Consider the following 113,306-nt stretch of genomic DNA (forward strand, 5'->3'; position numbering starts at 1 on the left):
TCGGCGTGCGGGGCGTGGTCGGTGGCCACGCAGTCGATGACGCCCTCGGCGAGGGCTTGGCGCAGCGCGGCCACATCGGAGGCCTCGCGCAGGGGCGGGTTCACCCGGTTGACCGCGTCGTAGGTCTCGAGCCGCGAGTCATCGAGGAGCAGGTGGTGCGGGGTGACCTCGGCGGTGATCGAAATGCCCTGGGCCTTGGCCCATTTCAGCAGTTCGACGGTACCGGCGGTGGAGGCGTGGCAGATGTGCACGCGCGCACCGGCATCGCGGGCCAGCAGCGCGTCGCGGGCCACGATGGACTCCTCGGCGGCGCGCGGCCATCCGGCCAGGCCCAGGCGGGCGGCGGTCGGACCCTCGTGCGCGACAGCGCCCTTGGTCAGGCGCGGCTCCTCGGCGTGCTGGGCGATGAGCACGCCCAGCGAGTTCGCGTACTCCAGCGCGCGGCGCATGATCAGCGGGTCGTAGACGCACATGCCGTCGTCGGAGAACATGCGCACCTGGCCGAGACCGGTTGCCATGGTGCCCATTTCGGCGAGCTGCTTGCCCTCGAGGCCCACGGTGACCGCGCCGACCGGGTAGACGTCGACCAGGCCGACCTCCTGGCCGCGCTTCCACACGTGGTCGGTGATGACCGCGTTGTCGGCGACCGGGCTGGTGTTGGCCATGGCGAACACGGCGGTGTAGCCACCCAGAGCCGCTGCGGCGGAACCGGTTTCGATGGTCTCGGTGTCTTCGCGGCCCGGCTCGCGCAGGTGCGTGTGCAGGTCGATGAAGCCCGGCAGCAGGAATTGGCCGGTACCATCCACGATGTCGGCGTCGTCGGCCTTCAGGCCCGCGCCGATCTCGCGGATCTCGCCGTCGGCGAGCAGCACGTCGACCGCGTCACCTTCGCCGTACAGACGGACATTCTTGATCAGGACGCTCATGCCACCACCTCGTCGGTTCCGACCAGCAGGCGGAACAGCACCGCCATTCTCATATGGATACCGTTGTTGACCTGTTGCAGGACAGCCGCTTTCGGGGAGTCGGCCACGGTGAAGCCGATTTCCATGCCGCGCAGCATCGGTCCGGGATGCAGCACGACCGCGTTGTCGTCGAGCATCTCGAGCCGACGCTCGTTGAGGCCGTAGCGGATCGAGTACTCGCGCGCCGACGGGAAGAAGCCGCCGTTCATGCGCTCGGCCTGCACGCGCAGCATCATGACCGCGTCCGCGCCCGGCAGCTCGGCGTCCAGGGAATCGGAGATCCGCACCGGCCAGGATTCGACGCCGACCGGCAGCAGGGTGCGCGGCGCGACCAGCACCACCTCGGCGCCGAGGGTGCTGAGCAGGAAGGCATTCGAGCGCGCGACCCGGCTGTGCAGGATGTCGCCGACCAGCACGACGCGCTTGCCGTCGATGTCGCCGAGGCGCTGGCGCAGGGTCAGCGCGTCGAGCAGCGCCTGGGTGGGGTGCTCGTGCATGCCGTCACCGGCATTGATGATCGCGGGTCCGGGACCGGCGTAACCGCTTGCGGCCTCGTCCATTTCGGCGAACCAGCGCGCGATCTGATGCGCCGCGCCGGAGGCCGGGTGGCGCACGATGAGCGCGTCCGCGCCCGCCGCGTGCAGGGTCAGCGCGGTGTCGCGCAGCGATTCGCCCTTGGAGACAGAGGAACTCGACGCGCTCACATTGATCACGTCGGCGCTCATCCACTTGCCCGCCACCTCGAAGGAGACCCGGGTGCGGGTGGAGTTCTCGAAGAACACCGTCATGACCGTGCGTCCGCGCAGCGTCGGCAGCTTCTTGACCTCGCGGCCCAGCAGCGCCTGCTCGAAGCGCTCGGCCTCGTCCAGCAAACCGGTGGCAGCGGCCCGGTCGAGGTCGGTGACCGACAGCAGATGCTTCACTTGTCACCCTCCTGACGCAGGTACACACCGTCGCGGCCGTCGTGCTCGCGCAGCAGCACCGAGATGTCCTCGGTGCGCGCGGTGGGAACGTTCTTGCCGACATAGTCGGCGCGGATGGGAAGTTCGCGATGGCCGCGATCGATGAGAACGGCGAGCTGCACCGCGCGCGGGCGGCCCAGATCGCGCAGCCCGTCCAGCGCGGAGCGGACGGTGCGGCCGGAGAACAGGACATCGTCGACCAGCACGACGAGGGAGCCGTCGATCCCGCCCTCGGGCACCGAGGTCCGCTCGAGCGGACGGTGCGGCTTGGAGCGCAGGTCATCGCGGTAGAGGGTGATGTCCAGGGAGCCGATCGCGGGGCGCACGCCGGAGAACTCCTCGATCCGGCCCGCCAGGCGATGGGCGAGAGTGGTTCCGCGCGTGGGAATTCCGATCAAGACCACCCGGGCAGCATCCGGATCCCCGAGATCGGTCTTCTCGATGATCTGGTGCGCCATGCGCGCGATGGTCCGGCCGACATCCGAATCGGAAAGCAGCTCGCGTCCGGCCTGGACCCGCTCGGGGTCGTGCCGCTGCGAGAATTCGGCAGCGCTCGACTTGGCCGCCCGGTCTTCGGGCACAGCCATGCCGACCTCCTTCCCCGCCTCACGGGACGGTCCGTTAAAGGATGTCTTTCGCCGATGAACCCTACCAGCGCGCTCGCGCCGCTTTGACCCGGCACCCCCTCGGCAACCTCGGCTGTGGCCTGGTTCACGCCGCGGTACCGGAAAACCGGAGCGAACGGACATCGGACCGATTAGTTTCGGTGGCGGCGACCGTCGACGATCGTGAACCCTCACGAACAGGAGACCCCGATGACCGACACCATCGTGCTCGAGCGCACCTACCCGGCGACGGCCGAACACATTTGGGAGCTGTGGACGACTCCCGACGGCATTGCCAGCTGGTGGGCGCCGGACGGATTCGCGGTCCACGTCGACGAGATCGAGGTCAAGCCCGGCGGCGGGCTCGTCTACACCATGACCGCGACCGCACCCGAGCAGATCGAGTTCATGAAGTCCGCGGGCATGCCGGTGGCCACGACCTCACGCAAGACCTTCACCGAGGTCGAGCCGGTGCGGCGGCTGGGCTATGTGTCGCACATCGATTTCGTTCCCGGGCACGCGCCCTACGACCACCTCACCACCGTCGAGCTCACTCCCGTGGCGGAGGGTGTCCGGGTGGTCATGACGCTCGAGCCCATGCACGACGAGGAATGGACGCAGCGGATCGTGGCCGGACGATCCAATGAACTGGACAATCTGGGCAGGGTGGTCGCGGACGCCTAGCCGAACCGGCCCGGCCGTCGACGATCGTCGGGGATGATGAACCGCATGGGGATGCTGATGAGGTTCCTCGAGGTGGCCGGGAGCCGACGGGCGGCGGTGGCGGTGCTGGCGGCGATCACGGCGCTGTACTACCTGATCGTCGCGATCACGAATTGCACTGATCCACATACCAATCGACGCGGTGTGGCCGCGGTGTTCTCGATGGACAAGACGATCCACGACCCGAGCACGGACTGGCATGCCATCCACAACTCCACCGTCGTGCTGATCGCCTACATTCTCATCGTGATCTGGGAGTTCTCGATCGCCTTCGTCCTGGTGAGTGCGACTATCGCCTGGGTGCGGGCACTGCGGCCGGGCGCGAACGACAAACTGGCCGTGCGGCTGTCGAGTCTGGGCTGGACCATGGCCGTCGTGCTGTTCCTCGGCGGATTCCTGACCATCGGTGGCGAATGGTTCCGCATGTGGGCCAACAAGGACGTCAACGCCTCCTCGGCCGCACGGCAGAACTTCCTCGTCGCCGCGGTCGGCCTGATCCTCGTTCACCTCCGAGATCCCAGGCCGGGTTCAGCCCGCGTGGGTATCGAGCCAGGCGGAGACGAGGGACGTTAGCGCCACGGGTGCGTCGTATTGGATGAGGTGGCCCGCGTCGGGAACGGTCGTGAATCGCGCATTCGGCAGTAGGCCCGCCAGCCGCCGACCGGTATCGACCGGAATCCAGGCGTCGTTCTCGGCCCACACGACGTGGGTGGGCAGCCTCGCCTGGCCGAGCCGGGCCTCATTGTCGACCAGATACGACTCGTCGTACTGCGCGATCTGCCGGTAGAACGCCGACTGCCCGTCCGGACCGAGCCACGGTGCGACGAGTTCCTCGAGTCGCTCGGCCGCGAGCCGATGATGTGCCGCGCCAACGATATACGCGCGCACGACGGCCTCGTGGATATATCCGGGCAACTCCCCCAGCACATCCGGATGACTCTGCACGAACTTGAAGAACGGCGACCCGCTCGGCGGAATCGCCACCACATCCACCAGCATGAGCGATCCGAACGCACAACCATGCCGCAGCATCGCCCGCAGGGCCACCGCGCCCCCGAAGTCGTGCGCGATCACCTGCGGCCGATCCAGCCCCCAATGCCCCAGCAACGCCGCGAACGCCTCCCCCTGTGCCCCGAAATCCACCACGTGCTCAGCATGTTTCGACGATTCCCCATACCCCGGCATATCCCACAGGTACACGGCGTATTTCGACGCAAACGCCTCCGCGTATCGCGACCACACCCGCGAAGAGAACGGCGTCCCATGACAAAGCACCACCGCAGGCCCCACTCCGGCCCGCCCCCAAGCGATTTCCCGTCCGTTCCATTCGAACGTCTCGGTCAGCTTCATGCCCGGTCGAGAATTCCCGCGAGGCGTGCGGTATCGAGGTAATCCCGGAACAGTGTCACCTCACCGTTGCGAACCCGAACCACATTGATGGAGGCGGGCACTCGTTCCCGCTCCGCGTTCGGCAGCGTCCTGTCGACCTCGTTCTCGACGAAGAACAACTCCGGATCAACGGTCTCGTAGAGGCGGGGAAAGGTCTCGTGCACCTCCCCGACCGGGTCCTTCCACGCCGCCGCGAGAAATTCTCGAATCGCCTCCCTCCCCTGCACCCGAGGCGGCAGGTCCGGCAACCGGTAGGGAAACTCCACCACCCCATCCACGGCCATGAATTCGGCGAACGCATCGGCATCCCGAGCCGCCAGGCCCCGAAACAGCCGCTCGACCAGTTCCCGTGCGCCGGTGTCGACTTCGGACATGTCATCCCCCTGAATGCTTGCCACTCAGCGTGATTCGTCCTGTCATCCTACGCCCGGTTGCGTCCCGCGGGAACGAGGTGCGGGCGAGCGAAGATCGAGTTGTCGACGACGACGTCTACGAACCGCAGCGGCTGGACCTCCGCGAGATAGAGCTGTTCGGCCTTCAGGTAGCGATCCCGATGGATCGCCTCGTCGTTGTCCCGCGCGGTGCCGCGGCGAACCGAAACCTCGGGTGACACCTCCAGCCAGATCCGAAAGTCCCAGTGGTCGTCGATCTCCGGGCGGAAGGCGAAGACACCGTCGACGATCAGCACCGCATCATCCTCGGCGGAGGTGAGCGTCGAGGAGTGGTCGATCTGGGTCAGCGGGTCGATCGCACACAACGCGCAGTCACCGGAGCCGCCGGGGCCCAGAGGTTCGAGGAGCAGCTTTCGGATGAGCGGATAGTCGAAGGCATTGCGGTAGTAGCCCTCTCCGGATTCGCGATCGTAGAGGTGCCGGTCGCGCCACGGCTTCTTGAAGTCGTCGAGGCTCGCCCGCAGCACGGGCCGACCGGCCCGGGCGATCCGGTCGGCGAGTTCATGGCCGAAACTGGTCTTTCCCGAGGCGGTCAATCCGTCGATGCCCACCCGCGGGCGATCCACCGGCAACGCCAGAATGCGTTCGGCCAGTTGGTCGATCAGCGCCGAGCGTTCGGGCGAGGCAGGAACGGGAACGGGTTGCTGCCACGTCGATACCGAACGATGAATACGCCCCTGAGCCTTCATATCCCGAGCATATCCAGCGGCCGGGCTCGGGTGGCGGGTGTCCGGTTCACTGGGCGTTCGGGGTGCGGCGGTCGAAGACCTGGGGGCGGGCGGTGCGCAGGGCGGTGGCGAGGGCACCCAAAAGGACCGCGTCGTCGCCCAATTCGCTCGGGCGGACGGTTGGGCGCAGTGGGGTGGTGCGTTCGAGGGCGGTTCGGACCTGATCGAGCAGGAGGTCGGCGCTGCGGCCCAGGCCGCCGCCCACCACGATCACGTCGGGGTCGAGGACGGCGGTGACGGCGGCTACCACCAAGGCAATTCGTTCACCTTCCTGACGGACCACGTCGGTCGCGAGGGGATCCCCCGCGCGGGCGGCGTCGAAGACGCGTTTGGCGGTGAGGCGGCCGGTCATGCCGCGCTCGCGGGCCGCGCGAACCACCGCGTCGGCGGTGACGGCCTCCTCGAGTGCCCCTCGCCGTGAGGCACCGGCGGCGGGGTCGCCGAAGGCAGCGGGGAGGAAGCCGACCTCGCCCGCCGCACCGTGGGCTCCGGTGAAAAGCTCACCGCGGGAGACGATTCCGACACCCAGCCCGGTGCCGATGAGGACGTAAACGAACAGGCGGCTGCCGCGGCCGCCACCGTGGGCGTATTCGCCGAGGGCGGCGAGGTTGGCGTCATTGTGGACCGACAGGTCCGAGACGCCGAGGGCGTCGCGGAGTTCGTCCAGCAAACCAGCACGGCCCCAGCCGGGGAGGTTGACCGCGTAGTGCATGCGGCCGTCCTGGGGGTCGAAGACGCCGGGGCTGCCCAGGACGGTGTGGACCACGCGATCCACGGGAACCTCGGCGTCACCGAGGGTTTCGCGCACGGCCTCGGAGGCCAGCTGGGCCAGGGCGGTGGCGGTGCGGGCCCGGTTCGGGATGTCGGTGCGCGACAACACCGTTCCGGACATGTCCGCGACGGCCGTGCGCAGGAACGCGCGGCCGACATCGAGGCCGAGCACATAGCCCGCGGTCGGGTCGGGTTCGTAGACCACGGCGGTGCGGCCGCGCTCGGGGACCACGGTTCCCATTTCCCGCACCAGCCCGTGCTGTTGCAGCGCGGCAAGGGCGCTGGACACCGTCGGTTTGGACAGCCCGGTGTCGCGGGCCAGCTGGGCGCGGGAGCTGGGGCCCGCGGTGCGCAGCTGCTCGAGCAGCAGCCACTCGTTGTTGCTGCGCAAACGCTGCCGGTTCCAAGGGAGTTCGTCCATCGCACTCCGATCCTGATGCGTCATCGAGCCGACTGTAAACAATCGGCGTCACCCCTTGACTCAGATAGTAAAGGAATTTAACTTTACAAAACCCTTACGCCCTAGCGCGCCCCGGAGGCAGCCATGACCGGCCCCCGCACCTTGCCCCGAAGAATCGGCCTGTTCCAGGCCACGACCATCAATATGAGCCAGATGGTCGGCATCGGACCCTTCGTCACCATCCCGCTCATGGTCGCGGCCTTCGGCGGGCCGCACGCCGTCATCGGCTTCATCGCCGGGGCGGTGCTGGCCCTCGTGGACGGGCTCGTCTGGGCCGAACTCGGGGCGGCCATGCCCGGCGCGGGCGGGACGTACGTGTATCTGCGCGAGGCGTTCCAGTACCGGTCCGGGCGGCTGATGCCGTTCCTGTTCGTCTGGACCGCAATACTTTTCATTCCGCTGATCATGTCGACGGGCGTGCAGGGCCTGGTGCAGTACCTGACCTATCTCTGGCCGTCCATGACCACCGCGCAGGGCGATATCGTCGGGCTGGCCGTGGTCGCGCTCGTGCTCGTGCTGCTGTGGCGGCGCATCGATTCCATCGGCCGGATCACCGTGGTGATGTGGGCGGTCATGATCGTGTCGGTGGCAGCGGTGATTCTGGCGTCGTTCACGCACTTTCATCCGAGCATGGCGTTCACCTGGCCCGATCACGCCATCGACTTCGGGCACGGCAGCTTCTGGCTGGGGTTCGCCTCCGGGCTGACCATCGGCATCTACGACTACCTCGGCTACAACACCACCGCGTATCTCGGTGCGGAGCTGAAGGATCCGGGTCGCGTACTTCCCCGCTCGATCATCTACGCGGTGCTCGCGGTCATGGTGATCTACCTCGGCATGCAGATCGGGGTGCTGGGCGTCATCGACTGGCACGACATGCTCGACTCGAACAATGTGGCCTCGCAGTCGGTGGCCTCGGCGGTGCTGGAGAAGACGATGGGCAAGAGCGCGGCCAATGTCGTGACGGTGCTGATTCTCGTCACCGCGTTCGCCTCGGTTTTTGCCGGACTGCTCGGCGGGTCGCGAGTGCCGTTCGACGCAGCCCGCGACAAGGTGTTCTTCAAATCCTTTGCCCGCCTGCATCCCAAGCACGAATTCCCGATGCTCGGGCTGATCGTCATGGGCGTGATCACCGCGGCCGGGTTCGTGTTCGCCCGGCACGTCGGCACCTCGGCCACGCATCCGCCTCTGGCCGTGCTGATTTCGCTGCTGACCACCGTCATGGTGATCGTTCAGGCGTTCGCGCAGATCGCGGCGGTGGTCGTGCTGCGTCGACGGCAACCGGCATTGGTCCGACCGTACAAGATGCTGCTGTACCCATTGCCCGCGGTGGTCGCGGCGGTCGGCTGGGCCGTGATCTATGGATACGCGGACAAGGCGAACCCGGGCGTGCATCCGATCGAATGGTCGCTGGCGTGGACCGCGCTGGGCATCGCGGCGTTCCTGCTCTGGGCGCGCGTGGAGAAGACCTGGCCGTTCGGGCCCAAGCAGATTCGCGAGGAGTACCTCGACGCCGAGCCCGCGCCCGCGAGCTGACCGGCCGACTGTGCCGGAATAGACAATCCAGATTGTTCAATTTCAATTGCGCAACCTGGATTGTCTATCTACCGTGGAGAGTATGTCCGAAGCATCCACGGTTCTCTCCGACTCCTCGATCCAGGCGGCCCGTGAGCTCCGCGTTCTGGTCAGCCGCCTGCGACGACGATTCCTGGAAGCGTCCGACAATCTCGAGCTGACACCCTCGCAGCTGTCGGTGCTGAGCCGGTTGAAGCGCGGCGATGCCACCGCCAGTGAGATCGCCGCGGCCGAGCGGGTTCGGCCGCAGGCCATCGCCACCCATCTCGGCATCCTCATCGAGCGTGGCTTCGTGGAACGTCGGCCCGATCCGAAAGACGGTCGGCGGCAATTGGTTTCCCTGACCGACGCCGGGCTCGAGCTGATGGCCGGGCGGGCACAGGCCGGACAGGAATGGCTCGCCTCGGCCCTGGACCAGAAGTACACCGAGGCGGAGCGGCAGACCGTCCTGGCGGCCCTGGACCTGCTGGAAAGACTGGGGCCGCAATGATTTCCACCCTGCATCGCAGCACCCGGCCGCGCTCGGACGGTTTCGATCGGCGGCTGCTGGTGCCCATGATCACCAGTTCGATTCTGAATCCGATCAATTCGTCCATTGTCGCGGTCTCGCTGGTGCCGATCGGGGCGGCGTTCGGCGCGCCCGCTTCCGAGACCGCGTGGCTGGTGTCGGCGCTCTACCTGGCCACCGCCATCGGGCAGCCGGTGGTCGGGCGGCTCATCGATCTCTACGGTCCACGGCCGCTCTATCTCACCGGGGCGGCGCTCACCGGCGTCGCCGGACTGCTCGGGATGTTCGCGCCCGCCCTGTGGGTGCTGGTGCTCGCCCGCGTCATCCTCGGATTCGGCACGTGCGCGGGCTATCCCGCGTCCATGTATTTGATTCGCAGTGAATCCGAGCGCACCGGGCAGGACAGTCCGGCCGGGGTGTTGGCCGCGCTGGCGGTGGCCAATCAGACCATCGCGGTCATCGGCCCAAGTTTGGGCGGACTGCTGATCCATCTGGGTGGTTGGCGCGCGACCTTCGCGATCAACCTCCCGCTCGCGGTGGTGTGCTTGGTTATCGGGTGGCGGCGGATCGCGAAAAACCCTGCGCGCCAGCGCGGCCGGGTCACCGATGTCGATCTGCCCGGCATCGCGTTGTTCGCGGCCATGTTGATCACCGCATTGTTGTTCCTCATGAAACCGCATGTGGCGCACTGGTATCTGCCCGCGCTGGCCGTTGCGGCCGGGGCCGTCCTGGTGTGGCGCGAACTGCGGGTCGAGCGGCCGTTTCTCGACGTCCGACTGCTGGGTGGGAACCTGCCGCTCTTGGCTACTTACACCCGGAATCTGTTGACCTGCATCGTCGGTTACTGCTTTCTCTATGGATTCACGCAGTGGCTCGAGGAAGGCCGCGGACTCAGCGCGGCCGGGGCGGGCCTGATTCTGCTGCCCATGTCGCTGACGGCCATCGCCGTATCGGCAATCACCGGACGCGGCAGGGGAATTCGCGGCAAGCTGCTCGTCGGCAGCGTTTTCCAGGTGGCCATGACGGTCCTGCTGTTGACCCTGCACTCCGGGGTGGCGCTGTGGCTGCTGGTGATCGCGGCCGTGCTCAATGGCATTCCGCAGGGGCTCAATACGCTGGCCAATCAGAACGCGCTGTATCACCAGGCCGAGCCGGAACGCATAGGTTCGTCGGCGGGATTGCTGCGCACCTTCTCCTACTTCGGCGCGATCGGCGCGGCGGCCGCGAGCGGCGCCTTCCTCTCCCCCGGCTCGGGGATCGGCGGACTGCATCATCTGGCTGTATTCATGCTGGTAGCGGCCTCGCTATGCCTGTTCCTGGGGGTCGCCGACCGCTCGCTATGATCCGAGAGTTGTCGGCAGGCGTTCCACCCACCACTGACGTTGGGAAGGAATTCTCGGATGAACAAGCCGCTGATCTGGGCTATCACCGTGGCCGTCGCGGTACTCGGCCCCTTCGCGGGCATTCTCGCCCGCAGGCTGGTCGATCGGATCGCCGCCAAGACCTCGGCCCGCAATCTGGCCGTGCATCGCATGGGATTCGGATTGGCCCGCGATCTGGCCATGCCGCTGTGCTCGCTGACCGGCCTGCTCATCGCGCTGTCGCTGCCCAATGGCCTGCCGTTCTCACCGCACGCCGTGCACCAGGTCCTCGAGGCAGCGTTCATGCTCGCCATCACCTACGCGCTGGCCCGACTGGCCGCGGAGGTGGTCACCACGGTGGCGCGCCGGATTACCGGCATTTCCGGTTCGGTCAGCCTGTTCTCGACCATCACCCGGATCGTCGTCTTCGTTCTCGGCGTGCTGATCACCCTCGATTCGGTGGGTGTGCAGATCACCCCGCTGCTCGGAGCGCTGGGCATCGGCGCGCTGGCCATCGCCCTGGCGCTGGAGGGCACCCTCGCGAATCTGTTCGCGGGCGTGCACATCCTGGCCTCGAAGACCATTCAGGTCGGCGATTTCGTGAAACTCGACAGCGGGGAGACCGGCTGGATCAGCGATGTGAACTGGCGGACCACCACCATCCAGGACATCCCCGGCAACTCCATCATCGTGCCCAACCGCAAGTTCGCCGACTCGATCCTCACCAATTTCCAACGCCCCGAACAGGACATGGCGGTGACGGTCAAGGTGTCCACCGGCTACGACAGCGATCTCGATCGGGTCGAGGCGGTGACCCTGGAGGTGGCGCAACAGGTGATGAAGGAACTCGATGTCGGTTTCTCCGGAGCCGATCCGCGCGTGCGGTTCCGCGCCTTCGGCGAGTCCGGTATCGAGTTCTGCGTCGTGCTGCGCACCCGGCATTACGAGGATCAGTACCTGCTGGTCAGCGAGTTCATCAAGGCCCTGCACAAGCGCTACCGGCGCGAGGGCATCCACATTCCCTACCCCGTGCGCACGCTGGCCTTCGCTCCCGAGGACGACCCCCGATCCTGGCTACCGGCCAGTCTTCATACACCGTAAACCGCAGTGTGCGATGCTCGAAGGGTGAGCAACGACGCTGAATTCACCGAACCGGCCCGGGTTTCCTTCCGCGGGTACGGCGGCCTCACCATCGCCGGGGACAGCTGGGGACCCCAGGACGGACCGCTGGTGGTGTTCCTGCACGGCGGCGGGCAGACCCGCGGATCCTGGAAGGACTCCGGACTCGCGCTGGCGAAGGCCGGAATGCACGCGGTTCTACTCGACGCGCGTGGACACGGCGACAGCGACTGGGATCCCGAGGGCAATTATCGCCGCGAGGCCATGGTCGAGGACCTCATGGCCGTGCTGCGCGAACTCGACAAGCCCGCCTTCATCGTCGGCGCGAGCATGGGCGGACTCACCGGGCTGATGGCCACCACTCATCCTGAGCACGAGCGTATTACGGGGCTGGTGCTCGTGGACGTGGTGCCGCGTCCGGAGCGCAAGGGCGTCGAGCGCGTCATCAACTTCCTGAGCAGCAATCCGGAGGGCTTCGCCAGCCTCGAGGAGGCCGCCGACGCCGTCGCCGCCTACCTTCCCCACCGCCGCCGCCCCCGTAATCCCGAAGGGCTGCAACGCAATCTGCGTCTGCGCGCCGACGGTCGCTGGTATTGGCACTGGGATCCGGCCATGATGGGCGGCCCGCGCGACGGCCGCGGCGAGGAGATCGACGTGCACACCGAGGCCCTCGAGAACGCCGCCCGCAACCTGACCATCCCGGTCCTACTGGTGCGCGGCGCGCTCTCCGACGTGGTCAGCGAAGAGGGCGTCGCCGCCTTCCGCGCCCTGGTCCCCCACGCCGAGTACACCGAGATCGGCACCGCCGCCCACACCGCGGCCAGCGACGCCAATGACGAATTCACCGACGCCGTCGTGGATTTCGTGCGCGCCCAGATCGAATCGCAGTAGCTAGGTGAACACCCGGTCGAGCATGTGGTCGAGCACTTCGACCGCCCGCTCCCGGGTGACCCCGCCCGCCAGAATCGCCTGACTGACGGCGCTGGTCGTAAGCACGATCAACTCCGCGTCCAGTTCGTTTGCGCGCGTATCGGATTCATCGGGCCGCGCCCGCCGCAACTGCTCGGTGAAGCTGGTGATCAAGTACCGCGGCGCCCCCATCATCTCGTCCGAAGTAACGGTATTCCCAGTCAAATTCGCCGCATGAAACGCCGCGAACACCAAATTATCCTGGTGCCGACCATCATCCAGCGGCAGCAGCCCGATCGCCACCGCCCGAATCACCTCCCGCGCCGAGGCCTCCGCCCCCAACCCCCCAACCGATTCCGCAAACCCCTTCCCCCAGTCCTCCACCACGGCCCGATGCGTAGCGAGCATCAATTCCCGCTTACTCCCGAAGTAGTACTGAATCAGCCGCACCGAAACCCCCGCCTCGGCCGCCACCGCCTGAAACGTCGCCGCATCCAGCCCACCCGCGGCAATGACCTTCCGAGCGGCAGTAGTGATCTCCCGCCGCCGCTGCTCATGATCAACCAAACGCGGCATCCAACCAGCTCTCCTGTATCCGCTCGGGCAAGAGATTTTTGATGGTACGCCCATACCATTTTTATGGTACGTTCATACCATCAAAGGTGATGAAGGGGAGGCCGATGGCCAAGATCAGCAAGTTCCGGAGCGAGGCGGCACGCGAGGAATTCCTGCGGCTGTACGCCGGATTCGAGGACCGGTGGCCGATTCCGTCGACGACGTTCGAGGTTCCCGGCGCGTACGGGAGGACATTCGTCCGCCGATCCGGCTCCGGCACAAGGACTCCGGTGGTGCTGCTGCACTCCTACGGGGCCAACGGCTTGTATTGGCATCGGCGGATCGAGGAGTTCACACGCGACCGGGTGGTCTACACACCCGACACCCTCGGTACCGCCGGGCGCAGCGTCCAAACGGCACCGATCAGCGGGGAAGCCGACCTCACGGCCTGGGTGCGAGAACTGCTGACCGCCCTCGACCACGACCGAGTGCACCTGATCGGCTACTCGCACGGGGCCTGGCACGCGATCCTGGCCGCACTCGCGCAGCCCGAGCACTTGGCGAGCGTCACTCTCGTGGAGCCCGGCGGCGTATTCAACAAGCCGCTGTGGCGCACCCTGTTCACGATGATGCGATTCGGCCTCGGTGGCCGCAGCGATGAGAACATGCGCAAGCTGAACGAGTGGTTCACCCCGGGTGTCACCTTCTCCGACGAGGAGTGGGCCATCGCCAAGGCCGCGATCATGGGCTTCCAGATGCGGATCGGCTGGGCGCGGGTACTGAAAGACGCTGAACTCCAGTCCATCTCCACGCCGACGCTGGGAATCTTCGGCGGCGAGAGCCTGGCCTCGCGCGACCCGGAAGGTGCGGCACGCAGACTCGCCAAGCAGATCCCCAACAGTGAGGTCGAGGTCTATCCCGGCATCGGCCACGCGATCCTCGACCAGATCCCCGAGCAGGTCGTTCCGCGCATTCTCGACTTCCTCGACCAGCACGAACCGGCCGAGCTCCACCGCGCGACCTAACCGAATGCCCTGAGCGGCAATGGGACTGACGACATCACCAAAGGGAGACGCCATGACCCGGATCGGGCAATGGAAGAGCGAGGCGGCTCGGGACGCCTACATGAAGGCCTATGCGTCACTATCGAAGCTGTGGACGGTCCCGTTCACCGAGTTCGACGTCGAAACTTCGTACGGAACAACACATGTCCGGCAGTGCGGCACCGGATCGGGAGCGCCGCTCGTCCTGATTCCTCCGGTGATGGGCAATGGGGCGGTCTGGTATCCGATCATCGACCGACTGGCCGCCGAACGGACCGTCTACGCACTCGACATCGTCGGTGGTCCGGGGCTCAGCGTGCAGACCGCGCCCATCACCGGCCGAGCCGACTACGCCGCCTGGCTCGACGAGACCCTCGCGGCACTCGACCTACCGCACGCCCACGTCATGGGCTATTCCGACGGCGCGTGGCGAGCATTCCTGGCCGCGGTCGAGGGCTCGCCGCGAATCGCCAGCCTGCTGCTGGTCGAACCCGGCGGAGCGGTCGGCAACACCCCGTGGCGCGTGCTGTTCAAAATGATTCGCTACGCCATCCCGCCATCGGAGAGGAATATGCGCCGGGCCGCCGAGTGGCTGATGCCCGGGAACGTACCGGTCGATGAGGAAATGGCCTGCGCCAAGGCCGGACTCGGCTATCGAACCCACTCCCCATGGCCACAGCGCCTGAAAGACGAAGAACTGCAATCGATCACCGCCCCGACGCTGCTCATCTACGGTGCCGAGTCGGTCCTCGGTGATGCCGAGGCGGCCGCGGGCCGTGCGCGACAGCAGATTCCGCACTGCGAGGTGGAGATCTACCCAGGAGCGACCCACGGCCTGCTATTCCAGGGGCCCGACAAGGACGCCGTCCTGGACCGAATTCTCGGCTTCGCCGAACTGCATGATCAGGTGGTGGCGTGAGGGGTTAGGAGGGTGGGGTCGTGGGTGAGCATGCGGTGTTCGAGGGTTTGGAGGGGGAGGCCGGGTTCTAGGGCCAGGTCGCGGATGAGGAGGGCGCGGAGGCGGCGGAGTTCGGCGAGGGCCTCGGCTTGGCGGCCGCTGCGGTAGAGGGCCAGGGCCAGGAGTTCCCAGCGACGTTCGCGGTAGGGGGCGTCGGTGAGGGCGGTGCGTAGGGCGGCCAGGGCGGTGACGGTGTCGCCGCAGGCCAGTCTGGCGGCCTGGAGTTCCTCGAGCGCCACGGCCCGCAGTTCCGCCAATCTTGCTGTGGCCCCGGCTAGTTCGGGTGTCGAGGCGAGGTCGGACCAGGGGTCTCCGCGCCATAGCTCGAGTGCCGATTCGAAGGCCGCGGCCGCGGCGTGCGGATCGTGGGCGGCCAGCCGGGTTCGGCCGTGGTCTACCAGCGTGGTGAAGCGGCCGTGGTCGGTGCGGTCGGGCGGGAGGGTCAGGGCGTAACCGGCCGCGGTGCGTTGCAGGTGGGTGCGCGCGTCGTCGCCGAGGGCGGCGCGCAGTCGCCAGACCGCGACTCGCAGGGTATTGATCGCGGTGTGGGGTCGGCGTTCACCCCACACCTGGTCGATCAGCCGGTCGTCGGGGACGGCGGCGCCGTCGGCGAGCGCGAGCGCTGCCATGATGCGCCGGGCGACCGGACCGCCCAAATCCGTGATGCGACCGTCGATTTCGACCTCGAGCGGGCCGATATCCCGGCAGCGCATGCCTTCGTCGGGGCGGCGGCGTAGGTACTCAGCGACCTCGAGCACCCGCTGCCCGGTATGTGGTCCGAGATCGTCCAGCCCGAGCTTGCCGAGAATCGAGCGCAGCATGCGTTGTTCGTCGTCGGTAAGTGCGGCCGCGGGCGGTGTGGAGATCGGCATGCCGTCGATCGTCGGGGGCGGGTGCGCCGATCGCATGAGTGGTGTTCCCGAGCGGGTCGGGAATTCTTCCCGGCCGGGCCGGGATACCGAGCGCTGCGCCGACGCGGGTGGGTGCGGTACGAATAGCGGGTGTCCGCCCCCGCTCTCGCCTCCGGAACCAGCGCACGCCGGTCGACCGTGGTCGCGTCCGCGCTGGCCGCGGCGGGGTTGTCGGCGGTCGCGCTGGCGCTGGTGTACGCCGACCGGGCCGGGTGGTCCGGTGGCGCGGTCGCGGATCCGGCGGCCGGGGTGACCGCGGCGACCTGGCTGCTCACCGGGTTGGCGACCGCGGTGGTGCGGCCGCGGCTGCCGTTCGGGTGGCTGCTGCTCGGCGGCGGGTTGTGCCTGGCCGCTGCGGGGCTACTGGCGGCGGGCGGGGAATACGCGATCACGGCGGGGCATCCGGGGCTGGGCGCGTGGCTGTCCTGGGGTCGCTGGATCCTGTTCCCGCACTTGGCCGCCAATGTGCTGATCTATCTGCTGTTTCCGACCGGGACCCTGCTCTCGCCGCGGTGGCGGGCGTGGGTGGTGGTCACCCTCGCCGCGAATCTCGCCTTGATCCTCGCGCAACTGTTGGATCCGAACGTGTCGAGTGACCCGGCCCTGTCGATCGCGAATCCGGGTCCGCACGCGTCCTGGGCCGCGACCCTGCTGCCGTTCGCGGTGGCCGCCACCGATGCCGCGTTCCTGAGCGGCCTGGCGGCCCTGGCGATTCGATGGCGGCGCGGCGGACCGGATCGCCGGATCGTGCGCGTGGTCTTCGCGTTCGCGGTCCTGGATACCGCGGGCGGTCTGCTGTTGATCCACCCGCCGGGACAGTGGGTGTACGCACTCGCGGTTCCGGCGACCGCGGGCCTGACCATGTCTATCGCCTTCGGGCTGATCCGCCATCGGCTGTGGGGTGTGCGCGAAACAGTGGGCAGGGCGGTCACTTACGGGTTGCTCACCGCGGGTGTGGTGGCCGTGTTCACCCTCGCCATCACCCTGGCCGGGCGCTCGGCGGTCCCGGCGGCCGCGCTGCTGGTGTGTCTCGTGGTGAGCCCCCTGCAGCGGCGGCTACAGGGCGCGGTCGACCGATTCGTCTACGGCCAGCGCCACGAACCGTACGCGGTGCTGTCGCGGCTCGGCACTGCGCTCGAGACCGCCGGTGATCCGGAGGCGGCCCTGATCCAGCTGGTGACGACCGCGGCGACCGCACTGCGCAGCCCGTGGATGGCCATCGAGCTGTCCGGTCGAGTGGTGGCGGAATATGGTGTGCCGCAACCTGATCGAGCCATTCGACTGCCGCTGCGCCATCAGGGCGCGGACTTGGGCGAGTTGGTGGTGGGACTGCGAAGCGGAGAAGCCGGGTTCGGTGTCGCGGATCGGCGACTGCTCGAGGACCTGACGCGGCAGGCGGGCGCGGCCGCCCACGCGGTATCACTCACGGCCGCTTTGCAACTTGCCCGCGAGCACACGGTGACCGTGCGCGAGGAGGAGCGGCGACGCCTGCGCCGCGATCTGCACGACGGGGTCGCCGCCGCGCTCACGGCCGTCGGGCTCACCCTCGACGTGGCCGAATCCGCCGCCGAGGAACCGCGCGCGCACCGGTTGATCCACAAGGCCCGCACCGATGTGGCCGCCGCGCTGGGTGAGGTGCGCCGCGTCATCGACGACCTCGGACCGGCAGTGCTGGCGGAAGCCGGGCTAGGCCCGGCATTGGACCAGCTCGCGCGCCAATTCGGCACCGCCACCATGGTCGTGAGCGCGAGCATGCGGCCCGCCGGTTCCCGGCTGCCCGCCGCCATCGAGGTCGCCGCCTATCGCATTGCGGCCGAGGCACTCCAGAACGCCGCCAAGCACGCGGCCGCCGCGCGGTGCACCGTCACCGCCGCGGTGGACGCGGACACGCTGCGGCTCGTCGTCGCCGACGATGGCCGCGGATTCGACGCCGACGCGCCGCGCGGGCTCGGCCTGCGGAATATGGCCGAGCGGGCCGAGGAGATCGGCGGACGCTGCACGGTCACCGCGAATCCGTCCGGCGGGACACTGGTTTCGGCCCTGCTGCCGATTTCGGGAGGAGAACGATGACCGCGCTGCGAGTGGTGATCGTCGACGACCATCCCATGGTCGTCGACGGCCTGACCCTGGCCCTCGATGTCGACGGCATCGAGGTCGTCGGCACGGCGGGCACCGCCCGGGAGGCCGTGGAGGTGGTGGCCCGCACCGACCCGCATGTCGTCATCATGGACATCCACCTGCCCGACGCCTCCGGCCTGGACGCGACTCGCGAACTGCGGCAACAACATCCAGACCTGTCGATCCTCATCCTGTCCATGGCCGACGACGTCCACACCGCCACCACCGCCCTGTCCGTCGGCGCCAACGGCTACCTCGTGAAGGGCGCGACCCGCGACGACATCGTCCGCGCCGTCCAAGCGGTGGCCGGTAACCAGGTCATCCTCAGCGCCGGAATCGCCCGAGCCGCACTCCCTCCCACCCCACCCCCACCCCCACCCCCGCCCTTCCCCCAACTGACCGCCCGCGAATGCGAAATCCTCGACCTCCTCGCCGCCGGTCACGCCAACCCCGCCATAGCCCGCCGCCTCGGCATCACCCCCAAAACCACCGCCAACCACGTCTCCAACATCCTCTTGAAACTAGGCGTAGCCGACCGCACCCAGGCCGCCCTCCTGGCCCGCGAAGCCCTCGGACCTCGATAAATTCCGCGACATGCGAACACATGTTCGATCATGTGGTAGCTTTTGGGGCATGTCGACGCCGCTGCAGGGATCGCTGCTGGATGGGTTTGGGGAGGTTGGGGTCGGGGCGTTGGATCGGGTTCGGCGTACCGAGCTCGGTGAGGGGGCGTGGGTTGATGTGTTGCCGGGGTGGTTGAGGGGGGCCGATGAGTTGTTTGGGCGGTTGGCGGGCGGGGTGCCGTGGCGGGCGGATCGGCGGGCCATGTATGACCGGGTGGTGGATGTGCCTCGGCTGCTGTGTTTTTACGAGGAGGGGCGGGAGTTGCCGGATCCGGTGCTGGGGGAAGCTCGGGATGTGTTGAGCGCGCATTATTTTGGGGAGCTTGGGGAGGCGTTCACTACGGCGGGATTGTGCTATTACCGCGACGGCGAGGACAGCGTTGCCTGGCATGGGGATACGTTCGGGCGGGGGGCGACCGACGACACGATGGTGGCCATCGTGTCGGTCGGGGCGGCGCGGGCGCTGCTGCTACGTCCGCGCGGTGGCGGGGCCAGTGTGCGTTATTCGCTCGGGCACGGGGATCTCATCGTGATGGGCGGCTCGTGCCAAAGGACCTGGGAGCACGCGATTCCCAAGACCAAGCGGCCCGTCGGCCCGCGCATCAGCATCCAGTTCCGGCCCCGCAACGTCCGCTAGGCGAGCGATCCACGAGACATGAGCGCGGCATCCGGTCGGACGAGGGGTCCGGACGCCGCGCTCACTCTCGCCGGGCGAAATCCGGTACGCGTTCGGGGATGACGCCGCGGCCGACGATGAAGGGTGGCAGGCTGCGGATCACGGGGATGCGGCGGAAGATTCGCAGGGCGAGTGGGGTTTCCGGGGCGTTGGAGACGTTGAGCTGACCAGCTACCGCCGGGCGGATGACGCGCGCGTGGGCGAATCGCTGTGCGCCTTGGACCACGGCGGTGGGGAGGGTGCGGTGGCGTTGGACGCGGGCCAGGTCGGCGGGGGTCACGCTGTGCGACAACAGTTTCGGGCCGAGGATGCGGGCGGTGGCGACCGCGTCTTGGACGGCCAGGTTGATGCCGACGCCGCCGACCGGGGACATGGCGTGGGCGGCGTCGCCGATGCAGAGCAGGCCGTCGGTGTACCAGCGGTCGAGCCGATCCAGTTTGACGTCGAGGAGTTTCACGTCGTCCCAGCTCTGCAGCGCGTCGACGCGGTCGGCCAGCCACGGCACCACGGCGGCCATATCGTGCATGATGACGCCGACCGGCTGCCGCGCCCGCAGTTCGGCGTCGCTGCCCTTGGCAATGAGGGTGGCGCTCTGCCAGTAGTCGCCGCGATCGAACATGACCGCGACCCGATTGGCGCTGACCACGGGGATCAGGCCGGACGGGTCCGTGTCGTGGCGCGGGATCCGGAACCACCAGGCGTCGAAGGGCGTCGCCCAGTTCCGCACGCCGAGCCCGGCGGCCGAACGCAGCACCGAGGCCCGGCCGTCACAGGCCACCGTGAGATCGGCCCGAATCTCCCCGGTCGCACCGTCTTTCGTGCGATAGCGCACCCCGGCGACCTTGCCGCCAGCATGCACGAGGTCGACGGCCTCGGTATTCATGCGCAACCGGAAGGTCGGTTCCATATCCCCCGCGCGGGCCAGCAGATCCAGCAGGTCCCACTGCGGCACCATGGCCACGTACTTGTGCCGACCCGGTATGTGGGCGAAGGTCGCCAGCGTCTCCATGCGCCCGCCGATCGGGATCTGCACCGTATTCAGCCGTCGCTGCGGCAGTTTCGCGAAATCCTCGCGCAGCCCCAGCGCGTCGAGGAGTTCCAGGGTGGTGGGGTGCACGGTGTCGCCGCGGAAGTCGCGCAGGAAGTCACCGTGTTTCTCCAGCACGGTGACCTCGACCCCGGCACGCGCGAGCATCACCCCCAGAAACATGCCCGCCGGACCACCGCCGACAATAAGACAGGTCGTACGTTCCATCGGGACCTCCCGAGTCGAGACCATCACCTTCGATGGTAGGCCGAGTCCGGCTCGGGGACAGGCACTTCCCGGGTGTCTAGCGGTCGCGGTAGAGAACGAAGAAGTACGGCTCGTTCAGCCCGCGCATATCCATCACCCCGAGCAGGGTGTCCGCGTCCACGCGCCGGAAGATGTCGATGATCGGCAGGTGGTCGTAGATCATTGCGGCACTGGACTTTCCGCGAAACTCCAGTTCGCGCAGCCGGGCGCGCGGGGTACGGGTGCGCAGCAGGGGCCGCAGCACCCCGAGCGAACCGCGCACCGGTCGCAGCGCCCGCACCGGCACCCGGCCCGCCAGGAACAGCGGGACCCGACGGGGATCGACCGCGAAGATCTCGCCGTCAGGCCCGGTGAACAGCAGGGGCTGCACACTGTCGGCGCTGTCGAATTGCTTGCCGTACCAGCCGGTTTCGACCAGCATGCCGTCCCACGGATGCCCGGTCACGACCTCGTCGCCGCGCCACCGTCCGGTGGTGATCTCCTCGACGCGCACGGCGGGCAGGCTGTCGAACAGCTCCCACGCGTCCGCGGCCGTGGCCTGCCCGGCCATCAGGTTCCGCAGGCGCGCGGCACCGTCGGTCGCGGAGTCGGCGGTTGCCATCATGATCTCCTCGGTGAGAGTCAACGACATGGTTTCTCTCACCCTAGCCTCCGCACCACGGGCGGGATTCGCATTTCCGGTCAGCCGAGCGGCCAACAGTAGTTTTCGTCGTACATACAAAAAGATGCCTCAATTCGCTGGCGCGGCTCGTTTTAGTCATCTAGCCTAAAACCATGACCACAGCGCGAGAGACCGCGGAGACCATCCGGGCGGCTCGACGGCCCGAGGATCTCTTCGGTTCCGCCGCAACCGATTCCACCAGCCGACAAGCCGCCCGACGGCGCTATCACCGGCTGGCCGCCCTCGTTCATCCCGACCGAGTGGAGGCCGTGGACGCGCAGCTCGCCAGTGCCGCCTTCACCCGACTGACCGAGCTGTACCGGCGCTGGCTGGAGCTGGACGAAGCGGACTTCGAGGTCACCGGGGCGCACGGCCGCTATCCCGTCGGAAAGCTGCACGCCTTAGGTTCGGTAGCCGACGTGTATCTCAGCGGATCGGACCGGGTCGTGAAGATTCCGCGGCGGACGGCGGCCAACCGGTTGCTGGCCGGGGAACGAAATGCCCTGCGTGACATCGCCGCCACCGCCGACGAGCACGAGTGGCTGCGGCCGTACTTCCCCGAACTGATCGACACGGTCGACCACGTGGACTCGGCGACCGGGGAACACCGCACCGTCAATGTCCTCGCCGCTCTCACCGACGGCTTCGTGACGCTCGAGGATGTCCGCGCCGCCTACCCCGCCGGGCTCGATCCGCGCGACTACGCGTGGATGCACCGACGACTGCTGCGCTGCCTGGCCGGAGCGCATCTCGCGGGCTGGGTGCACACCGCCATCGGCCCGGCCAATGTGCTCGTGCACCCGCGCCTGCACGGAATCGTCCTGGCGGGTTGGTCTTTCGCCACCCGGCCCGGCACCCCCGCCGCGGCGACGCTGAAATCGCTCGACTATCCCCCGGAGATCCGCGACCGGGTCTCCCCCGCCACCGACGTGTATCTCGCGCATCGCCTCATGCTCACCATGCTCGGCGATCGCGCTCCCGCACCCCTGCGCGCCTACGCGCACGGGTGCCTGCAAACCGATCCCAGGCTGCGCCCCGAGGCCGCGGACCTACTGGACGAATTCGACGATCTGCTCGACCGGCTCTACGGGAAGCGCCGCTTCCGGCCCTTCGAGCTCACGAAAGGTAAGTGATAGCAATGGGTTACGGACGCTGGGACGACAGCGCCTACGACGCGGCGCGGACCTTCCGCGCGGCCAAGGGCCTCGACGACTTCGGCTACACCGCGGACATGCGGTCGGTGCCGTGGGACAAGTGGAAGGCACACCCCACCCTGGATCCGCTGGGGGTGACCGTGCGGGAGTCGAGAGACTCGGCCGACCACGGGAATTCGCTGCCGATCGCGGTGCTGTTCGATGTCACCGGGTCGATGGGCCGGGTGCCGCGCATCATGCAGGAGAAGCTGGCCAAGCTGCACGGACTGTTGCAGCGCAAGGGATATGCCGATGATCCGCAGATCCTCTTCGGCGCGATCGGCGATGCCGACAGCGACCGGGTGCCGCTGCAGGTCGGGCAGTTCGAATCCGACAATCGGATGGACGAGCAGCTGCGACTGATCCTCCTGGAAGGCGGTGGCGGCGGACAGAAGTCCGAAAGCTATGAATTGGCAGCGTATTTCATCGCCCGGCACACCGTCACCGACGCGTGGGAGAAGCGTGGCCGCAAGGGTTATCTGTTCATCGTCGGCGACGAGCTGAACAAGAAGCGCTTGGCCGCGCGGCACATTCGGTCGGTCATCGGCGACGCCGTGCGCCAGGACATCGCGGTCGACTCGATCTACCGGGAACTCGCCGACCGCTGGCACGTGCACTACATCCTGCCCAATCAGTCCAGCTACTACGGGGATCCTGAGATCGCCGAGCACTGGCAGGGGCTGCTGGGCGAGCGGTTCCTGCGGCTCGACGATCCGGCGGCGGTGTGCGAACTCATCGCACTGACCATCGGCATCGGCGAGGACCGGGTGGACCTGGGGGCCGGGCTGGCCGACCTGCGCGATATCGGGTCCGACAGCGAGGCCGAGGCCGTGGGCAAGGCCCTCGCGCCGCTGGGCGGGACGCGGAGCGGCCGCAGTGTCGGCGCACTGCCCGCGGCCACCGGGATCGACGACGTCGATCTCTGAGACCGCGTCGGAAAACGAAGGGAAGCAATCATGTTCGGCGACCGTCACCTGATCGTGGTGGACCTCGGCTTCGGCGATGCCGGGAAGGGCGCGACCGTGGACTGGCTGTGCTCACCGGCGGCCGGACTCGACGTGGCCGCCGTGGTGCGGTTCAACGGCGGGGCACAGGCGGCCCACAATGTGGTCGCCGCCGGGCGGCACCACACGTTCCGCCAGTTCGGGTCCGGCACGCTCTCGCGGGTGCCGACCCTGCTGTCGCGGCACATGCTGGTCGAGCCGCTGGCCCTGGCCGCCGAGGCGCGGGAGCTGGCCGCGCTCGGGGTCGTCGATCCGCTGTCCCTGCTGTACGTCGACGAGCGGGCATTGCTCACGACACCCATACACGGGGCCGCCAACCGTTGCCGGGAGGATACGAGGGGTACCGCCCGGCACGGTTCGTGCGGCATCGGGATCGGGGAGACCGCAAGCTACGCCCTCAAGCACGACGCGCCCCGGGTGGCCGATTGCAAGCGGCCGGATGTGTTGCGGCGCAAGCTGTTAGCGCTGGAAGAGCACTATGCGCCGCTGCTGGCAGGCGGTACGCACCGCTACGACTCGATCGATGACCTGATCGACGCGTACACCGCGTTCGCGCGAGCGGTGGCCATCCTGCCGGGCGATCAGCTCGCGGCGTTCGCGGGCACCGGCCGACTCGTCTTCGAGGGCGCGCAGGGCGTGCTGCTCGACGAATGGCGCGGCCTGCACCCGCACACCACGTGGTCGACCGTCGAACCCCGCAACGCGCGAGCCATGCTGGCACGCATCGGAGCTCCCGGCTATGTGCTGGGCGTGACCCGGGCCTATATGACCCGCCACGGGGCCGGGCCGTTCCCGACCGAGGACCCGGCACTGTCAATTCCCGAGCGGCACAACGGAACCGGCGAATACCAGGGCGCGTTTCGGCTCGGACACCTCGACCCGGTGCTGTTGCGTTATGCCGTCGAGGCGTGTGGTGGCATCGACGGGCTGGCCGTCAACCACCTCGACGCGCTCGATGAAATCCGCACCGCCACCGGCTATCTCACCGCGGACGGGTGTCTCGATCGCCTCGATCTCGGCGTGTGGCAGGACCTCGAACACCAAGAGCGCCTCACCGGCTTGTTGGAAGCCGCCACCCCCGCCCTGGCCGACCTGCCCGCCGATGTCCCCGGCTATCTCGAGGCCGAACTCGGCGCGCCGGTCGTGCTCACCGCGTGCGGCCCCGACCGAGCCGATCGCACGCTCCGGATCCCGGCTCAGGCATGATTGTCCACTTGTGGAGCAACAATCGGCCGTATCCATCGATGTGATCGCCCTGCGCTACGGCCCCGACGACCCCGCCGCCACGCTCGGCATCGCCGCGCGGCGGTGGGAGCCGTTCGCCGGGGAACTCGCCCTGCCCGGCGTCCTGCTCCACCGCGGCGAACGCCTCGCCGAGGCCGCCCACCGCGCGGTCCACACCAAACTTGGTGTCCCCGAAGACGCCATCCTCGCCACCGGCCAGGTGGCCACCTTCGACGAACCCCACCGCGACCCCCGCGGCCCGACCCTGTCCATCGCCATGTGGGCCGTGGTCGGCGACCACGAGAGCGATGCCGCCACCTGGGTCTCCTTCGACGAGGTCCCGCCACTGGCCTTCGACCACAACCAGATCATCACGGTCGCCCGGGAGCGCCTGGCCGAAATGCTGTGGAAGGACCTGACTTTCACCCGCGCCCTCACCGGCGACCAATTCACCGCCACCCGCGCCGTCGCCCTCACCACCGCCCTCCACGGCACCAAACCCGACCCCGGCAACCTCAACCGCACCCTCGCCGCCCTCCCCGGATTGCAGCGCACCGGCGAACGCGTCCGTGTCAAGGCCACCGGCCGCCCCGCGGCCGTCTGGTCCTTCGCCTGACCTGCCGAGCGGCGCACGCTGGGGGGTGTTTGCCCGAATCTCCCTTCCGGAGTGCGCCACTCGGCGAATGGGTCAGGGGTGGAGGACGAGGCGGCCGCGGAGGGAGGTGTCGGCCAGGCGGTGGTGGGCGGCGGCGACGGAGTCGAGGGGTAGGGTCTCGGCGACTCGCGGGGTCAGGCGGCCGGTGTCGATCAGTGCGGCGAGTTCGGCGAGTTGGCGGCCGTCGGCGCGAATCCAAGTGTTGTCGACTCGGATTCCGCGCAAACCGACCGGTTCCGCGCCGCCGACGACGGCCGCGAACGCACCCCTGGAGCGGACCGCGTCGAGCGCCTCGGCACCGAGGGACGCGGCGTCCACCGCGCCATCCACACCGCCCGGCACCAGGGCGCGCACGGCCTCGCCCAGGCGTACGCCGCGCGGGACGAAGAATTTCGCGCCGAGTTTGCGCACCAGTGCCTCGTCGTCGGCCCTCGACGTCGCCACCACCCGCAGTCCCCGCGCGACCGCCAATTCCACCGCGAAACCGCCGACCGCCCCGGCCGCGCCGGTGATCAGCACGGTCCGCCCGGCGGTCAGGGCGAGCAGGTCCAGAGACTGCGCGGCGGTCAGTGCGCCGAGCGGGACGGACGCGGCTTCGATCGCGGAGACCGTGCGGGGCGCGTGCGCCACGGCGGTCGCGTCCAGGACCACATGGTCGGCGTGCGTGCCCAGCGGCACGTCCAAGCGGTCCGACAGGCCGTAGACCTCATCGCCCACCGCGAAATCCACGACGCCGGAGCCGATCTCGTCGATGGTGCCCGCCACGTCCCAGCCGAGGCCGATCACCTCGCGCGGCACCATCAGCCCGGCCTGCGCCAACCCGCCCGAACGGGTGTGCAGGTCAACCGGATTCACCGCCGCCGCGACGACCTTGATCCGTATCTGTCCGACACCGGCCCGCGGCATCGGAACCTCGGCCAGCTCCAACACTTCCGGACCACCGAAGGACCGAATGACGACGGCGCGCATGGGAATTCTCCTCTGCTGTAGTACTTCCCGCTTCCACAGCAAACCTATGAGGGTTACTCTCCACCGGGAAGTACGTACCCGAGAGTGCGTACCGTACGCGAGGGAGAGCCATGGCGACGAAAACGGCGGCCCAGCAGCGCACCGAAGCCCGGCGCGCCTACGACGCCTACATCCAGGAATGCCCCACCCGCCAGCTGCTCGACCGCATCAGCGACAAATGGGTGAGCCTGCTGCTCAACGCCCTCGCCGACGGCCCGCGCCGCTACGGCGAGCTGTCCCGCACGATCGCGGGCGTCAGCCAGAAGATGCTCACCCAGTCCTTGCGAACCATGGAACGCGACGGCCTGGTCACCCGAACGGTCACCCCCGCCGTCCCGGTGCGCGTCGACTACGAACTCACCGACCTCGGCCGCAGCCTGCTCCCGATCATGCAGGCCATCAAGAGCTGGGCCGAAACCCGGATCGAGGACGTACTCGCCGCTCGCGAGCGCTACGACAACACCCCGCGGGACTGAGAATCGTCGCGCCGCAATCGTTCTCGGTGCGGAGGAGGTCAGGCGGGTGGGTTGATTACGGACTGGACGAGGTCGCGGAGGGAATTGAGGAGGCGGTCCTGTTGGCCCGCGCGGGTCATTCGGGCGACCAGGTCGCCGCCGAGTGGGGCCATCAGTAGGGCGGCCATGACCTCGGCGTCGAGGTCGGGGCGGACCTCACGCAGAAGGGCGGTCAGGTGGGTGAACCAGAAGGTGTGGATCTCCTCGGCCCGGGGATGCGGGGGGATTGCCATATAGGCGACCGAGATTTCGATGTCGTCGGTGACCAGGCGCGCCATGGCGTCGAAGAAGGCGAGGAGGCGTTCGCCCGCCGGGGCACCCGGACCGAGTGGGGGCGGGCCCGAGCGGACGGCCTCCATCAGTTCCAGGGCTCCCTCTGCGACCAGCTCGTGCAGGAGACCGGCACGACTGCCGAAGCGATGGAACAGCGTGCCCTTGGCGACCCCGGCGGCGGCCGCGATGCGGTCCATCGTGGCCGCCTCGGCACCCTCCTCGGCGAACAGCCTGCGGGCCGCCGTGAGGATTGCCTGCCGGTTGCGGGCAGCGTCGGCGCGTTCCTTGGGCCGGTCCATTTCACCACTTTCGTTGACAACTTGACCGGCGGTCAATATGTTCGGCAGTGCCAACTTGACCGTCAGTCAACTTATGAGGTTTTCAATGCAAGCAATCCTATTGACCGGCACCGGCGCACCCGACGTCCTGGTCGCCGGGGATGTTCCCGCGCCGACGCCGGGGCCCGGTGAGATTCTGCTGCGCACCGAGGCAATCCCCGTGCTGTTCCCGGAGACCATGCTCCGCTCGGGCGCCTTTCCGTTGCCGGTGGAATTCCCGATTGTCTTCGGAACCCAGGCGGCGGGCGTGATCATCGCGGTCGGGGCGGGCGTGGACGCCGCGCTGATCGGGCAGCGAGTCCTGGTCGGCAGCAATACGTTCGGAACCTACGCCGAAAAGGTCGTGGTCCCGGCCGACATCGCGACCCGCATTCCGGACGCGGTGTCGAGCGTGGACGCGGCGGCGGTCGGCATGAGCGGGTCGGTCGCGCTGCGGCTGCTCGAGGCCGCGAAACTGACCGGCACGGAGACGATCCTGGTCGAGGCCGCCGCCACGGGCATCGGCGCGTACCTCACGCAGCTGGCGAAGGAATACGGCGCGGCGCGGGTCATCGCCACCGCGGGCGGTCCCGAAAAGGCCGAGCAGGCACGCGGATTCGGAGCCGATACGGTGATCGATCACCTGGATCCGGAGTGGCCGCAACGCCTGCGCGAAAGCCTGGACGGCGCAACGCTGGACGTGGTGTTCGATTCGATCGGCGGCGAATCCGCGCTCGCCCTGCTGGATCTCATGACGCCGCTGCGTGGCCGCATGCTCGGCTACGGCTTCCTGTCCGGCGCAGCCGCCCAGGTCACCACCATGGACCTGATCATGCGGGGGCTCACGTTCGTCGGCTGCTCCGGGCCGGACTGGCTGGCCGGGGTCGCCGCCGCGCGTGGGGAAGCCCTCGAAAGGGTTGCGGCGGGCTCGATCTCACCGCTGGTGGATCGGGTGCTGCCACTGGATCAGGCGGCGCACGCCCATCAGCTGCTGGCCGACCGTGCCGCCAAGGGCACGATCGTGCTTCAGCCCGTGATCTCCCACTCGTAAATGGTGAGTTCCGAAGCGCCCGTGAGGTGAATCGGATCGGTGTGAATCAGTTCCGTTGCGGCAGCCAGGTTCTCGGCGGTGATCACGTACGCGCCGCCGCTGCTGTCGGTGAATTTGCCTGATTCCACCAGCTGTCCGCGCTCGCGGACATCCGCCAGCCATTCCTTGTGCGGAACGATGACGGAATCGTCGAAGCGCGGGGTGCGCATGGCCATTACGAGATACTTGCGCACCCTGCGCTTCTCCTTCGAATTGCCTACTCGGCGTGGATTACTCGGCGTCGCTGATCACTCGGCGTCGGCGGGCGGCACGACCGCGCGGGTCGCCGCCGCGGCGGCCCGCACCTGCGGTGCCACCTGGACGACCTGACCGAGCACGCCATTGATGAACGACGGGGAATCGTCGGTGGACAGCTCCTTGGCCAGCTCCACCGCCTCGTCCACGGCCACCACCGGCGGAACGTCATTGGCGTGGAACAACTCCCACACCGCGACCCGCAGGATGGCACGGTCCACGGCGGGCAGCCGCGGCAGCGTCCAATCCTGCGACAGGTACGACTCGATGGTGCCGTCCACCCGGTCCAGATCGTCGGCCACGCCTTCGACCAGGACCCGGGTGTAGGGGTTGATCGGCGCGACCGACTCTTCACGCACCGACAGCGAGACCCGCTCGGAGAGCAGGTCCGCGGGATCGATATCGCGAGCTTCCGCCTCGAAGAGCAGATCCACCGCGCGGCGGCGCGCCTTGTGCCGTGCGCCGAGCTTCTTGAACGACTTCTTGTCCGACTGATCGGCCACGGAAGACATTATCCGTCGCGTCAGGAGTTGACGCGGCTGATGTAGCTGCCGTCGCGGGTGTCGATGCGCAGCTTGTCACCGGTGTTGATGAACAGCGGCACCTGCACCTCGGCGCCGGTCTCCACGGTGGCGGGCTTGGTACCGGCCGAGGAGCGGTCGCCCTGCAGGCCCGGCTCGGTGTGGGTGACGACGACGTCGATGGCGACGGGGAGCTCGACGAACAGCGCCTCACCCTCGTGCATGGCGATCTGGACGGCCATGTTCTCCAGCAGGAAGCCCGCGTTGCGGCCCAGCAGCTGCTCGCTCAGGTGGACCTGGTCGTAGGTCTCACCGTCCATGAAGATGTAGTCCTCACCATCGTGGTAGAGGTAGGTCATGTCGCGGCGGTCGACGGTCGCGGTCTCCACCTTCACACCCGCGTTGAAGGTCTTGTCGACGACCTTGCCCGAGACCACGTTCTTCAGCTTGGTGCGCACGAAGGCGGGACCCTTACCCGGCTTCACGTGCTGGAACTCGACGATCTGCTGCAGCTGATTGTCGATCTTCAGCACGAGGCCGTTCTTGAAGTCGCTGGTGTCCGCCACTGTCCTCGGATCTCCTACTAGTCGTTATTCAACCGCGCGTCAGTCGACGACGGTCAGGTCTTTGCTGGTGCGGGTGAGCAGTTCCGGGCCCCCCTTGCGAACCACAAGCGTGTCCTCGATCCGGACGCCACCGCGGCCGGGGAAGTACACACCTGGCTCGACGGTCACCGCCACGCCATCGAGAAGTGTACCCGTGCCCGTTTTGGCGATTCCGGGCGCTTCATGGATCTGCAGGCCGACGCCGTGTCCGAGGCCGTGCACGAACAGCTCGCCGTGCCCGGCCGCCTCGATCACCGAACGCGAGGCCGCGTCCACCGCCCGGGTCGAGACGCCGGGGGCCAGGGCCTCGCGGCCCGCCTTCTGCGCGGCGTAGACCAGGTCGTAGACATCGCGCTGCCAGCCCGACGGCTCGCCCAGGACCAGGGTGCGGGTCATATCGGAGTGGTAGCCGCCGACCACCGCGCCGAAGTCGAGCTTCACGAAATCGCCGGTGGCCAGCACCGCCTCGGTCGGACGGTGATGCGGGACAGCCGAATTCGCGCCGGTGGCCACGATGGTCTCGAAGGAGATGGCCTCCGCGCCGTGTTCGAACATGAGCCACTCGAGATCGCGCGCCACCTGGCGTTCGGTGCGGCCCGGGCGGATGCCCCCGCGCTCGAGCAGCGTCGCCAGGGCGGCGTCCGCGGCGGCGCAGGCCGCGGCCAGGCGGTCGACCTCGTAGGCGTCCTTGACCATGCGCAACTGCTCGACCAGGCCCGCGACCCCGACCAGATCCAGGCCGGTGGCCAGCGCGGACAGGCTGCGATGCTGTTCGACGGTCATGATGTGGCTCTCGAAGCCGACCCGGCCGGTCTGCCACTCCCCCGCTATCTCGATGACCCGGCGGGCGCTGGCGCGATTGATCTCCGCCCGCAGGTCCGGCACCTGCACTCCGACCTGGGTGATGTAGCGGCCGTCGGTGCAGATGATGGTGCGGTCCTCGGTCGAGTCCCAGGCGTACACCAGCAGTGCGGCATTGGAGCCGGTGAACCCGGTCAGGTACCGGATATTGATCAGATCCGTCACCAACAGGGCGTCGATGCGGTTCTCCACGAGCAGATTCCGCAGGTTCGCCCGGCGGAGCGCGTAGTTGGGTCGCTGGGTCTGATCGTGATCGGCAGACATGGGTCAAAGCTACCGCCGACACGCCGCAACACCGACACGCAACACGTGAAAGGGCCGGATAGGGAAACCCGGCTGTCCACAACCGAGGAAGTTATCCACATTCTGCGATCGGACCCCCCACGGACCCGCCGACCGCGAGAACCTCGATCCATGGACCCGCTGGCCACGCTCGTATTCACAATCTGGTGCCTGGCATTGAGCACCGTCGATCTGCGCTGTCGTCGGCTGCCCAACGCCCTCACCCTGCCCGGTGCCGCCGTCGCGCTCGGCTACGGATTCGCTGTGGGCAAGCCGATACTCGCGCTCCTCGGCGCATCGCTGCTCGCGCTCCCGTATCTGGTGGTGCACCTGTGCGATCGGCACGCCCTCGGCGCGGGCGACGTGAAACTGGCGCTAGGTCTAGGGGCGATGACAGCACTGGCCGGACCCCAGACCTGGGCGTGGGCCGCACTCGCCGCACCGATGCTCACCGCCGCCGCGGGAATCGGCCTATACCTGACACCGCAGTCTCACGACCTGCTTATTGGGCACGGCCCTTCAGCGTCCACGATGCGGACCATCATGAGCGCGAGAATGGGCGGGTCGGTGGGTGGGGTCGGAGGCCTCGCGCATGGGGCTTCGATGTGCGTGGCGAGTGTGATCGCGGTGGTGGCTGGGCTGTGATCGCGGCGGTGGCTACGCGCTGACATCGGGGTATGCGTGGGCCGTGTGTTCGAGCACCCGTTCTGTCATGGAAAGATGTAACTCGTGTTGCGCTGGATAACTGCCGGAGAATCCCATGGTCCTGCTCTCGTCACCATCCTCGAGGGGATGGTGGCCGGTGTCGAGGTGACCTCCGCCGAGGTCGGCGCGCAGCTGGCCCGGCGTCGACTCGGGTACGGCCGAGGCGCGCGCATGAAGTTCGAGGCCGATGTGGTGACCATGGTCGGCGGTGTGCGCCACGGCCGCACCATGGGCGGCCCGGTCGCCATCGAGGTCGCGAACTCCGAGTGGCCCAAGTGGACCCAGGTCATGTCCGCCGATCCGGTCGACGAGGCCGAGCTGGCGGAGCTGGCCCGCAATGCCCCGCTGACCCGTCCGCGCCCGGGTCACGCCGACTACTCGGGCATGCTCAAGTACGGATTCGACGACGCCCGACCGGTGTTGGAGCGGGCCAGCGCCCGCGAGACCGCGGCTCGCGTCGCGGCGGGCACGGTCGCCAAGAACTTCCTGCGCCAGGCACTGGGTGTCGAGGTCATCTCGCACGTGGTGTCCATCGGCACCGCCGCGAACACCACCGGTGTGGTGCCGACCGCCGCGGATCTGGACGCCATCGACGAGTCGCCCGTGCGCGCGTTCGACAAGGACGCCGAGGCCGCCATGATCGCCGAGATCGAGGCCGCCAAGAAGGACGGCGACACCCTCGGCGGTGTGGTCGAGGTCGTGGTCGAGGGCCTGCCCGTGGGCCTGGGCTCGTTCACCTCCGGTGAGGCGCGCCTGGATTCGCGACTCGCGGCCGCGCTCATGGGCATTCAGGCCATCAAGGGTGTCGAGGTCGGCGACGGTTTCGAGACCGCCCGCCGCCGCGGCAGCCAGGCGCACGACGAGATGAAGCCCGGCCCCGACGGCGTGCTGCGCTCGACCAACCGCGCCGGTGGTCTCGAGGGCGGCATGACCAATGGCGAGGCGCTGCGCGTGCGCGCGGCCATGAAGCCGATTTCGACCGTGCCGCGGGCGCTTTCGACGGTGGACATGTCCTCCGGTGACGAGGCCGTGGCCATTCACCAGCGCTCGGACGTGTGCGCGGTCCCCGCCGCCGGTGTCGTCGCCGAGGCCATGGTCGCGCTCGTCGTGGCGCAGGCCGTGCTGGAGAAGTTCGGTGGTGACTCGCTGCCCGAGACCGTCGACAACATCAACGCCTACCTGAAGCGAATCAACGCTCGCCCGCACATCCCGGGCAACGCCGGGCAGTGACCACCGAGCACACCCAGTGACCACCGAGCACACCGACGAGAACGACCGGCCCGCACCGAATATCGTGCTGGTCGGCCCGCCCGGCGCGGGCAAGTCGACCATCGGCCGCAAGCTGGCCCGGGAACTCGGCGTGGACCTCTACGACACCGACGCCGGGATCGAAGAACGCGCCGGGCGCACGATTCCGGAGATCTTCGCCGAAGACGGCGAGCCGGAGTTCCGTCGCATGGAGGAAGAGGTCGTCCGCGATGCCGTCCTCGCCGGGCACGGCGTGGTGTCGCTCGGCGGCGGCTCGGTGCTGTCCGCGGCCACCCGCGCCCTGCTGCGCGACCGCACCGTCGTCTACCTGGAAATCAGTGTGGGCGAGGGACTTCGACGCACCGGCGCCAGCACCAATCGCCCGCTGCTCAATGGCGACGACCCGGCCAAGAAGTACCGCGAGCTGATGAAGATCCGCCGCCCCCTCTACCGCGAGGTGGCCACGGTCCGCGTCCGCACCGACGGCCGCAGCCCCGGCCGCGTGGTCCGCATGATCCTGGCCAAGCTCGGCCTGGAACCCCGCCCGCGCCCGGAGGATTCGACCACCGGTACCGTCGAGCCCGGCATCAGCAGCAGTGGCGCCCGCGCCCGCCGCAAACGCCGCCGCGGTGGCCGCGGCCGCGGCGAGAACCAGCCCGCCACGAATACGGCTGCCGTCGAGACCAATTCGGCCGCAATCCGCAACGGATCCGCCGCCCACCGCGACGACACCGACAGCACCGAGGGCGTGAAACGCGCCCGCCGCAACCGCCGTCCCCGCCGCCGCGGCCGCCGCTCGGCTGATCCGAGCACCGCCGCGACAACTACCACGGACACCTCGACCACGGATGCCGCCGCACCGAACTCGACAGCGGCTCAACCGGGCTCGTCCCCGTCGGGAACCAACGTGGACACCGGATCCACCGCACCCCCGCACTCGGCTCGCCGCCGCCGCGCCTCCCGCGCGGCCGGTGCCCCCGCGAATCCCGCTGTGACGAGCCAGGATTCGGCTCGCTCCACCACCCCGGACGGCAGGGCCGCGGCCAGCGCGGGCTCCAACGACCAGCCGGACCAAGCTCGGCCCGCCGGATCACCCCCCGCGCCAGGCAGCGGACGGTCGCGCCGGGCGCGTGCCCGCCGCGCCCGGGCCCGTGCGCGCGAGCAGGAGAGCGCCCGCAACGGCGCCGCCGGTTCCGCGCCGACCGCCACTCCCCCTGCCGCAGGCGGAGATTCATGACGCGCACACCACGACGCCACACGGCCGTGGACGCCGCCACACCGGCACCGTCCGACAGTCCGATCGACCATGTCCCTGTATCCCGGGGACTCGCTACTTCCCCGCCGCTGAGCGGGATCATTCACGGAGGAGTCCTATGAGCGAGCCGACTCGCATCGAGGTTCGTACGGCCAACCCGTACCCGGTGATCATCGGGCGGGGGCTGCTGGGGGATCTCGTTGATGAGGTGACCGGTCGGTCGGGTGTGCGGACGGTGGCGATCTTCTATCAGCCGCCGCTGGCCGAGACGGCCGAGGTGGTGCGGAAGGCGTTGGTCGACAAGGGGATCGACGCGCACCGGGTGGAGATTCCGGATGCGGAGGCCGGTAAGGATCTGCAGGTCGCGGGGTTCTGCTGGGAGGTTTTGGGCCGGATCGGCCTGACCCGCAAGGACGTGATCATCAGCCTCGGCGGTGGCGCGGCCACCGATCTGGCCGGGTTCGTGGCCGCCACCTGGATGCGCGGCGTCGATATCGTGCACGTGCCGACCACCCTGCTGGCCATGGTCGATGCCGCGGTCGGCGGCAAGACCGGTATCAATACCGAGGCGGGCAAGAACCTGGTCGGTTCCTTCCACGAGCCCGCCGCGGTCATGGTGGACCTGGCCACCCTGGAAACCGTGCCGCGCAATGAGATCGTGGCGGGCATGGCCGAGATCATCAAGGCCGGTTTCATCGCCGACCCGGTCATTCTGGAGCTGGTGGAGCGGGATCCGCAGGCCGCCCTGGACCCGACCGGCGAGGTGTTGCCGGAGCTGATCCGCCGCGCCATCCAGGTCAAGGCCGATGTGGTCGCCGCGGATCTCAAGGAATCGGATCTGCGCGAAATCCTCAACTACGGCCATACTTTGGGCCACGCCATCGAGCGCCGCGAGCGCTACCGCTGGCGGCACGGCGCGGCCGTCTCGGTCGGCCTGGTCTTCGCCGCCGAATTGGGCCGTCTGGCGGGCCGTCTCGACGATGCCACCGCCGAACGCCACCGCACCATTCTCGAGAGCATCGGCCTGCCCACCACCTACGACGCCGACGCGCTGCCGCAGCTGATGGACGCCATGCAGACCGACAAGAAGACCCGTTCCGGCGTCCTCCGTTTCGTGGTGCTCGACGGTCTGGCCAAGCCGGGCCGCCTGGAGGGCCCGGATCCGAGCCTGCTGGCCGCCGCGTACTCGGCCATCGCCCGCGAGGACGGCCCGAGCGGCAGCGCGATCCTGCTGTAGTCAGGTGGCGATCCCGGCCACGGTGCCGAAGGTCGCCATCATGGCCATGTCCTCGTGCTCGAGGTTGTGGCAGTGCAGGACGAAACGACCCGCGTAATCGGTGAATCGGACCGCGATCTCGGCCATGCCGGTCGCGGGCAGGTAGAGGGTGTCCTTCCAGCCGCCGTCGGCGGCGCGGGGCGCCCGGCCGTCGCGGGTGAGCACCTGGAATTGGTTGAGGTGCAGGTGGATCGGGTGGTCGAGGTCGGTGGAGAGCTGCCAGACCTCGACCTGGCCGAGGGTCGGTCGGGCGATCGGTGTTCGCGGATCGTAGGCCCGGCCGTTGATCACCCACCCGCGCATGCCGCCCGCATCGCCCTGCCGGAAGGCGAACCGCCGGGTCGTGACCGCGGCGCGGCGGTCGAGGGTCTCGAAGTCGGTGAGCCGGTCGGGCACCACCGCGCTGTCGCGCACCCGCTCGGCGATATCGAATCGCAGGACGCGCGTGGTGGTTCCGGCCCCGAGGTCGTTGTAGACGGTGACCTGGTCACCGACCGCGCATTCGGAGAAGTCCACGACGACGTCGTAGCGCTCCCCCGGCGCGATGGTCAGTTCCGTCAATTCCTGTGGGCGCGCGAGCAATCCGCCGTCGGAGCCGATCTGCACGATCGGCAGTGAGCCGCCGCGCCGATCGAAGCGCAGCCGGTACACGCGGGCATTGGAGCCGTTGAGCAGCCGCAGTCGGTAGCGCGCGGTGTCGACGCGATGCGCGGGCCAGGGCACCCCGTTCACCAGCACCACGTCACCGAGCACGCCACGCCCGAATTTCCCAGTCACGCCGGGTGTGTGCGTCATTGTCGAATCGATGGCCGGGTAAGTGAACGCACCGTTCTCATCGAAAGCCCTGTCCGCGAGCATGAGTGGAATATCGCGCGCACCGCCGGGCAATCCCAGCCGCTGCTCGGCGTCATCGACCACGAGGTGGAACCCCGCCAGCCCACGCCACACCGCGGGCCCGGTGAAATCCATCCGGTGATCGTGATACCAGAGCGCGGCGGCGGGCTGACCGGCCGGATAGGTGTAGTCGCGCTCCCCGATCATGGTGTGCGCGGCGGGATCCGGGCCGCCCATCATGTCCGACATCTCGTCGTGCCCGCCGCCCACCGGGTACAGCAGATCCGTCGGATACCCGTCCGACTCCTCCGGCACGTGCCCGCCGTGCAGGTGCACCACCACCGGCACCGGCAATTCGTTGCGATGGGTGACCACGGTGCGCCGGGCCCGATTCGACACGATGGTCGGCCCGGGGAAGATCCCGTTGTATCCCCAGATGGGCGTCGAATAGCCCGGCAGCACAGTGATATTCGAGGCGCGCTGCACGAGGCGGTAGTAGTCGGTGGTGTCGTCGCGCCGCTCGGGAGCGAGCACGGGCGGCACGGTCAGCGGCAGCGTGAACGGTTCGGGCAGCCGCGCCCGGCTGGTCAGATGCAGTCGATCGGCGGGCGAATCGACCGACAGCTGCCACGCCCCCGCCGCGCCCGCGACCCCGAGCGCGGCCGCCGCCCGGAACAGGGTGCGGCGAGACAGCTTGGGATTCAACGGCTTTGCCGAACCGTCGACACTCACCGGCCCGCCTCCACGGCCGCCACGGGACTCCAAGCCCGGACCGTCAGGGTCAGCAGCCCGGCCACGAGCATCACTCCGAGTGGAATGTGCACCGCCAACACCATGCGGTAACCGAGCGCGATCTGCACGCCCGCCGTCACCGTCAACACCAGCCCGACGCCCGCCTGCCATCCCGGCGCACCCGCGAATCGCCAGGCCGCCGCGAAACACCCTGTCATGACCAGGATTCCAGCGAACAACACACCCGCGTTCCCGGCGTGCGCGTCCAGCGCGTCATAGCTCCCGGCCATGAACCGCCCGGCGAACATGGCCTGTGCGAACGCGTCGAGGGTGACCAGGGTGGTGACGGCGCGCAGCACGCCCTGCCACGTCGGAGTTCTCATCGACATCTCTCAATACTTCAGACATTTGAATAGTTCAGAAGTCTGAACTTGTATGCTGAGAGCTGTCAAGCACGAATGGAGAGCAGTAGTGGCGCGAGCACACCCGGTCGACAAGGAACTGCGGGACCGCCTGACGGTCGTGGTGCCGTTGATCTCCGCCTACCTGCGCCGCGCCCGACGCGATATGCCCGCGAACATGCGGCAGGCATTCGAGACCGCGGGCCTGGGCGCGCGACACGGCGCGGTGCTGTCGTTCGTGTGGTCCTCCGGACCGGTGAGCGTGTCCGAGGTGGCGCGGCAATTGAGCCTGAGCCTGACCAATACCAGCCAGCTCAGCGGTGAACTCACCCGCGCGGGATGGCTACGGCGCGAGAGCGATCCGACCGATCACCGCCGCACCCTGCTCTCGGTCCCGCCCGAGCGCCACGACGAATTCGGCGAATTCCTCGACCGCCGCAGCGATGTGCTGTTGCGCGCCATGACCCGCCTGACCCCCGAGCAGCGCGACGGCTTCCTCGCCGGACTCAATGCCTGGGCCGACGAAATCGAGCAGTCCCACCGGGATTGAGCGCCCGCACAACGAAAAACCCCGCACCGCAAGCAATGCGGCGCGGGGTGAAGTCTCCGACGGTGGGCGTCAGGCGTTCGCGGGCTGCGGGTTGGAGGGGGCGGCGGGTGCGCTCTTCTTCTCGCGGCCGGTCAGCCAGCGGCCGATGGCCACGCCCAGCATGCTGGGAATGAAGATGAGCAGGATGATCCAGGCCGCGCCGGAGGTGATATTGAACAGCAGGCCCTGATCGCCCAGATCGAACTTCGGGATGAAGTCCAGAATCCACGAGACCAGTCCCGCGCCGAGACCACCGGCGATGGCGGCCTTGAGCCAGCGCATGGTCAGATCCGACCCGTGTTCGGGATCGGGATGGGCCTGCCGGTCGGCCCGGCCGTCCAGGAAACCCCAGGCGAGCACCGCGCCCACCAGCACGATCAGGCACAGGATTCGCATCCACGCGCCCGCGGTCGGCCACGACATCATGCCGAAGCCGAGCAGGGTCTCCAGCACAACGGTCAGCGCTCCCAAGCCCACGGCGCGCAACACCCACGCATTCATGTCGATCACCTTAACCCGCGCGGCCGCCCGGCCGAACCGAATGAATTGAAACTTGTTTCAGAACCATAGCGGGAGCGGGGCGGCGAGGCACCCCCGACCCCGACACGCTGCTAGAAATGCGTGGTGAGCATCGAAGCCGTCGCCCTGCTACAGGATCCGATCCGCAGGCGACTCTACGACTATGTCGCGGCGGCCGATCACGACGTGAGCCGGGACGAAGCGGCCGAGGCGGTCGAGATCAAACGGCAGTTGGCGGCCTTTCACCTGGACAAACTCACCGAGGCCGGACTCCTGGACGCGGTCTTCCGACGCCCGGAGGGACGCACCGGACCCGGCTCGGGACGACCCGCCAAGTTCTATCGACGCGCCGACGCCGAATTCGCCGTCACCCTCCCGGCCCGCGACTACCGCACGGTCGCAACGGTTCTCGCCGAGGTGATCGAGCACGAGGGCTTCGAGGACGCCATCGAGCGGGTCGCCGCCACGCACGGCCCCCACCTCGAGGGCCGCGATCTGTTCGACGTCCTGGCCGAACGCGGCTACGAGCCCTACCGCGACGGCGAGGTCATCCGGCTGCGCAATTGCCCCTTCCACCGGCTCGCGCTGGACTTCCCGCCCCTGGTCTGCGGCATGAACCTGGCCCTGCTCGCGGGCCCGGCCGCCGAGGCCGGGTGGACCGCGCGGATGGATCCGGCGCCCGGCCGATGCTGCATAAGCTTTTCTAAAATCAACACAGACTAGTTATAGTCGGGACCATGCATCTCGCACAGCTCAATATCGGGCGACTCGTCGCCCCCGAAGGCGATCCGCGCGTCGCCGACTTCTACGCCGCCCTCGATGAGATCAATGCCCTGGCCGAAGCCTCCCCCGGCTTCGTCTGGCGCATGGTCGACGGTGAATCCAACAACGCCACCACCCTGCGCCCGTACGAGACCGACCCGGACATGCTCGTGAACATGAGCGTGTGGGAGTCCCGGGATGCGTTGTTCGACTACGTGTATCGCAGCGCCCACATGGATTACGTGCGCCGCCGCCGGGAGTTCTTCGTTCCGCTGCGCGAGGTGTTCACGGTGCTGTGGTGGGTGCCCGAGGGCACCACACCGGACCTGCACGACGCCATGAAGCGGCTGGAGTATCTGCGCGAGAACGGGCCCACGCCTTACGCTTTCACCTTCCGGCAGAGCTTCGAGCCGGAGGCGCCGGAGTCAGTCCTGTAGTGCCGCGGCCATTTCCGCGCGCGGGGCGGGCTTGCCCGTGAACTGTTCGACCTGGCCGTAGGCCTGGTTGAGGAGCATGTCGAGACCGCTCACGACGGTATTGCCCGCGCGCGCAACCGCTTCCGCGAGCGGGGTCGGCCACGGGTTGTAGATGGCGTCGAGCACGACGGGTGCCGCCGCTATCGAATCCGCCACGGCCGCAGCGGCTTCGGCGGGCACCGTGCTGACAACGGCGTCGACATCGGAGCACACGAACAGCAGGCCCTCGGGATCGAAACCGAGCACCTCGGCCGAGAGGCCCAGCTGCTCGGCCAATTCCAGGGTTTCCGCGGCGCGACCCCGGTCCCGGGCGACGATGGTGACCGTGTGCGCGCCCAGCTCGGCGAGCGCCAACAGTGCCGGGCGGGCAGTGCCGCCCGCCCCCAGCACGACGGCCCGCTCGATCTCCTTCACGCCCGCGCCTTCGAGCGCGCCGCGCACCCCGTCCACATCGGTGCAGTCGGCGCGCCACCCGGTTGCGGTGCGCACCAAGGTATTCGCCGAGCCGACCAGTTCGGCCCGATCGGTCCGCTCGTCGGCGTAGGCCAGCGCGGCGACCTTGCCAGGCATGGTCACCGACAGTCCGACCCATTCCGGACCGAGCCCGTCCACCAGTCCCGGCAGCTGCTCGCCGGTGCACTCGATGCGCTCGTAGGTCCAGTCCAGACCCAGCGTCCGGTAGGCGGCCAGATGCAGTTGCGGCGAGCGCGAATGCGCGATGGGGCTGCCCAGCACCGCCGCCTTGCGCCTACCGTCCACTGTCGAGGATTCCACTCTGCCTGGCCTTTTCGATATTGCGCAGGTGCTCTTTGTAGTCGTCGGTGAACAACGTGGTGCCCTGCTTGTCGACGGTCACGAAGTACAGCCACGGCCCGGGCGCGGGATTCTCCATGGCGCGCATGGCATCCAGCGACGGCGCGGAGATCGGCGTCGCGGGCAGGCCGGGCATGGCGTAGGTGTTCCACGGGGTCTTCTTGGCCCGGTCGGCGTCGGTGGTGGCGACCTCGGTCTGGGCGAGGTTGTAGTTGACCGTGGAGTCGAACTGCAACGGCTGCTGGGCGGCCAGGCGGTTCACGATGACCCGCGCGACCTTCGACATGTCCTGCGGCAGCGCCTCGCGCTCCACCAGCGAGGCGGAGATCAGCGTGTCGTAGGGCGTCAGACCGTTCGCCGCGCCGGACTGCAACAGCCCGCTCGCCTCGTAGCTCTGCGCGCTCATGGTCACCAGCTGCTTGAGAATGTCCTGCGGGCTGGCGGTCGGATCGAAATCCAGGGTGCCACCGGCGATCAGGCCCTCGAGCTGCCGGGACCGGTCCGGTGCCGTCTTCACCCGTTCCAGCGCCCAGGTCGGGACGCCCAGTGCGGTCGGGTCACCGGCACCGGCCTGGTCGAGCTGTTCGTAGGTCACGCATTTGGCGGCGGTGCCGGTGCCGACACAGCTGGCCTCGGCGATCTTGCGGTAGATGCCGTCCTTGCGCGCGCCGGTGGACACATCGCTGGAGTCGTGCAGCTGGCGGCCCTCGGAGATGACCACATTGCCGACCCGGGCGTCCTTGGCGAACAGCGCGGTCACCGCCTCGGAGCCCTTGCTGTGGCTGGGCACGGCGTAATACCCGGGCTGGATGGAGCTCATGTTCGTATTGCGCACGGCCGCTTCGTAGAACGCGCCGCTGCTGGCGACCACGCCCTTGTCGGCCATGGTCTGCGCGATCTGGGTGGCGGTGTCGCCGGAGTGGATCTGAATGACCACCAGCGGCCCCTGCGGCCCGGAGAAGTCGGCGGGACCGCTCAGCTTGCCGATGAACTTCCAGCCCGCGAATCCGACTGCGGCCACGAACAATACGGCGAACACGCTCGCGATGACGAACAGATTGCGCCGCCGACGCTTGCGCTCGGCCGCCTTGCGCGAGGCCATGCGGGAACGCTTGGGCCGCTGCCCCCGGCCGCCGGACGCGCGCGCACCCGAGCGCGGGGTGCGTTCGGAGCCACGGCGATCGGCGCCGCGACGGCCCACCCGGTCGGCCCGCTGCGGTGCCGCGCGGCGGGGCGGTTCGGGTGCCAGCGGGGGCTCGTCGTCGTACTCGTCGCCCTCGTACTGGTCGTCGTCGTAGCGCTCATCCTCGTAGCGGGGGATGACGGTGGTGTCGTCCTCGTAATCGTCCGCCTCGGACCATTCCAGATCGTCGCGGCGGTAACGCCGTTCGGCGTTCTGCCGGTAGCGTTCCTCGGCCCGCGTCCAGCGGTCGGTCATGCGCCTTCACCGCGCGACTTCAATAGGGCACTCCGTTCGTCCAACCAGCCTTGCAGGATCGACACGGCGGCGGCTTGATCGATGACCTGCCGCTGCCCGCGTGCGCGAACTCCACTGTCTCGCAACGCACGTGCAGCAGACACCGTAGTCAAACGTTCGTCGGAAAGTCGCACCGGCACCGGCGCGATGAGAGTCCGCAAACGCCCCGCGAAGGTGGCCGCCAGCTTAGCCGACGAGCCGCTCTCCCCGCGCAAGGTGCGCGGCAGGCCGACGATAACTTCCACGGCCTCATATTCCCGCACAATCTCGGCAATTCTGGATAGATCGGGCGCCAGCGTGCCGGGCGCGACCTTCTTGGCGCGCGCCACGGTCTCGACCGGCGTGGCGAGCAGGCCGTCGGGATCGCTACTGGCGACGCCGATCCGGACGGAACCGACATCGATGCCGAGGCGTCGGCCCCGGCCCGGATCGTGTTCGACACTGGGTCGTTCGGACGCGAAACCGCGCCCGTCGGCGGACACGCCCGAGGCCTCGGTCGGGGTCCGAGCAAACCCGGAGGAATGCCGCGAATCCGCCGCTGGCTCAGATGCGTCGGGGGTGAACCCGGTCCCGCCGTCGGGACCGGGTGTGTCGGATGTCTCCGAGTCGTCCATTTACCCGGCGAGCTCGGCGACCCGCGCGCGCAACGCGGCCAGACCCGCCTCGATGCCCGACGGGTCGGAGCCCGCGCCCTGGGCCATCTCCGGCTTGCCGCCACCGCGGCCCGCGATCGAGGGACCGAACGCCGACACCAGGTCCCCGGCGTTGATGCCCAGATCCTGGGCGGCCTTGGTGACCGCGGCCACGAACGGCACCTTGCCGTCGGCATTGCCGAGCAGCACCACGATGGCGGGCTCGGAACCGAAGCGGCCCTTGATGTCCTGCACCAGGGTGCGCAGATCGCCCGCGCCCACGCCCTCGGGCGCGGCGGCGGCCACCAGCAGCACCTTGCCGACGCGCTGGGCCTGCTCGACGAAGGTGCCCGCACTCGACAGCACGGCGGCCATCTTGGTGCGCTCGAGCTCCTTCTCGGCGACCTTCAACCGCTCGACGAGCTGCTCGACACGACCCGGCACCTCGTCGGAAGGCACCTTCAGCGCGGAGGCGACACCGGCCAGCAGCGCGCGCTCCTTGGCCAGGTACTTGTAGGAATCCAGGCCCACAAAGGCTTCCACGCGGCGGATGCCGGAGCCGACCGAGGACTCACCGAGCACGGTGATCGGCCCGATCTGCGCCGAGGACTGCACGTGGGTGCCGCCGCAGAGTTCCATGGAGAACGGTCCGCCGATCTCCACGACGCGCACCTCGTCGCCGTAGTTCTCGCCGAACAGGGCCATCGCGCCCATCTTCTTGGCCGAGGGCAGATCGGTGATGAAGGTGTTGACCTGGAAGTCGCTGCCCACGGCGTCGTTGGACACCGCCTCGATATCGGCCTTCTGCTGCTCGCTCAGCGCGCCCTGCCAGTTGAAGTCGAATCGCAGGTAGCCCGGCTTGTTGAGCGAACCGGCCTGAACGGCGTTGGGGCCCAACACCTGTCGCAGCGCGGCGTGCACCATGTGGGTGCCCGAGTGGCCCTGTGTGGCGCCCTTGCGCCAGGCCGGATCGACCTGGGCCAGCACGGTGTCGCCCTCGGTGAGCTGACCGGCCTCGACGGTGGACTTGTGCACCCACACCTTCTTGGCGATCTTCTGCACGTCGTTGACGGTGACCTTCAGACCGTTCGACGAGACGATCGAACCGCGGTCGGCGATCTGGCCGCCGGACTCGGCGTAGAGCGGCGAGCGGTCGAGAATGACCTCCACGTCCTGCCCGGCCTCGGCGACCGGTACCCGCACGCCGTCCTTGATCAGCGCCAGCACGGTGGCCTCGGTGGACAGTTCGTCGAAACCGGTGAACTCGGTCTGGCCGCGGTCCACGAACTCCTTGTAGACCGTCAGGTCGGCGTGGGCGTGCTTGCGCGACAACGCGTCTTCCTTGGCGCGCTTGCGCTGCTCGGCCATGAGCGAGCGGAAGCCGTCCTCGTCGACCTGCAGTCCGGCCTCGGCGGCCATCTCCAGGGTCAGGTCGATCGGGAAGCCGTAGGTGTCGTGCAGGGTGAACGCGTCGGAGCCGCTGATCTTGGTGCTGCCCTGGGCCTTCACCTCGTCGACGGTCTCGTCGAAGAGCTTGGTGCCGGTGGACAGGGTCTTGAGGAACGCGGCTTCCTCACCGACGGCAACGGTTTCGATGCGCTTGAAGTCGGTGGCGAGCTCCGGGTAGGAGGGGGCCATGAGGTCGGACACGACCTTGATGAACTCACCCATCACCGGCTTCTCCGCACCCAGCAGGCGGGCCGAGCGCACGATGCGGCGCAGCAGGCGACGCAGCACGTAGCCGCGGCCGTCATTGCCGGGGTTGACGCCGTCGCCGATGAGCATGGCGGCGGTGCGGGCGTGGTCGGCGATGACGCGGAAGCGCACATCGTCGGCGTGCTCGACACCGTAGGAGCGGCCGGTCAGCTCCTCGGCCTTGTCGATGATCGGGCGCAGCAGGTCGGTCTCGTAGACGTTGTCGACTCCCTGCAGCAGGAACGCGACGCGTTCGATGCCCATGCCGGTGTCGATGTTCTTCTTGGGCAGCGGGCCCAGGATCTCGAAGTCGTCCTTGCCGCGACCGGCACCGCGCTCGTTCTGCATGAACACGAGGTTCCAGATCTCGAGGTAGCGGTCCTCGTCGGCCTCGGGGCCGCCCTCGACGCCGTATTCGGGGCCGCGGTCGAAGTAGATCTCCGAACACGGACCGCACGGGCCCGGAATGCCCATGGACCAGTAGTTGTCGGCCATGCCGCGGCGCTGAATGCGGGAGTCCGGCACGCCCAACTCACGCCAGATCTGCTCGGCCTCGTCGTCGTCGAGATAGACGGTGACCCACAGCTTTTCGGGGTCGAAGCCGTAGCCGCCGTCCTCGACGCTCTTCGTCAGCAGCGACCAGGCCAGCTCCATGGCCCCGCGCTTGAAGTAGTCGCCGAAGGAGAAGTTGCCCGCCATCTGGAAGAAGGTGTTGTGGCGGGTGGTGACGCCGACATTCTCGATATCGCCGGTGCGCACGCACTTCTGCACGCTGGTCGCGGTGGAGAAGGGCGGGGTCTGCTGACCGAGGAAATACGGCACGAACTGGACCATGCCCGCGTTCACGAACAGCAGGTTGGGGTCGGCCAGGATGAGCGAGGCACTCGGCACCTCGGTATGTCCGGCCTTTACGAAATGCTCCAGGAAGCGCCGTCGAATCTCGTGGGTCTGCACAACGTTCAAGCCTACCGGGCGCGGTCCAGCGAGTTTCCACCCACCACCGGTCGGTTGCCCCGATCACACACGCCGGGTTACTTACCGCGGACGATACGGCGGAGCTTGGTGACGCGGGGGCCGACTTCCCGTTCGTATCCGTGATCGGTCGGGACGTAATAGTCGGTGCCGACCAACTGGTCGGGTGGATATTGCTGGGCGAGTACACCGTCGGGATGGTCGTGCGGATATTTGTAGCCCTGCGCGTTTCCCAGCGCCGCCGCACCGGCGTAGTGCCCGTCGCGTAGATGCGGCGGCACCGCGCCAGCTTTACCCGCGCGGACGTCGGCCATGGCCGCGCCGAGGCTCTTGGGGACCGAGCCGGATTTTGGGGCGGTGGCGATGTGGATTGTGGCCTGGGTCAAGGCCAATTGGGCCTCGGGCATGCCGACCAGTTGGACTACTTGGGCGGCGGCGACGGCGGTTTGGAGGGCCATGGGGTCGGCCATGCCGACTTCCTCGCTGGCCTGAATCATCAAGCGGCGGGCGATGAATCGGGGGTCCTCACCGGCGGAGATCATGCGGGCGAGGTAGTGCAGGGCCGCGTCGACGTCGGAGCCGCGCAGGGACTTGATGAAGGCGCTGATCACGTCGTAGTGCTGGTCGCCCGCGCGGTCGTAGCGCACGGCGGCCTTGTCGACGCTGGCCTCGACCAGTTCCACGTCGACGGTGCCGTCGAGGGAGGATTCGGCGGAGGCTTCGAGTGCGGTCAGCGAGCGCCGCGCGTCACCGCCCGCGATCCGGACAATGTGGTCGAGGGCCGCGTCGGTGACCGTGTACTCCCCCGCCAGCCCGCGCGGGTCCTCGATGGCCCGCTTCAGGACGGTGCGAATGTCGTCCTCGGACAGGGACTGTAGCTGGAGGACGAGGGACCGCGACAGCAACGGCGACACCACCGAGAACGACGGATTCTCCGTGGTCGCCGCGACCAGCAGCACGATCCGGTTCTCCACCGCCGCCAGCAACGCGTCCTGCTGCGTCTTCGAAAAACGGTGCACCTCATCGATGAACAGCACGGTCCGCTCGCCATGGGCGAGCCGCCGCCGCGCCAGATCGATGACCGCGCGCACCTCTTTCACGCCCGCGGACAGAGCGGACAGTGCCTCGAACCGCCGCCCGGTCGCCTGCGACAGCAGCGAAGCGAGGGTGGTCTTGCCGGTTCCGGGCGGACCGTAGAGCAGCACCGACGCCGCACCCGAGCCCTCGATCAACCGCCGCAGCGGTGACCCGGGTCCCAGCAGATGCTGCTGCCCGACGACCTCGTCGAGCGTGCGCGGCCGCATGCGCACGGCCAGCGGCGCGAACCTGTCGTCTCCGCTGGGAATGCGCGCCGCGCTCATCTCGAAGTCGTCGGTCACGACCTGCGTGCCCGGCGTATCGAACAGCCCATCACTCACGCCCACGACCCTACCGAGCGGCTCCGACAGGAACGCCGACCACGGCGACGCGGCTCGCGGCACTGGGTGTCATGGCGGGGCGCGATCCGCGGGGGCTTCGTCCGGTCCCGCACAGGAGTGCGGGCCGGAATCTCACCCTCGGATTCCGGCCCGCGCCCGCGGCGGAGGACTACTCCTCCCAGTGCTCTTCCAAGGTGGCCGAGACGTGTTCGGCGAAGTCGCCGAGGGTGTCGTCGCCGGTGCAGCGGGCGTCCTCGGCGAGGGCGGCCCAGCGGTTGATCAGGGCGGCCGAGCGCGGGATGGACAGGCCGTGTTCGCGGGCGGCGGCGATGCGGGCGTGGTCGGCGGGCAGGAACCAGTAGGTGGAGAGCCACACCCAGATCAGGCGGGCCTCGAGGATGCGTTCGGCCAACACCTCGTCGTCGGCGAGGGCGGGCCAGACCGCGACCACCTCGGAACGCCAGGCCTCGACCATCTGCCGGGCGCGTTCGCGGGACAGCTCGAAATCGCACAGGCAACCCGGGAACGAGACCAGGGCGTAGGCGATGTCGAGGGTGGCGTCGCGGAAGCCGCCCCACTCGTAGTCGAGGAACCGCGCGCCCTCCTCATTGAGGATGACATTGTCGGGGCACAGGTCCGAGGGGCTGAACGCGCGATAGCGTCCGGCCGAGAACAGCCGGTTGCCGCGCACGATGCGTTCGGCGATCTCCCCCGGCACCTCGATGCCGAGTTCGCGCCCCAGCATGACCGGCACCTCGGCGACCGCGGACTCGGCCTGCTGGGCGATGCCGTCCACCCGATGCACCACGTCCACCCGCCGCAGCAGCGCCACGAAGTCGGCCTCGCGGCCCACGGTCGCGGCGTGCATGCGGCCCAGTGCCTGCGCGAACGCCATGAGCGAATTGCGCCCGGCGGGTTCCGCGCCGGAGTGCAGCACCGCGGTGAGCGAGGTGTTCTCGCCGAGGTCGCTGAGAATGAGCAGGCGCTCGGGGAGGCTGTAGCCGAGCAGGTACGCGCCGGGCCGGTGGTCACGGCCGAGGGCGGTGGTGAATTGGTAGGACACCGCTTCGCGCAGGAATGCGGAATCGATGCTGGCGACACCGGGGGCCATGCCACCGGTGCGTCGCTGATTCGCGCCGCCCGCAACCTGCTTCACAATGAGTGTGCGCGGTAGTGAAAAGGCGTTCTCCGCAACACGGACGCGGAGCACCGTCGTCCTACCACTGCCGCTGAGTTCCATCGGATCGCTCAGCTTTACCGGAGCACCCATTCGCTTTGTGAGCAACTGTTGTGCCGCGGACACGACTTCGGCGGCGCGTTCGGCCAATAGTGCGGTCATCGGAACCCAAGTTACTCCCGTCAGGTCACTTTCAGCGAGCGGTTACGCAACCTTTCGCGCGTCGGGCGGCGTGTCTTTGTGAAGGGTTTGCCCACGCGGCGCTGCTTGCTTGACACAACCAGGAGGGTCTAGTTGTCTCATGGTCACTTGCTGTGCGCCACACCGTAAACCGGGAAATGTGAAAGGCTTGCGACCATGACTGGCACGCCGCCCTCAGCACCGTACGGCCCCTCCGGCGATCGTCCCGGTGCAGGGGGTGGCGAGCAGTATCCGCCGCAGCCGGGCCAGCACCAAAACCCCGAGCACGCACCGGTTTCCGGCGCACCCGAACCGGGCCCGGCGCACGGCCGCCACCAGATGCCCGGTATGGCCGGATATCCCCAGTTCGAGGGACCCGGTGCCGCACAGTACGGCAGCGAACCCGTCGAACCGCCGCCGCCACTGACCCCGCAGTCGGGCGCGCCGCTGCCACCTCCTGGCTACGGCGGTGGTATGCCGCCACAGCAACCGGGTGGGGGTATGCCACCGGGCAATCCGCCCCCGCCGGGCGGTTTCGGACCGGGCGCGATGCCACCTCCGGCGGGTCAGCCGCCGACCGGACCGATTCCGCAGCAGCCGTATTCGGCACCGCGTGAGCGCCTCGATGTCGGCGCGGCTTTGACCTACGGCTGGGATCGCTTCCGGCTCAATCCCGTTCCGTGGGTCGGCATGGTGTTGATCGGACTGATCGCCTGGCTGGTGGTCACCCTGCTGGTGAATCTCGTTCAGGTGCAGTCGCTGTCGGCGGTCATTCTGTTGTTCGCGGTGGCTTCGCTGATCGTGTGGCTGCTGCAGGCCGCCATGATCCGCGGCGCGCTCTACGAAACCGACGGCACGCCACCCGATTTCCCGGCCTTCTTCGGGTTCGTGAACGCTGGGAATGTGCTCATCACGGCGCTGATCGTGTTCGCGCTGTCTTTCGTGGCCGCGATCCTGTGCGTCTTCCCCGCCGTGATCGTGGGCGTGCTGTGCATGTTCTCACTGCATTTCGTGATCGACCAGGACATGAATCCGATCGCCGCGATCGGTTCGAGTGTGCGCTTGGTGATCGCCAATGCCCTGCACGTGACGCTGCTGGCGCTGGCGGTGCTGATCATTACCGCGATCGGTGTGCTGCTGTGCGGTCTGGGCCTGTTGGTGGCCGGGCCGGTCACGGCCATCGCGACCACCTACGCCTACCGCAGCCTCACCGGCCGACTGGTCGTTCCGGTCTGATTCCGGTGCGGCTCACGCGTTGTCGCTGAGCCACCAGCGACGCAACTTGTCCAGGCTGCCGCCCCGAATCATGTGCCGGGGCCGCAGCCACAGCACGATCGTGCCCGCGACCACGATGCCGACCATGTTCACCGCGAGCTGCCCGATGGACATGAACGCCTTGTGCCACTCCCCCATGGTCGCCGCCACCACCGCGAAACCCGCGGCGGGAATCGTGGTCACCGAGATGAATACGCCCACCAACGCCGCGGATTTCGGCGTCATGATGGCGAGCATGCCCGCCGCGCCCGCCAGCAGCGCGACCACGACCGAGAACGGCCCGACCTTGTAGATGAAGTCGACATTGCGCAGATGGTCGAGGCTGTCGGGCGGAATCCATCCCCAGTGGTCGAACAACAGGGTGGCAGGCCAGGCGATGCCCATGGCGACCGGGAATCCCACCAGCAGCGCCAATGCCGAATGCGCGGCCAGCCGAAAGTCCTTGCGCACCAAGGCGACCGCGGTCGCGGCCAACGGCCCGAACTCCGGGCCGACCACCATGGCCCCGACGATGGTGACCGCCGAATCGGTCGCCACACCGACCACCGCCAGCAGGCAGGCGATCGTAATGAACGCCAGGAACGAGGGCGTGAGGGTGGCCGCCTCCCCGGTCTGCGCGACCAGCTCCTGCCACACCACCGAATCCGAGGTGGGCGCGGGAGCCGACTCCACGGCCTCCTCGGCGATGTCGGAGAGCAGGGTGTCCACTTCGCGTAGCGCGATGCTGCCGCGCCGCGTGATCCCCAGTTCGGTCAGCGCGGTGAGCACGTCGTCGGCGGATTCGCGGGCGACCACGCATTCGATGAGATCGCCCGCGGGTTCGACCGCGGCCCCGCGCTGCACGGTGATGAGGGTCGCGCCCGCGTCACCGTACAGCAGCGTCAAGGCCGCGTCCGTCCGATCCGACGGCGAGATCACCCGGACATTCAGCACGGGTCGCAGCCTATCCGGGTGGGACGCCTACTTCCCGTCTTCCTTGACCGGGTTGCCGTTCGCGTCGAACTTGGCGTTGAGGCCCGCCTCCTGACGCTGCTGCAGCGTGATCGGGGTCGGCGCGTCGGTGAGCGGGTCGACGCCGCCGCCCGACTTCGGGAAGGCGATGACCTCGCGAATCGAGTCCACCCCGGCCAGCAGCGCGGTGATGCGGTCCCAGCCGAAGGCGATGCCGCCCATGGGCGGGGCGCCGAAGGAGAAGGCGTCGAGCAGGAAGCCGAACTTCTCCTGCGCCTCCTCCTCGCCGATGCCCATCACCTTGAACACCCGCTCCTGCACGTCGCGGCGGTGGATACGGATCGAGCCGCCGCCGATCTCGTTGCCGTTGCAGACGATGTCGTAGGCGTAGGCCAGCGCCGCACCCGGGTCGGTGTCGAAGGTGGCCAGGTGCTCGGGCTTGGGCGAGGTGAACGCGTGGTGCACGGCGGTCCAGGCCGAATGGCCCAGGGCCACATCGCCGCTCGCGGTGGCGTCGGCGGCGGGCTCGAACATCGGGGCGTCCACGATCCACACGAAGGCCCAGGCGTTCTCGTCGATGAGGCCGCACTTGCGGGCGATCTCGCCGCGGGCCGCGCCCAGCAGCGCGCGGCTGGACTTCTGCTCACCGGCGGCGAAGAAGACACAGTCGCCCGGCTCCGCGCCGACCTGCTTGGCCAAGCCCTCGCGCTCGGCGTCGGTGAGGTTCTTGGCGACCGGGCCGCCGAGGGTGCCGTCCTCGTTGAAGGTGATGTAGGCCAGGCCCTTCGCGCCGCGCTGCTTGGCCCACTCCTGCCAGGCGTCGAACTGACGACGCGGCTGCGAGGCACCGCCGGGCATGACGACCGCACCGACATAAGGAGCCTGGAACACGCGGAACTGCGTGTCCTTGAAGTACTCCATCATCTCGGTGATCTCGACCTCGAAGCGCAGGTCCGGCTTGTCGGAGCCGTAGCGGCGCATGGCCTCGGCGTAGGTCATGTGCGGGATCGGGGTCGGGATCTCGTAGCCGACCAGCTTCCACAGCGCGGCCAGAATGTCCTCGGCCAGCAGGATCACGTCTTCCTGCTCGACGAAGCTCATCTCGATGTCGAGCTGGGTGAACTCGGGCTGGCGGTCGGCGCGGAAGTCCTCGTCGCGGTAGCAGCGCGCGATCTGGTAGTAACGCTCGATGCCGCCGACCATGAGCAGCTGCTTGAACAGCTGCGGCGACTGCGGCAGCGCGTAGAACTTGCCGGGCTGCAGGCGGGCCGGAACCAGGAAGTCGCGCGCGCCCTCCGGGGTGGAGCGGGTCATGGTCGGGGTCTCGACCTCGACGAAGGCGTGGCGGGCCAGCACGTCGCGGGCCGCGGCATTGACCTTGGAGCGCAGCCGGATCGCGTGGGCCGGGCCCTCGCGGCGCAGGTCCAGGTAGCGGTACTTGAGGCGGGCCTCCTCGCCGGGCTCGTCATCGAGCTGGAACGGCAGCGGCGCGGCCTCGTTGAGCACCTCGAGTTCGGTCACATTGACCTCGATGGCACCCGTGGGCAGGTTCGGGTTCTCGCTCCCGGCCGGGCGGTTCTCCACCATGCCGGTGACCTTCACGACGAACTCGTTGCGCAGCTTGTGGGCGGCTTCCGCGGGCTCGCCCTCGCGGAAGACGGCCTGCGACACACCCGACGCATCGCGCAGATCGATGAAGATCACGCCACCGTGGTCTCGCCGCCGGGCCACCCATCCGGTGAGGGTGACGGTCTGACCGGCGTGCTCGCTTCGCAGCGAACCAGCCAAGTGGGTGCGCAGCACGGGATTCCTTTCGACGGACTCGAAGCACCAGTGAGATGTGACCGGGTGCAGACCCATCGTAGAGAGACACGTTCGGCGAGTGGAAACCGATATCGACTCGCCCGTGTCACAGTGATACCCATGACCTTCAACGAGGGCCTGCAAATCGACCCGAACCGGGCGAGCGGCGGCGGACCTGGCCTGGGCGGTGGTCTGGTCCTCGGCGGCGGCGCGATCGGCATCATCGCGCTCATCGCGAGCCTGCTGCTCGGCGGCGATCCGGGCAGCATTCTGGGCCAGTTCACCGGCGCGGACTCCAACTCGCAGTCGAACACCGCGAAGCTGCCCGACCACTGCAAGACGGGCGCGGACGCCAACAAGTACGTGGACTGCCGGGTGATCCTCACCGCCCAGAGCCTCGACAATGTCTGGGGCACCGAGCTGCCCAAGCAGACCGGCCGCAAGTACGTGGTCCCCAAGCTGGTCCTGTTCTCCGGCGCGGTGAGCACCGGCTGCGGCCGCGCCTCCTCGGCGGTCGGCCCCTTCTACTGCCCCGCCGACCAGACCGCCTACTTCGACACCAGCTTCTTCCAGGAGCTGGTCGACCGCTTCGGCTCCAGCGGCGGCCCCCTGGCCCAGGAGTACGTGGTCGCCCACGAGTTCGGCCACCACATCCAGAACCTGCTCGGCGACATCAACCGCGCCCAGCGCGACCCCCAGGGCCCCGAGTCCGGCGCGGTCCGCACCGAACTCCAGGCCGACTGCTACGCGGGCGTCTGGGCCTACTACGCCGACAAGCTCCCCGCCCCCGGCTCCAGCACTCCGTTCCTGAAGCCCTTGACCGACAACGACATCCGCGACGCCCTCTCCGCCGCGTCGGCTGTCGGCGACGACCGCATCCAAAAAGCCTCCACCGGCCGAGTCAACCCCGAAGCCTGGACCCACGGCTCCTCCGAGGAACGCCAGAAGTGGTTCCTCTCCGGCTACAAAACCGGCCAGGTCAAGGCCTGCGACACCTTCTCCGCCCCCGACCTCGCCAACCCACCCGCCCTGCGCTGAGCCTCACCACCCCGAGGTCCCCGACCCCGCCGGTCGGGGACCTCGCCATTTCCCGACTCCGCAAAGGTATGCCGGGCAGGCGGCGTGGCCTCCACGGCGGAACCGAGCTCGCGCGGCAGAATCTGCGGCGGCGGGTGGGTACCCGCAAGGGAATTCGGAGGGAAGCGATGCGAATGGCCGGTGTGGCAAGACTATTCGGGCGAGTAGGACATGACAGAGGGCGTTCGTTGCGAACGGTCGCGGCGGTCGGGCTGACCGCGGCGATAGTCACGGGAACAAGCGGATTCGCGGCGGCGGATCCGACTCCCGCGCAGGCACCCGCACCGGCCGTCGCGCTCTTCACGCTCACCGCCATGCCCGCCGGGTGGCAGACGCGGACGGATCTGCATCCGTCGCTGCTGATTCAGTCCGATGGGCATGCCACCAAGCGGGCCGACAATGCGGCCCAGCCGGTGGAGGGGACCGTGCCCGCGGATGTGATCGGGGCGGCGGCGGCCGAGGTGAAGGCGCTGGCCGCGGTGGATATGGGGACGCCGGGGCAAGGTGATGGCGGTACGTCGATCATCGATTACATGCCGCAGGCACCGGATCAGGATGTGCATCTGATCGTGTACGCGCCGGAGTCGTCCGAGGGGCTCACCGATGAGCAGAAGGCGTCCCGCAAGCGCTTCGACGATGTGTTTCAGCGATTGTTGAACGCCTTCGTTCCGGCGTAGCGGCGAAAACTCAGCCGACCGTCCAGGTTTCGCGGCCGGTGAGCAGGTTCTGCAGGGAATTCTCGCTCACCGGTTGGCGTTCGGCGGCGGTCTCGAGTTGGGCGCGCACGCCGTCGTCGTAGGTGGGGCGGGAGACGCTGCGGAAGATGCCGATCGGGACGCGGGTGAGGTCCTGGTCGGAGAGGCGGGACAGGGCGTAGGCGTATTCGGGGTGGTCGGTGTAGGCGTCGTGGACCACGATGTCGGATTCGGCGACGGTGTCGGCGCGCGCCACCCGCAGGCCGAAACCGTCACGGACGACCGCGAATTCGCCGTCCGCGCCGAAGCGGATCGGCTCACCGTGCCGCAGCCGAATCAGATGGGACTCGGCGTTCTCGCGGCGCAGCGCGTCGAAGGAGCCGTCGTTGAAGATCGGGCAGTCCTGCAGGATTTCCACGAAGGACGTGCCGCGATGCTCCGCGGCGGCGCGCAGCACCTCGGCGAGCCCGGCCCGATCGGAGTCCAAAGCCCGTGCGGCGAAGGTGGCTTCGGCCCCCAGCGCCACCGACAGCGTGTTGAACGGGTGGTCGACCGAGCCCATCGGCGTGGACTTGGTGACCTTCCCGGTCTCCGAGGTCGGCGAGTACTGGCCCTTGGTCAGACCGTAGATCCGGTTGTTGAACAACAGGATCGTCATGTTCACATTGCGCCGCAGCGCGTGAATCAGGTGATTGCCGCCGATCGACAGCGCGTCGCCGTCACCGGTCACCACCCAGACCGACAGGTCGGGACGCGTGACCGCCATCCCGGTGGCAATGGCCGGTGCGCGCCCGTGAATCGAGTGAATCCCGTACGCCTCCAGGTAATACGGGAACCGGCTCGAGCAGCCGATACCGGAGACGAACATGAGATTCTCGCGTTTGAGCCCCAGGTCGGCGAGGAATCCGCGCACGGTGGCGAGGATGACGTAGTCGCCGCACCCCGGGCACCAGCGCACCTCCTGATCGGAGGTGTAGTCCTTGGCTTTCTCCGGCTTGTCGGCGGTGGGCACGCCCGAGAGCCCGGTGAGCCCGAGATCGGTACCCACGAGCGGGTTTTCGAGAATCGTCATTGCTTACCCCCTGTGGTGCGATAGGTCGCCCGCGCCCGAGCGGTGAACGCCTTGGCCTGTTCCATCTCGGTGATGGAGCCGTCCAGGGCCGCGTCGATGACACCGACCAGTTCCTGTGCCTGGAAGGCGGTTCCGGCCACCTTGGTCCACGGCTGCACATCGACCAGGTACCGGGCGCGCAGCAGCATGGCCAGCTGGCCGCCGTTCATCTCCGGGCACACCACGGTGCGATAGCGGCGCAGCACGTCACCGAGGTTGGACGGCAAGGGATTCAGATGTCGCAGATGCGCCTGCGCCACCGGCACCCCGCGCCGCCGCGCCCGACGACACGCCTCCCCGATCGGCCCGTAGGAGCTGCCCCAACCGATGAGCAGCAGTTCGGCGTGATCGCCGGGATCGTCCACCTCGAGATCGGGCACCGCGATGCCGTCGATCTTGGCCTGCCGCAGCCGCACCATGAGTTCGTGATTGGCCGGTTCGTAGGAGATATTGCCGCTGCCGTCGGCCTTTTCGAGCCCGCCGATGCGGTGGGCGCGCCCGACGGTGCCCGGCACGGCGAGCGGCCGCGCGAGGGTCTCCGGATCGCGGGCGTAGGGCTGGAACGAATCCTCTTCCGACCCCTCGGGTTCGAAGCCCGGATCGATGCGCGGCAGCTCCGCCACCTGCGGAATCGCCCACGGCTCGGACCCATTGGCGATCGCGCCGTCCGAGAGCAGCAGCACCGGCGTGCGGTAGGTGAGCGCGATCCGCGCCGCCTCCACCGCGGTATCGAAGCAGTCGGCGGGCGAGCGGGGCGCAACGACGGCCACCGGCGATTCGCCATTGCGCCCGTACAGCGCCTGCAGCAGATCGGCCTGTTCGGTCTTGGTCGGCAGGCCGGTGGACGGCCCGCCGCGCTGCACGTCGATGATCACCAGCGGCAGCTCGGTCATGACGGCCAGGCCGATGGTCTCGCTCTTGAGCGCCAGGCCCGGCCCGGAGGTGCTGGTCACGCCCAGTGCCCCGCCCAGCGAAGCCCCGAGTGCCGCACCGATTCCGGCGATCTCGTCCTCGGCCTGGAAGGTCGTCACGCCGAAGTTCTTGTGCTTGCTCAGCTCGTGCAGGATGTCCGACGCCGGGGTGATCGGGTAGGTGCCCAGGAACACCGGCAGTCCGGACAGCTGCCCGGCGGTGACGATGCCGTAGGCGAGCGCGGTATTGCCGGTGATCTGTCGGTAGGTGCCCGGCGGCAGCGTCGCGGGCGCTACCTCGTAGGTGCTGGCGAAGGCCTCGGTGGTTTCGCCGTAATTCCAGCCCGCCCGAAATGCCAGGATATTCGCTTCGGCAACATCGGGTTTGGACGCGAACTTCTCCCGCATGAACTGTTCGGTGCCGCCGATGGGCCGCCCGTACATCCACGACAGCAATCCGAGCGCGAACATATTCTTCGCGCGCTGCCCATCCTTTTTGCCCACACCGGTCGGTTCTGTCGCGCCGAGAGTCAACGACGTCATGGGCACCCGGTGCACCACGAAATCGGTCAGCGTGTCATCGGTGAGCGGATCACCGGAATACCCGACCTTGGCCAAATTCCGTTTGGTGAACTCATCAGTATTGACGATCACCGTGGCGCCGCGGGCCAAATCCTCCAAATTCGCCTTCAGCGCAGCGGGATTCATGGCGACGAGCACGTCCGGCTGATCACCGGCGGTGAGGATGTCGTAGTCCGCGATCTGGATCTGGAACGACGACACACCCGGCAACGTGCCCTGAGGTGCGCGGATCTCCGCGGGGAAGTTCGGTTGGGTGGCAAGGTCATTGCCGAACGCGGCCGCCTCGTGGGTGAATCGGTCACCGGTGAGCTGCATACCGTCGCCGGAGTCGCCCGCGAAGCGGATGACGACCCGTTCCAGTTTTTCGACCGCCAATTTCCCTGTGGCGCGCCCGTTCCCGGGTGTCACAGGGTCATCCTGCTGCGAAACCATGCGCGTGCATCACTTCCTAGTCAGGTGTGAGGTACCAACGCCAAACTACTCCGCAATATTCGCGACACACCCGTGAAGCGCAATGGTTTCGATCAAAGCATCGGCGTCAGGCGAACAACGCCAACTGGGTCTCGGGCGTGTGCGATTCGGCGGCGCGTACCTCGGGTTCGGCCTGCCGTTCGCGGTTCAAGCGGTGTTTCTCCAGCAACGGCTCGATTCGGCCGCGTAGCCACGCAGAATACTCCGGTGTCACCGAAGTTCCCCGACCATACAGTTGCCGGTAGCGTCGCAGCAGCGCCGGGTGGGCCTGGGCCAGCCAGTTGAGGAACCAGCCGCGCGTGGAACCGCGCAGATGCATGGGAAACGCCGTGACGCCCGCGGCCCCGGCGGCGGCGATCGCGCCGAAGAGCTCGTCCAGGTGGGCGTTCGAGTCGGTGAGGTACGGAATGACCGGTGCCACCATGACATTCACCGCGAACCCGGCCTCCGACAGCGCACGCACCAGTTCGAGGCGCGCCCGCGGCGAGGGCGTCCCCGGTTCGAGCCCCTTGTGCAGTTCCTCGTCGAGAATCGCGATGGACACCGCCAGATGCACCGGCACCTGCCCGGCGGCCTGCACGAGCAGCGGCAGATCCCGCCGCAGCAGCGTGCCCTTGGTGAGAATGGAGAACCCGGTGCCGGATTCGGCCAGCGCGGAGATGATGCCCGGCATCAACCGGTAGCGCCCCTCGGCGCGCTGGTACGGGTCGGTATTCGTGCCCAGCGCAACGGATTCCCGCCGCCAGGACTTCTTGTGCAGTTCGCGCCGCAGCACCGGGACCACATTGGTCTTGACCACGATCTGCGAGTCGAAGTCCGCCCCCGCGTCCAGGTCCAGGTACTCGTGCGTGCCGCGCGCGAAGCAGTAGCGGCACGCGTGCGAGCACCCGCGCATGGGGTTGATGGTCCAGCTGAAGGGCAGGGTGCTCTCGGGCACGCGGTTCAGGGCGCTCTTGCAGAGCACCTCGTGAAACGTCATGCCCTCGAACTCCGGGGTCTGTACGCTGCGTACGAAACCCGCACGTTCGAGCCCGGGCAGCGCGCCGTCATCGGCGTCGAGGGTTTGCCTTTGCCACCGCACCACCCCAGTCGAACATGTGTTCTAACAACTGTCAAGCAATCTTCTGCGTGTCGACCTCGATGGGCTGCCCGTTGTAGAACGCCACGAGGTCCCGAATGGTCTGTTCGGCGGGTCGCGGACGGTAGCCGAGTTCCTCGGTGGCCTTGGTGTGTTCGACGATCGGCGCGGACAGCAGCGCGCCCATGGCGGCCCGGGAGATGCGGTCGCTACCGAGGGCCTTGGCGACGGGTTCCATGACCGGCATGCAGGCGTTGATGACCTTGGCCGGAATCGCGAAGGCGGGCTTCATCTTTCCGTTGACCGCGGCCGCGGTGCGGGTGGCCTGGAACATATCGGTGAAGTGCCCGCCGAGCAGGTAGTTCTCACCGGTGCGGCCGCGCTCGCCCGCGAGGATCAGACCCTGGGCCACGTCGCGCACGTCGACCAGGTCGAAGCCGCCGCTGATCATGACGGGCACCCGCCCGCGCGCCGCGTCCCACAGCGTGCAGTTGATGCGCGAATTGGTGTTGTCGATCGGGCCGTACACACCGGTCGGGTTGCAGATCACCGCGTCCAGACCCTGGTCGATGATCTTGCGCAGCTCGATCTCGCCCTGCCACTTGGAGCGGTCGTACACCGGCAGATCCGGATCGACGGACCGCGGCGAACGCTCGTTGATGGTGCCGCCGCAGGAGTACTGGTTGAAGGCGTGAATGGAGCTGGTGTGCACCATGCGCCGCACGCCGACCTCCCGCGCGGCGTCGGCGACGGTGCGCACGCCCTCGGTATTGATCCGCCAGGCGAGGTCGTTCTTGTGAGCCAGGGTGATGAGCGCGACCAGGTGGTACACCACCTCGGCCCCCTCGAGGTTCTTGCGCATGGACGCGGGGTCCAGCACGTCGCCGTTGACCCAGGTGACTCCGGGCTGATCGGCACCGGCGACGCGGTCGATGGCCGTCACCTCGTGACCGCGATCGGTAAGCAGGCGAAGCAAATTGGTGCCAAGGAACCCGGCAGCGCCGGTGACTGCGACCTTCATGCTGACGAGAATATAGAACTTGTTCTAATTTGCAACCACGGTCGGATTCCGATCCGGACAGGGTGCGAAGTGCGGGATTGCGACCGAGGACACGCCAAGCTGGACGATCGATGGGATATATTCGGCTTTCGCATGTCCACGACGATTGGGGGGCACTGACATGGCCGATCTCTCGGTCGACACCGGAGCGGTGCGCGCCTTCGCCGCCGCCCAGGACGGCGTCGCCGCCGATATCGCCGCCCAGGGCGGCCTCGACACCGTATCCCACGTGGCGGCCATGACGCCGGTGTTCGGGCTCATCGGCGCGGATTTCCTGGCCAGCTTCGCGGTCGCGGAGTTGCTGCACGATCGCGATATCAATGCCCTCTCGGCCCGCTTCGGCAAGCTCGGGCAGGCCGCCTTCGGCTCGGCCGCCACCTACGACGCCACGGACGCGGAGTTCGCCGGGGGGCTCGGAAACATCGCCGGGCAGATCGGTGAGCAGGCATGAGCCCGATCGAGGCGGGCGTCATCGGCGCGACGGCCGTGCCCGGTCCGGCCACCAGCACGACAGGAGCCGTCAGCGTGAACGTCCTCTCGTCCGGCCCGATCCCCGACCTGCCGCTCGGCACGCTGCCCGCGGATGTGCCGCCGTTCGAGCCGCCCGCATTCGCCTTGTCGCGCAAGGAGTTCGACCAGTCCGGGACGCCGCTGGGCGGCGGGGTGCCGGGCGGTCAGACCGGCGCATCCGCGGCCGACGATCAGTCCGGAGTGCTCGGCATCGCGCACGGTGCCGTCTCCGGCGCACAGGACGCACTGGGCAATGCCCAGACGATGCTCGCCGACGCCCACACCGCGCTGAACAATGTGCCCGCGGCTCTGAACGCCGCGCAGGCCGCGCTGGCTCGGGCCGCTGCGAACCCGGCTTCACTCCTCCCCGCCCTGCCCGCCGATCCGGTCGGCGATCTCATGAAGGGCATGGCCCTGCCCGCGATCCCCGGCATGGACGCCCTGTTCAAGCCATTCCTGGATCTGATGAAGAGCTTCGGCACCGGCGTGCTCGGCAGTTTCAACCCCACGACCCTGCTCAGCCAGGGTTCGAAGTTCATCGAGTCCGCGGTGCAGGTCGGCGGCGGCGCGCTCAAGACCGTCGAATCCCTGTGGCAGGGCAAGGCGTCGCAGAGTGCGCAGGAGTCGGGCAAGCAGGCCGAGAACCACGGCAAGGAAACCGCGCAGCGCGGCTTCGACCTGTCCACGGTCACCAATCAGGCCGCCGCCGTGGTGCAACGCGGCAATATCCAGCTCACCGCCATCGCCCAGGCCTTCGCCGCCGAGGCCACCGCCCTCGCGCCCCTGATCCTGACCCCGGTCGGCCAGACCACCCTGATCGCCTCGGCCACCCGCCATCTCGGTGAGGCGGTCGCGGTCGTGAACGCCACGCACGGCGAGCTGTCGATCTACACCGCACAGGTCCAGGGCCTCATCGGCCAACTCCTCGGCCAGGGCGGCGGCCCCAACCCGGCCGAGGTCGCCCAGTCCCTGGCCCAGAACGTCGGCCAGCCCATCCTCGAACAGGCCAAGGGCCTGCTCGAAAGCGGTGCGCAGGCAGCCACTTCCGGCTCCCCCGAGGCGACCAGAACCGACCCGGCGGGCGGCGCACCCGACACCACCGCCGCGGGCGTCGGCGGAGGCGGCGGAGGTGGCGGTGCCGGAGGCGGCGGCCTCGGTGGCGGTGGCGGCCTCCCCTCGCCCCCGGGCGGCCCCGGCTCCTCCATCCCCGGCGGCAAGGTCACCACCCCGGCCAACCCCTTCGGCACCGGCCCGGGCGGCGTCCCCGGCCTGGGCGGCCCCGCCGGTTCCGGCTTCATGGGCTCCCCCGCCGCCACGGGCGCTGGCAAGGGCGCGGCCCCCGACGGCCAACACGGCCGCACGGTCCAACCCCACCAAAGCCCTTTGCAGGAAAGCGAACTCACCGGCAACCTGGGCACCTTCGCCCCGGGCGTCATCGGCGAGCCGGAGGACGAGCCCGCCGACGAGCAGTAGCCTCGCCGAATTACACCGCGGTCGGGCGGGTTTGGGCGTCGATGCCGCCGTCGATGACGAACTGGGCGCCGTGGATGAAACCCGCTTGGGGGCCGAGCAGGTAGGCGATGAGGGAGGCGATTTCCTCGGGCTCGCCATTGCGGCCGAGGGGTGACTTGAAGTTGCGGATGGCCTCGCCGTAGCGGGGGTCGTCCTTACCGGCTTGCAGCAGTGGGGTTTCCACGCTGCCCGGGGCGACGGTGTTCAGTCGCACCCCGGCCGCACCCCATTCCACGGCGCGCTCGCGCACCGCCACGGTGACGGCGTTCTTGGAGGACGCGTAGGCGTAGTGCCCCGCGAAATCCCCGGCCTGGGCGAAGGCCTCGGCCTCGGTGCCCTTGTTGATCGGGTTGTCCTCCCACTTGATCTGCGTGGAGGCCACCGACGAAACCACCACGGCCGCAGGGCTTTCCCCCTTCCGCAGCGCGGGCAGCAAGGCGTCGAGCAGGGCCACCGTGGCTCGATAGTTGATCTCCACCACCAGGTTCGGGTCCGGCACCTGCGGCCCGACGCCCGCGCACAGCACCACGCCGTCCAACGCGCCGCCGGAGCGCTCCAGGATCTCCTCGACCGCGGCCGCCCGCGCCGCCGCGTCGGTGAGGTCGACGGTGATGTCGGCATTGCGCAGGTCGATCCCGATGATGTCGTGCCCGGCGGCCCGCAGGGCGGCGGCGGTGGCCGCGCCGATGCCGGATCCGGAGCCGGTAATGGCGATCGTCATGACGCCGATTAGAACAAGGTCCAGAACATGGGGGCAAGCCCGGCGGAACCCGATCTCAGCCAGCGGGACTGCCATTTCGTGCTGCTTTCGGGCGATCGGGAGGCTAGCATCACTCGCAGAACTAGAATCTGTTCTAGTTTTCGCACTGCTCACTGTCGAGAGGACGATCGATGCGCTTCACCTACGCGGAGGCGATGACCAACCCGGATTACTACATCCCCCTCGCGCAGGCCGCGGAGGCCGCCGGGTTCCACAGCATCACCGTGGCCGACAGCATCGCCTACCCGGCCGAGTCGGATTCCAAGTACCCCTACACCGCCGACGGCAATCGCGAGTTCCTGGACGGCAAGCCGTTCATCGAGACCTTCGTGCTCTCGGCCGCCATCGCCGCGGCCACCACCACGCTGCGCCTGACCCCGTTCGTGCTCAAGCTGCCGATCCGCCCGCCGGTGCTGGTGGCCAAGCAGGCCAGTTCCCTTGCCCGCCTGAGCAACAACCGTTTCGCACTGGGCGTGGGCATCAGCCCGTGGCCGGAGGACTTCCAGATCATGGGTGTCCCGTTCGAGAAGCGCGGCAAGCGCATCGACGAGTGCATCGAGATCGTGCGCGGCCTGTCCACCGGCGAGTACTTCGAGTACCACGGCGAGTTCTACGACATCCCGAAGATCAAGCTCACCCCTGCTCCGACCGAGCCGCTGCCAATTCTGCTCGGCGGGCATAGCGATGCCGCCCTCAAGCGCGCCGTGCGACTGTGCGACGGGTGGATGCACGCCGGCGGCAAGGGCGAGGATCTGGACAAGTACCTGGCCCGGATCAACGAGCTGCGCGCCGAGCGGGACCACAAGGGCGACTTCGAGATCCACGCGGTCTCCTACGACGGCTACACCCCAGACGGTGTGAAGCGCTGCGAGGAGAAGGGCATCACCGACCTGATCGTCGGCTTCCGCAACTCCTATGCCAAGGAGCAGGACACCGAGACGCTCGAAGAAAAGATCACCAAGATCAAGTGGTACGGCGACAACGTGATCGCCAAGCTGAGCTGAGTCAGCCCCGCTTGGCGTAGCCCAGATCGATGACGGCGTCGCGCTCGGCCACGAGTTCCGCGACGCTGGCATCGATTCGGGCCCGGGAGAATTCGTCGATCTCCAGATCGGGCACGATGCGATAAGCACCGTCCGCGCAGGTCACCGGGAACGAGCTGATGAGCCCCTCGGGCACCCCGTAGGACCCGTCCGAGGGCACCGCCATCGAGGTCCAGTCCCCGGCCGGGGTACCCAGCACCCAGTCGTGAATGTGGTCGATCGCCGCGCTGGCCGCACTCGCCGCCGAGGACGCCCCGCGCGCCTTGATGATCGCGGTCCCGCGCTGCTGCACGGTCGGAATGAAATCGTCGGCCACCCAGGCGCTGTCGTCGACGACCTCGAGCGCCGGACGCCCCGCCACGGTCGCGTGGGACAGATCCGGATACTGCGTCGCGGAGTGATTGCCCCACACCGTGATCCGGCGAATATCGGCCGCGGCCGCCCCGGTCTTCTTGGCGACCTGCGCGATGGCCCGATTGTGGTCGAGCCGGGTGAGCGCGGTGAACCGCTCGGCGGGCACGTCCGGAGCGTTGCTCATGGCGATGTAGGCGTTGGTATTGGCCGGATTCCCCACCACCAGCACCCGAATGTCCTCGGCCGCATTGGCATTGATGGCCGCACCCTGATCGGTGAAGATCGGCCCGTTGGCCGCCAACAGATCCGACCGCTCCATCCCCGCGGTCCGCGGCCGCGCCCCCACCAGAATCGCGACATTCGCCCCGTCGAACCCGACCCACGGATCATCGGCGATATCGATCCCGGCCAGCAGCGGAAACGCCCCGTCCTCGAGCTCCATCGCCACACCCTCGAGCGAGTGCACGGCGGCCGGAATCTCCAACAGCCGCAACCGCACCGGCGTCTCGGCCCCGAGCAACGCCCCGGACGCGATCCGGAACAACAGCCCGTAGGCAATCTGCCCGGCGGCCCCGGTCACGGTAACGGTCACTGGCGCGGCATTGCTCACGACGCTCTCCTCGCGGTGCGGCTACTTCCGCCCCCACCCTATCCACCCTCACACCCGGACCTCCGCCCCGGTGAGCAACCCAACACTCAGCGGGCGAGGTCGGCGATGTCGGAGTCGGCGAGGATGATGGGGGCGGCTTCGTCGCGGGCACGGACCATGCGGACGGCGCGGTAGAGGGGGCGCTCCTCGGCGATGGCGTCGCGGGCCTCGGCGCGCAGCTGTTGCACCAGCATTCCCGAAATGGCCAGGGCGGCAGCGAGAGAGCAGCTCGCGAGGGCGTCGGCCAGTCGGCGGAGGCCGAGGATGTGGAGTTCGCGTCCGCTGCCGGAATCGCTGTAGATGGCCAGGGGGACGATCTGCGAGTCCGCACCGGCGGTGACGCGCAGGACGATGCGGCTGATCTTGCCGGGGAAGACCAGGATTTCGACCGCGCTGGCGGCGGCCAGGTCGACGCTGCGTTCGCCGCGCCAGGTGCGGGCCCGGATGACGGTGCCGGACACGGTGATTCGCCGTCGCTGCACCGCGATCGCGTACAGGGCGGTCGGTGCGCCCAGCACGATGCCGGTGGCCAGCGCCACCGGCCAGTGCACGAACAGCGCCATCAGCAACCCGACCCCGATGCCCACGCCGAGCGCGGCCAGGGTGAGCTTGCGCAGCGCGGGAGCCAGCAGTTCGGGCGCGATCAGATCGAGGCCCACCGCACCGACGGACCCCGGTTTCGATTCTTCAGTCACCACAGCGCATTCGTCCAAGTGTCGATGGGTCGTGTGTACCGGCGGCACGCACCGCCCCCGCGCGACGCACCGCACGGTACCAGCAGGCCATAGCTCCATACCCAGAATCGGGCCAGGTCATACCAGCGCACGGCCGTCGACATGCACCGGGCCCGGACAGCGGTCGACTGCCCGGGCCCGGCCGGTCTGTCAATCCTGTTGCCCCGCAAGGGCGGCGGCGACCTGTGCGACGGCCTCGTCCAGGGGAATCTGCTTCTGCTCGCCGGTGGTCAGGTCCTTGAGCCCGATCTGCCCTTCGGCGACTTCGCGGTCGCCGAGGACCAGGGCCAGGCTCGCGCCGGACTTGTCGGCGGCCTTCATCGCGCCCTTCATCCCGCGCCCGCCGTAGGCGAGGTCGGTGCGAATGCCCGCCTTGCGCAGTTCGGCGGCGATGACGACCAGGCGCTGCTTGGCCACGTCCCCGAGGGGCACGCCGAAAACCTGGATGCGCGGCACCGTGACCGCGGACTTGCCCTCGGCCTCGAGCGCCAGCACGGTGCGGTCGACGCCGAGGCCGAAGCCGATGCCCGACAGCGGCTGCCCGCCGAGTTCGGCCATGAGCCCGTCGTAGCGCCCGCCGCCGCCGATGCCGGACTGCGCGCCCAGCCCGTCGTGCACGAATTCGAAGGTGGTCTTGGTGTAGTAGTCGAGCCCGCGCACCATGCGCGGATTCACTACATAAGGAATGCCCATGGCGTCGAGGTGCCCGAGCACCTGCTCGAAGTGCGCCTTGGCCGACTCGGAGAGGTGGTCGATCATGAGCGGCGCGTCCGCGGTCATCTCCTTGACCTCGGGCCGCTTGTCGTCGAGCACGCGCAGCGGGTTGATCTGCGCCCGGCGCTTGGTCTCCTCGTCGAGGGGCAGCTTGAACAGGAAGTCCTGCAACAGTTCCCGATACTGCGGGCGGCAGGTCTCGTCACCGAGCGAGGTGATCTCGAGCCGGAACCCGTCCAGCCCGAGCCCCCGGAACCCCCGGTCTGCGACGGCGATCACCTCGGCGTCCAGCGCCGGATCGTCGATGCCGATGGCCTCGATGCCAACCTGCTGCAACTGCCGGTAGCGACCCTTCTGCGGGCGCTCGTACCGGAAGAACGGCCCCGCGTAGCACAGCTTGACCGGCAGTTGCCCCCGGTCGAGGCTGTGTTCGATGACCGCGCGCATGACACCGGCCGTGCCCTCGGGCCGCAGGGTGAAGCTCTCGCCATTGCGGTCGGCGAAGGTCCACATCTCCTTGGACACCACGTCGGTGGATTCGCCCACACCCCGCGCGAACAGCGCGGTTTCCTCGAAAACCGGCAGTTCGATATGCCCGTATCCGGCCAGTCGCGCGGTCTCCACCAGGCCGTCGCGGACGGCGACGAACTCCGCGGAGACGGGTGGCAGATAGTCGGGGACCCCCCTCGGGGCACTGAAGCTGCTGGTCTTGGTCACGAGGAACAAGTTTCCACGATGCCCGTCCGCCAAGTCCAACCGGTTACCGACTCCGCTACCACGGACCCCGGGCATATGTAGGTTTTTCTCAGCCAATGCAGGTAATGTCTGCCGCGGCCGCTGGGCTGACGGCCGCAGTCTGTAGGACATCACCGACCGTTCACGGAGGGACAGTTAGTGCCGAGCAATGAACAGCGACGCGCTGCGGCGAAACGCAAGCTGGAGCGTCAACTCGCCAATCGGGCCACGCGGGCGCGCAAGCGCAAGCAACTCACCATCGCGGCATCGGCCCTGGGCGTCGTGGTCGCGGTGGCGGCCGGTGTCGGCATCTACTTCCTGACCAAGGGCGACGACAACTCCACCAGCGCGAAGGCCTCCGAGACCCCCGACGCCTCGCTGACCGCGGCTCCCCCGCCCGCGGCGAAGGCCAAGCCCGCGTCGGTGAGCTGTGACTACCGCCCCTCGCAGAAGCCCGCCGACAAGCCGGTGAATGCCCCCGGCACGGCGAACATCTCGACCACGGGCGAGGTGAAGGCCACCATGGACACCAGCCAGGGCCCGATCACCATGACCCTGAATCCGGGTGAATCCCCCTGTACGGTCAATAGTTTCGAGTCGCTGGCCAAGCAGAAATTCTTCGACAACACCTCCTGCCACCGCATCACCACGGGCAAGGGCCTGCAGGTGCTGCAGTGCGGCGACCCGACCGGCAGCGGAATGGGCGGCCCGGGCTACGAATTCGACAACGAGTACCCGACCGATCAGTACGACGCGAACGATCAGGCCGCCCAGTACCCGGTGGCGTACAAGCGCGGCGTGCTGGCCATGGCCAATGCCGGTCCGGGCACCAATGGCTCCCAGTTCTTCCTGGTCTACGGCGATTCCCAGCTGCCGCCGCAGTACACCATCTTCGGCACCGTGGACGACAACGGCCTGGCCACGCTGGACAAGGTCGCCAAGGCGGGCGTCCAGGGCGGCGGCCAGGACGGCAAGCCCGCGGCGGATGTCACCATCCAATCGGTCCAAATCAACTGACCAGCACGGTTTTTCGGGCCCGGCGTATCATGCGCCGGGCCCGATGCTTTTCCGATCGGGTCCGGCGAAGGTCTCGGGAAGGTCCCGTTGAACGTACCGATTAAGGGTTCCCTAACCAAAGAAAATCCTGAGTTTTCCGCTTCACGCCGGAAATGTGCGATATATGCTGGATCGCGACGCACGCGTACGGCGGTTTCGAAGTTTTCGCTGGTAACCTCGTAGAACGGAGTACCAAGGCGTAGTAAAGCCCACCGGGTAACCCCCACTACGGGCCGCACCCACGCTTACGTTCTCCCGGTGTCCACGTTTGCAGGCGGGACATGGCTATACGCGACCACCGTCCGGATGGCGATGTCCATGACGAAGCACCACCACCATCCATAGTGATCACACTGCAGCATCGGGGAGCAGGCAATGGCCGAGGAACTCGACGACATCGGCCGCGAAACAGCGGCGATGATGAGGCAAATGTTGCAGCTCGCGACACTTGTCGCGCTGCGCACCCGGGAGCGTGGCCAGAAGGAAGCGGAAGCACGCGTCAGGGTCACCGAGGCCCGGCAGAAGGAGGCTCGCGAGCGTCGGCTCCGCGAGGCCGCCGACGCCAAGGCGCGCGACCCGCGTAACCGGGAGCTTTCACGAATCCTGGAGCGCCCGACCATGGATCGGGGCGTATCACTGGAAAAGGATCGATTCGCCGCCGCGGCCGAAGCCACGCGCATGGCCGCCCAGCAGGCGAGTCGGAACTCCATGAGGTACGACTCGGTGGAGCGTCGAACGGCTCTGGCACAACATCTTTCGCGGATGGGCATCTCGCCCGAACTGCAATCGGTGCGCATGCTGATGGAAGTCGGCCAGGCGCAGTCGGCACAGGACGCGGTACGCATTCGCGAGCAGGAGGCGGCCCAGCGTCGCGTCCGGGAGCAGGAAGCCCGGGAGCGCGAGCGGGAACGGGAGCGGACTCGGTCACGCGAACGAGTCTGAGCAGCAACAGCATTGAGCACGAGGGTGGCGGATCGCGAAGCGATACGCCACCCTCGTTTCTAGAGCGGGAACTCCCCCAGCGCCGGATTGCTGAACAGTCCCTGCTGCGGCGATTTCAGCGGTAACGGCGTCAGCATGTCCTTGTGCCCGTTGCGCACACTGCAGTATTTGAACGGCCCCTTGGGGTCGAACAGCTTGGCCATGTGCGGGTCGGCGTGGTCGAGAAACCAAATGCTCAGTCCGGTTTTGCCGTCGTGTCGATAGTGCTCCCACGCCCGCCACATGGCGTCCAATCGCGCGACGGCCTCGGCGTGCTTCCACCATTCGGGGCACCACACGGTGTCGCTGATATCGGTCACCTGGCGGCGGTACACGAGCGATAGGTAGTTCTCGACGAACTCGACCACGCTCGCGTAGACCATGGGTGTTGGCTGCTCTTCGCTCACAGCGGTCGGACCTCCTTGGGTGACGCGGCGTCGGGTTGGGCCTCCTTGATCAGCAGCGGCGAGCTGATCAGATCGGCGATTTCGGTCTTGCGGGGATGCGGGTCGTGCGCCTTGATGGAATTGGCGACCGCGCTCGCGTGCTCACCCTCCCACCACGGGATCGTGCGCAACAGCACGGCCGGGGTGCCCGAGGAGAACAGGATGGCCCGACCGCGCGGGAGCGTGGCCAGGGCGTGCGCGTTGAGGGTCTTCGACGAGCTGAGCGAGCGCGAATAGCTCTTGCCGCTACTGGATTCCGAGACCGACTGGGCGATGCTGTCGTAGTCGCCGATGGCCTCGGAGCGCTGTTGCAGGAAATTCATGTCGTCGATGCCGCTGCCGAGGACCTTGATATTGGCCGCGCCCCAGAGCGCTTCCATACCGTCGGGCCCCCAGCAGCGCGCGCCCTGGGCCCAGGACTGCAGCACCGTCATGACGACGATGCCGCGAGATCCGAAGTGGCTGTAGTTCTTCGGCAGGTCCTTCCAACGCACCACATTGGCGGCCTCGTCGAGGGCGGCCAGCAGTGGCACCGGCAGGCGGCCGCCGGGCGAGCGCATGGCCTTGCGCACCGCGACGTCGATGACCGCGTCGGTGAGCGCGCTGACCAGCGGTGCGGCCGAACCGCGGCCCTCGAGGGAGAGCGAGTACAGCGTGCCGTTGCGCTCGATGAAGTCGAGTTCGTCGAAGGGCACGCGGTTTCCGCCCGGCACCACCCACGGAATGATGTGGGTCAGCTTGAGGCAGCGGATCATGGCCTTGGCCGCGCCGAAGATGCCGTCGCGGGTTTTGACGTCGAGGTTGTACTGGCCCACGAGACTCGGTGCCATGTAATGCATTCCCTGCTCGCGCAGGATATTGATGGGCTCGTGATCCATCGGGTTGTTGACCCACTCCCAGACCTGGGTGATGGGTCGGCCGACGAATCCGGCGGCCAGGAACAGCGCGGCCAGCAGGTCCTCGGCCTCGGGGTCGAAGTAGGAGTCGGCGCCCTGGCCGACCGACGGGCTGCCCTCGGCGTCGGAGAAGTGGCCCGCCAATTGCAGTGCGCGCGTTTCGCATCCGGGCGCGTACACGTCGACCCAGGCCAGCGGATCCCAGTACCAGGCCGGTTCCTGCTGATGCATGAGGTCGTTCGAATCCGCGGCCACGCCTTGCGGATCGAAGACGAACACCGGACTGCCCTTGTCGCGGCGCACATCTCGCGTGGCGTCCACGACGTCGCGCTTGTTGGAGGTCACCAGCACCGGGCCGATGGCCGCGAGCACGGCCGGGATGACGCGGGAGGTCGTCTTGCCCTGCCGCGGACCCCAGATGTCGACCTGGAGATCTTCGTAGGAGCCGTACAGCATTTCGCCGTCGGCCACCGAGACCCCGATCGGAATGCCCGGCACCAGCGGGTCACCCGGCCGCATGAGCGAGCCCGGGATGATCGGCCCGCCCGGATGGTTCTTGTCCAGCGGCACCCCGATCTGCCCGGCCTTGTCACGGACACCGGCCAGCGTCAGCGCCTTGATGGCGCCGCCGCTGCCCATGTAGTCGGCCTTGTCGTCGATGGGCAGTCGGCCCTTGCTCGCCACCGTCTTCTGTCGCCGCTTGAACAGCTGCCAGGCCAGCGCGCCCACGATGATGATGACGACGATGGCGGTCGCCGCGCCGGGCCAGTGCAGCTTGCCCTTCGCCAGATTGACGGCGATGGCGATCGGGTTGATCGGGACGTTCTGCCGCGGGGTGGACAGCAGATTGCCCACGTGAACGGCCACCCACAGGGTTCCGAAGATCGCGAAACCCACGTAGATGAGCTGCAGTGTGCGGTCCGGACCCGGGTCGGCCGGGTCCTTCACCGGTGCTTTCGCCATCTCTAACCTCCTGGGATGACCTGTATGTCGTTATCGCTCAACGAAATTCGTCCAGCAACCAACCACCCGCGGTGCCGCGCACGACGGTGGCGACGACCGTGGCCGGGGGCAGCGCCTCGCGCTTGCCGTCCGGGTACACGACCGTCTGCTCGATGCCGATCTTGTACTGCTGCCGGTTCGGGTCCGTGCCCGCCGGGGCCTTCTCCCCGGACGCGAACGCGAACGCCTCCACGTGCGCACCCGCCTTGGCCCACTCGCTCCAGCGCAGGGTCGGTCTCGGCGTCTCCACGCTGACGGACTGGTTGTCCAGGGTGCGGACCAGGCTGGGCCCGAGCCACTTTCGGGCGCGCTTCAAGGCGTCGCCCTCGGATTCGGTGGCCGGGTACCAGGTGTAGATCTGCTGCAGTGCGGTGACCGCCACGCCGTCGGGGGTGGTGGGGTCGGGTGCGGGGGCTTGCTCCAGCAGCCGGGTGGTGGACGTGGGTGGTTGCGCGGCGGTCTTGTTCGAGCCGCCGCCGCTGGTCGATCCGCCGCCACAACCCGCGGCCAGCATCGCGACGCTCAGCACAACCATCACCACCTGCGAAGGACCTCCCTTCCAGGCTAGTCGCCGACGCGCGCTCACGCGGCTCATGTGCCTCGCTTGGCTTCGTGGAGGGTCTCCACCAGCGTGCGGTTCATCTCCGCGGCGGCCGCCAGCTGTTGCTGCAGCAGGGCGACCTTGCGGCGCAAGGCGATGGCGTCCATGCGTTCCAGGCCGGGGCTCTCCGCCGCCCGCACCCAGTTGCGTACCGAATTGGTGTGCACGCCGATCTGTTCGGCGACCACCCGGCAGGCCTCCGACTCCGAGCGCAGTTTGCCCGTGAGTGCGATGACCTGTTCCACGGCGGCCTGTCTGACCTCCGGCGACACTCTTCGATACGACCGGTGCGGCATCATGCGGCGCTCCCTTCATCCGAGCCGCGGCTCGCGGTGGTCTCGGTGAATTCGCTGAAACGCTGGTTGGTGTCGTGGATTCCGCTCTCGCGTTCGGAGAGCGTGAACTCCATGTGGAACGGGATTCCGGGCCTGCGGTCCTCGCCGATCTTGAGCAGGAACTTGCCGGTGCCGGGCGCGGGCGGCCGGGTCTGGCCCGGCTTGAGCGCCTCGCCGGTGAGGGCCTGCGGCGCGGACCAGCTGGTCACCATCTCCTCCTCGGCGGAGGTGAAGGGCACGGTGGAATCCAGGCGCGCGATCTCCTCGGCCGGGAGCGCGCCGAAGATCTTGGCGCGGGCGCGTTCCAGAAAGCCGAGCGCCTTGGCGATGGCGGCCTCGGAACCCAGCGCCTGCAGGTCCTTGATGGTGTGGCTGATCATGATGAGCGAGGTGGCGATGCCGCGCTGCAGACGAGTGAGCTCGTCGACGCGGTCGACCATGAAGTCGCCCAATCCCAGCACCTGCCACAGCTCGTCCATGACGACCTGGAAGTAGCGCTGCGGGCCCATGCCCGCGTCGGCCAGCACGTGCGCGGCCTCGACGGAGGCGAAACCGTCGGCCCAGCAGGCCAACATGACGGCGGCCTTGAGTTTCTTGTCGCCGGTGGGGATGTGGGAGACGTCGATGCAGACGGCGGTGGAGTTGGTGTCGATCGGAGTCGTGGTGTGGCCGTTGAAGACCGCGCCGAACGGACCCTGGGTGAGCGCGCGCAGCGAACGGCGCAGCCCCTTGATGGCCTCGTGGTACTCCTCCGGATTGTCCGCGCCCGCATCGAGTTGCAGTTCGTCGCCGCCCGCGACGATCACCTCCAGGAGGTCCTCGATAATGGGCGGCTGATCCGGGGTGAAGCCGCTGCCCTCGCGGTAGAGGATGCGCAGGCCGGTGGCGATGAGGGTCTCCTCGAAGTCGCGCACCCGCGCCCCGCGCACCAGTTCCACCAGACCGGCGATGAGGGTGACCTGGCGGGCCCGCATCTCCTGCATGACCTGCGTCTGCAATTCGGGCAGCTCGCCCAGCAGCGGGACGATCGAGCCCAGCACACCGGCGGCGAGCGGATTGAGTTTGCCGTAGCCGTAACCCAGATCGATGACCTGGCCGCCGACCATTTCCACCAGTTTGCGGTAGTCGGGCTTGACGTCGGCCAGCACCAGCGGCGTGATCCCCTGCGCCACACCGCCGAGCACGATGCGACGGACCAGCGAGGACTTGCCGAAACCGTTGAGGCCCAACACGAAAAGGCTCGGGGCGGTGATGAAGGACCCGCGCATGAACCAGTTCATCGGGTCGAAGCAGACCGGTGCGCCGGTGTGCAGGTGCGAGCCGAGCGGGGTGCCGATCAGCGGCGCGCCCGCACCGACCGACCACGGCCACAGGCCCGCGACCTGCGCGGTGGTGGCGCGGTACTCGACGGGGCGGCCGACCACGTTCATGCGCCCGCCGCCCGGGCCGACGTATCCGCGATCGGTGAGTTGCGCTGTGGTGCGGTCGAATTCGTCGAAGTTTCCGTACTGCATGCGTTCGGCGCGCGCCGCGAAATTGCGCCGCCGCAGATCGTCGGTGTGCAGCCGGAAGGTGGCCCACGCCGCCTTGATCCCGCTGCCTTCGCGCGCGGTCACCTCGAGCTTGGCCCGCGTGGAGTCGTCGAGCAGCTTGGGTCCCTGCTGCTTCTTCTTCGCCGCCGCCTTGCGTGCCGCGGCCCGCTTGGCCGCCGCCGCCCGCTCGGCCTTCTCGGCTTCCTTGTCACGCTTGGCTTTCCGCGCCCGCGCGGGCTCGGTCACCCGGTCCGGGCGCGCCGCGCGTGCGGGTCGGCTCCGCTTGGGACGCCCGGCGGGGTCGCCCTCGGGCCGGGCCGGTCGAGCCCGTCCCGGCGCTGCGGCACGCCCGCCCAAATGCACCCGATCCGGGTCGGTGGGCCGCGCCCGCCCGTCGGATCCATTGCCGCGCCGCGCTTCTCGCTCGGCCTCGCTCCGCCGCGGCCGCCCGGTTTCGCCTTCCGCCCGGGGCCGTTCTCGCCGACGGTCGGTCGGCTCGCCCCGCTCCGGTCCGCGTGCCCGATCCCGCCCACCGCGTCGATCCGCCGCGCCCCCGCGCGCACCGGGTTCCTTCAGCACCCCGGAGGCGGTGGCGCGCAGCGCGTCACCCGAATCCGCCTCGTGCACGGCGAGTTCGCGACCGGTCGAAACCTCCCCGGCACCGGGCATTTCGGACATGGGATCGGCTGGGCTCGACTCGACCTCGCGCTCCGCCGTACCCGATCCCGGTACGACACCGCTCGGTTCGAGGGGCGGCAGGGCCGGGAGCCGTCGCTTGGTCGGCCTGCTCACGGATTCTTCGACCGGCTCGCTCTCGGGCGCGACCGGCTCGACCATCGGTTCGCCACGATCCGGACCGATCGGCTCCTCGGCCACCGGGCTCGCGATCTCCGGGAGTGCGATCTCGCGCGGAGTCGCGATCACCGGCTCGCTCTCGGCTGCTACAGGCTCGACAGTCACCTCCGGCTCGGCGAACTCGGCCGAGTAGTCGATCGGGGTGTCGCGGCGGAGCAGGCGGCGGTCCGGGAGGGTGCCGCGGCGGGGGCGGTGCTCGTCGCGCATGACCCGGGAGGGCGTGGGCACGAACGATTCCGGCGGTTCCTCGCGGCGCTCCGGCTCGGGGCGGCGGCGGTCGACGGATTCCGGGTCGCGGCGGGAGCCGCGCCGGGTGGCGGCGGCTTCGCGGTCGCGGACCGAGGGATCGTAGTCACGTGGCATGGTGGGTTACCCCGCAAGCGCTTTCGGAATGGTGGCGTGTTCGGGGAGGATCACCCCGCAGCCGAGGGACGCCGCGAACGCGGCCGCTTGGTAGCGGTAGCAGCGGCGGATCTTGAGACGAGCCTGGGTGGAGAGGTCTCGGGTGATGGCCTCGATGCGGGGCAGGTCGCCGCGCAGCGGTTCGGTAATGGTGACCAGCGCGCCGAAGCGGGTGACGCCGTGGCCGCGGGCCTGTTCCTCGCGGGCCTGCTGGGTCGCGCCCACGCGCAGGGTGGCCGCCGCGGAGACGACGCCGCGCTCGGATTGCTGTGCCACCAGGGCGTTCTTGTAGTCGTCGTCCACGATCTGCGCGGCGTCACCGGCGGAGTGCGGGCGATAGACGATGGTGATGCGCTTGCGCGGCACTTCGGGATTGGGCGCGAGCAGCCGCTGCAGCACGCGCTCGTCGACCGCGCCCTCGGGTGCGGTGTCCATCTCCCAGGTCACCGAGCGGCCGCCGTCGTGAATGAAGTGGTCCCAGCGTTCCTCGTGCGAGACCGGGCCCGCGTCGGCCCAATCCAGGCCGTGCCCACCGGGTTCGCCCGCGGCCACCTCGAGGTCGGCCTGCGAGGCCGGATCGTAGCTGCGGCGAATGAAGGAGATGATCTCCTCGGCGGCCATGGGCTGGGCGCGAACTCCCGCCTCCGCCAGGGCCGCGCAGATGCCGGGCAGCCGCCGCCCGATCTCGACGGCCTCCTCGGCCGGGTTCTTGCGGCGCTCGGCGGTGGTGGCCTTGAACGTGATGGCCACGCGCGGCAGCAGCTGCACCCGCTCCTGCGGCAGTTCGGTGGCCAGCTCGTACATGACCTGCTGCGCCAGATCCGGCGCGTCGGGCCGGGTGATGGTGGAAACCTCGGTGAGCAAACGGTTTCCGGTCTCGGGCACGGTGTCGATGACCGGCACCACGGCCACGATGTCGGAGGTCTGGCCCAGCGAGGCCAGGAAGGTGCCCCACGCGCCGACCCAGCGGTCGATGACCGGCTGGTCGACGGCCTCGTGACCCTGCGGCCAGGCCCGCAAAACCACTGTGTACTGGGCGAACTGAGGTAGGTGGATCATGCCGAAGCTGTAGCCGCCCGCGTCGATGCCCTCGTACAACCGCGACGGGGCCATCAGCCCGGGCAGCCGGGTGACGCCGCCCGGGATCCGCGAGAAGCGTCCGCCCCGGTACACGTGCTCGCCCTTGGAACGACCGCGCAACCAATGGAACATCATCAATCCGTTCTCGTAGCCGGAGCGGCCGCCGGAGCGCCACACCAGGGGAACCATCACGACCGTGCCGATGCCCGCCACGATGGCGGCCGGTTTCGGTCCGGCGGCCAGCGCCGTCAGCAGGGCGGTGATGACGACCGCGAACCCGACCACGGTCTCACCCCAGCGCAGGCCGAAAAGTCCTGCGCTGCGGGGCTTCTGCCACAGTCCGTACGAGCGGCGCTCGTAGGTTTCGGTCATCGTCATCGCGGAATGGTGCTCCTGCCGAGGTCGGGTGAACGGTTGACCCAGCGGTCACCGGCCACGTCGCCCGCCGTGTTCTCGGCCTTGCCGAGCGAGGCGGTCGCGGCGCGGACCTGGGCGACACGGGTGGCCACGCGGGACGCGCCTGACGGTACTGCGCCGCCTCCGCCTTGCGCGGCAGGACTCGCGGCGGCGGCCGCACCGCCACCGCCTCCACCGCCGCCCGGCCGGGGCACGGGTGCCGGGCGCGGCGCCCCGCCACCACCGGGCCCGCCCGGTCCGGGCCGACCCGGCCGACCGCCGCGACCCATGCCCGCGTAGCCCGGCGCACCGGTCGCCGCGCGCGGCGCCACCGCGCGCGAACCGACCGCGCCCAGCGCCGCGATGCCGACCAGGGTGCCGGTGGTGGCGGCCAAACCCGAACCGCCGGAACCGACTATGGCCACCTCGCCCGCGGTCGCCAGGCGCATGAGCGCGGGCAGCACGAAGGCGACACTGCCGAGCAGCACGATGGAGACCAGCATGCGCTGGGCCTCGTCGGCGTCGGGCAGGTTGACGGTGCCGGTGCGGGCGTCGGTGGCGCCCGCAGTGGTGAAGGCGATCATGTAGACGATCGCGGCGACCGGCTTGTAGAGCATGAAGGCGATGATCCAGCGAATCAGCTTGTTGTAGGAGCTGCGCCCGATGCTGGTACCGGATCCGGCCGCCGCCAGCGGCAGCACGCCCGCGGCCACCACGAGCATGCCCTGGCGCACGATGGCCAGCACGATCTGGGCCAGCGCGCCGAGCAGGCCGACAATGGCGATGATCAGCACGAGACCCGGCGAGAAGGCTTGCAGTTTGGTGGTTTTCACCATCAGCTCGGCCATGTCCTTGGCGTTGCCATTGGTGGAGTCGTTGATGATCCACTCGGAGAACTTGTCCGAGGCCTGCGTCGCGGCCACGATCACCGCGCCCAGCATCCAGGAGCTGAACACCACGCGCGCGAACATCCAGAAGGAATCGGTGGCCTCACTGACCGCGGCTCCCCGTCTCGCCTGCGCGAGTTTGAGTCCGGTCAGGATCACCGACACCATCAATAGGAGTATCTGCGCTTGATAGGTGTAGTCGTTGATCTTCGTGAACAGCGTTCCCGCGTCGCTGACCCTGTCGTTGGGCAGTTTCATCCAGAACGTCAGGGCCAGGATCAAGGCCTCGCCGAGGCCGTTCATGAGCGAGTCGACGACCTTGCCGAAGGTGGAGTCCCACGCCTTGTCGCGCACGGCGGTCGCGGCGTCGCCGGGATGGGTGGCGACATTGGCCGCCTTGCACGCGGCCGAGGCGGCGTCGCCGAGCGAGATGCCGGGCACGCTGAGGCCGTCGAGGGAGTCGTGTAATTCGTTGCAGGCCGGGTCGAAACCGTACTGCTGGCCGTAGGCCACCGTCGGTGTGGCGATCATGACGGTGAAGACGACCGCGAAGATCGTGACTAGCCGCCTCAGCATGTGGTCCACCTTTCGATGGGTCGCGATGCCAGTGTTCTCGAAGAGTTCCGGTTCACCATCGGGTCCACCCCGCCAGCGAATCCACGTTCTCGGTCTGGGAGCTCTTGGAGTTCGACGGCTTGAGCCGCCAATCCCCCGCGTCCCACACCATGATCAAACGCACGGCCGCCCACCACTGTTTGTTGTCGACCACCGGCCCGCGCACGGCCAGCCGCACGATGGCCATATCGTCGGCGTAGTTCTCGATCTGGAAGGCGTCGGGGGCCACCAGGTAGCGGGTCACCTTCTCCGGCTGCTGTTTCGGCAGCCGCTGGTCGGCCAGCGCCTGGTCGTAGGCGGTGAGCTGCTCGGCGGGCACCCGCACCTCCCGCACGTACAGTTCCCGGTCGGCGGGGCGGGCATTGAGCCGGTAGGTGATCTGCGCCGCGGCCAGTGCCGCGCCCTGCGGGGTGTGCGAAAAGCCCACGGCCAGACCGTTTTCCAGCCGCGCCGGACCGTCGGAGGTGGAGAACGGCACCGATGCGCCGTAGACGCGCTGCCAGCCGTGCGGTTCGGTCAGGCCCTGGGGCGCGGCGGTGAGCCAGTCGGAGTCGGTGGCCTTGCGCTGCTTGGAATTGTCCTGCGGCAGCGGCTGTCCCGCCGAATTGTTGGGGATGTCGACGCGGCGACCGAACAGATCCACCTCGGGCGAGGCGAATCCGGTGACGCCGGTCTCGGTGGTGGTGACGGGGTCGGTGCCCGAGTTCTTCGCGCTCGGTTTCGACGAACCGTGCCCGAAATAGACCACCAGACCCGCGATGACGATCACCGCGACCAGGGCGGCCGAGGCGATGACGCCGAACGAGACGCCGTCGCGCTCGGGCGACTCCTTCTCGCTCATCGTTTCGCCTCCACGGTGTCGGTGTCGAGAGTGTGTGTGCCAGTGGACATCTGTGTGCCGGTGGACAATGGAGCTGCTCGTATCCCTCAGGTCGGCAGCAGGGCCAGCGCGATGCCGCTGGCCGAGGTCGCCATGATCGCGCCCAGCAGGCTCATCACCACCCCGTGCGTGGCATCGTTGGCGGCCAGGTCGTCGCGGAAGGCGTACCAGAGCCGTCCGGCGGCCAGGATCATCCAGGCCAGGCAGAACAGCAGCACGCACCACAGCAGCCAGTCGATGAGCTGCATGAGCGGGCGCAGCACATCCGCGGGCATCTGCTTGTAGGCCAGGACCGTGTCCAACCTGTAGGCAAGCACAGTGTCCAGTCCCACCGCGGCCGTGGACATTACGTGATCACTGCGTTCATGATCGTGCCCGCGCTCGTGGCGACGATTCCTCCGATCATGGCCCCGGCCACCATCTTCGGCGACTCCAAACCGCCTCCTGTCCACTTCTCCCAGGCGAACCGGCCACCGGCGTAGGTGATGCCCAGGATTCCCGACAACAGAACGAACCAGGTGAAGTACCGCACCAGCTTCAGCAATTTGTCCGACGCGGGCGGCGCCTCCGGGGTCGGATTCCCGACCTGCGCGAGGAACTGGCCGTACGCGTCGTGTACGGCGAGGAGCATGCTCATTGTCTGTCCTTCTCGAAAAGCGAACTGCTAGTGACAATCAACCGGGAAACCGTTTGCGCACAACACATTCCATTATTGATCATGATCGCTCCTCCGAATCCGAGGCATCGGAGCGGGGGGCATCGAGAGCATCCTGTACCGCGGCCACGATGCCGGAGCCGAGCTCCCGCACATCGGGCGTAATCTCCTCCAAGGGATCGGATTTGCGCTTGCGCTGCTGGGGCAGCGGATCGCCGGGCGACCACACCGGCAGCTGATCGGGCTCCACCAGCGTCCATTCCTCGTGCCACGGCAGCTGCCACACCTGACCCGCCAGCGAACCGACGACATCGCGGTAGCGGCGGATCTCGGCCGGGATGCGGCCCGGGCGCGCGGCCACGGTGATCAGCCCCAGCACCTCGCTCGGGCCCGCGAGCCCGGCGTGATGCTGGCGCAGCAGATCGTGGGCGCGGGTGAGTCCGGCGATGGTCTCGCGGGCCACCAGCACCACGAACGGGGATTCCCGCTCGAACACGCCCGGCCAGCGTCGATACGAATCCGCCGCGGGCGCAAGCACATGCGAGAGCGTGGTCGCCCCCGCGCCGCCGTGGACGCCGAGCAGCCACACCAGCGGGGCGCGACCGCCGCCGGGGACGGGTCGGTCCCAGATGGGTGCGCGACGGGATTCGGGCGGTGGCACCACTCCGGCCGCCATGGCGGCCCCTGGGCTGTTCTTCCGGGCGGATCGACGTTCGGTCATGGCTGCGGTCATGATGCCACTCCAGCAAGCAGGCGGCGATACGCGCGGCGTGTCTCGGCGGCCAGGTTGCTGTGCCGCACCAGCTCTCCACGCGCGAGGTGTGGGTCATAGGGTATCTCGACGATTTCGCGCACCCAGCCGTCCAAATGCTCCCGCAAATGATCAGCGATACGAGAATCGCTGCCCGGCAACTGATGTGACACGACAATCGTGGTGTCGCCGACGATCCCGTCGCCCTGACCCTCGCCCTGACCGAACTGGTCGTCGAGCCACTCCAGGGTGACCCGCAACCGGTTGGCGGCGTCCACGCGCGCCGGAATCGCCAGCACCAGCGCGATATCGGCGTCCTCGAGCAGCGGGCGCAGATGCCGCGAGGCGATCGGGCTGCCGCCGTCGTAGACCGGGGTGTAGCCGGTCTCGCCGAGCGCGCGGGCCACGGTGAGATAGGTGGCGCGGCGGCGCAGCGGCGCGGGATCGCGCCACAGCAGGCCAATTCCGGAGGTCGCGCGCGAGAGGCATTCCTTGAGCGGGGCGGCCTCGTCGTCGCCGCGGCCATACAGCCAGGCCTGCAGGCTGATCGGGCTCAGGTGCTCGTCGGCGCCGCGCAGCGCGAGGTCGCTGCCCGCGAAGGTGCCGTCCACGGCCACGGTGCGATCACCGGCGGCGGCCATCTCCCCCGCGATGCCCAGTGCCGTGGTGGTGGTGCCCGCGCCGCCGCAGCCGCCCACCACCAGGATCGGGCGAATCGCGGGACCCTCGTCACCACCGTCGCCGCGACGCTTGCGCAAGCGCACTACCGGAGCCTTGGAACGCGCGGCACGGCCCGTCGATTCGCCCGCTTCGGGCTTTTCGTCGAGCCAGCGGCTCCAGTCCTGATCCATTGTCTCCGCTCTCCTCGTTATCCGGCCGGTACGCTGGCGGCGGGTCCATGGTCGCCGACGATCGCGAAGGCCGTCATTTCGTTGTACGCCGCCACGACGGCGATCGGGCCGGAACCGGGACCGGCCGCGGGTGTGCCGATGGATTGCGCAGTGCCGCCATGAGAATTCAGCACATATAGGGCAACTCCACCGACGATGGCTAGCAAAACAATGGCAACAATTAAGAAGCCCAGGCCGAAAAGCCGTCGGGCCCGGCCGGGTTGGGGCCGGGTGGAGACCTCGTCGGACACCGCGTCCAACAACTGTGACGCCCGATCGGTGGCCGGTGCGGCGGTTTCGGCGGTGTCGGAAGGAAATTCGACGACCGCGCTGCCGCGGTAACGCGGCGGCGGTGTGTGGGAATCGGTCTCCGTCCGCCCGGTCATCCAATCCGACCAGGCGCCGTCGAAGTGATTGCGGCGCAGCACCGATTCCGGGATCGGCGGGATCTCGTCCTCGGGTTCGGCGTCCTGGATGTAGTGCGGGAAGCGGGCCGGGCCCTGCCCGTCGTCGAAAACCGCGTCACCGTCGGGCTGTTCGAGCACGGGGGCCTGGCTGGCCGGGTCGAGGGCCGGGTACCAGCGCGAGACTTTTTTGTACGACTTCAACATTCCCGCTACGGGCACGTCGCTCGGCATCGTCTGACCCTCTCGGCGGTCGGTCGTGGCTGACGGTGTGTTGTCGTCGGTCTCTGCGAGGCCCGTCGGAACGGTCCCGATCGGAAATTCTCTCGCATGAACAGGATTCCAACGACACGACGCGCCGCGCGACACACCCTTGAATCCGCGCGCGCGTGCGAGTAGCAAGACTCGCGCCATCGCGTGAACGCCACGCCGACAGGGTGGTCTTCCCTCGGTCCCGCCCAGAATCTACATTAACAAGACCAAGAATTTTGGAGGTTTTGTGAAGACAGCTGACATCGCCGCGGTCGTGACCGGTGGCGCTTCCGGGCTGGGCCTGGCCACCGTGCGCGAACTGCACGCGGCAGGTGCAAAGGTCGTTATCCTCGATCTTCCCTCGTCCGACGGCAAGGCCATCGCCGAGGAACTCGGTGAGCGCGTGGTGTTCTCGCCCGGCGACGTGACCAGCGAAGCGGATGTGAGCGCCGCGCTGGACGCCGCCCAGGCGCTCGGGACGCTGCGAATCGCGGTGAACTGCGCGGGAATCGGCAATGCCATCAAGACGGTCGGCAAGCAGGGCGCGTTCCCGCTGGACGCCTTCACCAAGATCATCAACGTTAACCTGATCGGAACGTTCAATGTGATCCGCCTGGCCGCCGAGCGCATCTCGACGGTCGAGGAGGCCGACGGCGAGCGCGGCGTCATCGTCAACACCGCGTCGGTCGCCGCCTACGACGGCCAGATCGGCCAGGCCGCCTACTCCGCCTCCAAGGGCGGTATCGTCGGCCTGACCCTCCCGGTCGCCCGCGACCTGGCGTCGTACAAGATTCGCGTGATGACCATCGCGCCGGGCCTGTTCCACACCCCGCTGTTCGCGACCCTGCCGCAGCAGGCCATCGACGCACTGGGCGCGCAGGTCCCGCACCCGTCGCGCCTGGGCGACCCGGCCGAGTACGCGGCCCTGGTCCGCCACATTGTCGAGAACCCGATGCTCAACGGTGAGGTCATCCGGCTGGACGGCGCGATCCGCATGGCACCGCGCTGAATCGGGTACAGCCCCGCGCTAGTTTCGGTTACATCTCCCAGGGCTGCTGCGGCAGGGCCTTGCCGGTTTCCAGCAGGGACTTGAGGTTGGCCAGCACGGCTGGCCAACCGCTCGAAATACCCTGCAGCATTTCCTCATTGGGCAGGTTCTCGTGGGTGACGGTGAGCCGCACGATGTCCTGGTGCGGCTCGACCAGGAAGGTCACCACCGACGGCGAGCGATCCTCCTCGGGCGAATCCTCGAAGGTCAGCACCAGCTTGGTGGGCGGATCGGATTCGAGGATCTTGCCGACCACATCGACCTTGCCGGAACCGTCGGCCCGCCGGTGCTCCCAGGGCGAGCCCACCTGCCAGTCCGAGATGTTCTCATGACCCCAGTACTGCGCGGTGAGATCGGCGTCGGTGAGCGCCTTCCACACCTGCTCGGCGGTGGCGTGGATGTAGGTGACGTAGACATAGTTCGGGATCGTGGTGGCGGTCATGGCGTACTCCTCTGCTCGGTCTTTGATGGCACGCAGGACATCCAGCCGGGGGCGATCGAAGACGGAGATCCAGCGCTGTTCGATGTCGTGAATCGGTGTCGGATTGATGTAGTGCACCCGCTCGCGACCGCGCCGCAGCACGGTCACCAGCCCCGCCTTCTCGAGAATGTCGAGGTGCTGGGTCACGGACTGCCGGGCCATGTCGACGCGTTCACACAGCTCGCGCAGGGTCTGACCGTTCTGCTCCCGCAACCTGTCGAGCAGTAGGCGGCGGGTGCCGTCGGCCAGGGCCTTGAAAACCGCGTCCATATCGGGTTCGGATGGCACGTCAAAATTATGCAGGCATTTACCTGCATAAGTCAACGGCGTGACTCGGAGCCCTATCGGACGAACCATTGACATTTCTCGCCACCGCAGCGGGATTGCGTTCTCGGACATGACAATCCGTGCGCCGCACGCCAAGATGATCAACGGCCCTCGGCCAGCATTTGACACTGTTGTCTCACCAGCGCCCCGGCGGTTTCGCGGCGCGGACAGGAGCGCCCGTGGCGTCACAGCCGCAGACTTCGGACCCGGCGTCGACGGTGATCGTGGAGACGATCCGCCCCGCGCGCCTCGGCACCCGGCTCGCGCATCCCGTCCTGCGCACCACCCTGCAGCAGTTCCTGCGCGCCGGGGCCTGGGTTGCCGATCGGGGTCCGCGGCCCGCCAAGCTGATCTTCACCGCGACCCGGCTGTCCGAGAAGCCCGCGCGAATCCTGGGCTCCCCGCGCGGCATTCGCCGCGAACCCGTCGACTTCGAGCACTTCGACGCCGAATGGCTGTGGAGCGCACCGGTTCCCGATCCGCGCGTGGATCGCGAGGCCGCGCTGCTGTACTTCCACGGTGGCGCGTTCATCGCGGGCGGCCTCAACAGCTACCGCCGACACACCGCGCGCATGGCCGCGCTGAGCGAGCTGCCAGTGCTCACCGTGGACTATCGACAGCTGCCCGATGCCCATCCCAACCAGAGCCTCGATGACGCGCTCACCGCGTACCGGCATCTGCTGGCCGAGGGCTTTCCGCCCGAGCAGATCATTGTCGCCGGTGATTCCGCGGGCGGCGGGCTGGCGCTGCGACTGGCGCTGACGCTGCGTGAGCTGGGTCTGCCGCTGCCGGTGGCCCTTTCGGTCACCTCACCGTGGGCGGATTTCGATTCGACCGCCCGGCTGGCGCATCCGAACGCCCGCTACGACGCGGTGCTGCCCGCGATCGGACCCGACATGGTGGTGCGCCGCGGCATCGCGATCGACGGTGTTTTGGATCCGTCCTGGTCGGTGGTGAACCACGACTTCACCGGTCTGCCACCGATTCTGCTGCAGGTCGGTTCCCGCGAGATGCTGCTCGCCGACGCCCTGGCGGTGGCCCGGCGCGCCGAGGCCGCGGACGTCCCACTGCGCCTGCAGATCCGGCCCAGCGCCCCACACACCCTCATCCATTTGGGTGCGGACCTGCTGGCCGACGGCCGCGACGCCGCCCGCGACGCGGCCGAATTCCACCGTGCGATGATCGAATCCGGGCGCGCGGGCCGCTCTGCTGCCTGACCGTCCCCCGATCAGAGAGGCTCCGATGTCCCAGCCCGCCACGACTTCCCAACCGGCCGTCTTCATTACCGGTGCCGCCGCCGGAATCGGGCGGGCCATCGCCACCCGTTTCGCCCGCGAGGGCTGGACGGTCGGCCTCTACGACATCGACGCCGAAGCCGTCCGCGCGACCGCGCGGGAAATCGGCGGCACCACCGTGACCGGTGCCTTCGATGTCACCGATACCGCCGGTTGGGACCGCGCGCTGAAGGAATTCGCCGACGCCGCAGGCCGTCTCGACCTGCTCGTCAACAACGCGGGCATCCTGTACTCCGGCCCGTTCGCCGACATCCCCCTCGACCGTCACCACCGTCTCATCGACGTCAATATCAAGGGCGTCCTCAACGGCTGCCACGCCGCGCTCCCCTATCTCCGCGCAACCCCCGGCAGCCGGGTCATCAATCTGGCCTCCGCCTCGGCGCTGTACGGCCCGCCCGGACTGGCCACCTACGGCGCGACCAAGGCCGCCGTGCGCAGTCTGACCGAGGCCCTCGACCTGGAGTGGCGTCGCTACGGCATCCCCGTCAGCGACCTGCTCCCGGTGTTCGTGGCCACCGACATGATGACCGAGGTCAATCGCGGCTCGAAGGCGGCAGGCACCCTGGGCGTCCACCTCACCCCCGAGGACGTGGCGGAATCCGTGTGGCACACCGCGACCGCGCGCCGCGCCTGGAGCGGCCCGCACGTCCTGGTGGGCCTGCAAACCAAACTGACCGGCTTGGCGCTCCGCCTCTCCCCGCCCTGGCTGACGCGTTCCTTCGTCGGCTGGATCAGCAAGGCCGATTCGCTCTAGCTCACAGTGCGGACAGGTCGCCGACGATGAAGATCACCAGTCCGATCGTCATGGTCAGCGCCCCGGCCAGCCCGAGCGGCGCCGTGCGCGCCTTGTCCGCGAATTCGTCCCCGACACCGCTGAGCCAGTTGATGGTGTCCTTGGCCGCGATGAGAATGCCGGACACGACGACCAGCCACGCGGCGGTCACGTTCCAACCGCTGGACAGACTCGACAGCCGGGCGGCGAAAACCAGGCCGAACAGAATGACGCCCTGCAGCACCGCGCCCACATGGGTGACGGTCAGATACCGGGGCGTGGGCGGATTTCCGGCGCGCATGCGCAATGCGATCATCGGATAGCCGAGGAGGGCCCCGTAGGTCAGGGTCAGCAGGCCGCCGACGATGAGGATCTTGTCGGCTTCCGTCATGGCCAACCCCTTTCAGAGGCCTCCACGATAGGAGCGTGATCACTGGATTTCCCGGAATTCCGGGGAATCGATGCGCGAGTGCGACTCGGCTGGCGAGGGTGCGGCCGACCCGCCCACCGGACTGCCCGTCACCGCCCGCGCGAGGACGGCGACCAGGCCCAGATAGCCGCGCAGGGCGGCGACCGAAAGCGCCAGCGACGGCACGGTTTCGGTGGTTCCGGCCGGAAGCGGCCGTCCGGCGAACCGGTCGGCCAGCCAGTTCTCACACAGCGGCGCGGCCACCACGGCCAAACTGACGTGCCCGGCGAGCACATCGCGTACATAACGGACAGACGTGCCGGTAGCGCGGTAGCGGTCGATCAGGTAATCGACATTCCCGCACGGAATGATCAGATCGTGCACGCCCTGCACCACCAGGATCGGGAAGCGCGGCGGCCGCGCGCCGGGCTCGATATCGGCGAGCACGGCCCGCACCTGCGGCAGGGTGCGCAGGGTGGCCAGGGCCAGACCCTCGTGATCGTCGACGCCGGATCGGGCGCTGCGCAACAACAGTGGGATGGTGGCGCTGGTCTCGGCCCGGTCGAGCAGGGCCAGCGAGGCCGCGTCGAGGTGTTCGCGCAGGCTGCGATCCAGGGCCGGGTAGGCGCGCCGCAGGCCCGCCAGGCACAGGGTGGCCAGCCCGCCGAAGGTCGACCCATTGAGCCGGAAGAAGGTGGATTCCAGCGACCCGACCGGCGAACCCAGCACCGCGGCAAGGATATTCAGCTCCGGTGCGTAGCTGGCCGCGAGTTCGGCCGCCCAGGTGGTGGCCAGCCCGCCACCGGAGTAACCCCACAGCGCGACCGGCGAATCCACGGGCCGGTTCAGGAAACTCAGCGTGGCGCGCAAGCCGTCCAGGGTGCGGTGGCCGGGTTCACGGGGCGCGCCGAACCGACCGGCCGTCCCGGTGTGATCGGGCACCGACACCGCCCAGCCCCGGGTCAGCGCGTGCTCGATGAGCAGCAGCTCGAACTGCGGCACCGACCCCAGTGCCCGCGCACCGCGCCGAAAAGCGTACGACGGCAGGCATTTCGAGGCGACGGCGTCGATGGCGCACTGGAACGAGACGATCGGCCGGTCGAGATCGTCGGGGTCAGCGTCGCCGGGCAGCAGCACCGTGGTCACCGTCGCCTCGGGCCGCCCGCGCAGGTCGGTGCTGCGAAACAGCAACTGGGTGGCCGTGATTCGCTGCGGTATGCGCCCGAACAGCGCCACCCGCACGGGCCGCGACCGCAGGATCGCACCGGGTGCGACCCGGCCCAGCCCCCGCGGCCGCCGATAGAACGGATCCTGTTCGGGCAGTGGAAGTTCCCCGGACCGAGACGCGACCATGCCAATCCCCTTTCGACGAACGGTTATCCGACAGCGGTGCGCGCGCTCACCTCCGGGTGCGAATTCCTCGACTGGGAGTAGGCGGCCAACGCGAACCGCAGCTCCCCCCGACGCGCCACCGCGAGCTTGCGATACACCCGGGTCAAATGCTGTTCCACCGTGCTGGTGGTAATGCACAGCACCTCGGCGATATCGCGATTGCGGTTGCCGAGCGCGGCCAGTTCGGCCACCCGCCGCTCGGCCGGACTCAAGGCCTCACCACCCCCGGTACCCGCGGCTTCCCGTGGCGTGCCCTCCGCACCGGACTCCGCCCGCAAACGCGTCAGCAGCGGCTCACCACCACAGGATTCGGCCAGCCGCGCCGCCTCCCGCAGCGGCGGCCGGGCCCGATCCACCTCGCCCAGCGCACGATAGGCAGCACCGAGATCGGCCAGCACCGTGGCCAATTCGAACTCGTCGCCCCCGGCCCGGGCCAGCGCCGCGGCGCGACGCAGCAGTGTCACCCGGCGCAGCGGATCGCTGGTCGCGGCCAGCACCCGCAGCGACACCCCACCGGTGTGATGTCGTTCGGCCCCGCCGATCGCGTCCAGGTGGCGGGTGGCGAAGTTCTGCGCCTGCCACTGCTGTCCGGCCGCCAGGCTGGCCACCGCCAGATCATTGCGCCACGGCGCGAATCCGGGAAAGTCCATGCCCCATTCGTCCATGAGCCGCCCGCATCGGCGGAAGTGCCGCAGCGCCTCCTCGGGTCGCCCGGTGGCCAGGCAGTGCTCGCCGTAGGCGCGCAGATAGCCCAGCGCGAAACGGGATTCGAACATGGCACGCGGCACCGGCCGCTCCAGTTGCGCGGCGGCCTCGGCGTGGCGGCCCTGCGCGGTGAGCGCCCGCACCAGCACCGCGACCGGCCTGCCCACCCAGACGCCGAGCTGTTCGGCGGGCAGCAGATTGAGCGCGATCAGGGCGTGCCCGGCCGCCTCCACCAGATTGCCCTTGCGCAGCAGGGTTTCCGCGCGCGCCGACGCGAACAACGCCTGCCAGGTCGGGGCGCGGCGCGCGGTCGCCTCGGCGAGCAGCGAGGCGCACCAGGCGTCGGCGGCCTCCAACCGGTCGGTGTAGAGCAGGCAGTCCACGGCCGCCACCAGCACCTCGACCGTGGCGGGCGTCAGCCGGTGCTGGGCCAGAATGCGCTGCGCGGCGGCGGCGATCTCGGTGCCCGGGCGCTCCTCGCGCAGCGCTGTCAGCAGCACCGCGGCCTGACGATGCGGCGAATCCCGTTCCGGCGGTGCGGAATCGATGCCGAACCGGTCGCGCACCAGCCAGGTGTTGCGCTGCGCCTGCACCGGATGGGTGTACCGCAGCCAGGCCCCGAGGAAGGCGAGTCGATCCGCGAGCGCCCGAGCCCCGTCCGCGTCCCGGCGGAGTCGGACCAGTGCGTGATCGGCGTGCAGCACGTACCCGTGCCAGAGCATGTGCAGCACGGTCATGGGCAGGTCCGCGTACGGCACCCGCCCGGTCCGCAGCGCCGCCTTGAGCCGTCCGAAATTGCGGGTGCGACTGGACGGATTGATCCGCCATTCGACCGCCACCAGCCGGGTGGCGATGGCCGCCCGCTCGTCGGCCCGCCGACTGGCTCGATACGCCAGCTCCAAATAGGTTCCGGCGCTGTCCAATTCGTCGGCCTCGTAGGCATTGTCGGCCACTTCGACGAGCACCTGGGCCGCCCACGACCCGCGCGCGTCCCCGGCCTCGACGAGGTGACGGGCCACCGCGTCGGCCGGGAAACCCGCGCGGCACAACAGCTCCGCGGCACCGGCGTGCAGCAGCCGACGATCGGGGTCGGGCAGTTCGCGCAGGACGGCCGCGGCCATCTCCGGATGGGGACGGCACTCCCCCACGATCAGTCCCGCGCTCGCCAATTCCGCCACCAGCGTGCGGATCTCGTCGAGATCCGCGTCGAGCAGCGCCGCCACCCGCCCGATCTCGGCGGCCTCCCCCAGCACCGCGACGGCCCGCGCGACTCGCAGCCGCTCGGCCTCCGCCGAACATCGCATCCCCCCACCGGCCCCCACCGGCATGTCTTCTCGGCCCCGAGCGACCGACCGCGCCATCTGACGTCCCTTCACCGATCGGATGCGCCCGACTGACAGACATGGCACGGCGAACTTCGGTGTGCTGGAGCGGCATCATTGCAGCGAGGGCGCGTCTCGCGCCCAGGATCAGCCGGGGCACAACGGTTTCCGATGATCACCGGCGGGCCGACACTGCCCGCCGGTCCGAGGTCACCGGATGAATTCAACTGTCAAATAGTGTATTTCACATTTGCCTAGGATGCCGACTCAGCGGCGACCAGCGCCCGCGGCCGGTACACCAGCGCCGCCGCCGAGTTCTCGTCCGCGGCCAGGAACACCACCGAGCGCGCCTCGTCGAGCATGCCCTGGGTGGCGGCGTTCAGATAGGCGTGCACGGGTCCGGCCGAGTACGGGTCGCCCACGAACGGATCGATGCCCGCGACCGCCGACGAGGGAATACCCAGGTGGTAGGCCACCCGCTCCCGGAAACCGGGAATCGGCGCGGGGGCCAGCAGCACCGCGCTGCCCGTGGCGAAGTCGCCGCTCTCCAGCCCTTCACCGGCCAGGCACTCGCGCAGCGCCTCCTGCGCCAAGGCCAGCGGATCACCGACGGCGGTGTTCACGGTGAGCGCGTTGCGCCCGTCGGTGCCCGCGGCCTCCAGGTTGGCCCACGCGGTCGGCGTCGCCCCCGCGGCCTCGCTGGTGTAGATGCGTCCGAATCCGCCCGCGCTCTGCGAGGAGTGCAGCAGTATGGCCGCGCCGCTGGCGGTGTACGGGAAGTCCGCGCGCCCGCGCTCGGTCGACGGGTGGGTGTCACCGGCGACGATCAGCGCGTATTCCACATCCCCGAGCCCGGTGAAGCATTGGGCGGTCATGAGCGCGTGCACGACACCGGTGCCGCCGTTGAGCAGGTCGAACGAGAAGGCGGGCACCCGCCCGGTCTCGTACTCCAGACCCACTTCCAGGCGCTTCTGAATCAGCGCGGCCACCGCGGGTTCGGCGATATTGCTGTCCCGGAAGACACCCGCGTTGACGACCAGCCCGACCCGGTCGGGCGAGATCTCCGCCGCTTGGAGGGCCTGCCGCCCGGCCCGCGACGCCAGCTCGAAGTAGCTGCCGGTGTCGGCGTCGGTGCACACCGCCGCCGAAATGATTGCCGTGCTCATATATTCAGGCCTCCAGCCGAGAGATGGTCGCGGCGAGATGCCCGGAGACCACTCCGGACGCCTCGGGGATCAGCAGCACCTTGGACCCGCGCGGAATCTTCTGCTGCGCCAGGTGTTCCCGCAGCACCAGGAAGTGCGAGGTGGAGGCGGTATTGCCGAACTCGTCGTAGACATTGAGCGCCTGCGGCATCGGGGTGTCGAAGTGCCGCTCGGTGAGCGAGCTGATGTATTCGATGGCCGGACCGCTGAACTGGTGGTGGATCCAGTAGTCGTACTTCTCGCTCTCCCAGGCCCGCCCGGTCTCCTTCAGGAAGTCGGCCATGCGCGAAATGCCTTGCAGGAAGCGCGATTCGCTGGCGAGAGCGCGATTGTCGGTGTACATCGCGATGCCGGTGGTCTTGTCGCTGGGCTGCCCGATGCAGTGCTCGGCGCCCGCCGAGGTGGTCATGAGCTCGATGTAGTGGATCTCGTCGTCGTCATTGCCCCGGTCGTCGATCACCACCGCCACCGCCGCGTCGCCCACGGTCAGCGCCGCGAACTGCGGATCGTAGGGCTTGGAGATCTCGCGGGTGGCGGTCTCGGCGATCGGGGTGATCTGCTCACCGCTGACCACCAGCCCATTGCGCACCACACCGGACTTGATCATGCGGTCGAGCACCAGGCAGCCGGTGATCATGCCCGCGCAGGCATTGGACAGATCGAAGTGCAGCGCGTTGGTCGCGCCGATCACATTGCCCAGCTGCGCGGCGAACGACGGCGCGTAGCAGAACTGGCCGGGCCCGGTGAAGCGCGTGATCGACACCGAGATGATCACATCCAGATCGGATGCGTAGTAACCGGATTTCTCCAGGCAGTCCTCGATCGCCTTGCGCGCCAGCACGAACGACGATTCGTAATTCTCCGGATCGGCATTGTGGACGCGCCGATTCTTGATTCCGGTAATTCGCTCCAGGTCCAATGCCCTGGGTACGGAAAGGGCGTTGATCACGTCTTCCGTGGAGCGGATGGTACTGGGTGTGTACGCACCGATCGATTCGAAACGTGTACGCATGTGGCCCCCTTACTCTGCCAGATACAGCGATATCCCATTAGCCCCGATGCCGAGTGAAACGCTACCGTACGCACGAGTAGCCAAAGTTCCAGTGACCGACGCGAATCACCGTGCACACAGCCATATTTCGTGACGAATCCGCTGGAAGACACCGGTGAGCAGCACCGTTCACGATCCCGGTCGGGCGCACCCCCTAGGGGTGAATAGGGGTCGGCCGAGAACTCGTGTCGGTACCCGGCGACACACTAAACCCGTTGTATATCAAGCGAATACGGAGCGCCACCGGTGGCGGTTCACCGGCACCCCGTGTAGCCTCGCCAATACATTCCTCGCATTCCTCGACAATTCACTGGGGGAAGTGTGTCGCATTCCTTGCCCACCATTTATTGGCGCGCTCTCGATCGTTTCCGCGATATCGTCGCCGCCCATCCCGAACGGGAGGCGGTGATCTATGCCGACGGCAAAAACCGTGCGGGCCTGCCCGAATACCGGCAACTGACCTACGCCGAACTCGACGCGTGGTCGGACACCATCGCCGAGAAGTTCGCCGCGGCCGGGGTGGCCCGCGGCGTGCGCACCATCGTGCTGGTGCGGCCGGGGCCGGAGCTGTACGCGGTGCTGTACGGGCTGTTCAAGATCGGCGCGGTGCCGGTCGTGATCGATCCCGGCATGGGCATGTTCAAGATGCTGCGCTGCCTGCAGGCCGCCGACGCGGAGGCCTTCGTCGGCGTCGCCGAGGCGCAGGCGCTGCGCATCGTCTTCCGCGCCTACTTCCGCAAGGTGCGCGTCGCCGTCACCGTCGGCCGCTCGTGGTGGCAGGGCCCGACCCTCGAAAGCTGGGGCCGCACACCGGCGTCCACGCTGCCCGAACGCGAGCCCGCACCCGACGACGAGCCCCTGCTCATCGCCTACACCACCGGCAGCACCGGACCCGCCAAGGCGGTGGTGCTCACCCACGGCAATCTCAGCGCCATGGTCGATCAGGTCGACGCCGCGCGCGAGCACGTCGCGCCGGGCACCTCGCTGATCACCGCGCCGGTCGCCGGAATCCTGGAGTTGCTGCTCGGATCCCGCTGCGTGCTACCGCCTTTGATCCCGTCGAAGGTCGGCGCGACCGATCCGGCGCACGTGGTGGACGCGGTGCGGCGCTTCGGCGTGCGCACCATGTTCGCCTCCCCCGCGGTGCTGATCCCGCTGCTGCGCCACATCGAGGAGACCGGCGCGGCCCTCGACAGCATCCAGAGCATCTACTCCGGCGGCGCGCCCGTCCCGGACTGGTGCATTGCCGCCCTGCGACAGGTGCTGCCCGAGGACGCGAAGGTGTACTCCGGGTACGGGGCCACCGAGGCGCTGCCCATGGCCACCATCGAATCCCGGGAACTGCTGGGCGATTTGGTGGAGCAGGCCCACCACGGGCAGGGCGTGTGCGTCGGGCGACCGGCCCTGCATGTGCGGGCGCGCATTATCGCCATCACCGACGATCCGCTGCCGGAGTGGTCGGACGTCGAGGCGCGGGCGGCGGAGCTGGCGGTCTCGCGCGGCATCGGTGAGCTGGTGGTGTCCGGCCCGAATGTCAGCACCCGGTATTTCTGGCCCCAGGCCGCCAACAAGGTCGGCAAGATCGCCGACGGCGAGGTGATCTGGCACCGCACCGGCGACCTCGCCTGGATCGACGACGAGGGCCGAATCCGGTTCTGCGGCCGCAAGAGTCAGCGTCTGGACACCGCGAGCGGTCCCATGTTCACCGTGCAGGTGGAACAGATCTTCAATACCGTCGAAGGCGTGGCCCGGACCGCGCTGGTAGGTGTCGGCGAGCGCGGTGAACAGCAACCGGTGCTGTGCGTGGAACTCGCCGACGGTGCCGACAAGGACACGGTCGAACGCGAATTGCGTGGCCGCCGTGACGAATACGAGATCACCAAGCCGGTCACGGAGTTCCTGTTCCACCCCAAGTTCCCGGTCGACATCCGCCACAACGCCAAGATCGGCCGCGAGAAGCTGACGGTCTGGGCGACCAAGCAGCTGGGTGGAAAGTCATGAAGAGCCTCGCGGTCGTGGCGGTCGTCGTCCGGATGGTCGTCGACGAGCTGGCCAGCCGATTCGGAAAGGCACCCACCTCATGAAGGTTTTGGTGACGGGAGCCTCGGGCTTCCTGGGCGGCGCTTTGGTGCGCCGCCTGGTCCGCGACACCGACCACGAGGTCTCGATTCTGGTGCGCCGCACCAGCAATCTGCGCGATCTGGCCCCGGTCCTGGACCGGGTGCACCGCGTGGTCGGCGATCTGAGCGATCCGGAATCCCTGGAGCGGGCGGTGGCGGGCGTGGACGTCGTGTTCCACAGTGCCGCCCGCGTCGACGAGCGCGGCACCCGCGCGGCGTTCTGGGCCGAGAACACCACGGCCACCGCGCGTTTGCTGGCCGCCGCCCAGGCCGGTGGCGCACGCAGATTCGTGTTCATCTCGAGTCCGAGCGCGCTCATGGACCGTGATGGCGGCGATCAAATCGATATCGACGAGTCGGTTCCGTATCCGAGCCGCTACCTCAACCACTACTGCGAGACCAAGGCCGCGGCCGAACGCCTGGTACTGAAGGCGAATTCGCCGGAGTTCACCACCTGCGCACTGCGACCGCGCGCCATCTGGGGTGCGGGCGATCGTTCGGGGCCGATCGTGCGGCTGCTGGAGCGGGCGGCCGCGGGCACGCTGCCGGATCTGTCGTTCGGGCGCGAGGTGTATGCCTCGCTGTGCCACGTCGACAATATCGTCGAGGCCTCGATCCTCGCCGCCGCCAGCGAAAACGTCGGCGGCAAGCCGTATTTCATCGCCGATGCCGAGCAGACGAACGTCTGGCGGTTCCTCGGCGACGTGGCCGAGGATCTGGGCTACGCGCGACCCAGCCGCAAGCTGGATCCCCGCCTGGTCACCCTCGTCGTCGAGATCATCGAAAACCTCCGGCGGATACCGGCTCTCGCGACCCGCTGGACCCCGCCGCTGTCGCGCTACTCGGTGGCGGTCATGACCCGCACCGGCACCTACGACACCTCGGCCGCCACCCGCGATTTCGGATACCGGCCCGTTATGGACCGCGAAACCGGCATGGCCGAATTGAAATCGTGGATTCGCGAAGGCGGGGTGATCGCCGGATCCACGCACTGACCGGCCTTCGGGCGCTCTCCTCGAAACTTGTGTTACGCGCGGTACCGGCTAGCATGGGCACCAGTACAGCACCGCACTCAATGAGGAGAGCGCCCGATGCCGGAGTTCGACCACCACGGCGTAGCCGTGGCATACGACCATGCCGGGTCGGGCGACCCGATCCTGTTCCTGCACAATATCGGCGGCGATCGCCGCATCTGGGAGCACCAGACCCGGGCGCTGGCGGCCACCAACAGCGTGTACGCGATCGACCTGTTCGGATATGGCGACTCCGATTCGCCCGCCGACGGATACACCGTCGAGAACTACGTGCGCATGGTCTCGGCCTTCATCGACGCGCACGGACTCACCAACGTGACCATGGTCGGCAACTGCTTCGGCAGCGCGCTCTCACTGCTGTACGCGCGCCGCGCGCCGCACAATGTGCGCGCGCTGGTGCTGTGCAGCCCGCTCACCGCCAATACCCTGCGCCCCACCCCCACCGGCTGGACCGCCCGCGCGGCCGCCACTATCCCGCTCGACTCGATCGCGGGCGCGATCCGGCTTCCGGGCCTGGTCGCGAATCTCGTGGTCCGCGAGCAGCTCGGCCCGCGCGGCCGCGGCATGGGCAAGTCCTCCTTCGCAGGCCTGCGGCACCGCTGGGCCGAACCCCGCCGCCTGCTGCCGCCCGCCGCCATCGCACGCGATCTCCCGGCGCTGGGCGTGCTCGACGACTTCCGCCCGGGCCCGGGCTTCCCGCCGATCACCACCATCTGGGGTGCCAAGAACCGCATCCTGTCTGCGGCCGCCGGTGCGCGGCTGAACGAGACCCTGCGCCCGGCGCGGGCCATCGAACTGCCCGATTGCGGTCACCTGGTGATGCTGGAGGAACCCGAAACCGTCACCGCCGCAATCCGTTCCGCTACCCGGACCGCCCTGGCGGGGTAGGTTTTCCGGGCAACAATATCGACCGTTCGACACTGGCGAACGGTGCAAACGTCTGGTTAACAGTTCTTGTCGAACGCTGTCGTCTCGACGAGAAATTCCCGTTGCCGACCGGGGTATTTACTACTTCCATACGGAACTAGTCCCCTGCTGGATGATTATCGCCACGACAAAAATGAGTCGAATCAGTTCTAGCGTCTTCCTCGCTCGCAGTTTTCGTTCCGAGGAAGAAGCAGGACATGAAGCACACCCCGCGTTCGCTGGCCACCGCCGCCTTCGTCATCGCCACCGCGGCGATCACCATCGGCCTGAATTCCCCGCTGGCCGTGGCGGATCCGCCGGACGGCTCGCACTCCTCCGATACCGTCGGCTACGGTCCGGAGCTCACCGACGAGGCGGCCGCGGTCGCCTACGGCCTGGCCAATCCCGACGTCGCGCCGCAGGGCACCGACGACTGGTCCTGCAAACCCGATTCCGCCCATCCCCGCCCGATCGTGCTGGTCCACGGCACCTGGGCCAGCGCCTACAGCGCGTACGCGTACATGGGTCCGGAGCTGGCCAAGGCGGGCTACTGCGTCTTCACCTTCAACTACGGCCGCGCGGACACCGCGGGCGCGGGCCTGGTCCAGCCGACCATCGGGGCCACCGGGTACATCGAGGATTCCGCCGCGCAACTGGCCGCCTTCGTCGACCGCGTGCTCGCCACCACCGGTGCGGCACAGGTGGATACGATCGGGCATTCCCAGGGCGGTGTGGTGATTCGGCAATATCTGAAATTCAATGGTGGCGCGGACCCGAGTAATCCGGCCAACAACAAAGTGAGCCATGTGATCACCTACGGTGCCACCAATCACGGCACCACCTTGAGCGGATTGGGAAATCTCCTCGGCGTTTTCAAGGGTGCCGCGGGACTGGATCTCAACAATCCCACCGAAACCATGATCGGCCACGCGGGAATTCAGCAATTGGTCGGCTCACCGGTGCTGACGCGTCTCAACGACGGCGGCGACACCCTGCCCGGCATCGACTACACCATCGTGGCCACCCAGTACGACGAAGTGTCCACGCCGTTTTCGGCCACCTACCTCACGGCGGGGCCCGGTGCGACGGTCCACGACGTCCTGCTCCAGGACGGCTGCGCCCTCGACACCTCCGACCACAACTCGATGGTGTTCTCCCCGCGCGCGGTCTCCCTGGCCCTGCACGCCATCGACCCGGACGCGCACCCGGCGCTGGCCTGCACGCTCAATCCCTGGGTGCTCTGAATCAGCTCACAGCCCGCCCGAATATCGCGCTCAACTCCCGCAGGCGGGCGGTGAGCTCCGGTGGCTCGATCACGCTGAACTCGAAGCCGAAACGCGCCAGATAGAAGGCGATCGCGTCGAGGTCATGGGCACCGGTATGGAGCACACAGGTTTTCGAGTCCACGGCCTCGAGCACGCCGACGCTGGGTGCGATTCGTTCGGCCGCCTGTTCCGCGGAAGCCCGCAGGGTGATGCGGGCCCGGTAGGTGTAGGGCGCGGAGGTCACGCCGTGCGAGACCTGATCGACCGCGTCGGGTGCCTCGCGCGGCGTGAAGCGCGGGCCGGTGGGGATGCGCGGGGTGAGCCGGTCCACCCGGTAGGTGCGCCAATCCTCGCGGTCCACATCCCAGCCGGTCAGGTACCAGCGGCGGCCGGTGTGCACGAGACGATGCGGTTCGGTTGTGCGACGGGAGGTTTCGCCAGCATGGGTCTCGTAATCGAAGCGCAGGCACTCACGATCACGGATGGCGGCGGCGATGGCGGTCAGCGTGTCCGGATCGACGCGGGGACCACCCTCCGGCACAGCCACGGTCGCCTCCTGCAAGGCGGCCGTGCGATGCCGCAACCGGGAAGGAAGCACTTGTTCGAGCTTCGCCAGCGCCCGCAACGAACTCTCCTCGATCCCCGCGATGGTCCCGCCCGCCGCCGTGCGCAGCCCCATCGCCACCGCGATCGCCTCATCGTCGTCGAGCAGCAGCGGCGGCAACTTCGCGCCCGCGCCCAGCCGGTACCCGGCCGCCCCGGCGACGGCGTGCACGGGATACCCGAGCGTCCGCAGCTTGTCGATATCGCGGCGCACCGTCCGCACATCGACCTCGAGTTGCGCGGCCAGTTCCGCGCCCGTCCACTCGCGCGGGGTCTGCAAGAGCGACAGCAGCCGCAGCAGCCGCGCCGAGGTTTCCAACATTCCTCGAGAATGCCAGAAAGCTAGGGCAATACCTGTCCTAACCGGCTCATACAGTGGTTCTCATGAGCGACGAGATCACTCCCTTCCGCATCGACATCCCGCAGTCCCAGCTCGACGACCTGCGGTCCCGCCTCGCGGCGGCCCGCCTCCCCGCACCGCTGCCCGGCGACGACTGGGATACCGGTGTCCCGGTGCACTGGCTGCGCGAGCTGGTCGACTACTGGCGCGACGGCTACGACTGGCGGGCCGCCGAGGCCGAACTCAACCGCCATCCCCAATTCGTGACCGAGATCGAGGGTCAGCGCATCCACTTCCTGCACATCCGCTCCGCGGAACCCGACGCCGTGCCGCTGCTGCTCACCCACGGCTGGCCCGGTTCGATTGTCGAATTCCTCGGCCTCATCGGGCCTTTGACCGATCCCGCCGCGCATGGCGGCAACCCGGCCGACGCCTTCCACCTCGTCATCCCGTCTCTCCCCGGCTTCGGATTCTCCGGACCGGTGAGCGACACCGGCTGGACCCGCGCCCGCGTCGGCCGGGTGTGGGCCGAGCTCATGAACCGCCTGGGCTACGAGCGCTACGGCGTGCAGGGCGGTGACATCGGCGGCGCGGTCAGCCCGGAAGTGGCTCGCCACGCACCGGATCACGTGATCGGCGTGCATGTGAACGGTGGCCCGAATCTCCCGCCGCCGTCCGCGGCCGACGACTACGACCAGCTCACCGAGCTCGAACAGGATCGCCTCCGCCGCATCCAGGCGTTCATGCGCGAGGAGTTCGGTTACATCTCCATCCAGTCCACCCGCCCGCAGGCCCTCGCCTACGGGCTGGTCGACTCCCCCGTCGGCCAGCTCGCCTGGATCATGGACAAGTTCCGCGAATGGACCCACCCGCGAAACGTGGTGCCCGACAAGATCATCGACCGGGACACCCTGCTCACCAATGTGATGATGTACTGGCTCACCGGCACCGCCGGGTCGGCCGCCTACGTCGGCTACGCGCAGCCCGGCGAATGGGGTGCGACACCGGCCAATTCGGGTGTCCCGACCGGCGTCATCGCCTTTGCCCACGACGTCTGCATCCGGCGGTACTGCGAGCCCTCGAACACCATCACCCGCTGGGTGGACGTGGACCGCGGCGGCCACTTCGCGGCGCTGGAAGAACCCGAGATCCTGGTCGGGGACATCCGAGAGTTCTTCCGCGACTTGCGGTGAGCGTCAGGGCACCAGCGGCCTGACCTGCTCGGCGACGAACCGGACGAACCCTGCCGGGTCCGGTTCGTCGGCGGTGGGCTGAAGGATCACGCTGGTGGCCCCGGCCTCCGCCCACCGGATCACCGTGTCGGCGATGGCCCGGGCGTCCCCGGCGACACCGATGTCGGGAATGTGGTCGCGGGCCTGCTCGCGCAGGTCGGCGGCCACCCGGTCGGCGGCGTCGGGTCCGGTCGCGGCGAGCAGGTAGACGACGATCGGGAAGGGCCGCGCCGCAGCGGTTTCGGGGCGGGCGGCGTGCAGGATCTCGGCGGCGGAGCGGATTCCGGCGGCGGAGGTGGAGTTGGTCAGAATGACGCCGTCGGCCGATTCACCCACCAGCCGAAGGGTTTTCGGTCCGGTGGCGGCGGCCAGGATGGGCGGGGCGGCGGCCGGTGGCCAGTCGAGGGCGACATCGTCGAGCTGAATGTAGCGGCCCTTGGCGGTAATTCGCTGCCCGTCGAGCAGTCCCCGCAGGGCGTCGAGGTATTCGCGCAGCAGCGTCAGCGGCGAGGCGACCCGCGCCCCCACCTGCCCCATCCACTCCTGAACCCCGTGCCCCACACCGTAAATTCCACGCCCCGGGAACATCCGTTCCAGGCTCGCCAGCTCCATCGCGGTAATGGCGACGTTGCGCAGCGGCACCGGCAGCACCCCGATGCCGATCTTCACGTGCTCGCTCCACGCCAGCGCCGCCGCGGCCGTGGACACCCCACCCTCGAGAAAGCAGTCCTCCCAGAGCCATAGCTCCTCGAGGCCCGAAACATCGGCGGCCCGAACGACTTCCGAAAGCAGTTCGGGCGGATTCTGTGGACGAAAGACAGCACCCAGCGTGGTCATACCCCATCCCTACCAGAATCCGCCCGGCCGCGAATCAGGACTCGGCTCAGCCGAAGTGGCACACGTAGTGAACCGGCTCGATGACCTCGATGACAAAGCTCGAATTCCCCGGCACCGAGAACGACTCCCCGCCCTTGTACGCGGTCGCCTCCGACTCGCCCGCCAGCGTCACATTGCACGCCCCCTCGAGCAGCTCCATGATCTCCGGCGCCCCCGTGTTGAAGGTCAGCGTGGCCGGAAGAATGACACCCACCGACTTGCTGGTCCCATCGGCCAACTCGATGCTGTGGCTGACGCACTTCCCATCGAAGTAGACATTGGCGCGCTTGGTGACGGTGACATTCTCGAACTTCATGCCGTGATCGTACCGGCGACCTCCGGGCAACCCGTCAGTCGGGCAGGGCGTTCAGCGCCTTCGCCGCCAACACCTGCTCCCGCTCGATGATCGGCACCGCGCGTGCGGATCAGGCGGCGGGCGGCAGTCCAGCGATGGCGCGCCTGAGGTCGGCCAGGGAGATCTTGCGGTCGGCGTCGGTCTCGGCCAAGCCCTCGTTGATCCAGCCACGGATCAGCGCCGATCGGTCCACGCCCCGCGCCTCGCAGATCGCCTGGATGGCTTCGCGCTGACTGAGAGTGAGCCGTATGGTTGTCACCACCAACTGCTCTTCCACGGGTTCGGTGACCGGCGGTAGCTCGGGGACGGGTGCACTGTCGTCGATGACCAGTTCACCGGCCTCGAATGCGTCGGCCAGCGCCATGGCCTCCGACAGGTCCCGAGCGTCGTCGTAGTCGCTGCGTTCTGTCATCGCTGGCTCTCCCATTCCTCGAAATCAGCAATGTCCTGCGGGTTCGTCATCGGTTTCGCGCCGATGATCTGCCAGTTCAGTCCGCCCATCGCTCGCAAAGCGATGATGATCGGCTTTCCGGCCTTGGTGCGTGCCCACACCTGCAAAACACGTAGTCCGTCCTTGCTGGTGCTCATGCGCGGCCACCGCCTCTGGCTGTCCAACGCTTCGATGATCTCTGCGTGGGTGAGACCGGCCTGGGTCAGGCGTGCAGCCAGCCAGGGCAACCATTCATAGGGCACACGAACGAGAATACAGTGGTAATACGTCCTGGTCGAGCCCTTTGCGGTGGCCGATTGGAAGGCGGGGTCTTCGTTGAATCCCGGCTGCCGACCGAAGGATTCAGGCGGCGGAGGTCACGCGGTAGACGTCGTAGACGCCTTCCACATTGCGGACCACGTTGAGCAGGTGGCCCAGGTGCTTGGGGTCGCCCATTTCGAAGGTGAACTTGGAGATGGCGACTCGGTCACCGGAGGTGGTGACCGCCGCGGAGAGGATGTTGACCTTTTCGTCGGCCAGCACCTTGGTCACGTCCGAGAGCAGGCGGGTGCGGTCGAGGGCCTCGATCTGGATGGCGACCAGGAAGACCGACGACGGGGACGGGGCCCACTTGACCTCGATGATGCGTTCGGGTTCGGAGCGCAGCGAGTCGGCGTTGGTGCAGTCGGTGCGGTGGACGCTGACCGCGCCGCCGCGTGTCACGAATCCCATGATCTCGTCGCCGGGCACCGGGGTGCAGCACTTGGCCAGCTTGGAGACGGTGCCGGGCGCGCCCGGAATCTCCACGCCCGCATCGCCGGTGGTGCGCTGACGCGAGGGAACTGTGGAAGGCGTTGAGCGCTCGGCCAATTCGTTCTCGACGTCGCTGACGCCGCCGAGCTGGGCCATGAGCCGCTGCACCACGTGGTGCGCGGACACCTGGTTCTCACCGACGGCCGCGTACAGCGCGGAGATGTCGGTGTAGTGCAGTTCGTGCGCGAGCGCGCTCATGGCGTCCACGCTCATCAGCCGCTGCAGCGGCAGGCCCGAGCGCCGGACCTCCTTGCTGATCGCGTCCTTGCCCGCCTCGAGGGCCTCCTCGCGACGCTCCTTGGCGAACCACTGGCGAATCTTCGCCTTGGCGCGCGGGGACACCACGAAGTTCTGCCAGTCGCGCGAGGGTCCGGCGTTCTGCGCCTTGGAGGTGAAGATCTCGACGACCTCACCGTTTTCCAGCTGGCGTTCCAGCGCGACGAGTCGACCGTTGACGCGCGCGCCGATGCAGCGGTGCCCGACCTCGGTGTGCACGGCGTAGGCGAAGTCGACCGGGGTGGACTTCTGCGGCAGCGTGATCACATCGCCCTTGGGCGTGAACACGAAGATCTCCGGCGACTTCAGGTCGAAGCGCAGCGACTCCAAGAATTCGGCCGGGTCCGCGGCCTCCCGCTGCCAGTCGAGGAGTTGACGCATCCACGCCATGTCGTCGACTTCGGTGGAGTCGTTGGAGTGCTTGCCCTTGGTTTCCTTGTACCGCCAGTGCGCGGCAATGCCGAACTCGGCGGTCCGGTGCATGTCCTGGGTGCGGATCTGCACTTCCAGGGGCTTGCCGTCGGGTCCGACCACGGTGGTGTGCAGGGACTGGTAGACGCCGTAGCGCGGCTGGGCGATGTAGTCCTTGAACCGTCCGGCCATGGGCTGCCACAGCGAGTGCACGACACCGACGGCCGCGTAGCAGTCGCGCACCTCGTCGCAGAGGATGCGGATGCCGACCAGGTCGTGGATGTCGTCGAAGTCCTTACCCTTGACGATCATCTTCTGATAGATCGACCAGTAGTGCTTGGGTCGGCCTTCGACGACCGCGTTGATTCGGCTGGCGGCAAGGGTATTGACGATCTCGGCGCGCACCTTGGCCAAATACGTGTCACGCGATGGCGCGCGGTCGGCGACCAACCGCACGATCTCGTCGTATTTCTTGGGGTGCAGGATCGCGAACGCGAGGTCCTCCAGCTCCCATTTCACCGTCGCCATGCCCAGCCGGTGGGCCAGCGGCGCGATCACCTCGAGGGTTTCGCGCGCCTTTTTGGCCTGCTTCTCCGGCGGCAGGAACCGCATGGTCCGCATATTGTGCAGCCGGTCGGCGACCTTGATCACCAGCACGCGCGGGTCGCGGGCCATGGCGATGATCATCTTGCGAATGGTCTCGGCCTCGGCGGCCGCGCCCAGATTCACCTTGTCCAGCTTGGTCACGCCGTCGACCAGGTGCGCGACCTCGGTGCCGAACTCGGCGGTCAGCTCGTCGAGCGAGTACCCGGTGTCCTCGACGGTGTCGTGCAGCAGCGCGGCCACCAGCGTGGTGGTGTCCATGCCCAGCTCGGCGAGGATGTTCGCGACGGCCAGCGGGTGGGTGATGTACGGGTCGCCGGACTTGCGGAACTGGTGCTGGTGCTTCTCGTCGGCGACGTCGAAAGCCCGTTGCAGCAGAGCGAGATTCGCCTTCGGGTACAGCTCGCGGTGCACGGTGGCAAGGGGCTCGAGCACCGGTTTGACGGCGGCGATGCCGCGCTGCCCGGTCATGCGACGGGCCAGGCGCGCGCGGACGCGACGGGAGGCGGAGGTGGGAACGGCGGTGGTATTGCGAGCAGCGGTGCCGGACTGTCCATTGGCCGCTGGGGTGGCGGACTCGCCGTCGGGCGTTTGCCCCGAGTTCGCCTTCTCCAGATGCTGTGTCATGCCACCTCCGCTCGCGGCCTCGATCGGAAAACCATATCGGACCGTTCAACCACCCAGATCATCCACTTTAGTCCTGGAATCCGATACCGACCGGGACAGCAGACGCCGCCGACGGGTACAGCCCCGGAGCATGGAACTGTACCCGGTCAGCTCACTGTTCACTGACAGACTCCACGAGCCCGGCCGGGGTCAGTTCCAGTCGGCGAGTCACGCCGATATCCGACAGGAACCGCGGGTCGTGGCTCACCACGATGAGCGCGCCCTGGAACGCCGCCAACGCCTCGGTGAGATGCGCGAGGCTCGGCAGGTCCAGGTTGTTGGTCGGCTCGTCGAGCAGCAGCAGTTTGGGAGCCGGTTCGGCCAGCAGCAGCATCGCCAATGCCGCCCGCAACCGCTCCCCGCCCGAGAGCGCTCCCGCGAGGACGTCCGCGTCGCCGCCCCGGAACAGAAAGCGCGCGAGTTGCGCCCGGATCCGTTCCGGTGCGGCGTGCGGCGCGGTGGCCGCGACATTCTCGAAGACGGACTTGTCCTCGTCGAAAATGTCCAGGCGCTGCGGCAGCATGCGCCACGGCACCTTGGGGCCCTCCTCCTGAATCCGGTGCAGCAGCGTGGTTTTGCCGATGCCATTGCGCCCGGTGAGCGCGATGCGTTCGGGCCCGCTGACTTTCAGCGTCACGGTCGGCCCGCACGCCAGCCGCGCCTCGCTGAGCTCGATCACGTCCTGGCCCGGGTACAGCCGGGTGTCGGGCAGATCGACCCGAATCTCGCGGTCGTCGCGCACCCGCTCCTGCATTTCGCTCAGATGATCCTTGGCCTCCTCGACCTTGCCGATGTGGTTGTTGCGCAGCTTGCCCGCCGACACCTGGGCTTGACGTTTGCGTTCGGCCATGACGATCTTGGGTTCGCGTTTCTGATCCCACATCTTCTGCCCGTACCGCAGCCGCCGGTCCAGCTTGATGCGCGCCTCGACGAGTTCGCGCGCCTGCTTCTTCACATCGCTGCGGGCGTCGCGGACCGCCGCGCGAGCGGCCTCCTGCTCGGCCTCGATGATCCGCTCGTACTCGCTGAAATTGCCGCCGAACAAACGGATCTCACCGCGCCGGAGTTCGGCGATGGTGTCGACGCGCTCCAGGAGCTCTCGGTCGTGGCTGATGGTCAGCACGGTGCCGGGGAACTGGCCGATCACCTCGTAGAGACGCTCGCGCGCCACCTGGTCGAGGTTGTTGGTCGGTTCGTCCAGCAGCAGCACATCCGGCTCACGCAAGAGCTCGGCCACCAGACCGAGCAGCACCGTCTCACCGCCGGACAGCGTGTCCAACCGGCGATCCAGCTGCGCGATATCGCCTGCGACGTACTGCAATCCGAGCCGCCCGAGCAGCGCCACCGCGCGTTCCTCGATATCCCAGGCACTGCCCACGAGATCGAAGTCGGCCTCGGTGCCGTCCCCGGATTCGATGCGGTGCAGGGCCTTTCGGATCTCGGCCAGCCCGAGCACCTGATCGACCCGCTGCCCGGTGGCCAGTCCGAGGTCCTGACGCAGATACCCGAACCGCTCCGGCAGGCTCACCGAACCGCGTTGTGCGCGCAGTTCCCCGGTGATCAGCCGGAACAGTGTCGATTTTCCCGCGCCATTGCTGCCGACCAGGCCCACATGACCCGGTCCGAGCTGAGCGTCGAATCCGTCGAACACCGGCGTGCCGTCGGGCCACGCGAAGGTGAGATCGGAAATAGAAATAACAGGCATAGACATGCGGACCTCCCGAAGATGAGCGAATGCGGCGCGCGATGGCGGGCCACTCGGCGTTCATCTCAGAAGAGCAACGGCATGTCTCCGATCAGACGGGAATAGAACTCAGCTACGGTAACCGAGATCAACGGGTCAGCGCAACAAGGTATTTCGTGAGCCGGGTCTCAGCGGGCGGTCAGCCGCAGATAGCCCAGGCCGATCACGGCCACGGCCGCTGCCAGACCGTACATCGCCGCCACACCGTGCCCGATGGTGATGCCGCCCAGCAGCGTCCCCGCGCCGATGCCGAAGTAGATGCACGACGCGTTCAGTGCCACGACCAGGCCGGATTCCTGGGGAGCCGCCGCGATCAGCCGGTGCTGCTGTGCGGGCGTCTGACACCAGCTCGCCGCACCCCACGCGAAGGCGAGAAGGCCGACCAGTGCGGGGATGTGCGTCTCGCTGGCGGCGAGCACCCCCATCACGGCGAGTGCGGCGGCCATCAGCGCGTAGCCGACGGTCAGCACCCGCGTGGCACCCCATCGGTCGGTGGCGTACCCGGAGGACAGGTTCCCCGCGACCGCGCCCGCGCCGTAGAGCATCAGCACCCACGCGGTCGAGGATGCGCCGATTCCCAGGGCCCCCAACGCCGGAACGGCGTACGCGTAGGCGACGTACGCCGCACCCATGCCGAGCACGGTCAGCGGCAGCACCGTCGCCACCGAGCGGTTGCGCAGCACCGAGAGTCGAGTCACCAAGGGCACGTACGGATTCCCCGGCAACGCCGGGACCCAGGCGGCCACACCGGCGGCCGCGATCACGCACACGATCGCGACGCCGGTCAGCGCGGAGCGCCAGCCCAGCCAGTGTCCGAGCAGATCGCCCAGCGGCACGCCGAGCGCGGTCGCGATGGTCAGCCCGCCGACCACGACGGCCAGCGCCCGCGCCCGCTTCTCGGGTTCCACCAGGGCCGAGGCCACCGCGCCCGCGTTCGGAGTGAACGCCGCCGCCCCGAGCGCCGCCAGAATCCGCGTGGCCAGCAGGATCGCGAACGTCGGCGCGAGCGCCGACCCGAGATTCGCCAGCGCCAGCACCAGCAGCGCCGACACCAGCAGTGTGCGCCGCGGCAGTCGCGCCGTCAGCGTCGCCAGCACCGGTGAGCCCAGCGCGTAGGCCGCGGCGAACACCGTCACCGCGAGTCCGGCCGTCGCCGTCGAAACCCGCAGCGCCCCGGCCAGATCCGGCAGGAACCCGGCGAGGATGAACGAGTCGGTACCGACCGCGAAGGTCCCCAGCGCCAGAATCAGCGTGCGCCGCAAGCTATTCGACACACCTGCTTCGGATGCGGACACCCGGGCAATAACCGGGATACTGGACATCCCGAATCTCCTTCCAGAAAAACCCGGCCTGAGGCCGGGTCAGTTTTCGCGAACCGCGCGACCGCTCAGCCGGTCGCCTTTTCGTAGAAACGACGGGTGTAGACCGCCGCATTGTCGTGGGCCCCCGCCATCAGATCGGCGACGGTCTGGCTCGCCAGCTCGCGCCGCCACGCCAGCTCCGCCCGTCCCATGGCCTGCGCGACACCGCACGTCCTGCCGAACTCCGATTTCGCCCGCGTCGCCCCCGCCCCCCGGCGGCGAATCTCGGTGCACCGGAACGCATCCGTGCGCCCCTCGACGGCGGCCACCACATCCATGAGCGTGATCCGCTCGGGTGCGCGGCCCAGCCGGTAGCCGCCGCGCGCGCCCGGCGTGGATTCCAGGATTCCCTCCCGGACCAGCGGCTGTAGCCGCTTCTTGAGGTATTCCGGCGGCAGTTCGAAGATCTCGGCCAGCCGGGCGGTGGCGATCGGCGCGTGGTCGTCGAGCCAGGCCAGCGCGATACAGCAGTGCAGTCCCCACTCGACGCCCTCACCGATTACCATGAAAGGGGATAGTACATGTCCCGATTAGCCGAGCCAACCCCGATCACTTCGAGATACGCCGCGCTTTCATGCCATTCGACAGCGGCACCTCGGCGACCTTGCCGCCGGATTCGGCATGCAGCATGCGCCCGGCACCGGTGTAGACGCCGACATCGGAGGGGCCGCGCGGACCGAAGGAACCGAACACGAGATCACCCGCCTTGGCATTGATCAGCGGGACATCGACGCCCTGCTCCCACTGCTGCTCGGCCGTGCGCGGCAGGCTGATCTTGCCGCCGCTGGCCGCGAACACCGCCGCCGCGGTGAACCCCGCCTGGTCGAATCCGCCGTCGGTCGGCCCGCCCGGCCCGCCGCCGCCGAAAACGTATGGCGTGCCGAGCCATTGCTGCCCCGCCGCCACGATCTGCGGTCCCAGGTCGGCGTTCTCATCGGCCTGGAACCGCCCCTCACTGCCGATGCTGCGGAATCCCGGCTCGGCGGCCAGAATCCGCGCCACATACGGTCGCGTCTCGGTGAAATGCCGCGCGATCTGATTGGGCATGCCGCCCGAGGCCAGCACCGCGCCCTCACCCGCGTTGTAGGCCGCGATGGTGAGGGCGGTCAGGTCGCCGGAGACCTTGCCCTCGCTCATCCAGCCCTCGATGGTCTTGGCGATCGCGCACATGTAGCGGCCCTGGCCGATAATGGCGTCGGCGGGTTCCAGGGCGCTGGCCACGCCGTCGCCGTCCGCGTCGATGACGTAGGGCTGTCCGTCGGGGGCAAGCGCTTTGGCGGTGCCGGGCATGAACTGGGCGATGCCCTGCGCGCCGTCGGGCGAGACCGCGTCGGCGCGGAAACCGGATTCGGCCTGTGCCTGGGCGGCCAGCAGCGAGGCGCTGATCTCCGGGCACAGCGATCCGGCCCGGCGGTACCAGATCTCGAGTTCGGGTGGCACCTTGCCGGAGGCGAGATTGCCGCCCGCCGTGCCGAATCCGTTCTCGCAGTAGGGAGTCGAGGGTGCGGGGACGCTGCCGCCCGCGAGCCAGGGCATGGGGTCGACCTGATGCCCACCCGTCAACCGACCGCCCGGCACGAGCTCGAAATGCAAATGCGGGCCGGAGGATTCGCCATTGTTGCCGACGTCGGCGATATGCTGCCCCATCTGGACGATGTCCCCGGTCCGCACGAATATGCCGTTCTCGTACATGTGGCCGTACACGGTCGAGTACCGGTGGCCGCTCTCGTCCAGCGAATCGATCACCACCCAATCACCGAAGCCGGACGCCGCCCCCGCCGCGACCACGAGCCCATCGGCAGCGGCATAAATGGGCGTCCCCGCCGGGGCAGCCATATCGACACCCATGTGCGTGCCGCCGCGTGCCCCGAATCCGTCGGTGATCGTGAATTGGCTTGGCGAGATCGGATATTGGTGCCGCCCCGCCCCCGTCAGACTGCCCGCCTCGTTCACCGTCCCCGGCATGGCCGCCATCGACGCGTTCGCGGGCCCCGCCTCCGTCGAGGTGGTCGCCGCGTCCTTGATGGTGACCTGCACCCGATCCAGGTGATTGCGCGCCGCGTCCCCCCGATCGTCCAGGGGCTTCCATTCGGTCCCACTGGCGGCGCCGGGAGTCCAGCTGCGCTGCTTCCAGATCAGATAGTCCACCCGGAACGCCGCCGCGTTCTCCTGCAGGAAGGACACGATCGCATCCCCCTTGCCGGAATCCGACCCGACAATGAATTCCACGGCCCGCCCGGCCTTCAGATCCGGCGACGACACGTCATCGACGACCCCGCGCATGTCCATCATCCCGAAATGCGCGACCGTGCAGCGCAGCACCCGCAGCGCCCCGTCCTGCAAACCCGCCTCGACCGGTGATCCGGTGGACGGACAGTTGGGTTCGGTGCGCGCCGAGGTGGCGGCGGGAATGCTGGGTGTGCCCGGCCCGCAACTGGTCTCGGTGGCGGGCAGGATGATGACGAGCACCAGCGTCATCAGGCCGAGGATGAGGCCGACCGCCCCGCCGACAATGGTCTTGGGCTTCACGCCCGAACGCTCCCGGCCGACGCGGTGATCACCCGGACATCATGCCATGGCCGACACGCGGTTTCAGGGATCCGCACACGCCGGGCGGAAACTAGCCGACAGTTTCAACTACCCGGGAGCGGGCACCCCTCCGTTATGCCGTACGTGGCCCGCAACGAAGTCCACGCCGCTCGCATCATCAGCGGCGTCGGCGCGCTGTTCGCCCTCATCGAGGGCGTGTACATCCTGATGCTGATCCTCAACGCGGATCAGTCGAACAAGTTCTTCATCTTTATCAAGGGATTGGCGGAACCGCTGGCGCTGTTCTTCCCGGGGTTGTTCCACACCGGCAGCCCGAACTTCGACATCATCCTCGATTACGGCCTGGCCGCGGTCTTCTGGCTGATCGTGACCGGCTTCATCGCCCGCGTCATTGTTCGCTAGGGCGACTCGGCGGCGGACAGATCGAACGCGGTGAGCGCCGCGGCGAACAGCGGCGTGTGTTCGGAGCGGCCGGGGTCGTACCCGGTCAGGGCGGCGATCCGATTCAGGCGATAGTTCAGCGTATTGCGGTGCACGACCAGGGACTCCGCGGCGGCGACGCGATTGTGGTCGTGGGCGAGGTAGGCCCGCAGCGCTTCCATCAGATGCTGATGCTCGGCGAGCGGCGCGAGCAGGCCGAGCAACCAGGCGCGGGCGGGTCCGGGCCGGGCGAACTGGTATTGCAGGGCCAGGTCGGCCATGCGATACACACCGGTCGGTCGGCCCAGCCCGAGTGCGAGCCGGGCGATCTCCCCCGCTTCCTCAGCGCGCGCCGGAATCTCCGAAACCGTTGCCGCCGTGGCGGTTCCCGCGATGACGCGGCTGGACGCCGCGGCCGCGATCCGCGCCACCGTGGCATCCAGGCGGCCGACCGGTTCACTCACCGGCACCAACACCCAGCCCCCCGCTCGGTCCAGCACCGTCAGCGCGTGCGGCGACAGCGCGTCGATCTCGCCGTGGATCACCCGCATGGCGGGCCTGACCCCGTCCGCCTCGGCGGTCCGCAACGCCACTACGTGGTACCCGCCGAGCACGATCCCGAAGCGCTCGGCCAGCAGCTCCGCGGGTTTGCCCTGCAACAGCGCCTGCGCCAGCGCGCGTTTCGCCTCGCGATGCTCCCAGTGCAGGTCCTGCCGCTCGTGCAGATACGACCCGGCCACGCCCGGAATCACGACGCCCAGATACCGCAGGAGCTGCGGCACGGCCCGCAAGAGCTCGTCGCGCTCCCGGCCCGTGCGCGCCCGCGCCGCCAGGAAATTCCAGGCCGCCAGCGCGCCCTGGTGATACACCGACAGCACGGCGTCGAGCGGAATCCCCTCGCGCGCCCGGCGCACCGCGACCTCGATCATCCCGTCCAGGTCGGCGGCCTGTGGTTCGCGGCCCTCGGCGAGCAGGCGCACGAACAGCCGCAGATTGTCCTCGGCCCGGCGAATCAGGTCCTGCTCGACCAGCTCCCGTGGCAGCTGCTCGTAGTCGGGCACGCTGCGCACGACGGCGGCCACCATCTCGCGGGCGGCCTCGGGCACGTGCCCGGCCAGGAAGTCGGTCACGGACGTCGGATCCTCGGGTGCGGCACTCACCCGGCCATTGTGACCTAGCTAGCACCCACCCCTGTCATTCGAACAAGCTCAGAGCTTGACGATGGACGTCACCGGGTAGTTGCCCTGCCGTCCACGGCCTTCCAGGAAGCCGAGTTCGAGCACGACCGCCGCGGCGACCACCTCGGCTCCGGCGGCGGTGAACAGTTCGGCCGCGGCGGCCAGGGTGCCGCCGGTGGCGAGGACGTCATCGAGCAACAGCACCTTGCGTCCGGCGAGGTTGATGCCGTCCGCGGGGATTTCCAATGCCGCCGAACCGTATTCGAGGGTGTACTGGCGAGAGTGCACCGGCGGCGGCAGCTTGCCCGCCTTGCGCACCGCCACCACACCGGTCCCGAGAATCGCCGCGGTACCCGCGCCCAGCAGGAAGCCGCGCGCATCGACGCCCGCCACCAGATCCGCGTCCGGCGCGCACGAGGCGAAGCAGTCCAGCACCGCCCGGAATCCGTCGGCGTCCGCGAACACCGGTGTCAGATCGGCGAATCGCACGCCCGGCGTCGGGAAATCATCGTGCCAGCGGGTCAGCCGCCGCACCGCTTCCTCGGCCTTCGCGGCCCGTTCTCCCGCCACTTCCGCCGTCTCCAACATCTCGTGCTTGCTCATCGACGCCCACTCCTCATCCACCACGCCACCACGGCGTTCACCGTTTCAAAACCCAGCGATCCATATTCCAGCCCGCGCCCGCGCGGGTCGGGCTGGCGATCCCGTTCTCCATGCCGTCGCCGAACGCGATGGTGCGCGGACTGGCGAACAGCGGAATCGAGGGCATCTCACCCCAGAGCAGGTTCTCCTGCTCGGTGAGCAGATTCAGCACGGTGGTCGAGTTGTCCTCGGCCGCAAGCTGATCCGCGATGGCATCGTAGCGGCCATTGCCCCAGCGGCCGTAATTCAGACCCGCGCCGGTGCGCAGCGCGGCAATGGCGTCGGTGGCTGCCAGGGTTCCGGACGGTCCGGGCATGCCAGCGGTGCCGCCCAGAATCGCGTCCACCTTGCCGTCGGTGAGCTGCGAGGCGGTGAAATCCGGTGCACCGGCGTCGACCACGGTGATCCCCGCCGACTTGCACGCGTCCGCGATGGCCGACACCATGGCCGCCCGCCGCTCATCGGGCTTCACGTACCCGATCCGGACCGTCTGATTCCCGATCCCGGACGACGCCGCCGCCTGCGAGGCCGTCGCGTCCCCGCCCTTGTACTTGTCCCCCGCGCCCGCGATGGCCGGGTAGTACAGCGAATCCTGTTGCACGGTCCGCGAATTCAGCACGCCCGCGCCCAGCCCGAGCTTGACGTCGTACTCCGGGTGCCCGAACTTGTCGAACAGCGCCTGCCGCGGCACGCACAGCGCGAACGCCTTGCGCGCGTCCGGCAGCCCGAACACCCCGGTGCCGCCGAGCACCAGCTGCTCGACGCCGCGGCCGGGCAGATTCTGCTTGTGGAATCCGCCCAGGCCCACCTCACCCAGCGAGCCCGCGCCCACGTCCAGCACGCCGACGGAGTTGTCCGACACCTTCGACTTGAGGTCGGAATGCCGGTCCCACACCACGATTCGCGGCGTCTTGGGCTGATTGCCCCACCACTTCTCGTTCTTGACCAGCACCAGGCCGTCCTTGTCGCTGAACGAGTCGACCCGGTACGGCCCCGAGGAGGGCAGCAGCGTCAGATCCAGCTTGCCGGGCGTCAGCTTCCAGCCGTTGTTCCAGAAGTCCGCGATCCGCTCCAGCGTGGGCTGATCACCGGTCTGCACCGGGGTCACCACGTTGGGGATCTTCACCTGACTGGCGACCACGTGCGCGGGCATCATCTCCGAGGCGTTGAACAGCGCCTTCCACGACGAATAGTGCTTGCCCGGCCGGAACACCACCGTGGCGTCCTTGGATCCGGGCTGGCAGTCCACCCGCTCGATATCGCGGTACCCGTCGGTGCTGGCCGCGTCGAACAGCGGAACCGGCCCGCCCGGACCGGCCTTGGTGAACCGGCCGCTGCGCGCCGCCCAGGTCAGCACCAGATCGTCACAGGAGGTCTGGATCCCGTCGGAGTAGGTGCCCTCCGGGTTGAGTCGGTACTGGATGGTCTGCGCGTCGCCGGGCACCTCCTTGGCGGTGCCGACATCGGTGTCGGCCACCGGCTGCCCGTCGGGCCCGGTGTAGAAGAACCCGGTCAGCACCCGCGAGAACACCGCGGCCGCACCGCTGTTCGCGCCGAGCGTGCTGCTGCCGTTGTAGCTCGCGATGACCGCGTCCACGCCGTAGCCGATGGAGGGTACCTGGTTTTTCGACGAGCATCCGGCAAGTGCGCCAGTGGCGAGCGAACCCGCCACCAGCGCAATGGCGATCCGGCGTACTCCTCTATGGTCGTGCTTCACCGTCGCCCCCCGCGCTCAGTGCCGTCGCTTCTGTCGTTTCCCACTCGGCCGGGCACCGGGGCGCGGCGCGCCCGAGCTCGAACGCGGACCGACGGTCTCGAAGCCTCGGGCCGCGGAACCCGCCCGCGCGGCCGCCGCCGCACCGACGCGCGCCTTGCCCGCACCCGACCGCTTGGCCAGCACCTTCTTGGTGTGCGCGGCCACCGGACCCCAGCGCTCCTTGATCGACACCAGAATCGGCACGGCGAAGAAGATCGACGAGTAGCCACCCACGATCATGCCGACCAGCTGCACCAGCGCCAGGTCCTTGAGCGTGCCCACACCCAGCAGCCACACCGCGATCACCAGCATGCCGATGATCGGCAGAATGCCGATGACGGTGGTGTTGATGGACCGCATCAGCGTCTGATTGGCGGCCAGATTCGCCCTCTCGGCGTAGGTGTGCTTGCTCAGATGCAGCACCCCGCGCGTGTTCTCCTCGACCTT

110 protein-coding genes and 1 pseudogene (2 of these 111 running past the window's edge) are annotated in these 113,306 nt (G+C 68.4%); 42 read left to right on the forward strand and 69 right to left on the reverse strand.

The window, feature by feature from the left end:
* The 3 genes in view from VMT40_RS26310 to pyrR are tightly spaced (each overlapping or abutting the next) and all read right to left on the reverse strand, a layout consistent with a single transcriptional unit that may run on beyond the window.
* Window positions 1-926, reverse strand: partial view of a dihydroorotase gene (locus VMT40_RS26310; protein WP_326361459.1) — the 5' portion only. It extends 367 nt beyond the left edge of the window; the window shows 926 of its 1,293 coding nt (coding positions 1-926); it begins with the start codon at window positions 924-926; its stop codon lies off the left edge, out of view.
* On the reverse strand, window positions 923-1,888 hold the full coding sequence (locus VMT40_RS26315; protein WP_326361460.1) for an aspartate carbamoyltransferase catalytic subunit: 966 nt from the start codon (window positions 1,886-1,888) through the stop codon (window positions 923-925). The genes VMT40_RS26310 and VMT40_RS26315 overlap by 4 nt, the downstream gene beginning before the upstream one ends.
* Window positions 1,885-2,514, reverse strand: coding sequence for a bifunctional pyr operon transcriptional regulator/uracil phosphoribosyltransferase PyrR (pyrR, locus tag VMT40_RS26320; RefSeq protein WP_326361461.1), 630 nt, complete (start codon window positions 2,512-2,514; stop codon window positions 1,885-1,887). Before pyrR ends, VMT40_RS26315 begins: the two co-directional genes overlap by 4 nt.
* A gap of 228 nt (window positions 2,515-2,742) precedes the next feature.
* Here pyrR and VMT40_RS26325 point away from each other — a divergent pair, with 228 nt between their 5' ends.
* Entirely contained in the window at window positions 2,743-3,216 is a 474-nt protein-coding gene (locus VMT40_RS26325; RefSeq protein WP_326361462.1) for an SRPBCC family protein, read from the forward strand.
* Between the two features lie 45 nt (window positions 3,217-3,261).
* On the forward strand, window positions 3,262-3,828 hold the full coding sequence (locus VMT40_RS26330; protein WP_326361463.1) for a DUF2165 domain-containing protein: 567 nt from the start codon (window positions 3,262-3,264) through the stop codon (window positions 3,826-3,828).
* Here the strand turns inward: VMT40_RS26330 and VMT40_RS26335 are convergent.
* Genes VMT40_RS26335 through VMT40_RS26350 form a run of 4 tightly spaced genes read right to left on the reverse strand, consistent with a single transcriptional unit; the run spans window position 3,784 to window position 7,040 of the window.
* Window positions 3,784-4,605 carry an alpha/beta fold hydrolase gene (locus tag VMT40_RS26335; protein ID WP_326361464.1) on the reverse strand — a complete coding sequence of 274 codons (822 nt, stop codon included), beginning with the start codon at window positions 4,603-4,605 and terminating at the stop codon, window positions 3,784-3,786. The two genes, VMT40_RS26330 and VMT40_RS26335, sit on opposite strands and share 45 nt — an antisense overlap.
* The gene (locus VMT40_RS26340) at window positions 4,602-5,018 is read right to left on the reverse strand and encodes a nuclear transport factor 2 family protein (protein ID WP_326361465.1); all 417 of its coding nucleotides are present in this window, start codon (window positions 5,016-5,018) and stop codon (window positions 4,602-4,604) included. The genes VMT40_RS26335 and VMT40_RS26340 overlap by 4 nt, the downstream gene beginning before the upstream one ends.
* Before the next feature lie 47 nt (window positions 5,019-5,065).
* Window positions 5,066-5,785: a hypothetical protein gene (locus VMT40_RS26345; protein ID WP_326361466.1), complete on the reverse strand. Its 720-nt coding sequence runs from the start codon at window positions 5,783-5,785 to the stop codon at window positions 5,066-5,068.
* A gap of 46 nt (window positions 5,786-5,831) precedes the next feature.
* A complete protein-coding gene (locus VMT40_RS26350; RefSeq protein WP_326361467.1) occupies window positions 5,832-7,040 on the reverse strand; it encodes an ROK family transcriptional regulator in 1,209 nt (402 codons plus the stop codon).
* Window positions 7,041-7,139: 99 nt separating this feature from the next.
* Between VMT40_RS26350 and VMT40_RS26355 the strand changes: the two genes are divergently transcribed.
* From VMT40_RS26355 to VMT40_RS26375, 5 genes are all read left to right on the forward strand, one after another.
* Complete coding sequence (locus VMT40_RS26355) at window positions 7,140-8,591, forward strand: APC family permease (RefSeq protein ID WP_326361468.1); 1,452 nt, start codon at window positions 7,140-7,142, stop codon at window positions 8,589-8,591.
* A gap of 82 nt (window positions 8,592-8,673) precedes the next feature.
* A complete protein-coding gene (locus VMT40_RS26360) occupies window positions 8,674-9,120 on the forward strand; it encodes a MarR family winged helix-turn-helix transcriptional regulator (protein WP_326361469.1) in 447 nt (148 codons plus the stop codon).
* Window positions 9,117-10,481: an MFS transporter gene (locus VMT40_RS26365; protein ID WP_326361470.1), complete on the forward strand. Its 1,365-nt coding sequence runs from the start codon at window positions 9,117-9,119 to the stop codon at window positions 10,479-10,481. The genes VMT40_RS26360 and VMT40_RS26365 overlap by 4 nt, the downstream gene beginning before the upstream one ends.
* Window positions 10,482-10,538: 57 nt before the next feature.
* Window positions 10,539-11,600, forward strand: a complete 1,062-nt coding sequence (locus VMT40_RS26370; protein ID WP_326361471.1) for a mechanosensitive ion channel family protein — start codon at window positions 10,539-10,541, stop codon at window positions 11,598-11,600.
* Between the two features lie 24 nt (window positions 11,601-11,624).
* Window positions 11,625-12,509, forward strand: coding sequence for an alpha/beta fold hydrolase (locus tag VMT40_RS26375; protein ID WP_326361472.1), 885 nt, complete (start codon window positions 11,625-11,627; stop codon window positions 12,507-12,509).
* Here the strand turns inward: VMT40_RS26375 and VMT40_RS26380 are convergent, their stop codons facing one another.
* Window positions 12,510-13,103, reverse strand: a complete 594-nt coding sequence (locus tag VMT40_RS26380; protein WP_326361473.1) for a TetR/AcrR family transcriptional regulator — start codon at window positions 13,101-13,103, stop codon at window positions 12,510-12,512.
* Between the two features lie 89 nt (window positions 13,104-13,192).
* Here VMT40_RS26380 and VMT40_RS26385 point away from each other — a divergent pair, with 89 nt between their 5' ends.
* Together VMT40_RS26385 and VMT40_RS26390 are read left to right on the forward strand one after the other, a co-directional pair.
* Window positions 13,193-14,107 (forward strand): alpha/beta fold hydrolase, encoded by a 915-nt coding sequence (locus VMT40_RS26385; protein WP_326361474.1) that lies wholly within the window; start codon window positions 13,193-13,195, stop codon window positions 14,105-14,107.
* A gap of 52 nt (window positions 14,108-14,159) precedes the next feature.
* Window positions 14,160-15,044, forward strand: coding sequence for an alpha/beta fold hydrolase (locus tag VMT40_RS26390; RefSeq protein ID WP_326361475.1), 885 nt, complete (start codon window positions 14,160-14,162; stop codon window positions 15,042-15,044).
* Here VMT40_RS26390 and VMT40_RS26395 read toward each other — a convergent pair.
* Window positions 15,029-15,955 carry an AfsR/SARP family transcriptional regulator gene (locus tag VMT40_RS26395; RefSeq protein WP_326361476.1) on the reverse strand — a complete coding sequence of 309 codons (927 nt, stop codon included), beginning with the start codon at window positions 15,953-15,955 and terminating at the stop codon, window positions 15,029-15,031. The genes VMT40_RS26390 and VMT40_RS26395 overlap by 16 nt on opposite strands.
* A gap of 129 nt (window positions 15,956-16,084) precedes the next feature.
* Here VMT40_RS26395 and VMT40_RS26400 point away from each other — a divergent pair, with 129 nt between their 5' ends.
* The 3 genes from VMT40_RS26400 to VMT40_RS26410 are packed head-to-tail and all read left to right on the forward strand — an operon-like array spanning window position 16,085 to window position 19,372.
* Window positions 16,085-18,064, forward strand: a complete 1,980-nt coding sequence (locus tag VMT40_RS26400; protein WP_326361477.1) for a sensor histidine kinase — start codon at window positions 16,085-16,087, stop codon at window positions 18,062-18,064.
* Window positions 18,061-18,696, forward strand: a complete 636-nt coding sequence (locus VMT40_RS26405) for a response regulator transcription factor (RefSeq protein ID WP_326361478.1) — start codon at window positions 18,061-18,063, stop codon at window positions 18,694-18,696. Before VMT40_RS26400 ends, VMT40_RS26405 begins: the two co-directional genes overlap by 4 nt.
* Before the next feature lie 49 nt (window positions 18,697-18,745).
* Window positions 18,746-19,372, forward strand: coding sequence for an alpha-ketoglutarate-dependent dioxygenase AlkB (locus tag VMT40_RS26410; RefSeq protein ID WP_326361479.1), 627 nt, complete (start codon window positions 18,746-18,748; stop codon window positions 19,370-19,372).
* A gap of 61 nt (window positions 19,373-19,433) precedes the next feature.
* Here the strand turns inward: VMT40_RS26410 and VMT40_RS26415 are convergent, their stop codons facing one another.
* Window positions 19,434-20,666 (reverse strand): FAD-dependent oxidoreductase, encoded by a 1,233-nt coding sequence (locus VMT40_RS26415; protein WP_326361480.1) that lies wholly within the window; start codon window positions 20,664-20,666, stop codon window positions 19,434-19,436.
* 76 nt (window positions 20,667-20,742) lie between these two features.
* A complete protein-coding gene (locus VMT40_RS26420; protein WP_326361758.1) occupies window positions 20,743-21,255 on the reverse strand; it encodes a DUF4334 domain-containing protein in 513 nt (170 codons plus the stop codon).
* A gap of 224 nt (window positions 21,256-21,479) precedes the next feature.
* Between VMT40_RS26420 and VMT40_RS26425 the strand changes: the two genes are divergently transcribed.
* From VMT40_RS26425 to VMT40_RS26440, 4 genes are read left to right on the forward strand one after another with little or no spacing between them, the layout of a single operon-like run.
* The gene (locus tag VMT40_RS26425; protein ID WP_326361481.1) at window positions 21,480-22,499 is read left to right on the forward strand and encodes a hypothetical protein; all 1,020 of its coding nucleotides are present in this window, start codon (window positions 21,480-21,482) and stop codon (window positions 22,497-22,499) included.
* 5 nt (window positions 22,500-22,504) lie between these two features.
* On the forward strand, window positions 22,505-23,485 hold the full coding sequence (locus VMT40_RS26430) for a hypothetical protein (RefSeq protein ID WP_326361482.1): 981 nt from the start codon (window positions 22,505-22,507) through the stop codon (window positions 23,483-23,485).
* A 30-nt stretch (window positions 23,486-23,515) separates the two neighbouring features.
* Complete coding sequence (locus VMT40_RS26435) at window positions 23,516-24,769, forward strand: adenylosuccinate synthetase (protein ID WP_326361483.1); 1,254 nt, start codon at window positions 23,516-23,518, stop codon at window positions 24,767-24,769.
* Window positions 24,770-24,779: 10 nt separating this feature from the next.
* Complete coding sequence (locus VMT40_RS26440) at window positions 24,780-25,403, forward strand: NUDIX hydrolase (RefSeq protein ID WP_326361484.1); 624 nt, start codon at window positions 24,780-24,782, stop codon at window positions 25,401-25,403.
* Window positions 25,404-25,475: 72 nt separating this feature from the next.
* On the opposite strand, the gene VMT40_RS26445 is transcribed toward VMT40_RS26440, so the two are convergent.
* Window positions 25,476-26,411, reverse strand: a complete 936-nt coding sequence (locus tag VMT40_RS26445) for an NADP-dependent oxidoreductase (protein WP_326361485.1) — start codon at window positions 26,409-26,411, stop codon at window positions 25,476-25,478.
* A gap of 110 nt (window positions 26,412-26,521) precedes the next feature.
* Between VMT40_RS26445 and VMT40_RS26450 the strand changes: the two genes are divergently transcribed.
* Complete coding sequence (locus VMT40_RS26450; protein ID WP_326361486.1) at window positions 26,522-26,926, forward strand: winged helix-turn-helix transcriptional regulator; 405 nt, start codon at window positions 26,522-26,524, stop codon at window positions 26,924-26,926.
* 38 nt (window positions 26,927-26,964) lie between these two features.
* Here the strand turns inward: VMT40_RS26450 and VMT40_RS26455 are convergent, their stop codons facing one another.
* Window positions 26,965-27,537 carry a TetR/AcrR family transcriptional regulator gene (locus VMT40_RS26455; RefSeq protein ID WP_326361487.1) on the reverse strand — a complete coding sequence of 191 codons (573 nt, stop codon included), beginning with the start codon at window positions 27,535-27,537 and terminating at the stop codon, window positions 26,965-26,967.
* Between the two features lie 85 nt (window positions 27,538-27,622).
* Between VMT40_RS26455 and VMT40_RS26460 the strand changes: the two genes are divergently transcribed.
* The gene (locus VMT40_RS26460; RefSeq protein WP_326361488.1) at window positions 27,623-28,606 is read left to right on the forward strand and encodes a quinone oxidoreductase family protein; all 984 of its coding nucleotides are present in this window, start codon (window positions 27,623-27,625) and stop codon (window positions 28,604-28,606) included.
* Here VMT40_RS26460 and VMT40_RS26465 read toward each other — a convergent pair.
* Genes VMT40_RS26465 through VMT40_RS26480 form a run of 4 tightly spaced genes read right to left on the reverse strand, consistent with a single transcriptional unit; the run spans window position 28,582 to window position 31,151 of the window.
* A complete protein-coding gene (locus VMT40_RS26465) occupies window positions 28,582-28,839 on the reverse strand; it encodes a YciI family protein (RefSeq protein WP_326307884.1) in 258 nt (85 codons plus the stop codon). The two genes, VMT40_RS26460 and VMT40_RS26465, sit on opposite strands and share 25 nt — an antisense overlap.
* Window positions 28,840-28,893: 54 nt before the next feature.
* Window positions 28,894-29,403, reverse strand: a complete 510-nt coding sequence (gene nusB, locus VMT40_RS26470) for a transcription antitermination factor NusB (protein ID WP_326361489.1) — start codon at window positions 29,401-29,403, stop codon at window positions 28,894-28,896.
* A 20-nt stretch (window positions 29,404-29,423) separates the two neighbouring features.
* A complete protein-coding gene (efp, locus tag VMT40_RS26475; protein WP_326361490.1) occupies window positions 29,424-29,987 on the reverse strand; it encodes an elongation factor P in 564 nt (187 codons plus the stop codon).
* A 39-nt stretch (window positions 29,988-30,026) separates the two neighbouring features.
* Window positions 30,027-31,151 carry a M24 family metallopeptidase gene (locus VMT40_RS26480; protein ID WP_326361491.1) on the reverse strand — a complete coding sequence of 375 codons (1,125 nt, stop codon included), beginning with the start codon at window positions 31,149-31,151 and terminating at the stop codon, window positions 30,027-30,029.
* A 150-nt stretch (window positions 31,152-31,301) separates the two neighbouring features.
* On the opposite strand from VMT40_RS26480, the gene VMT40_RS26485 reads away from it, so the two are divergent.
* From VMT40_RS26485 to aroB, 4 genes and pseudogenes are all read left to right on the forward strand, one after another.
* On the forward strand, window positions 31,302-31,814 hold the full coding sequence (locus VMT40_RS26485) for an A24 family peptidase (RefSeq protein WP_326361492.1): 513 nt from the start codon (window positions 31,302-31,304) through the stop codon (window positions 31,812-31,814).
* 84 nt (window positions 31,815-31,898) lie between these two features.
* Window positions 31,899-33,104, forward strand: a complete 1,206-nt coding sequence (gene aroC / locus VMT40_RS26490) for a chorismate synthase (RefSeq protein ID WP_326361493.1) — start codon at window positions 31,899-31,901, stop codon at window positions 33,102-33,104.
* Between the two features lie 16 nt (window positions 33,105-33,120).
* Window positions 33,121-33,651: pseudogene (locus VMT40_RS26495) on the forward strand (shikimate kinase); the annotation flags it as partial.
* An 844-nt stretch (window positions 33,652-34,495) separates the two neighbouring features.
* Window positions 34,496-35,614 (forward strand): 3-dehydroquinate synthase, encoded by a 1,119-nt coding sequence (gene aroB / locus VMT40_RS26500; protein WP_326361494.1) that lies wholly within the window; start codon window positions 34,496-34,498, stop codon window positions 35,612-35,614.
* Here aroB and VMT40_RS26505 read toward each other — a convergent pair whose 3' ends face one another.
* Window positions 35,615-37,219 (reverse strand): multicopper oxidase family protein, encoded by a 1,605-nt coding sequence (locus VMT40_RS26505; RefSeq protein WP_326361495.1) that lies wholly within the window; start codon window positions 37,217-37,219, stop codon window positions 35,615-35,617.
* The gene (locus VMT40_RS26510; RefSeq protein ID WP_326361496.1) at window positions 37,216-37,602 is read right to left on the reverse strand and encodes a hypothetical protein; all 387 of its coding nucleotides are present in this window, start codon (window positions 37,600-37,602) and stop codon (window positions 37,216-37,218) included. The genes VMT40_RS26505 and VMT40_RS26510 overlap by 4 nt, the downstream gene beginning before the upstream one ends.
* 88 nt (window positions 37,603-37,690) lie before the next feature.
* Between VMT40_RS26510 and VMT40_RS26515 the strand changes: the two genes are divergently transcribed.
* Entirely contained in the window at window positions 37,691-38,170 is a 480-nt protein-coding gene (locus tag VMT40_RS26515) for a MarR family winged helix-turn-helix transcriptional regulator (protein WP_326361497.1), read from the forward strand.
* Between the two features lie 69 nt (window positions 38,171-38,239).
* Here the strand turns inward: VMT40_RS26515 and VMT40_RS26520 are convergent, their stop codons facing one another.
* On the reverse strand, window positions 38,240-38,710 hold the full coding sequence (locus VMT40_RS26520; protein WP_326361498.1) for a B-4DMT family transporter: 471 nt from the start codon (window positions 38,708-38,710) through the stop codon (window positions 38,240-38,242).
* A 123-nt stretch (window positions 38,711-38,833) separates the two neighbouring features.
* Here VMT40_RS26520 and VMT40_RS26525 point away from each other — a divergent pair, with 123 nt between their 5' ends.
* On the forward strand, window positions 38,834-39,451 hold the full coding sequence (locus VMT40_RS26525; RefSeq protein WP_326361499.1) for a helix-turn-helix transcriptional regulator: 618 nt from the start codon (window positions 38,834-38,836) through the stop codon (window positions 39,449-39,451).
* Between the two features lie 14 nt (window positions 39,452-39,465).
* Complete coding sequence (locus tag VMT40_RS26530; RefSeq protein ID WP_326361500.1) at window positions 39,466-39,927, forward strand: DUF3291 domain-containing protein; 462 nt, start codon at window positions 39,466-39,468, stop codon at window positions 39,925-39,927.
* On the opposite strand, the gene VMT40_RS26535 is transcribed toward VMT40_RS26530, so the two are convergent.
* The 6 genes from VMT40_RS26535 to VMT40_RS26560 form a co-directional block, all read right to left on the reverse strand.
* Entirely contained in the window at window positions 39,916-40,740 is an 825-nt protein-coding gene (locus VMT40_RS26535) for a shikimate dehydrogenase (RefSeq protein WP_442790045.1), read from the reverse strand. The genes VMT40_RS26530 and VMT40_RS26535 overlap by 12 nt on opposite strands.
* Window positions 40,715-42,217, reverse strand: coding sequence for an endolytic transglycosylase MltG (locus VMT40_RS26540; protein ID WP_326361502.1), 1,503 nt, complete (start codon window positions 42,215-42,217; stop codon window positions 40,715-40,717). The genes VMT40_RS26535 and VMT40_RS26540 overlap by 26 nt, the downstream gene beginning before the upstream one ends.
* Window positions 42,214-42,738: a Holliday junction resolvase RuvX gene (gene ruvX / locus VMT40_RS26545; RefSeq protein ID WP_326361503.1), complete on the reverse strand. Its 525-nt coding sequence runs from the start codon at window positions 42,736-42,738 to the stop codon at window positions 42,214-42,216. The genes VMT40_RS26540 and ruvX overlap by 4 nt, the downstream gene beginning before the upstream one ends.
* Window positions 42,739-42,870: 132 nt before the next feature.
* The gene (gene alaS / locus VMT40_RS26550; RefSeq protein WP_326361504.1) at window positions 42,871-45,537 is read right to left on the reverse strand and encodes an alanine--tRNA ligase; all 2,667 of its coding nucleotides are present in this window, start codon (window positions 45,535-45,537) and stop codon (window positions 42,871-42,873) included.
* A 77-nt stretch (window positions 45,538-45,614) separates the two neighbouring features.
* Entirely contained in the window at window positions 45,615-46,916 is a 1,302-nt protein-coding gene (locus VMT40_RS26555; protein ID WP_326361759.1) for a replication-associated recombination protein A, read from the reverse strand.
* A 226-nt stretch (window positions 46,917-47,142) separates the two neighbouring features.
* Window positions 47,143-48,312: a phosphotransferase family protein gene (locus VMT40_RS26560; RefSeq protein WP_326361505.1), complete on the reverse strand. Its 1,170-nt coding sequence runs from the start codon at window positions 48,310-48,312 to the stop codon at window positions 47,143-47,145.
* 195 nt (window positions 48,313-48,507) lie between these two features.
* Here VMT40_RS26560 and VMT40_RS26565 point away from each other — a divergent pair, with 195 nt between their 5' ends.
* Window positions 48,508-49,566 (forward strand): hypothetical protein, encoded by a 1,059-nt coding sequence (locus VMT40_RS26565; protein WP_326361506.1) that lies wholly within the window; start codon window positions 48,508-48,510, stop codon window positions 49,564-49,566.
* A 12-nt stretch (window positions 49,567-49,578) separates the two neighbouring features.
* Here VMT40_RS26565 and VMT40_RS26570 read toward each other — a convergent pair whose 3' ends face one another.
* Together VMT40_RS26570 and aspS are read right to left on the reverse strand one after the other, a co-directional pair.
* Window positions 49,579-50,538, reverse strand: a complete 960-nt coding sequence (locus tag VMT40_RS26570) for a DUF389 domain-containing protein (RefSeq protein ID WP_326361507.1) — start codon at window positions 50,536-50,538, stop codon at window positions 49,579-49,581.
* 27 nt (window positions 50,539-50,565) lie between these two features.
* The gene (gene aspS, locus VMT40_RS26575) at window positions 50,566-52,359 is read right to left on the reverse strand and encodes an aspartate--tRNA ligase (RefSeq protein ID WP_326361508.1); all 1,794 of its coding nucleotides are present in this window, start codon (window positions 52,357-52,359) and stop codon (window positions 50,566-50,568) included.
* Between the two features lie 120 nt (window positions 52,360-52,479).
* Between aspS and ypfJ the strand changes: the two genes are divergently transcribed.
* On the forward strand, window positions 52,480-53,397 hold the full coding sequence (ypfJ, locus tag VMT40_RS26580) for a KPN_02809 family neutral zinc metallopeptidase (protein ID WP_326361509.1): 918 nt from the start codon (window positions 52,480-52,482) through the stop codon (window positions 53,395-53,397).
* Between the two features lie 227 nt (window positions 53,398-53,624).
* Window positions 53,625-54,113, forward strand: coding sequence for a hypothetical protein (locus tag VMT40_RS26585; RefSeq protein ID WP_326361510.1), 489 nt, complete (start codon window positions 53,625-53,627; stop codon window positions 54,111-54,113).
* A gap of 10 nt (window positions 54,114-54,123) precedes the next feature.
* On the opposite strand, the gene VMT40_RS26590 is transcribed toward VMT40_RS26585, so the two are convergent.
* From VMT40_RS26590 to VMT40_RS26605, 4 genes are all read right to left on the reverse strand, one after another.
* A complete protein-coding gene (locus VMT40_RS26590; protein ID WP_326361511.1) occupies window positions 54,124-55,203 on the reverse strand; it encodes a 2-oxoacid:ferredoxin oxidoreductase subunit beta in 1,080 nt (359 codons plus the stop codon).
* On the reverse strand, window positions 55,200-57,167 hold the full coding sequence (locus tag VMT40_RS26595; protein WP_442790046.1) for a 2-oxoacid:acceptor oxidoreductase subunit alpha: 1,968 nt from the start codon (window positions 57,165-57,167) through the stop codon (window positions 55,200-55,202). The genes VMT40_RS26590 and VMT40_RS26595 overlap by 4 nt, the downstream gene beginning before the upstream one ends.
* A 106-nt stretch (window positions 57,168-57,273) precedes the next feature.
* Window positions 57,274-58,287, reverse strand: coding sequence for an Rv2578c family radical SAM protein (locus VMT40_RS26600; RefSeq protein WP_326361513.1), 1,014 nt, complete (start codon window positions 58,285-58,287; stop codon window positions 57,274-57,276).
* A 31-nt stretch (window positions 58,288-58,318) separates the two neighbouring features.
* Window positions 58,319-59,305 (reverse strand): NAD-dependent epimerase/dehydratase family protein, encoded by a 987-nt coding sequence (locus VMT40_RS26605; RefSeq protein WP_326361514.1) that lies wholly within the window; start codon window positions 59,303-59,305, stop codon window positions 58,319-58,321.
* 160 nt (window positions 59,306-59,465) lie between these two features.
* Between VMT40_RS26605 and VMT40_RS26610 the strand changes: the two genes are divergently transcribed.
* A complete protein-coding gene (locus VMT40_RS26610; protein WP_326361515.1) occupies window positions 59,466-59,795 on the forward strand; it encodes a type VII secretion target in 330 nt (109 codons plus the stop codon).
* Window positions 59,792-61,327 carry a hypothetical protein gene (locus tag VMT40_RS26615; protein ID WP_326361516.1) on the forward strand — a complete coding sequence of 512 codons (1,536 nt, stop codon included), beginning with the start codon at window positions 59,792-59,794 and terminating at the stop codon, window positions 61,325-61,327. Before VMT40_RS26610 ends, VMT40_RS26615 begins: the two co-directional genes overlap by 4 nt.
* Before the next feature lie 10 nt (window positions 61,328-61,337).
* On the opposite strand, the gene VMT40_RS26620 is transcribed toward VMT40_RS26615, so the two are convergent.
* A complete protein-coding gene (locus VMT40_RS26620) occupies window positions 61,338-62,087 on the reverse strand; it encodes an SDR family oxidoreductase (RefSeq protein WP_326361517.1) in 750 nt (249 codons plus the stop codon).
* 170 nt (window positions 62,088-62,257) lie between these two features.
* Here VMT40_RS26620 and VMT40_RS26625 point away from each other — a divergent pair, with 170 nt between their 5' ends.
* Window positions 62,258-63,130: a TIGR03619 family F420-dependent LLM class oxidoreductase gene (locus VMT40_RS26625; RefSeq protein WP_326361518.1), complete on the forward strand. Its 873-nt coding sequence runs from the start codon at window positions 62,258-62,260 to the stop codon at window positions 63,128-63,130.
* A 1-nt stretch (window position 63,131) separates the two neighbouring features.
* Here VMT40_RS26625 and VMT40_RS26630 read toward each other — a convergent pair whose 3' ends face one another.
* From VMT40_RS26630 to hisS, 3 genes are all read right to left on the reverse strand, one after another.
* Entirely contained in the window at window positions 63,132-64,133 is a 1,002-nt protein-coding gene (locus VMT40_RS26630; RefSeq protein WP_326361519.1) for a malate dehydrogenase, read from the reverse strand.
* 86 nt (window positions 64,134-64,219) lie between these two features.
* Complete coding sequence (locus VMT40_RS26635) at window positions 64,220-64,867, reverse strand: hypothetical protein (protein ID WP_326361520.1); 648 nt, start codon at window positions 64,865-64,867, stop codon at window positions 64,220-64,222.
* A 189-nt stretch (window positions 64,868-65,056) separates the two neighbouring features.
* Window positions 65,057-66,337 (reverse strand): histidine--tRNA ligase, encoded by a 1,281-nt coding sequence (gene hisS / locus VMT40_RS26640; protein WP_326361521.1) that lies wholly within the window; start codon window positions 66,335-66,337, stop codon window positions 65,057-65,059.
* Between the two features lie 177 nt (window positions 66,338-66,514).
* Between hisS and VMT40_RS26645 the strand changes: the two genes are divergently transcribed.
* The gene (locus VMT40_RS26645; protein ID WP_326361522.1) at window positions 66,515-67,372 is read left to right on the forward strand and encodes a peptidylprolyl isomerase; all 858 of its coding nucleotides are present in this window, start codon (window positions 66,515-66,517) and stop codon (window positions 67,370-67,372) included.
* A gap of 414 nt (window positions 67,373-67,786) precedes the next feature.
* On the forward strand, window positions 67,787-68,353 hold the full coding sequence (locus VMT40_RS26650) for a hypothetical protein (protein ID WP_326361523.1): 567 nt from the start codon (window positions 67,787-67,789) through the stop codon (window positions 68,351-68,353).
* Window positions 68,354-68,412: 59 nt separating this feature from the next.
* Here the strand turns inward: VMT40_RS26650 and VMT40_RS26655 are convergent, their stop codons facing one another.
* The 13 genes from VMT40_RS26655 to VMT40_RS26715 form a co-directional block, all read right to left on the reverse strand.
* Window positions 68,413-68,799 carry a DUF4913 domain-containing protein gene (locus VMT40_RS26655; RefSeq protein ID WP_326307921.1) on the reverse strand — a complete coding sequence of 129 codons (387 nt, stop codon included), beginning with the start codon at window positions 68,797-68,799 and terminating at the stop codon, window positions 68,413-68,415.
* The gene (locus VMT40_RS26660; protein WP_326361524.1) at window positions 68,796-70,697 is read right to left on the reverse strand and encodes a type IV secretory system conjugative DNA transfer family protein; all 1,902 of its coding nucleotides are present in this window, start codon (window positions 70,695-70,697) and stop codon (window positions 68,796-68,798) included. The genes VMT40_RS26655 and VMT40_RS26660 overlap by 4 nt, the downstream gene beginning before the upstream one ends.
* A gap of 37 nt (window positions 70,698-70,734) precedes the next feature.
* Window positions 70,735-71,271, reverse strand: coding sequence for a hypothetical protein (locus tag VMT40_RS26665; protein WP_326361760.1), 537 nt, complete (start codon window positions 71,269-71,271; stop codon window positions 70,735-70,737).
* Between the two features lie 56 nt (window positions 71,272-71,327).
* A complete protein-coding gene (locus VMT40_RS26670; RefSeq protein ID WP_326307923.1) occupies window positions 71,328-71,636 on the reverse strand; it encodes a transposase in 309 nt (102 codons plus the stop codon).
* The gene (locus VMT40_RS26675) at window positions 71,633-74,422 is read right to left on the reverse strand and encodes a hypothetical protein (protein ID WP_326361525.1); all 2,790 of its coding nucleotides are present in this window, start codon (window positions 74,420-74,422) and stop codon (window positions 71,633-71,635) included. Before VMT40_RS26675 ends, VMT40_RS26670 begins: the two co-directional genes overlap by 4 nt.
* Before the next feature lie 6 nt (window positions 74,423-74,428).
* On the reverse strand, window positions 74,429-75,919 hold the full coding sequence (locus VMT40_RS26680; RefSeq protein WP_326361526.1) for an SCO6880 family protein: 1,491 nt from the start codon (window positions 75,917-75,919) through the stop codon (window positions 74,429-74,431).
* Entirely contained in the window at window positions 75,916-77,400 is a 1,485-nt protein-coding gene (locus VMT40_RS26685; protein ID WP_326361527.1) for a hypothetical protein, read from the reverse strand. Before VMT40_RS26685 ends, VMT40_RS26680 begins: the two co-directional genes overlap by 4 nt.
* Before the next feature lie 52 nt (window positions 77,401-77,452).
* Window positions 77,453-78,280: a hypothetical protein gene (locus VMT40_RS26690; RefSeq protein ID WP_326361528.1), complete on the reverse strand. Its 828-nt coding sequence runs from the start codon at window positions 78,278-78,280 to the stop codon at window positions 77,453-77,455.
* A gap of 86 nt (window positions 78,281-78,366) precedes the next feature.
* The gene (locus VMT40_RS26695; RefSeq protein ID WP_326361529.1) at window positions 78,367-78,666 is read right to left on the reverse strand and encodes a hypothetical protein; all 300 of its coding nucleotides are present in this window, start codon (window positions 78,664-78,666) and stop codon (window positions 78,367-78,369) included.
* Window positions 78,666-78,956, reverse strand: a complete 291-nt coding sequence (locus tag VMT40_RS26700) for a hypothetical protein (RefSeq protein WP_326307929.1) — start codon at window positions 78,954-78,956, stop codon at window positions 78,666-78,668. Before VMT40_RS26700 ends, VMT40_RS26695 begins: the two co-directional genes overlap by 1 nt.
* Window positions 78,957-79,035: 79 nt before the next feature.
* Window positions 79,036-79,707, reverse strand: coding sequence for a hypothetical protein (locus VMT40_RS26705; protein ID WP_326361530.1), 672 nt, complete (start codon window positions 79,705-79,707; stop codon window positions 79,036-79,038).
* The gene (locus VMT40_RS26710) at window positions 79,704-80,576 is read right to left on the reverse strand and encodes a MinD/ParA family ATP-binding protein (protein WP_326361531.1); all 873 of its coding nucleotides are present in this window, start codon (window positions 80,574-80,576) and stop codon (window positions 79,704-79,706) included. The genes VMT40_RS26705 and VMT40_RS26710 overlap by 4 nt, the downstream gene beginning before the upstream one ends.
* Window positions 80,577-80,593: 17 nt before the next feature.
* Window positions 80,594-81,253, reverse strand: coding sequence for a hypothetical protein (locus VMT40_RS26715; protein ID WP_326361532.1), 660 nt, complete (start codon window positions 81,251-81,253; stop codon window positions 80,594-80,596).
* Between the two features lie 265 nt (window positions 81,254-81,518).
* Here VMT40_RS26715 and VMT40_RS26720 point away from each other — a divergent pair, with 265 nt between their 5' ends.
* Window positions 81,519-82,280 (forward strand): 3-hydroxyacyl-CoA dehydrogenase, encoded by a 762-nt coding sequence (locus VMT40_RS26720; protein ID WP_326361533.1) that lies wholly within the window; start codon window positions 81,519-81,521, stop codon window positions 82,278-82,280.
* Window positions 82,281-82,308: 28 nt separating this feature from the next.
* On the opposite strand, the gene VMT40_RS26725 is transcribed toward VMT40_RS26720, so the two are convergent.
* Window positions 82,309-83,070 carry an ArsR/SmtB family transcription factor gene (locus tag VMT40_RS26725; RefSeq protein ID WP_326361761.1) on the reverse strand — a complete coding sequence of 254 codons (762 nt, stop codon included), beginning with the start codon at window positions 83,068-83,070 and terminating at the stop codon, window positions 82,309-82,311.
* Window positions 83,071-83,306: 236 nt separating this feature from the next.
* Here VMT40_RS26725 and VMT40_RS26730 point away from each other — a divergent pair, with 236 nt between their 5' ends.
* Both VMT40_RS26730 and VMT40_RS26735 read left to right on the forward strand, forming a co-directional pair.
* Complete coding sequence (locus VMT40_RS26730) at window positions 83,307-84,344, forward strand: alpha/beta hydrolase (protein ID WP_326361534.1); 1,038 nt, start codon at window positions 83,307-83,309, stop codon at window positions 84,342-84,344.
* A 25-nt stretch (window positions 84,345-84,369) separates the two neighbouring features.
* Window positions 84,370-85,176, forward strand: coding sequence for an SDR family oxidoreductase (locus VMT40_RS26735; protein ID WP_326361535.1), 807 nt, complete (start codon window positions 84,370-84,372; stop codon window positions 85,174-85,176).
* A gap of 1 nt (window position 85,177) precedes the next feature.
* Here the strand turns inward: VMT40_RS26735 and VMT40_RS26740 are convergent, their stop codons facing one another.
* The 5 genes from VMT40_RS26740 to VMT40_RS26760 all read right to left on the reverse strand — a co-directional run bounded on the left by VMT40_RS26740 (window position 85,178) and on the right by VMT40_RS26760 (window position 91,239).
* Window positions 85,178-85,585 (reverse strand): hypothetical protein, encoded by a 408-nt coding sequence (locus tag VMT40_RS26740; RefSeq protein WP_326361536.1) that lies wholly within the window; start codon window positions 85,583-85,585, stop codon window positions 85,178-85,180.
* A gap of 39 nt (window positions 85,586-85,624) precedes the next feature.
* Window positions 85,625-86,956, reverse strand: a complete 1,332-nt coding sequence (locus tag VMT40_RS26745) for a lipase family protein (RefSeq protein WP_326361537.1) — start codon at window positions 86,954-86,956, stop codon at window positions 85,625-85,627.
* Between the two features lie 23 nt (window positions 86,957-86,979).
* Window positions 86,980-89,004: a helix-turn-helix transcriptional regulator gene (locus VMT40_RS26750; protein WP_326361538.1), complete on the reverse strand. Its 2,025-nt coding sequence runs from the start codon at window positions 89,002-89,004 to the stop codon at window positions 86,980-86,982.
* Window positions 89,005-89,276: 272 nt separating this feature from the next.
* Complete coding sequence (locus tag VMT40_RS26755) at window positions 89,277-90,188, reverse strand: hypothetical protein (protein WP_326361539.1); 912 nt, start codon at window positions 90,186-90,188, stop codon at window positions 89,277-89,279.
* A 4-nt stretch (window positions 90,189-90,192) separates the two neighbouring features.
* Window positions 90,193-91,239 carry a 3-oxoacyl-ACP synthase III family protein gene (locus VMT40_RS26760; RefSeq protein ID WP_326361540.1) on the reverse strand — a complete coding sequence of 349 codons (1,047 nt, stop codon included), beginning with the start codon at window positions 91,237-91,239 and terminating at the stop codon, window positions 90,193-90,195.
* A gap of 372 nt (window positions 91,240-91,611) precedes the next feature.
* Here VMT40_RS26760 and VMT40_RS26765 point away from each other — a divergent pair, with 372 nt between their 5' ends.
* The 4 genes from VMT40_RS26765 (at window position 91,612) to VMT40_RS26780 (ending at window position 96,582) form a co-directional block, all read left to right on the forward strand.
* A complete protein-coding gene (locus tag VMT40_RS26765) occupies window positions 91,612-93,279 on the forward strand; it encodes a fatty acid CoA ligase family protein (protein ID WP_326361541.1) in 1,668 nt (555 codons plus the stop codon).
* Window positions 93,280-93,358: 79 nt separating this feature from the next.
* Window positions 93,359-94,393, forward strand: a complete 1,035-nt coding sequence (locus tag VMT40_RS26770) for an NAD-dependent epimerase/dehydratase family protein (RefSeq protein WP_326361542.1) — start codon at window positions 93,359-93,361, stop codon at window positions 94,391-94,393.
* A 96-nt stretch (window positions 94,394-94,489) separates the two neighbouring features.
* Window positions 94,490-95,320: an alpha/beta fold hydrolase gene (locus VMT40_RS26775; protein ID WP_326361543.1), complete on the forward strand. Its 831-nt coding sequence runs from the start codon at window positions 94,490-94,492 to the stop codon at window positions 95,318-95,320.
* Between the two features lie 236 nt (window positions 95,321-95,556).
* A complete protein-coding gene (locus VMT40_RS26780; RefSeq protein ID WP_326361544.1) occupies window positions 95,557-96,582 on the forward strand; it encodes an esterase/lipase family protein in 1,026 nt (341 codons plus the stop codon).
* Between the two features lies 1 nt (window position 96,583).
* Here VMT40_RS26780 and VMT40_RS26785 read toward each other — a convergent pair whose 3' ends face one another.
* Window positions 96,584-97,528 (reverse strand): helix-turn-helix transcriptional regulator, encoded by a 945-nt coding sequence (locus VMT40_RS26785; RefSeq protein ID WP_326361545.1) that lies wholly within the window; start codon window positions 97,526-97,528, stop codon window positions 96,584-96,586.
* 62 nt (window positions 97,529-97,590) lie between these two features.
* Between VMT40_RS26785 and VMT40_RS26790 the strand changes: the two genes are divergently transcribed.
* Window positions 97,591-98,739, forward strand: coding sequence for an epoxide hydrolase family protein (locus VMT40_RS26790; RefSeq protein WP_326361546.1), 1,149 nt, complete (start codon window positions 97,591-97,593; stop codon window positions 98,737-98,739).
* A 3-nt stretch (window positions 98,740-98,742) separates the two neighbouring features.
* On the opposite strand, the gene VMT40_RS26795 is transcribed toward VMT40_RS26790, so the two are convergent.
* From VMT40_RS26795 to VMT40_RS26835, 9 genes are all read right to left on the reverse strand, one after another.
* A complete protein-coding gene (locus tag VMT40_RS26795) occupies window positions 98,743-99,615 on the reverse strand; it encodes an LLM class flavin-dependent oxidoreductase (RefSeq protein ID WP_326361547.1) in 873 nt (290 codons plus the stop codon).
* Window positions 99,616-99,661: 46 nt separating this feature from the next.
* Window positions 99,662-99,970, reverse strand: coding sequence for a pyrimidine/purine nucleoside phosphorylase (gene ppnP, locus VMT40_RS26800; RefSeq protein ID WP_326361548.1), 309 nt, complete (start codon window positions 99,968-99,970; stop codon window positions 99,662-99,664).
* 109 nt (window positions 99,971-100,079) lie between these two features.
* Window positions 100,080-100,421: a ribbon-helix-helix protein, CopG family gene (locus VMT40_RS26805; RefSeq protein ID WP_326361549.1), complete on the reverse strand. Its 342-nt coding sequence runs from the start codon at window positions 100,419-100,421 to the stop codon at window positions 100,080-100,082.
* Window positions 100,418-100,702 (reverse strand): hypothetical protein, encoded by a 285-nt coding sequence (locus VMT40_RS26810; RefSeq protein ID WP_326361550.1) that lies wholly within the window; start codon window positions 100,700-100,702, stop codon window positions 100,418-100,420. The genes VMT40_RS26805 and VMT40_RS26810 overlap by 4 nt, the downstream gene beginning before the upstream one ends.
* Window positions 100,703-100,802: 100 nt before the next feature.
* A complete protein-coding gene (locus VMT40_RS26815; protein WP_326307950.1) occupies window positions 100,803-103,169 on the reverse strand; it encodes a RelA/SpoT family protein in 2,367 nt (788 codons plus the stop codon).
* Window positions 103,170-103,320: 151 nt separating this feature from the next.
* Complete coding sequence (locus tag VMT40_RS26820; protein WP_326361551.1) at window positions 103,321-104,919, reverse strand: ABC-F family ATP-binding cassette domain-containing protein; 1,599 nt, start codon at window positions 104,917-104,919, stop codon at window positions 103,321-103,323.
* 161 nt (window positions 104,920-105,080) lie between these two features.
* Window positions 105,081-106,274 (reverse strand): MFS transporter, encoded by a 1,194-nt coding sequence (locus VMT40_RS26825; protein ID WP_326361552.1) that lies wholly within the window; start codon window positions 106,272-106,274, stop codon window positions 105,081-105,083.
* A gap of 65 nt (window positions 106,275-106,339) precedes the next feature.
* A complete protein-coding gene (locus VMT40_RS26830) occupies window positions 106,340-106,819 on the reverse strand; it encodes an RrF2 family transcriptional regulator (RefSeq protein WP_326361553.1) in 480 nt (159 codons plus the stop codon).
* Between the two features lie 43 nt (window positions 106,820-106,862).
* Window positions 106,863-108,842 carry a peptidoglycan DD-metalloendopeptidase family protein gene (locus VMT40_RS26835; protein WP_326361554.1) on the reverse strand — a complete coding sequence of 660 codons (1,980 nt, stop codon included), beginning with the start codon at window positions 108,840-108,842 and terminating at the stop codon, window positions 106,863-106,865.
* 135 nt (window positions 108,843-108,977) lie between these two features.
* Here VMT40_RS26835 and VMT40_RS26840 point away from each other — a divergent pair, with 135 nt between their 5' ends.
* On the forward strand, window positions 108,978-109,265 hold the full coding sequence (locus VMT40_RS26840) for a hypothetical protein (RefSeq protein WP_326307955.1): 288 nt from the start codon (window positions 108,978-108,980) through the stop codon (window positions 109,263-109,265).
* Here VMT40_RS26840 and VMT40_RS26845 read toward each other — a convergent pair.
* The 4 genes in view from VMT40_RS26845 to secF are tightly spaced (at most 48 nt apart) and all read right to left on the reverse strand, a layout consistent with a single transcriptional unit that may run on beyond the window.
* On the reverse strand, window positions 109,262-110,443 hold the full coding sequence (locus VMT40_RS26845; protein ID WP_326361555.1) for a PucR family transcriptional regulator: 1,182 nt from the start codon (window positions 110,441-110,443) through the stop codon (window positions 109,262-109,264). The genes VMT40_RS26840 and VMT40_RS26845 overlap by 4 nt on opposite strands.
* Window positions 110,444-110,491: 48 nt before the next feature.
* Window positions 110,492-111,064 (reverse strand): adenine phosphoribosyltransferase, encoded by a 573-nt coding sequence (locus VMT40_RS26850; protein ID WP_326361556.1) that lies wholly within the window; start codon window positions 111,062-111,064, stop codon window positions 110,492-110,494.
* A gap of 37 nt (window positions 111,065-111,101) precedes the next feature.
* A complete protein-coding gene (locus tag VMT40_RS26855; protein ID WP_326361557.1) occupies window positions 111,102-112,820 on the reverse strand; it encodes an ABC transporter substrate-binding protein in 1,719 nt (572 codons plus the stop codon).
* Window positions 112,821-112,835: 15 nt separating this feature from the next.
* A protein-coding gene (gene secF, locus VMT40_RS26860; protein ID WP_326361558.1) for a protein translocase subunit SecF crosses the window boundary here: on the reverse strand, window positions 112,836-113,306 show its final stretch. Its footprint extends 738 nt past the window's final position; only the last 471 of its 1,209 coding nucleotides appear in the window; its start codon lies beyond the right edge, outside the window — the gene reads right to left on this strand; it ends in the stop codon at window positions 112,836-112,838.

Source organism: Nocardia sp. CDC160 (assembly GCF_035818795.1).
Lineage (GTDB): Bacteria > Actinomycetota > Actinomycetes > Mycobacteriales > Mycobacteriaceae > Nocardia.

Coding starts and splice junctions, on each gene's coding strand:
- pyrR (WP_326361461.1), bottom strand. CDS start 2,514: ATGGCTGTGCCCGAAGACCGGGCGGCCAAGTCGAGCGCTGCCGAATTC.
- VMT40_RS26325 (WP_326361462.1), top strand. CDS start 2,743: ATGACCGACACCATCGTGCTCGAGCGCACCTACCCGGCGACGGCCGAA.
- VMT40_RS26330 (WP_326361463.1), top strand. CDS start 3,262: ATGGGGATGCTGATGAGGTTCCTCGAGGTGGCCGGGAGCCGACGGGCG.
- VMT40_RS26335 (WP_326361464.1), bottom strand. CDS start 4,605: ATGAAGCTGACCGAGACGTTCGAATGGAACGGACGGGAAATCGCTTGG.
- VMT40_RS26340 (WP_326361465.1), bottom strand. CDS start 5,018: ATGTCCGAAGTCGACACCGGCGCACGGGAACTGGTCGAGCGGCTGTTT.
- VMT40_RS26345 (WP_326361466.1), bottom strand. CDS start 5,785: ATGAAGGCTCAGGGGCGTATTCATCGTTCGGTATCGACGTGGCAGCAA.
- VMT40_RS26350 (WP_326361467.1), bottom strand. CDS start 7,040: ATGACGCATCAGGATCGGAGTGCGATGGACGAACTCCCTTGGAACCGG.
- VMT40_RS26355 (WP_326361468.1), top strand. CDS start 7,140: ATGACCGGCCCCCGCACCTTGCCCCGAAGAATCGGCCTGTTCCAGGCC.
- VMT40_RS26360 (WP_326361469.1), top strand. CDS start 8,674: ATGTCCGAAGCATCCACGGTTCTCTCCGACTCCTCGATCCAGGCGGCC.
- VMT40_RS26365 (WP_326361470.1), top strand. CDS start 9,117: ATGATTTCCACCCTGCATCGCAGCACCCGGCCGCGCTCGGACGGTTTC.
- VMT40_RS26370 (WP_326361471.1), top strand. CDS start 10,539: ATGAACAAGCCGCTGATCTGGGCTATCACCGTGGCCGTCGCGGTACTC.
- VMT40_RS26380 (WP_326361473.1), bottom strand. CDS start 13,103: ATGCCGCGTTTGGTTGATCATGAGCAGCGGCGGCGGGAGATCACTACT.
- VMT40_RS26385 (WP_326361474.1), top strand. CDS start 13,193: ATGAAGGGGAGGCCGATGGCCAAGATCAGCAAGTTCCGGAGCGAGGCG.
- VMT40_RS26390 (WP_326361475.1), top strand. CDS start 14,160: ATGACCCGGATCGGGCAATGGAAGAGCGAGGCGGCTCGGGACGCCTAC.
- VMT40_RS26395 (WP_326361476.1), bottom strand. CDS start 15,955: ATGCCGATCTCCACACCGCCCGCGGCCGCACTTACCGACGACGAACAA.
- VMT40_RS26405 (WP_326361478.1), top strand. CDS start 18,061: ATGACCGCGCTGCGAGTGGTGATCGTCGACGACCATCCCATGGTCGTC.
- VMT40_RS26410 (WP_326361479.1), top strand. CDS start 18,746: ATGTCGACGCCGCTGCAGGGATCGCTGCTGGATGGGTTTGGGGAGGTT.
- VMT40_RS26415 (WP_326361480.1), bottom strand. CDS start 20,666: ATGGAACGTACGACCTGTCTTATTGTCGGCGGTGGTCCGGCGGGCATG.
- VMT40_RS26420 (WP_326361758.1), bottom strand. CDS start 21,255: ATGGCCGGGCAGGCCACGGCCGCGGACGCGTGGGAGCTGTTCGACAGC.
- VMT40_RS26425 (WP_326361481.1), top strand. CDS start 21,480: ATGACCACAGCGCGAGAGACCGCGGAGACCATCCGGGCGGCTCGACGG.
- VMT40_RS26430 (WP_326361482.1), top strand. CDS start 22,505: ATGGGTTACGGACGCTGGGACGACAGCGCCTACGACGCGGCGCGGACC.
- VMT40_RS26435 (WP_326361483.1), top strand. CDS start 23,516: ATGTTCGGCGACCGTCACCTGATCGTGGTGGACCTCGGCTTCGGCGAT.
- VMT40_RS26445 (WP_326361485.1), bottom strand. CDS start 26,411: ATGCGCGCCGTCGTCATTCGGTCCTTCGGTGGTCCGGAAGTGTTGGAG.
- VMT40_RS26450 (WP_326361486.1), top strand. CDS start 26,522: ATGGCGACGAAAACGGCGGCCCAGCAGCGCACCGAAGCCCGGCGCGCC.
- VMT40_RS26455 (WP_326361487.1), bottom strand. CDS start 27,537: ATGGACCGGCCCAAGGAACGCGCCGACGCTGCCCGCAACCGGCAGGCA.
- VMT40_RS26460 (WP_326361488.1), top strand. CDS start 27,623: ATGCAAGCAATCCTATTGACCGGCACCGGCGCACCCGACGTCCTGGTC.
- VMT40_RS26480 (WP_326361491.1), bottom strand. CDS start 31,151: ATGTCTGCCGATCACGATCAGACCCAGCGACCCAACTACGCGCTCCGC.
- VMT40_RS26485 (WP_326361492.1), top strand. CDS start 31,302: ATGGACCCGCTGGCCACGCTCGTATTCACAATCTGGTGCCTGGCATTG.
- aroB (WP_326361494.1), top strand. CDS start 34,496: ATGAGCGAGCCGACTCGCATCGAGGTTCGTACGGCCAACCCGTACCCG.
- VMT40_RS26510 (WP_326361496.1), bottom strand. CDS start 37,602: ATGAGAACTCCGACGTGGCAGGGCGTGCTGCGCGCCGTCACCACCCTG.
- VMT40_RS26520 (WP_326361498.1), bottom strand. CDS start 38,710: ATGAATGCGTGGGTGTTGCGCGCCGTGGGCTTGGGAGCGCTGACCGTT.
- VMT40_RS26530 (WP_326361500.1), top strand. CDS start 39,466: ATGCATCTCGCACAGCTCAATATCGGGCGACTCGTCGCCCCCGAAGGC.
- VMT40_RS26540 (WP_326361502.1), bottom strand. CDS start 42,217: ATGACCGACCGCTGGACGCGGGCCGAGGAACGCTACCGGCAGAACGCC.
- VMT40_RS26555 (WP_326361759.1), bottom strand. CDS start 46,916: ATGAGCGCGGCGCGCATTCCCAGCGGAGACGACAGGTTCGCGCCGCTG.
- VMT40_RS26560 (WP_326361505.1), bottom strand. CDS start 48,312: ATGACCGCACTATTGGCCGAACGCGCCGCCGAAGTCGTGTCCGCGGCA.
- VMT40_RS26565 (WP_326361506.1), top strand. CDS start 48,508: ATGACTGGCACGCCGCCCTCAGCACCGTACGGCCCCTCCGGCGATCGT.
- ypfJ (WP_326361509.1), top strand. CDS start 52,480: ATGACCTTCAACGAGGGCCTGCAAATCGACCCGAACCGGGCGAGCGGC.
- VMT40_RS26590 (WP_326361511.1), bottom strand. CDS start 55,203: ATGACGATTCTCGAAAACCCGCTCGTGGGTACCGATCTCGGGCTCACC.
- VMT40_RS26595 (WP_442790046.1), bottom strand. CDS start 57,167: ATGGTTTCGCAGCAGGATGACCCTGTGACACCCGGGAACGGGCGCGCC.
- VMT40_RS26605 (WP_326361514.1), bottom strand. CDS start 59,305: ATGAAGGTCGCAGTCACCGGCGCTGCCGGGTTCCTTGGCACCAATTTG.
- VMT40_RS26610 (WP_326361515.1), top strand. CDS start 59,466: ATGGCCGATCTCTCGGTCGACACCGGAGCGGTGCGCGCCTTCGCCGCC.
- VMT40_RS26615 (WP_326361516.1), top strand. CDS start 59,792: ATGAGCCCGATCGAGGCGGGCGTCATCGGCGCGACGGCCGTGCCCGGT.
- VMT40_RS26620 (WP_326361517.1), bottom strand. CDS start 62,087: ATGACGATCGCCATTACCGGCTCCGGATCCGGCATCGGCGCGGCCACC.
- VMT40_RS26625 (WP_326361518.1), top strand. CDS start 62,258: ATGCGCTTCACCTACGCGGAGGCGATGACCAACCCGGATTACTACATC.
- VMT40_RS26650 (WP_326361523.1), top strand. CDS start 67,787: ATGGCCGAGGAACTCGACGACATCGGCCGCGAAACAGCGGCGATGATG.
- VMT40_RS26660 (WP_326361524.1), bottom strand. CDS start 70,697: ATGGCGAAAGCACCGGTGAAGGACCCGGCCGACCCGGGTCCGGACCGC.
- VMT40_RS26665 (WP_326361760.1), bottom strand. CDS start 71,271: ATGGTTGTGCTGAGCGTCGCGATGCTGGCCGCGGGTTGTGGCGGCGGA.
- VMT40_RS26670 (WP_326307923.1), bottom strand. CDS start 71,636: ATGATGCCGCACCGGTCGTATCGAAGAGTGTCGCCGGAGGTCAGACAG.
- VMT40_RS26675 (WP_326361525.1), bottom strand. CDS start 74,422: ATGCCACGTGACTACGATCCCTCGGTCCGCGACCGCGAAGCCGCCGCC.
- VMT40_RS26680 (WP_326361526.1), bottom strand. CDS start 75,919: ATGACGATGACCGAAACCTACGAGCGCCGCTCGTACGGACTGTGGCAG.
- VMT40_RS26685 (WP_326361527.1), bottom strand. CDS start 77,400: ATGCTGAGGCGGCTAGTCACGATCTTCGCGGTCGTCTTCACCGTCATG.
- VMT40_RS26690 (WP_326361528.1), bottom strand. CDS start 78,280: ATGAGCGAGAAGGAGTCGCCCGAGCGCGACGGCGTCTCGTTCGGCGTC.
- VMT40_RS26695 (WP_326361529.1), bottom strand. CDS start 78,666: ATGTCCACGGCCGCGGTGGGACTGGACACTGTGCTTGCCTACAGGTTG.
- VMT40_RS26700 (WP_326307929.1), bottom strand. CDS start 78,956: ATGAGCATGCTCCTCGCCGTACACGACGCGTACGGCCAGTTCCTCGCG.
- VMT40_RS26705 (WP_326361530.1), bottom strand. CDS start 79,707: ATGACCGCAGCCATGACCGAACGTCGATCCGCCCGGAAGAACAGCCCA.
- VMT40_RS26710 (WP_326361531.1), bottom strand. CDS start 80,576: ATGGATCAGGACTGGAGCCGCTGGCTCGACGAAAAGCCCGAAGCGGGC.
- VMT40_RS26715 (WP_326361532.1), bottom strand. CDS start 81,253: ATGCCGAGCGACGTGCCCGTAGCGGGAATGTTGAAGTCGTACAAAAAA.
- VMT40_RS26725 (WP_326361761.1), bottom strand. CDS start 83,070: ATGGACGCGGTTTTCAAGGCCCTGGCCGACGGCACCCGCCGCCTACTG.
- VMT40_RS26735 (WP_326361535.1), top strand. CDS start 84,370: ATGTCCCAGCCCGCCACGACTTCCCAACCGGCCGTCTTCATTACCGGT.
- VMT40_RS26740 (WP_326361536.1), bottom strand. CDS start 85,585: ATGACGGAAGCCGACAAGATCCTCATCGTCGGCGGCCTGCTGACCCTG.
- VMT40_RS26745 (WP_326361537.1), bottom strand. CDS start 86,956: ATGGTCGCGTCTCGGTCCGGGGAACTTCCACTGCCCGAACAGGATCCG.
- VMT40_RS26750 (WP_326361538.1), bottom strand. CDS start 89,004: ATGCGATGTTCGGCGGAGGCCGAGCGGCTGCGAGTCGCGCGGGCCGTC.
- VMT40_RS26755 (WP_326361539.1), bottom strand. CDS start 90,188: ATGAGCACGGCAATCATTTCGGCGGCGGTGTGCACCGACGCCGACACC.
- VMT40_RS26760 (WP_326361540.1), bottom strand. CDS start 91,239: ATGCGTACACGTTTCGAATCGATCGGTGCGTACACACCCAGTACCATC.
- VMT40_RS26770 (WP_326361542.1), top strand. CDS start 93,359: ATGAAGGTTTTGGTGACGGGAGCCTCGGGCTTCCTGGGCGGCGCTTTG.
- VMT40_RS26775 (WP_326361543.1), top strand. CDS start 94,490: ATGCCGGAGTTCGACCACCACGGCGTAGCCGTGGCATACGACCATGCC.
- VMT40_RS26780 (WP_326361544.1), top strand. CDS start 95,557: ATGAAGCACACCCCGCGTTCGCTGGCCACCGCCGCCTTCGTCATCGCC.
- VMT40_RS26785 (WP_326361545.1), bottom strand. CDS start 97,528: ATGTTGGAAACCTCGGCGCGGCTGCTGCGGCTGCTGTCGCTCTTGCAG.
- VMT40_RS26790 (WP_326361546.1), top strand. CDS start 97,591: ATGAGCGACGAGATCACTCCCTTCCGCATCGACATCCCGCAGTCCCAG.
- VMT40_RS26795 (WP_326361547.1), bottom strand. CDS start 99,615: ATGACCACGCTGGGTGCTGTCTTTCGTCCACAGAATCCGCCCGAACTG.
- ppnP (WP_326361548.1), bottom strand. CDS start 99,970: ATGAAGTTCGAGAATGTCACCGTCACCAAGCGCGCCAATGTCTACTTC.
- VMT40_RS26805 (WP_326361549.1), bottom strand. CDS start 100,421: ATGACAGAACGCAGCGACTACGACGACGCTCGGGACCTGTCGGAGGCC.
- VMT40_RS26815 (WP_326307950.1), bottom strand. CDS start 103,169: ATGACACAGCATCTGGAGAAGGCGAACTCGGGGCAAACGCCCGACGGC.
- VMT40_RS26820 (WP_326361551.1), bottom strand. CDS start 104,919: ATGTCTATGCCTGTTATTTCTATTTCCGATCTCACCTTCGCGTGGCCC.
- VMT40_RS26825 (WP_326361552.1), bottom strand. CDS start 106,274: ATGTCCAGTATCCCGGTTATTGCCCGGGTGTCCGCATCCGAAGCAGGT.
- VMT40_RS26830 (WP_326361553.1), bottom strand. CDS start 106,819: ATGGTAATCGGTGAGGGCGTCGAGTGGGGACTGCACTGCTGTATCGCG.
- VMT40_RS26840 (WP_326307955.1), top strand. CDS start 108,978: ATGCCGTACGTGGCCCGCAACGAAGTCCACGCCGCTCGCATCATCAGC.
- VMT40_RS26850 (WP_326361556.1), bottom strand. CDS start 111,064: ATGAGCAAGCACGAGATGTTGGAGACGGCGGAAGTGGCGGGAGAACGG.